The sequence below is a fragment of the Paenibacillus uliginis N3/975 genome (assembly GCF_900177425.1).
Taxonomy (GTDB): Bacteria; Bacillota; Bacilli; order Paenibacillales; family Paenibacillaceae; genus Paenibacillus_AQ; species Paenibacillus_AQ uliginis.
The window spans coordinates 3,424,291-3,539,633 of the sequence record NZ_LT840184.1; the positions used below are offsets into that span (position 1 = coordinate 3,424,291).

Below are 115,343 nucleotides of genomic sequence, written 5' to 3' on the forward strand. Positions count from 1 at the left end.
TCTTATTTGCCATTTAACTAATGATACCACAAATGAAGTATTATAAGCAAGTCTTTTAACCTTAAGTTCAAAATACCGTCCAATGGCGTAAATTATACATCTCCGGATTGTCATGTTAGTTTACATAATATATGTGATGTATACTTAAAAAGTGCATGCAATTTTCTTCCCGAGTACTGTCCAGCAACCTCTTCCTAACGACACGAATGGCATCATAATCCTCCTGTGAAAATCTACTCCTGTCAGCGAGCAATCGACGACCGGATAATCCAAACTAGCTGCATGACCGCATTTCGTAAACAAAAAAACCACCTGCGCATAATTCGAAGTCTTGAATAGACGTTTCCCAGCAGCCAGTACCGGACACTGTTAATACAATTAATATTTAATGTAATGAATTAATTTCGCTTGAAAAATACTGCGATGGATTGCCGCGTTCCGGGTCCACAAGTTCTTCATAACGATTACCGGTATAGGCACCTATCGTCTTCCGCCAAAAAGCCTGAGCTGGCGTATTGGTACTGATCTGAGTAACCTTCCAACGACCTCTCAAAAGATCAAACAGCTGGTACGAGGCCCATGTCCCCAGACCGCTTCGGCGATATTTTTTCATAACAAAAAACTCGCACAAGTAAAAATCCGCTTCGGCAGGATCATCCATACGATCAACCAACGCAAAACCTGCCGGTTTATTGTGGTAAGTAATCAGGTACGGATAACAAGTTTCACGCTTGATCCAATAATCATCCAAGTCAGGATACGGAGCAAACCTTCCCTCGTCATTAACATCAACATCCAAAAACTGCGTAAAATCATAGAGGTAAAACTGCATTAAATGTTCGATAACAGCTTTCTGTTTTGCAGGGACCAAGCTGATCCTCATAGCATTTACATTACCAGTGTGTGTGGACATAACTACCTCCTTCAAAACATTAATAAAGAACATATATACTCTTTCGGATCAGCAGCTGCTGAGGTTATGAATACGATAATTCATTATGATAAAATAGAGAGACTACGTGGTCTTCTTAGACATATCATGATTTAAGAGGTGAAAGAATTGAACATACAAAAAGTCATCGACCGCACAAGGCTGGATGAAAAAGCCCCTTCTATGCCCTGGTACGTGCAGCAGTTTATCGATTATAAGCTGCCAGACCTATCACCATCCACCCTGCTCGAATATGTAAGGGATTACGAAACCTTTTTCAACTGGCTCCGTGCTGAAGGGCTATCCGAAGCAGAGAACAATTCAAAGGTAACTCTGCTTGAGCTGGAGACCCTTCGGATGGAGAGCATTACAGGGTATCGACTTTATTTAACGACAAGGAAGGAAGGCACAAATTCCCGGATTACCGTGTCACGCAAGCTCTCTTCCCTGCGATCCTTGTTTCACTATTTAAGCCAGATTGCTGAAGATGAGAATTATTACCCGCTTCTGAAGCGTAATATTATGGCCAAGGTTGAGAACAAGAGGATACACAAGCCAAAGGATACCGCTGCCAAGCTTAAAGGAAAAATACTGGAGGACGAGGAGCTGCTCGATTTTATCGGTTACATCCACGAAGGATATGCTACAGACGTTGCGAACAACAAGCAGGCTCTTTACGCCCATGAGCTCAATAAAGAGCGTGACGCTTGTATTACCAGCCTGATCCTGAACTCCGGTCTCCGTGTATCTGAGGTCGTGAATTTAAATATCAGTGACATTGATCTTAATAACAAAATGCTCCATGTATTCCGTAAAGGTAATAACGACGAGACTTTTAAAACGCCGGTTTATTTCCGTGCGCAGGCCAAAGATGATTTAGAACATTACTTGGCGCTGAGACAGTCAAGGTATAAAGTGCCGAAGAAAGAAAAGGCACTGTTTATCGCCATCCGTAACGGCCAGAACGAGGGTCAACGGATGACCAAGCGTGCCATTCAGGCCATGATTATTAAATACGCCAAACGTTTTGGCAAGCCATCTCTTACAGTACATAAGCTGCGGCATTCTTTTGCTACAGACTATTATCTCCAGAACGATATTTACAAAACCAAAGAGCAGCTTGGACACGCTTCTACGGAGACAACGGAAGTATACGCCCATCTGACCGACAAAACGATGTCTGAAGCGATTGAACGCCGGACAGAATCTTCTTAAAGATACCTATGACTTCATCTCATGCCACAGAAATGCGGCAATCTCATCCGTTTCGTTCCAAGTAAACACGGGAACCGGATTGCTCTTGTTATATTCAAGGAGCAGTTCGTGTTCCTTTTTCATCTTGTGATGCACCACAAGCCCTCTAACACCTCTAACACTTTCCAGCAATTCCTCATCTTCATGATCCCTAAGAAGAAGAAGCTTCGGGTACAGTTCCTGCTTGAATCCTTCCACCAAAATAACGTCATAGTCTTGAAACCGGTCCACCATCTGCTGCAGTGTTTCTCCTTCTTCAACTATGACAGCGGTTCGGTTTGGTGAAGTAATAGCTACCGCATCAGCACCCGCTTCATGAAATGAATGGGTGTCGGTTCCAGGATGGTCCAAGTTAAATCCGTGAGTATCATGCTTTACGACAGCCGTTCGGCAGCCTTTTGCTTTCAACAGCGGGATCAGAGCTGTAATTAGAGTCGTTTTGCCACTGTTTTTGTACCCTGTTATTTGCCATACCTTCGCAGTCATGACAACCCTCCAGGCAGTAGGAGCACCTTCACCTTTTGTCCTACAGGGGCGCCTTTCAAGTCTGGAGGAATAACAATCAGGCAAGAACTGTCCTTAATCGTGATCATTACACTGGATTCATCCAATTGTGCCGGCTTGGCTATAACCCTTCCATCACTCACTTCCAGCGTTCCTCTTACGTAACGGGTAAAATTGTTCACTTTATCATAATCAGACCCGAGTTCCGCGCTCCACTCTTTAAGATATAGTTCTTTCATGCCGAGCATTTGACGTAAGGTTGGTCTTACAAAGAGAAGAAAACCTACATAGCAAGCTCCAGGATTGCCGGACAAAGCAAACAGCAGCTTACCGTCTTTAACAGCAGCCGTCGTAACACTACCTGGTCTCATCGTCACCTTGTTAAACAGCAACTTCATCGTTCCAGAACGAACAAGGTCTCCCATAATATCATAATCCCCTACCGATACACCGCCTGTCGTGACCACGACATCGTAGCGTTCAAGCGCCTCCTCGACCTTTTGCCTAGCTAGCGTGATATCGTCAGGAATGGCATTCATAACGACCGGTTCTGCCCCTGCTTCACTTAATTGGGAAGCCAGCATGTAGGTGTTACTATTGCGAATTTTTCCGGGTTGAAGAGGTTCGCGAATATCGAGCAGCTCAGTACCTGTCGAAAAGATTCCGACCACCGGCCTCTTAGAAACCTCTACTTCATGAACACCGAAGGTTGCGAGCACCGAAATTTCTCCGGGTCCGATTAAGGTTCCTTTTTTTAAGATCAACTCTCCTACCTGAAGTTCAAGTCCAATGGGGGTTACGTTCTTACAGGCCTCAATAACCTTCTTGACTGCTACCCATTCAATACCATCCTCTATCCGGCTTTCTGTCATTTCAAGCATCACCACAGCATCCGCTCCTTCTGGAACCTGGGCGCCAGTCATGATCCGGGAAGCAGTGCCTGATGTGACGATTTGGTCTGATACCGAACCGCATGGAATATTGTCAATCACTTTTAACCATACAGCTTCACCATTGCTACAGCAGTCGGTGTCGGTAGATAAAATAGCATATCCGTCCATCCCAGACCGGCGAAAAGTAGGAAAAGCATGAGGAGCAAAAATATCGGTCGCCAAAACACGGCCGTCGCCTTGCTCCAGCTTAACGGTTTCAGTAATCCCTTTTTTCACATACTCTTTAATGATCGATTGCGCATCCGGAACTTGTACCGCTTTACGCTGGAATTTGCTGCGATCAAACTCTTGATGAGCATTGTTTATATTGTGGTTCATTAAATAAAGCCTCACTTTCCAATACGCTAGTAGTTCACATGAACAATAAAATTAATGTACCTATAATCAGTTATAACTTCTATTGAATTCAATAGCAAACCCAGGCAGCGTCAATCACGCCAAAAAAGACGTATGGCGTCATTCCACCATACGTCTTTCTTTAGAGATTAAAAAGTTTAAACTTCGGAGTAAACTTATTCTTGTTACCTTCGTCCCCGTCTACCGATCCTTCCTGAGCCGGATCTTGTCTTCGGTTTCTTATATGATTTTTTCGGGGAGTCAAATAGTCCACCGTCACCCCCGCTTTCGCCACGTTTAATGGTACCACGACTCTGTTTATCGGATGGTTCCTTTTTGAAAATATTTCCACCTGAGCCAACTGTCCCTTGACCACGTCTTGAAATCTTTCCGCTGCGATCTACGGTTAGCGGAGGCGCAACCTTCTTGTCATTATCTGTAGGCTTTCTATAGTTGCCTTCCTTCGGTTTATAGACGTCCTTACTTGTGTATCCCCTGTACCCTCCACCAGATCTTCCAAGTGAATCAAACAAATCGCTGATCAGTACAGCTGTCAGATAACCTTGAAGGAAATTGGAATCATAGTTGCGCTGAACATACTCTTTCGAGTCGATCTCAATTAGGGTATCTTCCGGTTTCTCTGGATCCTGCTGCAGATGATAATATTCATTCCCGTATACGAGAAACATCCGTTCATTGCTTTCAGGTGATATTTGGTCAGGTTTATTCTCTTCAGATAAATCCGCAGCGACAACTGGCACACTTTTATCAGCTGCACGATATACGTAGGAAGTTAAATTTCCGTCCCGGTTAACCGATTCCAGCGGATATGAAGCCTTAACGTCCGGCGGTGCTCCGCAACCGCTCAACAGCGATACGAGGAAACTGAGCACCAGTATAATTTTGATTGATAATAAAGAGCGTCGTTTCATGTTACCACTCCTAAGTAGCCCGGATGACTTTTACATCCCCCGGAATCACTTTCTCTCCTTCATAGAGCATAAACCGCCCGTTCTGCCATTCAATCCGTACGAGCCGGTAATCGTCTGACTGATACTGCCACACATGCTGCTCTCCGCTTTGTGTGAAAGGCGTACGGCCGGTGATCGCTACATGACCACCATACTCTTCCTCCAGATGATACACGCCATCATCAAGTTCAATAATCGTAGGCACTTCATCTGGGGCGTCAAGCCTGCCGTCAATCGGTGTATATAAAGCATATTGCACGGTTTCCCGCTCTTCGATATGAAGATATGCGATGCTACTTCCGTCTTGAAGTGTTAATACAACCGCATTCCGACTACGGTTATGAACACGCCCCGTTACTTCATATGTGACGAGAGATACTTCGCAAATGTCGCCGGGAGAGAGCTGCAGCATGCTCTTTTCCACCTTTGGAGGCTCCGGTTTCGCAAATATGTTACCAATTCTTTTCCATACACTCATTCTTCCAGTCTCCTATCGCAGATATGCATGATTAAAGGCAGGCCGTAATGATCAATGCTCCTACCACATGAAGTGTGCCTGCAAACAATCCATAACCGGTCTTGCCCTCTTGAGTTCCTTTATCCAAGTTAATACCGCCGAGCAGTCTAAGCATCTGTTCAGCCAGCGCTTCCAAAATCAGCAGGATAACAAAGGATACAATGGATACGACAATCGCTTCCAGCAAGTGAGCAGAAGTTCCAATTGATACGGACAAGATGTAGCCCTGAGCCACCAGCTTCATGATAAGCCGTGTCGTAACCGCCATGTTTCCGGCCTTTACTTCTTCCAGATCTTTATACTTTGTAAAAAGTGAGTCCACGAACATCAGCACAAAAAGTAGAAGCGCGCCAACACCGGTCCAGACCAGAATTCCCAAAATCATATCAAAATTCATTCTAAAGGCCTCCACATTCAACATACTGATCATGTAAAAGCGAAGGTGAAATCCGCATGTTAAGCGCTATTCCCCTTCGCCTTTTCTAACTATTTTTGAACCGTAAATATCAATCGATATTATTGATCTTTATTCTCATACTGCTTCATCAATGCAGCCAATTCGTCTTCTACGACCTTATCCTTACCAAGGCTTTCGAACTCTTCATCCAGCGACTTTTCCTTGCTGTTCAATTCGTTGCTTGCCTCAGCGCGTGCTTCCATCTGAAGCATTTTCTCCTCCATACGCTTCAGACCGGCAGAAGCGGTATCGGAGCTGAAACCGTTCATTGCTTTGTTGATTTCAGTCTGGGCTTTAGCCGCATTGTAACGAGCTACAAGGGTTTCGCGCTTATTCTTCATCGCTGTAAGCTGCTTGCGCATTTCCTCAAGCTTACTGCGAAGGTTATCGGCAGCAAGTTTGTTCTGATCGTAACTGGCTTTGTACTCGTCTCTCTTGGCTTCTGCTGCTTTCTTCTCCTCAAGTGCCCGGCGTGCAAGATCAATATTTTGCGCTTGTGCAGCCGTGTGAGCTTGTTGCGAACGCTTTTCAACCAAAGCATTTTGTTCCTCGAACAGTGCTTTGAAACGTTTCTCAATGGCAATCTGAGAGGCTACCGCTTTTTCAGCATCCTCAAGATCTTCGGTCATATCCCGAATGTATTGGTCAGTCATTTTGATCGGATCTTCCGCCTTGTCGATCATAGCATTAATGTTGGACATCGTTACATCACGTAATCTTTTGAAAATGGACATGGTTTCGTGCCTCCCAATAACTTAAATGTTTTCTTATGCTCATTATTTACGTCACAACAGAAAGAACGTTTCAAATATTTCACAACTATTTTTTTCTGTTTACTAATTTTAAGTTTATTCGAAGTCAGCACGTATCTTTCCTGCCAAATAAGCCTCCAACATATTTTCGGTAGTCCGAACAATCATATCTATTTCATCCCTTTGCAAACCGTCAAAATGGATACCTATCACAACGGTCACCGTCCGCAGCAGTTGCATGGCGATGTGACGGGCAAATCTCTCAGACAACAGATGCTCTTTGTGACCAGGGACAGACGTGGTTTCAACATCTATTGTAACGGGATCATGACAAGTAAGATATGCTATTGAAACTGCACCAATATGGGCATCACCGCCCTTAATGATAATTAATGTATCACGCCCTATTTCTATTTCCTCTAAGGTTAGAGCTTCCTCAAACGATTTAGTCATATGCTCACATCCTTATTCCAACAGCATTTCTGGGATCTACACGATTCCTCGAACTTCATCCAAATGGGATATCTTCTCCGCCGCCATAAATGTCTCTAATTCGTTGATCAGTCTAACGCCTGCCCGGAGATCGGAAAAGCCGGCTGTACCGACCTCAACGGCTGCCGCTCCAGCCATTATAAACTCCATAATATCTTCACCTGAAGATATTCCGCCAATACCAATGACCGGTATATTTACCGCATGTGAAACCTGATGAACCATGCGGAGAGCAATCGGCTTGATCGCAGGTCCAGACAGTCCGGCATAGCCGTGACGAAATACACTTTTTCTTAATCTTACATCGATCTTCATCGCAGATATGGTATTAATTAAAGAAACCGCATCCGCTCCCTCCAACTCACACATATAAGCCATCTCTGTTAGCCGTTCTGCTCCTGGAGACAGCTTTACGATCAGTGGCATGGTTACCTCACGTCGAACGGCACGAACCACCTTCTGTGCTTCCTCTGTCTGGATACCGAACGCCATCCCGCCTTCTTTAACATTAGGACAGGAAATGTTCAACTCAATCATGTCTACGGCTGATCGTCCCTGTTTACGTCTATTGTTCTCATCGGTTTGTATCAACCTGGCACCTTCGATATAATCCTCAAGACAACCGCCGCCTAGATTGGCAATACGAACCGTATCCAGCGTTTCCCAGTAAGGACATTCCTGCTCCAGAAAAGTGTGAACTCCTGGATTTTCCAAACCTACACTGTTGAGCATGCCTGAAGCCGTCTCCCATACACGTACTCCCGGATTCCCCTCTTTCGGTTGAAGAGTAAGACCTTTACCACAAATGCCTCCTAAAATATCGATCGGATAAAATTGTGAATATTCATGTCCAAATCCGAACGTACCTGAAGCCATCATGACTGGATTTTTGAACGTAACACCTGCAATAACACAACTTAAATCAGTCATTAAAAACAACCTCCTCCACGGGGAATACAGGTCCATCCGTACACGCCTTCTTGCGCCCGTCCCTGCACTTCACACTACATACGAGACATGCCCCGATTCCGCAAGCCATCCGATTTTCCAAGGAAACGAACACATGATTATGTCTTCCGTGCACTCCATGCTTGTCCTGTACTGCCTTCAACATCCCATGGGGACCGCACACAATCACCGTATCGTATTGATTAAAGTCAATACCATTCAGAATGGTACCCCCTACTTCAACATGCAGAGATCTGCTTACTTTAAGAAACACTTCGGTTAAATATGGTTGTTGGCTAAAGCCTAGAAACACGTCTGCATTTGGTGTGTTTTTTGCCATATAGTACAGTGGGGCCATTCCAATACCACCGCCAACCAGAGCTACTGAACCGTTCACAGCAGGAAAGCCATTCCCAAACGAACCCTCGGTATGCAGCTCATCACCTGCTCGGAGCTCCTGGAACCGTCTCGTTCCCTCGCCTACAACCTGATATAAAAAAGAAATACGATTGTCACTGACATCAAAAATACTTATCGGCCGCGAGAGAAGCGGATAGTTATCCCAGGCTCGCAGCATATAGAACTGTCCAGGCTTTCCTCCCTGATTGCTCTCAACCTCCAGCAGGCCGATCCCATCTGCTACCATCTTGTTAGATTTCACTGTCCCCATCCTAAGACCTCCTGCACATTTCTAATCCCAATTACTTTGCATGGAAAATGTCCAGGCGTCAGTGATACATTTCACAATACTTTATTACAAAATCTTCTATCGATATACCTCAAAAAAGCCAGACCACATTTAGTAATAGTTTTTCTTGTGATATAGATCTATAAAAAAAGCCCCGGTTGCACCGGGACTTTAGTTCATTCTTATTAAAATTAAACGTCACTTATAACCTCGTTCGTATTGTTTTGGAACCTTTTGCCCACCATCCAGAGCCTTAGCCGCGTGAGATGCCCAATACGGATCGCGCAGCATTCCTCTTCCGACGGCAACCAGATCTGCATGGCCTGACAATACAACGTCCTGTGCGACTTCATAATCATCCAGCAGTCCGACTGCGATTACCGGTACCTGCAGAAGTCGTTTGAAATCCTTGGCCAGATCCACTTGATAAGCAGGCTCAGCTTTGGGGCCGCCATCTGAACCGATCGGGCCCTCGCCGCCGGATGTAATGTGAAAAATATCGACACCTGCATCTTTATACCGCTCACTTATCTTTGCGCAGTATTCTACGTCATATCCCCCGTCGACATATTCCTTAGCGGAAACACGCATCAGCAGGGGCATACCTTCAGGCAGCACTTCCTTAACAGCCTTAACTACCCGTTCGCCAAATAAAGCATAATCCTGTCCATATTCATCATCACGTTGATTCGTAAGAGGAGAATGAAACTGATGAATAAGGTATCCATGTGCCCCATGAATTTCTATCGTATCAAAACCAGCTTCCACTGACCGGCGCGCACCTTCCTTATATGCTTGGATAAGCTCTTCGATTTCATTGCCTGTAAGGGCACGCGGCATTTTGTAGCGGGAACTGAAAGCGATTGCGGAAGGCGCCACAGACGGCTCCGCGTCCTGGGCTTTGCGTCCTGCATGACCGAGCTGAATACCGATTTTTGTGCCATACGAATGAACGCTGTCCACAATTCTCCGGTAAGCCGGAATATGCTCATCGCTCCATAGACCCGTATCCTGATTGGAAATGCGGCCATCTGGATGGATGCCAGTCATTTCAACAATAATAAGACCAGTACCGCCAACGGCACGGCTTACATAATGGACGTAATGCCAATCGTTTGGGGTTCCATCCTCTGCCTGAACGGAATATTGACACATCGGAGGCATCACTATTCGGTTCTTAAGCGTCAGGTTTTTAAAATTGTAAGGTGTAAATAAGTCAGCCAACGATCTCATTCCTTCCGTACTCATATGATATTACCCAATGGCTATTATACACCTTAACGTTACAAAACCAAAAAACGTTTATCATATGTGAATTAAGGATAAATTAGGATACAGACGGGCATACCAATAAAAAGAAAAAGGAGGCGTTGAATGATGTTAAACCACACCCGAATATGGGGTTTGATATTAATCACACTGATGCTCCCTCGTATGGAGTCTTCAGCAGCTGTTAACGCCGTTATGCGGTTTACAGACTCCTTTTTAAAGAGCCCTGTCCATTCTTCAGTAATATCTGACACCGTTCAACAGGAAGATACCAAACGGAAAGAGCGCCAAAGTTTATCCTCACCTCTTTCCCTTAGCGAGTTAATGAAAAAATATCCGAATACGTTTCGGACCAGAGGCCCGCACGTAAAGCAAGTCGCCCTAACCTTTGACGATGTTCCAGATCCCCGCTTCACTCCTCAGGTTCTGGATGTGCTCAAAAAGGAGGGAGTAAAGGCGACTTTTTTTGCTGTTGGCACCAGATCAAAAAAACACCCGCAAATCGTAGCCCGTATTCGGCGGGAAGGACATGCCATAGGTAACCATTCGTACAATCATGCGCAGTTCAACAAGCTCACGCTCGATCAATTCCGAGACCAAGTCGAGCGCACCAACCGTATTTTAAAGTCGATCACAGGGATAAAGCCCCGTCTCATCCGCCCTCCCTATGGAGAAATCAACGAGGAACAGCTCCGTTGGGCCCGGAAGAACAATTATAAGATAGTGAATTGGAACGTGGACTCGCTGGATTGGAAAGGCTTGAGCAAAGATGAAGTAAGACATAATATATTGTCAGCTGCTGGACCTGGTGCGATCATTCTTCAACATGCTGGCGGTGGAGTGGGTTCTGATCTGACAGGGAGCATTGAAGCACTGCCTGAGGTGATAGCAGAATTGAAGAAAAAAGGCTATTCATTCGTTACCCTGCCTGAGATGCTAGGTGTTTCCGAAGGTATACAATAATAAAACGTCTATCGACGCATCGCAAAGAAGACAGACCGCACTTAACTGTAGTTTTTCTTGCGATACTTTCTTATCTCTAAAAAAAGACGGCGGTTAAAGCTGAACGCTCAGCCCACCGCCGTTTTTCCTATACCTTGTAAATTATTTAATAAAATATAATTTCACATTTTGAATACCAAATTGGCTAACTGATTTTTGAGAACCTGGAATAAAAATATCTACTCGATTCCCTTTGATTGCTCCGCCAATATCTCTGGCCACTGCCACAAACGCCTTATTTGGCAGTCCTGAATGAGAATGTCCGGTGACAAGCACCTTCGTACCAAGCGGGATGACTTTCGGATCCACAGCAATCGTGCCCAGTTTCAAAGGATTTCCGAAATAGTCCACAGCTCCCCATTTTCCATTCTCGCTCGCAGCAGATGAATAGGCCGTTGCTTTCATTGATGCCGTTTTGCTGTAGTTAAACGTTTTGCCCCAAGCTTCTACCACTTTGCTGCTAGCATTCACATTCAAATTTGGAACCATAACGCTTGCTGCTGGAACACTTGCTGCTTTCATAGTCGGTGCTGCCGGGATTTTAATCTTGAGTCCCGGATAAATGTTTTTAGCCTTTATATTTGGATTTGCTTGCATAAGCTTGTTTAAATTCACACCATACCTTTTGGCAAGAAAATAATATGTATCCCCCTGCTTTGCAACATGAGTCGTTGCTGCTTCTGCAGGAACCGTTGTTGCCCCGAACGTTAATCCCAATGCCAATACCGCGGCAGTTAGCAGCTTTACCGTCTTTCCTTTCGTTCCGGTTTCATTCCGGTCGTTTTTCTTATGCCACCATTTCATATTCTGTATCATTCTGGATGCCTCCCTTGTTTAACGATTACGAATATATCACAACTTTGTAACCTTTTCTTCATGAAAATGCTGGAATAAACAAAAAAAGCAGCTCTGGAAGGCCAATATAGGCACCAGAACCGCTGTTATAAGCATTGAATCGAACTTAAAAAAGATTACAAAACCTTGCTTAAAAACTCTTGCGTCCGCGAATGCTGCGGGTTGGTAAAGATCTGCTCAGGTGTTCCTTCCTCGACGATTTTCCCACCATCCATGAACAAGATACGATCGCCAACCTCGCGGGCAAACCCCATTTCATGAGTCACGATAACCATCGTCATCCCTCCAACAGCTAGCTTCTTCATAACTTCCAGCACCTCACCAACCATTTCCGGATCGAGAGCCGAAGTGGGTTCGTCAAAAAGCATCACATGAGGCTGCATTGCCAAAGCGCGTGCTATCGCAATCCGCTGCTTTTGACCCCCAGACAGTTGAGAAGGATAAGCATCCTTCTTATCCAGTAGTCCAACCGATTTCAAAAGCTCCTCCGCAATCTTTCCCGCTTCCTGAGCCGAAGTCCCCTTCACCTGTACAGGAGCCAGTGTGATGTTATTCAGAACACTCTTATGAGGAAATAAATTAAACTGCTGGAATACCATGCCCATTTTTTCACGGGTAGCATTGATATTATGGTTCTTCTTGGTGATCTTCTCACCTTCGAAAGATATTTCGCCGCTGGTCGGCTGTTCCAGCAGATTCAGACAACGCAGAAATGTACTTTTGCCGGAGCCGCTCGGTCCAATAACAACGACAACCTCGCCTTTGGCGATTTCCACGTCGATTCCTTTCAGAATATCCAACTTGCCAAATGATTTATGAAGATCCTTAACGGTTATCACTAGCGCTCAACTTCCTTTCCAAGACACCCAGAAGCTTCGAAAGAACGAATGTCATAATAAAGTAAATCACTGCAGCAACGAGCAATGGATTCAGCGCTGCGAATGTGCTGCCGCGCAAAATTTGCGCCTGGTACATAATGTCCATTACTCCGATAAACGAAACGATGGACGATTCCTTAATAATAACGATAAATTCATTACCAATCGCAGGTAGTACTCCTTTTAAAGCTTGTGGCAAAATGATGTGGCGCATTGCTTTCTTTTTAGTCATACCGAGTGAACGTGCCGCTTCCAACTGGCCTCGATCAACCCCTTGAATCCCTGCACGGAAAATTTCAGCCAGGTAAGCAGCGCTATTCAGAGAAAGAGCCAAAATACCGGATTGTATCGGTGTAAATTTAATATCAAATGCTGGCAAACTGTAATGAATTAGGAACAATTGCACAAGCATCGGTGTGCCCCGCATAATCTCAATATAGGCAGTTGCGATAAATTTAAATATGGAATTTCCTGACATCCGCATCAATGCGATGACCAAGCCTAGTAAAAAACCGAATAAAACGCCCAGTGCCGAAATGAGCAATGTATATTGTATACCTTTTAAGTAGTAGTCACGATATTTCCAGAAAAATTCGAACGTGTTAAGCTGTTCTTTTTCACTTACCCGTCCAGCCGCAAGATCGCCTGCTTCATCGACGAATTTTTGAACTTGGTCGTCCTTTATAAGACGCTCCAATGTGGCATTAATGCTCTTTAGAAGCTCCTCATTACCCTTTCTGACACCAACAGCATATTCATCATTCTCGCTTGTCGGCTTGGCATCCGTAATAACCATCGTCTCTTCGTTCATGTTAGCTTTGGCGATTGGGTATTCGGCAATGACCACATCGACCCGTTCCGTTTCCAACTGAAGCAGCAGATCCGGTATTTTATCTAATGAAACTACGTTCGAATTCGGAATACTCTCAGCAATCCGCTCCTGAATGGACGATTTCTGAACACCAAAACGTGCACCTTCCAAACTTTCAACTGTGTTATACTTGGATTCTTCACCCTTGCGAACGATAATAGCCTGATTTGCTTCATAATACGGGATGGAGAAATCAATGCTCTTTCTGCGTTCTTCTGTCGGATTCATACCCGAGATAACAAAATCAATCCGTCCGCTCGTCAACTCAGGCAGCAATGCATCAAAAGAAGCATCCTTGATTACAAGCTCAGCGCCCATATCCTTGGCGATCTCTTTTGCAATCTCAATATCGAATCCGACGATGGTGTCCACACCATCAATCGTTTTATGGAATTCATACGGCATATAATCGGCGCTAGTACCGAGGATAACCGTCTTCTTCTCTGCTTCCGCACTGGCAATACTACCGAAGGACAGCAGTACAACCATGCAGAGAAGCATCCAAGTCGTTATTTTTTTTCTCATGACCCTTAAATCTCCCCTTATCTACATTCATCAAATTGTTCGCGATTGAGTCATTATAAAACAGGATGCATGATTATGCAATGCTCTTTCATTCATTTTCAGTATATTGACTTTCCTCAACCAGCTTTCCAGCCCTTCTGTTATAAGACATTGGTCAATTTATAACGGAGAGGTGTCCATTCCATGAACCTGAAACCATTCTTCGATGAGACAATTAAAACACCTAGCATAAGATAATAAACAGATATCAATTTATCCTTTATTTTACATAAATAACCCTATTCTTTATATCCAAAACGCTTTTAATTACCTTTACCTGTCTGAAACCCCGAGAACTACAGTTGCATTTTTATGTGAGTTCAATGCATTTCCGAGATTGGCCAAACTTACGATAATCACTTCATCTGTATGGGGGAAGTATACCCGAACCTTATCCTGCTCAACCGAACCGGCAACACGGTCGGTTTTTTAGTGGACTGAACACCAGAGATGGTGTGAGCTTCATAACCTCTTCCCGTGATATGCCCTATACAAAAAAAGGCAGGCCGATAAAAATCGACTGCCTTTTTGCTGTGTATTAACTTTAACATTAACTTGCTGCTGTAAAATAGCAGCATCATTAATCTGTAATTTTATGATAGATATCCATATACTGCTGGGCTGACACTTGCCAGCTGTAATCACCGGACAACGCGTTCTTGGTCACCTGTCTCCAATGCTCTGGCTGACTATAAAACGAAATGGCGCGTTTGATCGTGTTCATCATGTCATGAGCATTATAATTCGCAAAGGTAAAGCCGTTGCCCTCACGGGTTATCTCGTTATAGGAATGAACCGTATCATTCAGCCCCCCCGTCTCCCTTACGATTGGGATGCTGCCGTAGCGAAGAGCAATTAATTGACTAATCCCGCAAGGTTCGAACTTAGACGGCATCAGGAATAGATCACTGGCTGCATACAGTCGGCGTGACAGCGGCTCATTAAACCGGATTTGGTCCGACATCTTATTCGGGTAACGGATGGCGGCTTCACGGAACCAATGCTCATACGAAGGATCTCCTGTCCCGAGCAGTACAAACTGAATATCGGTATAATAGAGCAGTTCATCCAGTATTCGTATAACGAGATCCAATCCTTTAGAGTCGACGAGACGCGTGACCATCGCCATCATTGGCACTTGCGGAGCAACAGGCAAATTCAATTCCTGCTGGAGCTCCGTTTTATTTTGCATCTTTTTGCTCAGGTTACTGCGGTATTTGACAGCAATATGTTGGTCACTCGACGGATTGTAGCTTTTCGTATCAATACCGTTCACAATTCCGCTTAAACGATCGCCCTGTGATGCCAGAAGGCCATCCAACCCATAACCGTAATAAGCAGTCTGGATTTCCCGGGCGTACGTCGGACTAACCGTTGTAACATGATCAGCGTACACGATTCCGGCTTTTAGGAAGTTTACATTGCCATAGTATTCAACACCCTCAGAGGTAAAGTACCTGCTGTGGATCCCAAGTACGTCAACAAGAACATCGTAAGGAAATACTCCTTGGTACAAAAGATTATGAATCGTAAATACGGTGCGAATCCCGCTGTAAAATGGCTCATGGCGATAGTTTCCTTCTAGAAGAAGCGGAATCATTCCTGTATGCCAATCATGGCAATGAATGACGTCCGGCTGAAAATCAATCAGCGGTAATATGTCCAATACAGCTCGATTTAGAAACGAAAATCGTTCCCCATCGTCCATATAACCATAAATTCCATCCCTGCCAAAATAGTACTCATTATCGATAAAATAAACGGTTACCCCATCTTCAACTAATCTCTCTACCCCGCAGTACTGCTGTCTCCAGCCGATCTGGACCCGGGTTTCACCAATATGCTCCATACGTTTACGGAAGTCTTCAGGAATGCTTTTGTACTTCGGCAGCACCACCCGAATGTCTGCTCCTGCACGCTGCAGTGCTTTGGGCAACGCGCCGATGACATCAGCCAAACCGCCGGTTTTGATAAAAGGAACACATTCTGCGGCTGCGAATAACAATTTCATTCTTCTCTCTTCCCCCTTTTACTTCTTTTCGTTGGCATCGCTGCTAGTTGTTCCGTAATGCTTTCTGTTGTATCAACAACTGACATTTCGCCCGCATCAACAGATGGTAAACGTTCTGACTTGATATTTTTACGTAAACGCGGCGGTTTCTTTTTTAGGACAACCATACTTAACGGAGGTAAGATGATTTCCAGACTCTGAAGCTGGTCATGCCATGGCTTCTTTTCCGTTTTCAAATCATCTCTGTTGGCCCTGCCTTCTCCACCGAATTCCATCAGATCAGAATTAAAGATCTCCTCATACTGCCCCGCTCTTGGCATTCCAATCCGGTATCGTTCATGATGCTGGAGTTGAAAATTGATAACTACGATGAGTGTGTCTCCTGGTTTTTTCCCTATACGCATATAAGATGCTACGCTCTGGCTCTCATCATGAGCACAGATCCACTGAAAGCCTTCCATACTGTGATCGATTTCCCACAGTGCTTTTTGTTCGGCATACATCCGGTTTAGGGCTGCTGTATATGCAAGCATTTTATGGTGAGCTTCATAATCCAACAACAGCCAATCCAGTTGCTCCTGATCCTTCCATTCGATGAACTGACCGAACTCTCCACCCATAAACAGAAGCTTTTTTCCCGGCTGCGTCATCAGATACCCAAGTAGTACGCGTAAACCGGCGAATTTTTGCTCATAGCTGCCTGGCATTTTACTCAGTAATGATTTCTTTCCATGCACGACTTCATCGTGGGATAAAGGAAGTGTGAAATTTTCGGAATAAGCATAGCAAATCGGGAATGTTAATAGATTATGTTTTGAAGGACGTGCCCCAAAGTCTTCTTTTATGTAAGAAAGTGTGTCATTCATCCAGCCCATGTTCCACTTGTAGTTAAAGCCAAGTCCTCCGGTGTGCACCGAAGCCGTTACTCCCGGCCATGCACTTGATTCTTCCGCCATCATCAAAGCGTTTGGATAATATTCGAATACCGTTTTGTTTAAATCTTGAAGAAAAGATATGGCTTCCAGATTCTCCAGCCCGCCTTGCTCATTAAGGCTGTATTGGTTTTCTTTTTTTTCAAAATCAAGCCGGATCATGCTCGTTACCGCATCTACCCGCAATCCGTCGATATGATACATCTCCATCCAAAAGATGGCGTTAGAGATCAGGAATGAAGTAACCTCCGGTTTGGAATAATCGAAGGACAGTGTTCCCCAACCCGGCTTTTCAGCCTTTTGCAGATCGCTATATTCATACAGCGGTGTGCCATCAAACTGCCTAAGACCGTGCGCATCTTTGGCAAAATGAGCAGGCACCCAATCGAGCAAAACGCCGATGCCGGACTGATGAAGCCGATCCACTAAATACATGAAATCATGAGGTGAGCCATATCGGCTGGTCAAGGCAAAAAAACCCGTCCCTTGATAGCCCCACGACAAATCATAAGGATGCTCAGCAAGCGGCATAAATTCCACATGGGTATAACTCATCTTCAGCAAATATGGAATAAGGATATCCGCCATTTCCCTGTACTTGTAAAAGCTGCCGTCTTCCTTTTGGCGCCACGTGCCAAAATGCATTTCGTAAATGTTCATCGGTTTCTGATACGGAGCTTTAGATTTTCGTTTCCAAGCACCATCATTCCAGCGGTAGCCAGACAAATCCGTTACTACAGAAGCGGTTGCCGGTCTAACCTCCGCATGAAAAGCATACGGATCTGCCTTCAGGAAGGTTTCTCCATAAGGTCCTGTGATGTGGTATTTGTAAAAAGTTCCAGCCGTTATCCCCGGGAAAAACCGACTCCAAATGCCGATTTCGGGTATCTTAAATAATGAATCTTTTGAGCCGTCCCAACCGTTCCAATCCCCAGCCAGACCAACATGTCTCGCGTTAGGGGCCCACACGGTGAAACGCACTCCTTCCTCACCGTTCTCCTTGGCGGGATGAGCTCCCATGAACCGGTAGCTGTGATACAAGTTCCCTTCATGAAACAAGTACAAATTTTCCGGACTTATGTTTCCTTCCCAAAACTGTTGACCTGTCATAATTATCACCTTCTTTAAGTATACAATAAAAGGCTATTACCCCATTCTAACCATCTTGAAAATAAAAAATGATGTTTGAAAAATAAAAATGTAATTTTCAAAATAACATTTCAATATAATCGTTTCAGACCCCGCAATAACCGTTTATGTAAGTACTACGCTGAAAATATTTGGGAGGGAAACGTAATGAAGAGAAAAGAATGTATCGCTATGCTGCTGGCGGGAGGAGAAGGTAAAAGATTGGCTCCTTTAACGTCTAAGCTGGCTAAACCCGCCGTTCCATTTGGCGGTCATTACCGTATTATCGATTTTCCTCTCAGCAATTGTGCTAATTCGGGAATCGATACTGTAGGTGTACTTACACAGTATGAAGCAGAATCACTTCATGAGCACATTGGTGAAGGAGATCCTTGGGGACTTACCCATTCCGATGACAACGGCATTGCCCTACTTCCTTCATACAATACCAGTCAAAGCGAATATCTGGGTACGGCAGATGCCATTTTCAAAAACATGGAGTACATTGATCGCCAAAATCCGGAGCATGTGCTCGTTTTATCTGGTGACCATATATATCATATGAATTATAGGGAAATGTTGAATGCTCACATCCATCAAGGTGCAGCGGCTACGATTTCCGTAATGGAAGTTCCTTGGGAGGAAGCAAGCCGCTTCGGTGTAATGAATGTGGATGATAACCTAAAAATTACCGAGTTTGCGGAGAAGCCTGAACATCCTAAAAGCAATCTGGCATCAATGGGAATATACTTATTCCGCTGGAATTATCTGAAGCAGCACCTGATGGAGGATGCCGATGACCCGAACTCGAGTCATGACTTCGGGAAAGACGTCATCCCTAAAATGCTGTCAGGCAACGACTTCCTGCATGCCTTCCGTTTTCAGGGATACTGGCGTGATGTAGGTACGGTGGAAAGCCTTTGGGAAGCACATATGGATGTATTGAATCAAACAGACCTGATACTGGAACAACAGGATTGGCCGATGTACACCCGTTCTTGGCGTACAAAGCTGGCCGCACGTCGCATGCGTTCCATTGAAAACAGTGACAGCCTCATCCATGATACTTGTACTTTCGAAGGTAGAGCAAAACGTTCTGTTATATTCTGTGGAGCAGAAATCGGCAAGCTTTCTTCAGTCAAAGACAGTGTAGTGATGCCGAATGTCAAAATCGGCAAGGGTGCACATGTTGAGCATGCCATTATAGGCGAAGGGGCGATCATCAAGGACGGAGCCATTGTTAAAGGGGCTCCAGGCAAGGTGGAAGTGGTTGGCCCTTACGAAACTGTTATGCCAAAGCCTACAGTACGTACACAACCATCTCGCTTACTGCAGGATGTTTATGAAAAAGGGCGACTGCGTGCTAATGTTTCCTCATCTTGATTCTTTTCAAAAAAGCGATCCGACATCTGCGGATCGCTTTTTTGTGTGTAAAGAAGTGTATGTTTATTTCTCAGATGATAAATATTTTTCGTACAGATGGACTTTACGTGTACCCATGTTCTGCTTGTCAACAAACTGATACCCTTGACGTTGGTAGAATTGATTCAATCTCTCCAGATGGGAAACACAGTCAAGCCGAAGTCCAATCTTTCCCTGCTTCCGTACACGCTCTTCTCCAAATCGGATCATCGTCGTGCCGAGATTCAAACCTCGATACACAGGGAGGACCGCAAGACGATGCAAGTATCCGAAACGGGTGTCATTCCTCTTTCCCCAGTATGAAGGGTCGCTCTCTTGTAATGTAAACATACCGGCAGGCTTGTCGTCAAATCGCAGAAGAAACACTTCTCTTTCCGTCAGGTATTCATCCAGTAACGCCGACGTAAATAGTGATGGCGTCCATTGATTCAGACCTTCCTTCACCATCTGCTCTGCCGTTGAGCGAAGAATGCACAGCAGTTCTTCCTTATGCTCCGATTCAGCAAGACCTAATTCAAACGTTCCCTGCACCGTCTCAAAACGTTCAAGAACTTTAAATCCCATAGAGGCCTTCCCCTCTCTCCATACCGTCTGTTACTTGATATCTGAATGATCCTGCGGTAATTCCTTGGGCTCTTCTTCCCCGTCAGAAAAACCACCTGCCATCGGAATTTTCCCTTCAGGGAGTGGCAATTTCACCTTCACGGTTGTTCCCTTCTCCAGCTCACTTTCCAAGTCTATCGTCCCATGATGAAGCTCAACGAGCTGCTGTGTGATGGCAAGGCCAAGTCCAGTGCCTCCATTCACATGATTAACTTGAAAGAATCGGTCTTTTACGCGCTGGATATGCTCCTCGCTGATTCCGATGCCGTAGTCTCGAACAGTTACAGTTACGAACTTGTCTTCCATATCGATCGAGAGAAGAATTGTGCCATTCTCATGCGAAAACTTGATTGCATTGTCCACCAAGTTCAGGAAAACCTGCTTCAACCGGTTGGCATCCCCATATATCATAGGTTTTTCTTCCGATTCCAGCTTGATTTGTACTCCCTTTTTCTCCGCTTTGGCCCACAAGTTAAGCATAATTTCTTGAAGCAGCTCCCGTAGGCTGACAATACCCATTACCATCTTCATCTCGTTATGTTGCAGCTTGGAAAAGTCAAGGATTTCCTCAACCAGACCAATAAGCCGATCGGTCTCTTTTGTAATAATCTGCATCCCGATTTTCGTCTCATCCGGGTCATATCCTCCTGAGATTAACGTCTCACTCCAGCCTTTGATGCTGGTTAACGGCGTTCGAAGCTCATGAGAAATGGAGGAAATAAAATCATCCTTAACCTGGTTACTACGGACAATCTCCTGGGCCATATAATTAAGCGTGGAACCCAGTTCACCAATCTCGTATTTGTAGTTCCCTTTGATCCGGACGTCGAACCGGCCTTTTGCCATTTGGGCCGATACCGCGCGAATGTTATTCAGTGGCTTCACGATCGAGTTAGCTAGACCGATACTAAAAGCAAGCACTGTGGCAAGAACCGCAGCTCCAATTAAAATCGCGACAAGTGTCAAATTGAGAAGCTTGTCATTAATCTTGTCGAGTGATGTACTGTAGCGGAGCACAAACTGATTCTCTCCGCTATTTTGTAATGCGCGGGACACAGCCATTATCATTTGACCTGTCCCCTGCTGCTTGCCAACCCAACGACTCGTATCCCCCGCCAATGCCTGGGTAACATCACTCGTTTTGATCGTCATATCTGTATCGAAATTGTTGGAACTGATCAATACTTGACCAGAAGGGGTTAACAGTTGAAGCTCCGTACCCGTCAACTCGAAATAGGACATGATCTCCGTAAGTTGTGCCGTATCATCATCGTTTAGACGGTATTTCTGATAATAATCATCAGCAACGTCGATATGTGTTGCTATATGACTGTAAACACTATCGTAATAGTATGTTCGTATTGCCACTAAAAAAATAATCTCTACCAGCAGCAGCGCCATAAACACAACAAGAAAGTAGTGTAATACGATCTGTCGCCGGATACCCTTTTTGATCATTGGCCCTGACCCTTCCATTTATAGCCGTGACCCCATACCGTTTGCAGGAATTCAGGCTCGGAAGGATTATTTTCAATTTTTTGACGAAGACGGCGGATGTTTACATCGACGATTTTGGGATCGCCCATATATTCCTTGCCCCACACGTGGTCCAACAGAACATCGCGGCTGAGCGGCGTGTTTTCTTTTTCCAGGAAGAATTGGACCAGAGAGAACTCTGTTGGTGTCAATTCAACAGCCTTGCCATTCTTCTTGAATAGCTTCGAAATTAAATCCAACGTAAAAGGCCCCGACTGAAACGAAACCTTCGCCGCGCCTGCACGCTGCACATTCACACGCCGCAGCAACGATTGCAGCCGTGCGATTAGTTCGGTTGGACTGAATGGTTTGCTGACGTGATCATCAGCCCCGACAGATAGCGCATATACCTTATCCTGCTCCTGAACCTTTGCCGTGAGAAAAATAATACCGATGCGTTCGTTCGTCTCCCGAATCCGACGACAAACCTCAAAACCGTCTATTCCAGGAACCATGACATCAAGCAGCGCAATGTCGATGTCAGGAACGGTCTGCAGTAGATGCAGTGCTTCATGTCCGTCGCCGGCTTCCAGTACGTCAAAACCATTACGTTTCAAGTTAATTACGATAAAACTGCGGATAGATTCTTCATCTTCTAATATGAGTACTTTACTCAATGTCTAATTCCCCTTTCTTTCAATAGGAGCCACATCACTATAGTTCTTTTTCTCATTCTTAATTAGCTTGAGCTCCCCTTTATAGCCAATCACCTGGTCGTTCTTGCGAACTAGCACTTTCCATTCATCTTTTGCTCTTTCCCACTCAGGCAGTGAGAAGAATTTCACCTCAGCCACCGTCTTTCCACTATCCACCATAATAAAATTCAAGTATCGACTTTTATCCGAGTCCGGATGGACGGTCACTTTATTATGCCACTCGGGCGGGAAGGTTAGATAGAATTGGTTTTCCGTGTCTTGATATCTCTGCATGACGAATTTTAAACCTTTCTTCTCATCCGCCATATGTGTTTTTCCGTCCCATTGATAGTAGGACTGAAAATAAGGAATCTCATCTAGTTTATTGTTATCCCAGCCTATGGGATTTTCAATAAGTCCAATTTCTAGAATTCCGTCACCATTAATATCCTGACTGTCAACCGGAAGCTCTTTATAAGCACCGTCTTCTTTCATGACATCAATCAGAACACCATCTTCCATCACAATCAGCTTCGATGTGGAAGAGTTGGAGACAATGGCGGTATCCAATATGATACCTTCTTTCCCCTTAGCCACTTCTCCTGAGACAATATTGTAATATTTCTCAACATTTTGTCCCAGATCCAACTTCGCTAATTCTTTAAAACTATTCGTCTCTTTATCAAACTGAGAAGTTGTTATAAATGACAATTCGTACTTCTGTAAAGAAACCACGGTCAATTCCTTAATTCCGTCTCCATTCAAGTCTGTCACTTCAAAATGCGTATACGGCAGTTGAAGCACTTTCTCTAAGGAATCACCTGAAAAAGTATATACGACAAGTCCATTCTGGAGATCTTCCTCCCCACGAGAAAACCCGGCAACTATATCCACTGTACCATTATTCGTAATATCAATCAGATCAAAGGATTCTAGCATGGTACCTTCACCGTCAAAATCCAGTTTCTTAACCCATGTATTGCCCTGCTGCTGCAAAATCATGCCATGGATTTGCACTTCCTCATTGGGTGTTTTATAAAAGACAACGGCTTCCATAATCCCGTCATTATTTAAGTCTTCAACACGAATGGAACTAGGACCAGAATCACTTCTCGGCCGGATAATATTGCTATTCTCCGGTTTTTGCGAATTGATTGCCCCCATCAATGTTGCTTTATCTGCCGGAAGATCCGGCGTGGTCATGAGTGATACAGGATCACTAATAAAACTGCAGCCAGCGAGAAGCAGTATTAGCAGCCCGGATACGGCTGCCTTCATTAATCTTGGTTTCAACAGTATCAACTCTTTCTATTTCAATCGCCTTATAGAGGTTGTTCAAAAAGTCCGCTTTTGATCACGAAGTGAATCAGGAAGTGGGCTCGGCATCGAATCTTGAATTTAACCGGTCCTTCCGGTGCTCACGTACCCAAAACGTACGCTCCGCTCCTCAGGCCCTAGCTTCATCCAACCTTCTCGGTGCTGAAAACCAACCTTTTTGAACACGCACTTATAGGCTAGTATAACTCTGTTATATTCTGCTCTTTTCCCCGTGCGTCAATCGCCGTCCAGTAACATCTACCACAATTTGTCCTCCTGCCAGCCCCATGATGCGGGAACAATATCGTTCCGCAAGTTCAAGCGGAATGACTGCGATGACGGTCAATCGTTCTTCCTCACACAGACTTTTCAGCGTTTGCAGTACATGCTCAGCTGACTTTGGGTCCAAGCCCATCACCGGCTCGTCCGCTAATATAACTTTGGCACCATGAACTAGCGCTCTGGCAATTGCAATACGTTGCCGTTCGCCGCCGCTCAGCTCACTGGCTTTGCGGTGCGCTTTATCCAGTAATCCGAGGTGTTCAATTGTATCCATCGCACCCATATAATCGTCGGAACGCACCATTCCAGTGGCCATACGCCACAATGGAGTTTGACTGGATTGGCCGATGAGGACGTTTTTGAGCGCCTTCCGGTTCATGTTCAGTGTCGGATTCTGCTCTAGATAAGCCCATTCACGGCGTACCTTCTTCTTACCGCCGGGTTTAAGCATGTCATCCCCATCAATCAAAAAACGTCCGCCGTCCCATTTTTCACGGAGGGCCAAACAGCTCATCAGCAGACTTTTTCCGCTCCCGCTCCCACCGATAAGACCGATCATTTCCCCTTTTTCCATTTGAAAGCTTATGTCGTTCAACACCGGGTTCTTCTCAGTATTTACTCTCTTCATCAGGCGATCCACTTTTATCATGTTCGTCTCTCTCCCGTCGAGTGTCTTTTCCTATACTCTAGTTTAGAAGAAAGCGAAAATAATTGCCATGAGAACAAGTGTTCTTATTCAGGTATTGCCTTCTGTTTGAAGAAGAGACTCGTGCAAGCAAATATAATATATATTCCGCCAAGGAGAATAAACATACCTGCATTCCAACCTGTTTCAATCAATGAGCCACCGATATTCGGTCCCACAATGCTTCCTATATTAAAATGAAAGGATGCAACAACGTTTGCAGCAGGCAGCAAAGCTCTCGGAAGGATATCAGCCGCATAGGCGAGTCCAAGTGAGAAGAAAGAACCGACAAGACCTCCAGCCAATGTGAGTAAGATTAGCACCGGCCAGTAGCTTGTCCCTGCAACGGGAATAAGTATAAAACAGATTCCCCCCAGAATTCCAGCCACCGTCAACACCCTTTTGCGGCCGAACCGGTCACTCCAAATACCAAGCGGAAGCTGCAGAATGAGTCCTCCAATTCCGATAAACGGCAGCAATGACGATATTTGTTCAATTGTGAATCCACTACGGAGACCGTACACCGGGAAATTGCTGTTAATCCCAGCTTCCATATACCCGTATAAAAATGCGGGTATGAGAGCATACCATGCTAATTGATAGCTTCTTCTATACCGCCCAGGCATATAGGTCTCGCTAGCCGACTGCCGCTCCGGTTTAACATTCGGCAGCTTGAAGATCACCACAAGCAGTACAAACAGAAACAATATGGCGAGTATGATAAAGGGAACAGCTTCCCCGTATTTCAACAGTATTATTCCCAGCGGCCCTATACTGAATCCAAGCCCATAGGACATGCCGTAAAATGATATGCTGCGACCGCGGTTCTGCGGCGTGGACATCATAAGTACCCATAATTGTGCTGCATAATGGAGTGCGCTATCCCCGACACCAACCATGATCCGGAGTACAAACCATAGAGCCACACTTGGAAACAATGGGAACGCCAGCAAAGAGAGCATAACCAATACCAGACCAGCGATGATGAGCTTCTTGAATCCCACCCAACCTAGCATTCTTTCCGCTACAAGCGTCATGGCGAAGGAGCCGGCATATAGAGCGGCTGCGTTCAGTCCGTTTACAGACGAAGAAACCCCCATTCGCTCCAAAAATATCGCGAGCACAGGAAGCAGCAAACCTTGGCTGAGTCCTGCGGCTACAATAACCGAAATTAATATAAAATAATGAATTCTCCCTTGACGGGCCTGAACTGTGTCTGACACGATTGTCTAATCCCCCTCTTAAATATGAACAACAAATAAATTGCCAAGTGAACATTATAGTGGACAACCCTGATCCATACAAGCCATAATAAAAACAATGTCATTATTTCGGGAGGGTACCGGTTTCATGAAGTACAAAGTAAGCATAGACGTTTCCGTGGTTTTCGAGTTGCTAGGCAGCTTTATGATCTATGTAACGAGAAAATGGACCGACAATCTGGATATCGGCACACATTTAATTACGGATATGGATACCCGTCTCCCTCAAGAGTTCCGTACGGAACTCGGCAAGGCATACAACTGGCCTTTTTTAGATTATGATGTTCTCTATGCTTTAGCCATTTTGCGTGAACAGGATACGGATATTACTTCTTTTATCGACTGGATCGGGAATACTGCGCCGGATGATCTATATCCCCGGTTGCTACCTTACATGCCGTCACTCACCATGGAGCATCTTGTACGTGTTAAGACAGACTACCCGCCGCTGCTCCGCTTGTGGTACGAATATTATTTTGCGGACATAGAACCCGAGTTAGAACCTTTAATTTGTGAAGATGCTCAGGAAAAATCAATACTCCTTCTCAAGATGGAACCTGAAGGGCTTATTGAATATGCCACTGGCGGTGTCATCCTGGACGACATACCTGTGGATTCCATCCTGCTCTTTCCCGGTGTTCATTTCCGGCCGATTAATACGTACTGTTTTTACGACAATATTCTTCTGATTCAGTATCCTGTTGACATTCCTGAAGAAAATGAGGATGATCCACCGGTTGTCTTGTTAAGAATGACAGAGGCGCTAGCTGACCCGGAACGTCTAAGATTACTTCGTTATGTGGCGAATGAACCCAAAACGGTAAACGACATCGCAACAAATTTGAATCAGCCCTACGATACACTTATGCATCATCTGCTAATACTAAGGGCAGCGGGCCTGCTCCGCTCGCATGTGAATGCTGGTGATCAGACTGAACGTTTCAGCCTTCGTCCTGACGGGGCAGCAGAGCTTCAAATGTTTTTTGAGTCGTACCTCAGATTATCTTGACGAAGTAAACCTTACTTGGTAACAAAGGTTATTTATAGAGAGACACTATACAGAGAAGCAAGTGGATAAAGGAGTGCGAAAAATGAGCAAAGATGGACAGCATATCATATTTGATATGGATGACACGTTGATTCACTGCAACAAATACTTTGATTTGATTCTTGGCGAATTTTTCGAGTTGATGACAACCTGGTTTCAGGAGTATGGCGTGACAACCGAACAAATTAGAACCAAACAGATGGAAATCGATGTTGCCGGAGTAGACAAGCTTGGATTTGCGAGCGCCAATTTTCCACAATCTTTGATCGACACTTACCAGTTCTTCTGTAAGCTTCATCATAAAACGCCTGTACTACATGAAGAAGAAGAGCTGTTCAAGCTCGGCCTGAGTGTCTACGATCAGGAGGTTGAAGCCTATCCCGGCATGGTGGAAACGCTGGATACGTTGCAGAATGAGGGGCATCGACTGTACTTATACACAGGTGGCGAGACCCGAATTCAGAAACGTAAGATTGAACAGATGAAACTTGCTGACTTCTTCGAGGACAGAATCTACATCCGCCAGCACAAAAATGTGAGAGCGCTGGAAGAAATCCTATCTACCGGACAATTCAACCGCCCTTTAACCTGGATGATAGGTAACTCCTTAAGAACAGACGTTGTTCCAGCTCTAACAGCTGGGATAAATAGCATCTATATCAAGCAGCAGCGCGAATGGCACTACAATCTGGTGGAATTGAAGCATGAGCCGCATAATGTTCTTTTTACCGTATCGGCCTTGACTGAAGTTCCGGAGATTATTGCCGATAATGCTATAACCAATTCCTAGGAAAAGATAGAGGTTGCCCCTGCCTACAGTCTATGGCAGAGGCAGCCTTTTTTTGTTTATTGAACACCTTAAAAAGCAGGTCATGGAATGACTCCATGGCCTGCCCTGCTAGTAATAATACATCGATCAAGTTGCTGCGCTTGTGCTCTCACGTTGGACGGTTAATTGACCGCTGCCAGATTTATTTAATGCAATTCGAGCTTTAAAAGCCCCCCCGCTCTTGTCTTTAAACGTCAGTAGCTGGGTCTTTCCGCTCGTGAGAAGAGATTTCAGCATTGCATGTGAGATGCTTTTACCTGCAAATTCTTTCCAAATCACGAATTTGCAACCACTTTTGAAATGAGAGCATCCATAACCTTTACGCCCTTCGATAATTTGTCCGCCACAGCCTGCAGTAGGACAATCACCGAGAGGAACACGCACACCAGAGGACGCTGCCTGACTCGCACCAGGGTCTCCGTTTGATTTAGGTTCTCCCGTACTTCTTGCTGTTGCAAAGGCTGTCTTACCCGTCTCTGAAGTCGAACGACTACGCTTGGAGCTTTGGTTACCCTTCCCTTTGCCATCTTCACTGTCACCGAACATTGATGGAGGTGCAGGACGCTGGGTAGATACCTTATCAATAATAGAAACGGTAAACTTCTGCACGTTTTTCATAAATACATCAGCAGAAGCTTCACCCTTCGATATTTGATGCAGCCGCCGCTCCCATTGTCCCGTCATTTCGGGAGAAGCCAGCAGCTCAACGCCTGCATGACGGATCAACTCTACTGCCGTTCTTCCTTTTTGCGTCACAGTAATCTTTTTGCCCTGCATCGTGATATAGCCGACCTTTTTCAATCTTTCGATCGTTGCTGCTCGTGTAGCCGGAGTACCGAGGCCGCTGTCTTTCATCGCGTCACGCAGCTCTTCATCCTCCATACTCTTGCCGGCACTCTCCATAGCTTTTAGCAAAGTACCTTCCGTGTAACTCTTTGGCGGCTGAGTCGCCTTTTCCTTCACTTCACTCTTCAAACACACGACGGGCTTGTCCGCTAGAACGTCGAATGAACGGTCATTCCACTCCTGGGATTCCTCCTCCTCATCATCCTTGCCTTTTTTCGATTTGGAGGACTTGCGCTCCTTGGCCTTGTCCTTGTCCTGCTGAATCAACACTTTCCATCCCAGTGACAGAAGCTCTTTAATATTGGTCTTGAACGTCTCACCTTCCACCTCTGTAAGCACGGTGTGCTGCTTGTACAAAGCTGGCGGATAGAAATGGGAGAGGAAACGGATAATGATCAGATCATAAATATGCTGTTCTTCCTTGCTGAGAGTTCCAGGCCGTTTCAATGTCGGCAAAATGGCGTGGTGATCTTCAACACGCTCGGGATTACATACAGATTTATTGTTTTTATGAACACGATTCGGGTCCGCTCCTTGCACCATAGGACCGTATGGTGTGGATTTGAGCATGTTTAGTGCCTTATGCATCCCTTCGATGTTCTGCTCGTTTACATAGTTGGAATTCGTACGAGGATAAGAAATGACTTTATGTCGTTCATATAATCCTTGTGCGAGATCCAATGTCTTTTTTGCGGAATATCCATACTTCGCATTGGCTTCACGCTGAAGCAATGTTAGGTCGTAAAGTTTAAATGGATGCTCCTTCGTCTCCTTAACCTCATACTTCGAAATGGTACCGTTCTTCCCTTTCACTTTGGCCGCGATTTCCTCCGATCGTTCCTGCGATGTCAATCGGTCACCCTGCCACGTCCCAACGTATTCAAGTGAATCTTGGCGGAATGTAGCTTTAACATCATAAAAGGTTTGCGACTCAAACGCCTCTATTTCTTTCTGGCGGTCATAGATCAGAGCAAGCACAGGGGTCTGGACACGGCCAACCGACAACAGCGTCTGATGACGTGTCGTAAATGCCCTTGATGCATTCATTCCGATGAGCCAGTCTGCTTCACTGCGAGCCCTTGCCGCGAGCGTTAATGATTCAAATTCAGAACCATCCTTCAATTGGGCGAACCCCTGCTTGATGCTCTCGGCTGTCAAATCTGATATCCAGAGCCGTTTCACCGGCTGATGAAGCCCCAGTTGCTGCTGGATTAACGCAAAAATGTACTGTCCTTCTCTCCCCGCATCGCAGGCATTCACTATATGATCACAGCGCTTGGCAAGATCTCCAATAACTTTGAGCTGATCCTTGGTCTTCGGATTCGGAACAATTCTGAATTGTTCCGGTATGATGGGCAGATCCCGAATGTTCCAGCGCTTGTATTTCGGATCGTAAGCATCCGGCTCCGCAAGGCCGACCAGATGACCTATCGCCCAAGTAATGATGTACTGCTCTCCTTCTAAGTAGGACCGGTTATTTTTGGCCCGAGGTTCGATCACTGCAGCGATATTTCGCCCCATGTCCGGTTTTTCGGCAATGACCAGCGTCTTCACGTAACCTCTCCTCCCCGATTCGTCCAAGAACGAAATAACCATATAAGTTACTTGTTTTCCGGATGGACTCCAAAAAGGACTCCGCTTAGGCGAAGTCCCCATAAACAATGATATACAATTATAACATAGGATGAGTCTAGTTTAAACTAAGACCGTAGAGCCCATCAGATACTTATCCACTTCTCTTGCTGCTTCCCTGCCTTCGTTAATTGCCCACACCACAAGGCTTTGACCACGGCGCATATCACCGGCTGCAAACACTTTATCTACATTAGTAGTATATTTGCCGTAAGATGCTTTCACATTACTTCGGCGGTCACTCTCAAGACCAAGCTGCTCCAGAAGTGTCTGCTCAGGTCCATCAAATCCGATAGCGATTAAAGCGAGCTGTGCCGGAAATACTTGTTCTGTACCTGGAATAGGCTGGTACACTTTACGGCCTGTTTCGTCTACAATCCGCTCAATCTGTATCGTGTGCAGCTCTTTCAGGTTTCCTTCTTCATCACCAACAAACTTCGTGGTCATGATAGAAAACTCTCGAGGATCCTGTCCGAATAGTGCCTTCGCTTCTTCATGCGCATAGTCTAGAGTATACACATTCGGGAACTGCGGCCATGGATTTGCAATCAAATCTCGTTCAAGCGGCGCCTTTTTGTGCGTACCGAATTGGGTAATGCTGGTGCATCCATGCCGCAATGCAGTGGCTACACAGTCCGAGCCCGTGTCCCCGCCACCAATGACAATAACGTCTTTATTGTGGGCGGAAAGATATTTTCCATCTTCAAGACCGGAGTCGAGGTAACTCTTGATCGTTCCGTTCAGGTAGTCCATAGCGTAATGTACGCCTTTCAGTTCGCTACCTTCGATATTAAACTCACGAGGTTTTGTGGATCCTCCACACAATACGACCGCATCATAATCATCAACAAGCTGCTTAGCAGAAATATCTTTACCTATCTCGGTATTTACAATAAACTCAATACCCTCGGCCGCCAGTAAATCAACACGGCGTTGAACCACAGCCTTGTCAAGTTTCATGGAAGGAATTCCGTAAGTAAGCAAACCGCCAATCCGGTCAGCACGCTCGTACACCGTAACGTAATGACCCGCTTTGTTCAGCTGCGCAGCTGTAGCAAGTCCCGCAGGACCGGAACCAACAACAGCGACCCGGCGACCCGTTCGTTTCACAGGAGGCTCAGGAACAACCCAACCTTCTTCAAAGCCTTTGTCAATAATTGCTTGCTCAATACTCTTGATCGTGACAGGTTGGCCGATCAGGCCCACTGTACACGATCCTTCACATGGTGCAGGACACACTCGTCCAGTAAACTCGGGAAAGTTATTCGTTTTATGCAGACGTTCCAACGCGTCTCTCCATAATCCCCGATAAACAAGGTTGTTCCATTCCGGAATAAGATTGTGTACTGGACAGCCCGAAGTGCCGCCGATCATATCTATACCGGTATGACAATATGGAGTTCCGCAGTCCATGCAGCGTGCTCCCTGGGTCTGAAGCTCTTCCTCTGCCAAATGCTTATGAAATTCTTCCCAGTCTTTAACACGCTCAGCCGGGTCCCGATCAGCCGGAAGCTGACGCTTATATTCCATAAATCCTGTTGGTGTTGACATACTACTTTCCCCCATCCGTTCTCTTCATGCTGAGTAACAAGTAAGATTGTACTTTTCATCATATCATAAATCATCCACATTCTAACGAAACAAGGAGCTGCAAATGGTCATTTACCTGATTCATTTTTTCTATTCAGGTTAAGAAAAACTTTTATCACCGCTTGTCTACAGCGATTCCGCGCATTATGTCATCTACAATGTAAAAACATCGTAGCATTTGTCATTTCCCTTGTTAAATGGATTATATGCACAATCATTTGTATTATCCTACTAAGAAAAGCCCAGCAATGACTTCAAACGGATGCCGATAAAGTGAAGCTTATCTCTTACGTTCGTAAATAACAAACCGGTAGGAATACGGATTTTTTTCGTCCGTGATCCCAGGTATCTCTTGGGCGACTGTCCATTCCTCCCAGTTCACATCCGGAAAAAAAGTGTCGCCTTCAAAGTCCTCATCGATAAAAGTGACATAGAGCTTGTCAGCCGATGGGAGCATCTGCTCATAAATTTGTGATCCTCCAATGACCATCATTTCACCCTCTTGGGCAAATTTCATTCCTTCATCAATGTCATGAATAACGATTCCTTCTTCAGGTTTCAATGAAAACTCCTGATCACGTGTAAGAACTACATTGAGCCGCTTGGACAGTGGTTTGCCGCCAAAGGATTCCCACGTTTTACGCCCCATTAAAATCGTTTTGTTTAAGGTCATTTCCTTGAAAAACGCCATATCCCGAGGCAGCCGCCAAGGCATTGTACCCTTATGCCCAATAACCTGATCTTTTCCCATCGCCCATATCATAGAAATACTCATTCATTCAGCCCCTTCCATACGTATTGTGATCTCAAACGATTTCAGTGTTCCTTAAACTGCAACCGTGGCTTTTATCGTTGGATGGTGCTCATAATCTTTAAACTCAAAATCATCAAAAGTATAATCAAAAATGCTGTCCGGCTTTCTCTTAATTACAAGTGTTGGAAGAGAATATGGTTCACGCTCCAGTTGTATTTTCACTTGTTCCATATGGTTAGAGTAAATATGAACATCTCCGCCGGACCAGATGAATTCACCAGGCGTAAGACCGCACTGCTGTGCCACCATATGCGTCAGAAGAGCATAGCTGGCAATATTGAACGGCAGACCGAGAAAAGAGTCTACAGAGCGCATGGTAAGCATACATGACAACTTACCGCCCGCAACATAAAATTGAAACACAAAGTGGCATGGCGGAAGCTTCATATTATCAATTTCGGCTACATTCCATGCACTAACGATGTGTCGACGTGAATCTGGGTTGTTTTTAATCGACTCAATCACGTTTGCAATCTGGTCAATGTGGCGACCGTCCGGCGTTTCCCATGCACGCCACTGCGAGCCGTAAACTGGACCCAAATCTCCATTCTCATCCGCCCATTCATCCCAGATGCGTACTCCATTCTCTTTTAAGTAGCGTATGTTTGTTTCTCCACTCAGAAACCAGAGCAGTTCATGCACAACTGATTTCAAGTGTATCCGTTTGGTTGTCACGAGAGGAAATCCCTTGGATAGGTCAAACCGCAGCTGACGTCCGAAGACGGACGTTGTTCCAGTACCGGTTCTATCTTCTTTTTCAACTCCATGGTCTAGAATATCCTGTAGCAGTTCCAAGTAATTTTTCACGGTATTACCCACCTTCATTATTTCTATTAATCAGCTATAAGTTTACCATACCCTAATACGGCAAGCATTGAAAAAAAGTGACATAACATAATCGCTCACCACCAAAAAAAAGAAGCTGTTCCTCTCGATCTTATCAGACCAAGGGGAACAGCCTCTTGTGATGACCATGCAGGTCAGCTTTTAATAATCAAATTATTTACGAGGTGCCATGACATGGATCGGATGACCAAGAACGAGCTCGGCACCTTCAGCCACGATTTCACCAAGTGTTGGGTGAGCATGGATAGTCAAAGCGATATCTTCCAGTGTTGCACCCATTTCGATCGCAAGACCGATTTCGGCAATCAGGTTAGAAGCTTCGATACCCGCAATGTGAGCACCCAGTACAAGACCTGTTTCTTCATCAGCCACGATTTTCACGAAACCATCAGGGCTGTTCAGTGACAATGCACGGCCGTTGCCTGCGAATGGGAACTTAGCGGATTTAGCTTTGTAGCCTTGTTCTTTCGCTTGAGCTTCAGTCATACCTACACTGGAGCACTCCGGATCCGTAAAGGCTACCGCAGGAACTACTTTATAATCAACTACGGAAGGAAGACCAGAAATCGCTTCTGCAGCAACCTTAGCTTCGTAAGATGCTTTGTGAGCCAGAGCAGGACCTGGAACGATGTCACCAATAGCAAAGATATGCGGATGGTTCGTACGTCCCTGATGGTCAACTTTAACCAGACCGCGATCGGTCATTTCAACGTTGATCAGGTCAAGACCAAGCTCGCCATCGGTGTTAGGACGACGGCCAACCGTTACAAGCAGGTAGTCAGCAGTGATTTCTTTGCTTTCACCGTTAACGGAATATTTCACAGTTACGTCTTTATCGGTTTGCTCCGCACTTTCCGCTTTCGCGTTCGTCACGATTTCAACACCGGACTTCTGCATGTTTTTCGCAACTAGTTTCGTCATATCAGGATCGAAGCCATTCAGAATGGAATCCATACCTTCAATGATAGTTACTTGAGTTCCGAATTTCGAGAACATTTGACCAAGCTCAGCGCCGATATAACCGCCGCCAATAACTACGAGGCTCTTAGGCAGTTCTTGAAGTTCCAAAGCTTCCGTTGAGGACAGAATACGTCCGCCAAATGGGAAAGCTTTCAGTTCAATCGGACGAGAACCCGTCGCAATGATACAGTTCTTGAAACGGTAACGAGGGGATTCATGCTCGTTGAATACACGAGCTTCATTCTCGTTAATGAACATGCATTCGCCATTGAAAATTTCAACTTTGTTGCCTTTCAGCAAAGCGCCTACGCCGCCAGTCAATTTTTTAACTACGCCGTTTTTGAACTCTTGGGTTTTCGCAAAATCAACAGTTACGTCGCCTACGTTAACACCAAATGCGCTCGCATGCTTAGCAGACTCAAAAGAATGCGCAGCAGAGATCAGAGCCTTGGAAGGAATACATCCGCGGTTCAAGCAAACGCCGCCGACTTCGGATTTATCTACAATCAGAACTTGTTGACCCAGCTGGGCGGCACGAATCGCCGCCACATATCCACCAGGACCTGCACCAATGACTAATGTATCGATATCAAGAGAAGCATCTCCTACTACCATATGTTACACCTCCATAACAAGCAGCTCAGGGTTAGCGAGCAGCTGTTTAATGTAATTCATAAAGTTTTGAGCTGTTGCTCCATCAATAATACGGTGGTCAAAGCTCAAGGACAGTGCCATTACTGGTGCTGCTACGATCTCACCATTCTTAACGACCGCTTTCTCGGAAATACGGCCTGTACCCAGAATCGCAACTTCAGGGAAGTTGATGATTGGAGTAAAGAACATACCGCCAGCAGAACCGATATTCGAGATGGAGATCGTACTGCCTCTCATTTCGTTGGCACTCAGCTTACCATCACGGCCGCGAGCAGCCAGATCACGGATGCTGTCAGCGATCATCCAGATGCTCTTACGATCAGCATCCTTGATAACCGGTACGATCAGACCGTTGTCTGTATCTGTAGCAATACCAATGTTGTAGTACTTTTTGTAAACAATCTCGTTGTTCTCTTCATCAATCATCGCGTTCAAAGCAGGGAATTGACGGCTAGCCGCAACGAGTGCTTTAACGATGAATGGAAGGTAAGTTACTTTCGTACCTTTTTTCTCAGCGATCGGCTTCATGCGCGTACGGAATGCAACCAGCTCAGTAACGTCCACTTCGTCCATGATCGTAACGTGAGGAGCAGTGTAAGCCGATTTAACCATCGCATTGGAGATCGCTTTACGGATACCTTTGAACGGTACGCGCTCTTCTTCAGCACGTGTATCCACTGCTGCAGAAGCTGCTGCTGGAGCTGCTTTAGCTTCGGAAGCTGCTTCTTGAGCAGGAGCTGCCGCTGCTTGACCGCCGCCATTTTTGAATGCTTCAACATCTTCACGAGTGACTTTGCCGTTGTTTCCGCTGCCTTGAACCAGTGAGATGTCTACGCCTTGCTCACGAGCAAATTTGCGCACGCTTGGTGTAGCGAGAACGTCTTTGTTAGGTGCTACTGGCGCACCTTCTCCTTGCTTAGCATCTGCAGGTGCATTTGCTGCTGGAGAAGATTGAGTGTCCGCGCTGCCTTTTGCTGCATCAGCTTCTTGAGCGGATTGTTCTTCAGCATGGCCTTCCTGTTCAGGGATGTCACCTTCAGCATCGATTATAGCAACGACTTCACCTACGCGGCATACTTGACCGTCTTTGGCAAAAACTTCTTGAACCGTACCGTTAACGGGACAAGGAACTTCTACGACAGCCTTGTCGTTTTGTACTTCCATGATGATGTCGTCGTCTGTTACTTTGTCGCCTGGCTTGATATGCATTTTGATGATTTCACCTTCATGCAAACCTTCGCCCAGCTCTGGAAAACGATATTCAAATTTTGCCAACTGTAAAACCTCCCTAGATATTTACTGCAATTAGAATTTCATCACTTTATTAACTGCTTCTACGATGCGAGCAGGAGTCGGCAGCCAAGCGTCCTCGATCTGCGCGAAAGCATAAACCGTATCAGGTGCTGCAACACGAAGCACAGGTGCTTCCAGATGCAAAATAGCCTTCTCGTTAATCTGTGCAATAACCTCAGCAGCTACGCCAGCAGATTTTTGAGCTTCCTGAACCACGATAGCACGGTTAGTTTTCTTGACAGATTCAACAAGCGTGTCAATATCAATTGGCGCTATTGTACGAAGGTCGATAACCTCAGCTTTAATACCGTTTTTCTCAAGTTCATCTGCTGCTTTGGTTGCCGTATGAACCATCAAACCGTAAGCGATGATAGTAACGTCAGTACCTTCACGAACAACGTTTGCTTTACCAAGCTCAATAGTGTATTCGCCTTCCGGTACTTCAGCACGGAATGCATGGTACAAGTTCAGATGCTCCATAAAGAAGACCGGATCGTTATCGCGAATTGCCGAAATAAGCAATCCTTTTGCATCGTATGGATTAGATGGAACTACGACTTTAATACCCGGACTTTGAGCCAACAAACCTTCCAAAGAGTCCGTATGCAGCTCAGCTGCTTTTACACCACCACCAAAAGGGGTACGGAATACGATTGGAGAATTATAGCGTCCGCCAGAACGGAAACGCATACGTGCAGCCTGAACTACCATTTGGTCGATAGCTTCAAAAATAAATCCAATAAATTGAATTTCAGCGATTGGGCGGAAGCCTTGAATACCAAGACCCACAGCCATACCGCCGATAGCGGATTCGGCCAGCGGTGTATCGAATACGCGCTCTTCCCCGAATTCTTTTTGCAGGCCTTCGGTTACCCGGAAGACACCGCCAACATTACCTACGTCTTCACCGAAGATGACGACGTTTGGGTCACGGTTCAATTCAACGCGCATTGCGTCGCGAATCGCTTCTTTCATATTCATTTGTGCCATTGCTTCATTTCCTCCTTAGACATTACAGATCACATATGCTTGGCAATTATACCGAATCGTTATCTAAAGCAACCCTCATCTATACAAGCCCCGCAGTAAATTCTGTCCTTACTGTTAACTAAGAACAGAACCGTTTACCGCGGCAAAAGGAACCGATTTTTATTGGAAATCGGCTTTTTGCTCTTCAAGATGTTTAGGAGTTTGCTCGAACATGCTGTCGATCAGACCTGGAACGGTCATTTTTGCAGTTTGCTCAGCTTTCTTGATTTGCTCGTTGACTTTAGCTTTCGCCTCGTCTCTTACGCGAGCTGTATCTTCTTCTGTCCAAAGACCTTTTTTCTCAAGATATTTCGCAAAGCGAGCAATCGGATCTTTCTCGCTCCATTGACCTTCTTCCTCTTTGGAACGGTACTTCGTAGCATCGTCAGACAAGGAGTGTGGACGGAAACGGTAAGTTACAGCTTCAATCAGTGTCGCACCTTCTCCATTGCGTCCGCGCTCAGCAGCATCCTGAACTGCTTTAATAACAGCCAACACGTCCATTCCGTCGATTTTCACGCCCTTGATACCTGCTGCAATTGCTTTGTGAGCGATGGAAAGAGCAGCTGTTTGTTTCGAGAATGGAGTTGTGATTGCATAGCCATTGTTTTGTACAAAGAAAATGACAGGCAGTTTGTATACGCCAGCGTAGTTCAAACCTTCGTAGAAGTCACCTTCGGACGATCCACCGTCACCTGTGTAAGTAATAACAACTTGTTTTTGTTTTTTGAGCTTATAAGCCATTGCAATACCCATCGCGTGCAAAATTTGTGCACCGATGATGATTTGAGGCATCAATACATTAACACCCTCAGGAATCTCACCACCGTGTTGATGACCACGGGAATACAAGAATGCCTGATAAAGCGGAAGACCGTGCCAAACGATTTGTGGCATGTCACGGTAGCCCGGGCAAACAAAATCTTCTTTCTCTAGTGCAAATTCACTACCGACCATAGTCGCTTCTTGACCGGATACCGGCGCATAAAAACCAAGACGCCCTTGACGGCCCAAGTTAACGGCACGATCGTCCCAGGTACGGGTAAATACCATGCGATACATAATTTCTTTCAATTGATCATCTGTTAGCTTCGGCAAAAGATCTTTGTTAACGATTTCGCCGTCCGGGGATAGTACGGATAGAGTTTCGACTTCCTCGGTATATACTTCGTAAGGAACCTTGGTCATTTTCTTCACCTCAATAAATATTTGAATATCAAGTTCCGCTGTTATAGAATTATTATACACCTGTTTTACTACATTCGTCAAAGAATACCTCATAAAATTTAATAATTCTTTGTTTTTGTATGTATAACAGAGTTTGAATAGTTATATAACAGCGTGACAAACCTAACAGAACAGCAGTATCTTTTTGGGTAACAGCTTAATCTTAACTTATTGTTAGCGGCTTTTCAAAAACTAACCATCGAAAGGTGACGAATGATGACAGATGAACGTTTGTTGAAGCGAACTATTGTTAAAGAAGAAATACTTAGCCAACACTTAAAGGAGAATCGCACACTGCGCATCTATCTCCCTCCCGGATATAACGAAATTCTCAGCTACCCCGTCGTTTATTGTCAGGACGGTGAAGAGTTTTTCAACTTCGGACGAATTGCCACCTGGGCCAACCAACTTATATTAGAAGAAGGTATTGAACCTTTTATCATCGTTGGCGTTGAAGTGAACACAAAGATCCGCACAGAAGAATATGCTTCTTTTGGCAACCGTTTTGAGGCTTACCTCGCCTGCTTTGCCGAAGAAATTATACCCTTTATCGAGAAAAAATATCCTGTACGACGAGATCCATCCGAACGTATTCTGGCCGGAGATTCATTAGGCGGCAGTGTTTCAGTCCATCTGGCCCTCCGTTATCCTGAACTGTTTACAAGAATCATTAGCTTGTCCGGTGCCTTCTACGAGCAATCTCAACATATTATCGCTCTGGAAACGGACTTGTCCTGGATGAACATCTTCATGATTGTCGGACTGCAGGAGGACAACTATGCAACTGACACTGGCGTATATAACTTTGTGGAACTGAACCGTTCGACTAAGAAGATCCTTGAAGAGCGAGGTGCCACGATCCATTATGAAGAAAAAGATGGACGCCATTTATGGGGGTTCTGGCAAAAAGAGCTTCCTGCCGCCCTTATGTATTTCTTACAGTCTTAACATCATTCACTTGTTGCAAAAAAAGATGAACAATCGCGCATTTTTCATGGAATGTGCTTTGTTCATCTTTTTTATTCACCCGGCATCCTGCACGCGCTTACATCATTCTTCGAAAGAAAAGCGGTAACGAATAACCGCTTGTCCGAGTTGATTATAACTTTTCTTTCATGATTCTGTCCAGCAGGACGTCACAACCTGCATCAATTAATCGGTATACCTCTTCAAAATTTCCCGTAAAGTATGGATCCGGTACCTCCCGCAACTTTTCATCCGGTAGAAGATCCATAAATTTAAGTATTTCCGAATCTTCTCCGCCAGGCAGTTTACGAAGATTGGCGACATTCGAATCATCCATCGCTACCATATAGTCGAAGTCGACAAAGTCACGACTCCCCACTTGTCTCGCGAGCATTCCTTCGTAGCTGATACGCCAGCTGTCGAGCAGCTTACGGGTTCCTTCATGTGGAGCTTTCCCGATATGCCAATCACCAGTTCCCGCTGAATCCACAGTTATTTTTTCATTCAATCCTTGTTGTGCAATCTTGTGCCTCATTACGGCTTCAGCCATTGGAGAACGGCATATATTGCCTAGACAAACAAACAAGACAGAGATCATTTGCATTCCATCCTTTCCTTGCGGTATGTTTCATTATCCTTCATAATTTCTGAACCTTTACAATACACAGCATATATTTCGTCGCGAAGAACGAGCGGCTTGCGTCCCGCAAGCAGATCACGGATGATCGCGAACAGAATCAGATCACCTTGACTCCAAAGAGTTGTAACCGGCACCCCGCTTTTCATCATTTTGCTTCTCTCATTTTATCCGCGAGGGCTGAAATTGTGCAAGCACAAAAACTGATCTATACTGATATAAAATGACAACTTCGGACAAAAGGGGGAAATAATATGGAAGCGAGGCGCATTTTGATCTTTACCGGCGGCAATCTTTCAACGCATTTATTAGAAGTAATTCAGAAAAATGATTACATTATCGGAGCTGATCGGGGGGCTCTTTTTCTTATAGAGAACGGCATAAAGCCGAATGTTTCAGTAGGTGACTTCGACTCTATTTCAACGGATCAGCTTCATATCGTCACTTCCATGAGTGAAAGAATCGTCCAATGTGATCCAATAGATAAGAATTTAACGGACACCGAGCTGGCCTTTGATGTTGCTCTAGAACTTGCACCGACAGAAATCTTGCTGCTTGGCGGTACGGGGACGCGCATGGATCACACTCTTGCCAACATACATATGCTGCTTCGCGGGGTTCAGCATCAAGTTCATTGTTCCATGCTGGACGACCACAACTACATTACATTGACCGGGTCAACTTGCGATGTCGAAGACCGAGGATTTACTTATGTGTCTCTTCTGCCTCTCACACCGGAAGTAACCGGAATTGACCTTGAAGGCTTCCAGTATCCTCTTCATAATGCAACTTTGAAAATCGGACAGTCTCTGGGTATTAGTAACCGTCTATCTGCAAGCCGGGGTACAGTTAAGATAGAAGGTGGATTGCTCTTGATAATACAGAGCAAAGACGAGTAATTGTAACCTTTTTGTCATTATTAAAAATACAATTATGACAAGCCACAAACCTTTGAATATCAAGGGTTTGTGGCTTTTTTATTGTTAAAACCATCTCAAATTATTAATCTTTTGTAACTTTTAATGGTTTTTTAATAATTCGCTTTCATTCCTTGTCTCCCATAGCTTTCACGATTTTATCCAAAATTTCGGTAGGTTTCAAATCTGTTATACTCGGTTCATCGAAAGACAAATAACAATTCTCTGGAGGTAATATACAACATGAATAAACAGACTTGGATTAAGAAGGCCGCAATCGTCAGCATAAGCGCAGCAATGGGAATGGGAACGCTCTTGGCAGTTTCCCCTGCATCTCAAGTAGAAGCAGCATCCAGCTCTTACGCCACAACAAAGGGCCAACAAGTCGTGAACTTTGGTAAAAACTACATGGGAACACCATATAAATTTGGAGCTTCTACAAGCACTACTAAAGTATTTGATTGCTCCTCTTTCATGAAACACATCTTTAAAAAATACGGCGTGAATCTACCTCGTACGTCAGCAGCACAAGCAAAGAAAGGTGTAGCAGTTTCCAAAGCGAACCTGAGAGCAGGGGATATGGTATTCTTCTCTAGCGGTAGCCGCGCGAATGGTAAAAATGTAACTCACGTAGCTGTATACGCTGGTAACGGTAAAATTCTTCACACGTACGGCAAACCAGGTGTAACCATTTCCGACCTCAACTCCGGCACTTGGAAGAAGACATACCTGAAAGCTCGCCGCGTATTGTAGTCGTTTCTTCGTTATCATTTATATAACATTTGCAGGCCATCCGAGGATCCTTCCTTGGGTGGCCTGCTTAGTTTTGTGTTAAATTCTCGTATGGCATTAGTCTGTTGTAAGACGCTACGTGTACGAATCGTTCCTCCAATCTCTCTTGCCCCCGAATTTCTTGAATTATTCCATAGCGGAAGATATTCGGGGACAAAGGAGAACGCTACGCTTTTCCGGAATCGTTTCGTCCTCTCCGCTGCTTCGTACGACAACTTCGAAAACATGGAAGACCACATGTTCTCCGGCTTATGCCATCTTATAGAACAAAAATAAAATAAGCCAACCAAAGTTTCTGTCTGAATTAATGATACGAAGAAACCGCTATTCATCAAGAAGAATATATCCCTGCAAATCATCTCGTTCGCGTTGTGAATTAAACGGTAAATCGGCTAGACGATCTTCTGTAGGGTAACATGCAAAGCTCAATCACGTGATTCGCTCTCTGGCGCTTTAAGCATATATCCTGCTCCCCTAATCGTCCGGATCAGCTTCCACTTTCGTCCTTTATCAAGCTTTTCACGTAAATGAAGGATATACACATCCACTACATTTGTACCCGTATTAAAATCATAATCCCATACATAACTTAAAATTTCTTCCCTTGAGCAGACCTCATTCACTCTTCTGGCCAAATATAAAAGAAGCTCATATTCACGCTGGGTCAAGTCGATTGCAGACTCTTCCCGGATTACCTGCCTGCTTTGAGGGTCTATCAGCAGATCTCCAATCTCAATTTTCTCATTCCGGTGTTGATTTCCGTGATTAAATAAAATTAGAAGATTGCTGACTCTGGCTAACAATTCCCGCTCGTCCACCTGGCTAGAAATGTAATCATTGGCCCCGGCTTCTAAGGCAGCTGCCGCTTCATTAGATCCGTTATGTCCCAGCACAATAATCGGCATCCGGTGCTTTCCATTTTGCATTCTGCGTACAAAATCAAATTCACGCATTCCTGATAAACGGCTGTCCATCATGAGCATATCAAACTCCCCTTGCTCCATAAGGGTTATAGCCTGTGAAAGATGATCTGCCAAATGGACTGTATATCCAGCGGATTGAATTTTGTTTGTTATCCTGATCGCTTCCTCACTATCATTCATCGCTATCAAAATCTGTCCATTCAAAGGGTTTCCCCCTCTTTCACTGCTAAGGTTAATAATCCTTTACTTTACATAAGCTTGAACACGACACGTCTGGCCTTTAGGTTGCCTCAAAAATAAAACATCCATTCCCGAGCAGGGGAAATGGATGAAATTGATTCAAAATATGAGGTCTCAGCCCAAGTAACGGTGGTACAAGCTTTTCGCCTCCATCAGATCAGAGGTTCCATGTATCAGAGCTCTTCCGTCAGCAAAAAACACGATCCGGCAGCGGCTCATTTGAAAGATAACCATATACGGATTGAGCGCTGTCTTTCCTTCAGCCAGTCTGGTTAAGCGATCAGCCAACAGCTTGAGATCAAGCTCCATTCTACGTGCTGGCCTGATCTGGACGGTATCCCGTCCACAAAGCACTTCACTTTTTGTACTGTTGACAGAAGATAAAAAGGGGTATACCGGATGTGTTCCACAAGATGGACAATCACTCTTCCGAGCTTGATCTAGCTTCATTTCAAAGGATTCATTCCGCCACAGATCAAAAGAGAGAAGATTCATACGGAGCGTGTCACGATGACCAGCGAGAAACTTCATCGCCTCCATACTCTGATGGGCTACGACCATCTGCACAGCCTGTGGGAGAATACCAGTTGTATCACACGTATCTCCGCCTAGTGGTACCGTACCAAGCAGACAATGTAGACAAGGTGTGTGTCCCGGAAGAAAGGTATACGTCATGCCGGCGCTTCCTACGCACCCTCCGTATATCCAAGGCGTATTTTGCTTCTGAGAAATATCATTGATGATAAGCCGAGTATCAAAATTATCGGTTGCATCCATGATCAGATCACAATCACGAGCCAGCTCTTCTAACTCTTCGGCACGGACATCCATGACATGAGCTTCGATTTCCACCTCTGAATTAATGGACTTCAAACGCAACTTTGCAGCTTCCGCTTTAGGAAGATGATTCTCGGCGTCCTGCTCTGTAAACAGCTGCTGCCTCTGTAAATTGCTCCACTCCACATAATCACGATCTACGATCGTAATCCAGCCGACACCAGCCCGCACCATAGTTTCTGCAACTGCACTGCCGAGCGCGCCCGCTCCAACGATAAGTACGTGACTGCTTCCAAGTTTCGCCTGACCCTCCACTCCAAAGGGAGCAAAACGTTCTTGCCTGGAATAACGGCTTTCCCGGTTATGTTCTTTCACGTTCAAGCCCCTCCCCTCTCAAAATAACCTTAGTGTTAAAGTAGAAACGATGGCTTTGCCGTCCTATAAAGACGGCAAAGCCGTCGTTTCTGTGAGAAATATAGGTCAATTATAATCTAAACTTATACTTGACCTATATTTTGAAAAAAGCCACTCCGGGCGGAGTGGCCTTCAAGCATGATCAGGATTGATGTGACCAATCTTCCACATTCCAGATCTTCGTTACCCAGTCTTCATAGAAGTCAGGTTCATGGGATACGAGCAGTACGGTGCCTTTGAATTCTCTGAGCGCTCTCTTCAGTTCTTCCTTAGCGACAACATCCAAGTGATTTGTCGGTTCGTCGAACAGAATCCAGTTGCTCTCGCGCATTAACAGTTTGCACAAGCGCACTTTCGCTTGCTCACCGCCGCTCAACGCTTTCAGCGGGCGGGTAATATGTTCATTTTTCAGGCCACAGCGTGCCAGATGAGCGCGAACTTCGTGTTGGTTCAGATGCGAGTACTCGTTCCATACATCATCAATTGGTGTCAAATTGCCAGCTCGTACTTCCTGTTCGAAGTATGACGGGAACAAAAAGTCACCTTGATATGTTTTGCCGCTGTATGGTTGTATTTTCCCCAGAATGGTCTTGAGAAGAGTAGATTTACCGACACCGTTGCAGCCGACGATTGCAATTTTCTCTCCACGTTCAATTGTAATAGACATCTTAGGCAGCAGCGGACGGTCGTACCCGATTTCAAAATCGATGCCTTCAAATACTGTTTTACCGCTAGCACGGGCTTCCTTAAAATTGAATACGGGCTTTGCAGCTTCTTCGGGACGGTCAATTCGTTCCAGTCGATCCAGCTGTTTCTCACGGCTCTTCGCCCGACCGGATGTCGAGTAACGCGCCTTGTTCCGCTGAATGAAGTCCTCTTGTTTCTTGATGAACTCCTGCTGCTTCTCATATGCATCGATATGCTGATTCTTATTAATATCAGCCATCTCAAGGAATTTTTCATAGTTCGCTGTATAACGTGTTAATTTCGCAAATTCTAGATGATAAATAATGTCTACCACCTGATTCATAAATTCCGTATCATGCGATATGAGCATGAATGCATATGGATACTGCTTCAAATATTGCGTAAGCCAATCAATATGCTCAACGTCCAAGTAGTTTGTCGGCTCATCCAGCAACAGAACGGTCGGCTTTTCCAAAAGTAACTTAGCCAGCAGAACCTTCGTCCGTTGTCCTCCACTGAGCGTGGCTACATCCCGGTCAAGACCGATTACAGACAATCCTAAACCGTTAGCCATTTCTTCGACCTTAACATCGATCAAATAGAAATCGCCGATTTCCAGTTGCTCCTGGATTTCTCCCATCTGCTCAAGCAACACTTCGAGCTCTTCAGGAGAAGCATCGCCCATTTTGTCCGTAATCGTCATCATTTCTTGTTCCAGTTCCAGCAGGGGCAGAAAAGCATCTTTCAAAATATCGCGAACCGTTTTACCCGGCGTCAGCTTGGTGTGCTGATCCAAATATCCATAACGCACTTTTGGAGTCCACTCTACCTTACCGCTGTCTTTCAGCAGCTGGCCAGTCAAAATATTCATTAAGGTCGATTTACCAACACCGTTAGCACCGACAAGACCTACATGCTCACCGGCAAGCAACCGGAATGAAACATCCTTGAACAAGGTACGGTCTCCAAAATTGTGGGAAACATTCTCTACTGTCAATAAACTCATAGTTACGGTAACTCCTGTCTATACAATAAACTCATTACATGTTAAATAGGGTTTTATCACAGTCAAGAGTTTATTGTATCACATTAAGCGACCAAGCCGAAATCATAACTTTTCAGGCTTTACATCACACCTGAGTTAGCACAGTTTTTCTCCCTGTAGCCCGCGGCAGCAGCCTCTTTCCGGTTGCTAAAAGCTTCCTGCACATCATAAGGAAATGAACACGTATTTCTGTAATAATATTTAAGACCGGTACTTGAATCCACACTTCCGAAGTACACCGGAGTCTTTACAAGTCTGCCCCCACCAAAAGCGTAATTATTATAATATCGGTCACCAATAGGTATACCTTGGACAAAAGCCATCAATCCGATATCATTAATCGTGTTGACCCATTCTTCTTGAGCGATAACAGGCAATGAAAAGGTATAAGAAATACCGTTTCTTACAGACAAGTTATTGTGACGCTCTATATAATAGGCTAGATCATCTTGAATTGCGTGTACAATCGATATTCGCCTTATTTCTTCAAAGGTCACTTGCTTGTCCAGAAGTGCTATTCCTGTATTACCCACAAGTTCAGACTGCAATCCTGAATACCATAGTCTGCTGGAACCATTGTACGCTTCCGCCACGTTGTCCAATGTGAAATGAATGCTGTTGCCTTCACCATCGTAATAAGCATATGGAATTTTGGGACTCCAAGTATGACGGAAAGATTCCACTCCGTCCGGTCCCGTAAAGGATTGCATAGCATAGATATAGTACCCGTCATAATCCACTACGGCTATAGCCGGGATATACCACCATAGTGCCGCTTGGGCTTGAAGATCCTCCTCTATGCCAAAGTTTAAATACAGTGTTCTTGAAAATGTTTCCAGAGCCCTCTCCTTGTCTGCACGAAACCGCTTGAATGATTCATATCCCGCTTCCTGTGACTGAGCCTCGTTCACGTTCAGCATCTCCCCGCCATCCTGAATTGCCGTCCGCAGCCCGGCCGAATATTTCATTTCAACAAAAGCGGTATCTACCACATTGCCTGTGTGCATGCTAAGCAGCAGAAAGAAAGGAAAGAACACAGCCGTAAACAGAATGGCCAAATCAGTAATCTTCATTCAAAACCATCCCTCCATACGGAAAGGCAATAACTGACTTATTCCCTGAATTCGATCCTGTTAGAGCATCGAACAACACAATGGAAGGCGTACGATTCTGACTACTTACCTTCACTTGAAAAAAGTCTCCGGCTGTTAACTTGTAAATTTGACTGCGATCATCTAGGGGCAAGTCAGTATCAGGGAATAAATGCCCTAAAATTTCCGCTTCGTAATAGGCATCATAAACGACAGCAAAACTGTTTTGAAACGTTTCGGGATCGGACGAATCACGATACTCTGGGTCATACTTCTTATGCTGATGCTCCATCGCAATCTCATACAGATTGCCGGTTGCACCCAACTCACGAGTAAAATCCTGATACATTTGGGGTGATACATACCCTTTCATCCGGACACTATCCACGAACTTAGTCACAGATTGATGTACAATAATTCTGGACAGATCATCCTGCCTTCTGGCACTTTCTCCCGCTGGTACCATATTCAACAGCAGGACTGCCAAAAAAGCTGCAAACCATTTGGACACCGAGTTTGACATCCTTTACCTCACCTTAATATGCTGAATGCTGTTTATTGTTCCAGACATACTGTACGAATAGTTAGCCTGATATCTGGCACCGGCCTCGATAACTGATAGATTAACGGAATCCAGATCCAACCCCGGAAGGAACATTACGCCGTCAACAGACATTTCATACTTTCCCTGCTGGACCTCCTGCAGCATAAATAACACCTCACTACCCAAAAATGTTAAGTCATCCGTACTGCTGCGCATTTTCACAGTAGTTATGGCCGAACTTTGTTCTTGAGTCATTAGATTGACTGCTTCTAACGCCGCGTCGATCTCAGATTGCATATGAAAGGAAAACCAGCAGGCACCCATGAACAAAGCTGCAGCCGCAGCTATTTCGATCATCGTAACTGTTTGCTCTCTCAATTGATCAGCTCCTGAATCTCAACACTTTACTGGACAAAAATAATTCCCCGAATCACATTTGAGGTGTCCTTGACAATCGTTGCCTTAAACTTACCGCTGGGATTAACATACTCAGAACTTTTTTCATTTAAGGTTTGTGCTAAGGCGCCTTGACGGGAGTCTGGATGCTCTACGGAACCTTCCGTATTCAACACATTACCGTACCATTGTCCTCCAGGGTTTTTACCTGTTTTAATCATAATGCCGAATTGGTCCTTATCTTTGTACTTGCGGAGTGCATTCGTTACTTGCGATCCGCTGATTGTTGTTCCGTCATATACAGTAAAAGCTGCCTGGGACAGCTCAGTCTGAATATCCGAAAAATTATTTTGTGCGGTTTTGGTTGCTTCCTGGGCAGATATAAACAAAATTACTACAATGGTAATCAATGCGATGGTCAGGAAAATACCAGCTGCCACTTTAAGAGCCGATGAAGCATTATTCATAATTTATATCCTCCTTGTCCCTCATGAAAGAGACGCATTATTTTACAATCTTTGAATTTGTTCATAGTAAGCATTCATCTGTGTAAAACTCATACCAATAAGCGGAATGACAAGATACATAAAAATAAGACCGTACATCGGTGCAAATCCGATCATTCGTCCCCACGCTGCCTTCGTGTCGATCATCCGTTCATACTCCTGTTTCCGCTGTTCAAATACAAACGCCATTTCACCTTCTAAATCGTCAAAAACGTCTCTGATCGGTACTTTATCAACGGCCAGAAGCAACTTATCTACGAGACGCTGAAAATCCGGAAACCATATATCATGCTTCAACTCTTGAAGCGCAAGTTCCGCACCGTGCTCGTAATGTAGTAAACTTTTCTGAATAGGAACTTTAAACATGACAGCAAACCGGCTCAGCCACTCCAGGACACCTTCAACCGATATGCGCTCCATTCCCCTTATGATGGAAATGACCGTCTGAAATTGGTATACTTCATGTTTCATTTCCAAACTTCGAACCTTTCGGTGAAAGATAAGAGTCCAGAGCGGAAAATAAAATGCAATAACCGCAGCCATAATAGAGGATAGTACTTCCCACCATTTTAAATATTCGAGATTAAACCGCTCTAGTTTACTGAGCACCCGCTCGACGGTTATAGATATTTGATCTTGTGTCATGCCTTTGCCATCAACTGTTATCACGGCTTCCTTTACCTGATCAAAAGAAACTTCATTCGATCGGTTCAAATAATCCATTACCGCCCGATCTGTTTCAGCCCTCTGGTAAGCTTCTTTCTCCTGCTCTGGGTTCATCTTTCCGAACAATGAAATCTGTGACACTGGTGCATAAAGCAGCTGACGCTTACTGCTATGATGAAGATACATGCATGCCGTTAGCACAACAGAGAACGCAACGACCCCCGAGACAATCCGTCGAATGTAAAACCACTCCAACCGCAAACGTGTATTGCTTTCCTTTAGCAATCTAATACGCCATTCATGCTTAGGGGTACCTGGAATCGGCATCAGCACATTCACCAAAATTCGCAGGAGCTTAAACCTATAAAGCTGTTCTTCCCATGAAGCTCTGTCAAATCCTGCACGATAATCAGACTCACTGTTTTGTTGAAGCTTCTGTAGGAGGGTGTAGGCTACAATAATGACCACGTAAATTGATAGTTTCGTGATCATGCCTAACTTGCTCATATAAAACTCATCCATGGCCGGGAAGCTTGCTCGAGCCCAATTCTCTATCGGCTTGGTAAAAAATACAGGAGCAAGCGCAATGATATTTAAACCCTTTAACAAGTAATCAAGCTTGTCTCTACGAAGTATTTCGAGCTGAGTCTCTTTCGTTAAACCACTTAATCCTTGAAGAAAGATGGAGCTATTCTTTTTGGCGTGGTCGCCGAATTCCATAACCAGATGTGCTATGCCTGCAAAAGCTTTCAAATACCGGTTAGGTGCAGTCTCATAATAACGATCCAATTGTTCCTCAGGGTCCTGAGATATTAGTGCATTGTAAATACGTGTAGCATGAATTGAAATTTCATGACCTGCTGTCTCCGCCCCTTCATAGATCGACTCCTCAACCATGCCGTGCTGCTGGTAATGATGCCTTACATTGGAGAACAGCTCAACCGATTGAACCAAAAGTCTCCGCTCCAACCTATTCATAAACACGTCAATCATCAAATCATGAATTACGATCGCCGCTAGCAGAGCAACCAATATAAATCCGAGCCCAGGATTCATCCAAATCAGGAGAACAGCAGTCAATCCGGCTGATATCGCGACTGCTAACGTTATTTTCATCGTTTCATAACGAAGAGAAATTTCATCGTATGGATGTATGATCGATATTTTTTTCCGCATCCGCTTTACGTACGAAGACAACAGAGGCAGTCTTAAAGCATGGATATATGCGGCTTGGAACCATTGACGGTGTTTATATCGTAACTGACCGGACGTATTGGACTCATATCCGATGCTAAAGCCTTCCTCCTGCCTGTTTCTTTTTTGTATGAATATGATTGCTCCATATAAAACAGCAAACAACAGTAGGGATATTGAAAGAATGTAAATAAGTACGTCTTTTGTGGTCACGGCGTCCCTCCCCAGTTGGTCTGGATATAACACCTGAAAGCTTCGATATCTTGAGGCTGCATCTGTTCCTCCATCTCTCTCACGCTACGCTCAGATAAAGATGCTGCAACCACATACCGTCCATCGCGGTATTCAACCACATTGTTTGAAATATATAATGTAGTATTGTTCTGCCTGCGGAAATGCTCGGAGCTTATAGCCACATACCTTCGGGCCAATTCCTCTGTACCTGTATGTTTCTCTGGATTATGCCAGTCCGGAAATGGCTCTTTGTCACAAGGAATGCACTCCGTAATGCGCTCAATATAACGATTGCCGAATGCATCCCGTTTCAGGTGAACGTCGAAGTTGATTACACTTACCACCTGCTGCTCTGCAATATCCTCCTGACGAAACACTCCACTCTTCAATAGAGAGTTCCTAAGTGACTGAACAAGATCTTTAAACGTCTTTGCGTGATGTGTAAAGACAGTAAACAAGCTTGCAACCTGTGACATCTGGATCATCCATGAGGCTACTTCATCACTTGCAACTTCCCCTAGGATGTTCACGGTTCCATCCGTTTTCTTCTGAAGATCCAGACCGTCCTGACCACTGATATGTTCCGTTTCTCGAAAACTCAATATATTGCGCCTGCTGTATATTTTTCTTAGGTGAAGCTCGAAAGCCATCTCTTGTACACGCAGCGTATAAGAGGCATAGATGTGTCTTACCATTGCCATGAGTAGAGTGGTTTTGCCCGATCCCTGTGCTCCGGTGACAGCTGTAATCCGACTTCCCTTCATTAGAAATTGCAGCAAACCAATAGGAATTTCTGCACCTCTGCCTGTGATGAGCTGCTCTAGGCTAGTACTGCTCACATCAAACTTCCGAACAAAAAAAGCCCATGATTCAGAAAACGGAGGACGTACAACGACAACACGTGATCCGTCCTTCATCTCATTCACTTTATAACCGCTAGCCTCTGACAACTGACCGGGATGATTGTATTTATAAATGTTCTGGCATACCCGCTTTAATTCCCGTACATTTCCAAAGGACAGAAATCCCATATGAATGGAAATACCTCGAAAAAATAACCACACACTTTCACATTCGGAGACCGGAGTATCACCATTCCCCCAGCCAAGCGGCAGTTGCTCCGCACGTAACGGCATCCCTGAAGAATCACCAAGCATTCCACTAACTCCTCCACTAACGCCATCGATGCGTTGATCTCGAATCTCATCAATGACGGAAAAACCTTTGTACTGTTGATAAATTCGCTGTACAACAATGTCCAGCTTCTCGGGTAGAGTTAACGAGCGTATTTCATTTGCATATATGTCTGCTATATCTTCAGCCGTCACCGCATAAACAACGTCCTCACCATAACCCGGTATAATCCTCGGTTTCGATAAATCATAGGTTTCAATCAATTTAGATAATGCTTCATCCCGGTACTGCTGTTTGTACAAATAAAGTATGATTTCGAATTTATCCTGAGGGGACAAAGCTTCATGATTCTCAAACGGAATCCCGACATTAATATTCGACTCATTTAACTTCAAACTTTTGACCAACAGCTCTTTCAAAAACTCTTTAACATACTGTTTGTCAAGCACACTACCGGACACACAACCTTTGAGCGCGCGACGCAGCTCGCTTCTCTTACTTAAACGCCTGCGATATTCCTCTTCATGCAGGCCTAGATCCGAAAGCTGACTGTGTGTCATCTGATGGAGCGTCTCCTTCACAAATTCCGTCATCGCCTGTAAAGAAAGCTGATCTGGACCGAGCTGCGGGTGAGCTCTGATCTTTGCTTTACTCATCCAGCGAATATATATAAACAGTGCAACCAAAAAAAGGATTAAACCTATCCAGAGCGAATTCATCAGCGGCCCTGAGAGCATTTAAGCCCCCCTCTCTGAGTATCCCGAAGAAGGTAGACCGATCTGCTCTGCCGCAGCAAACGCGGTGCTGCGAAGAGCCCGATAGAAGGGACTTTCTCTTTTGCGGTCCATCCCGCCTCTTCCCCTTTGAATACAAGCTTGGACAGAACGCATATTCCATGCGTCTGTGAACTCTGAGCAGTAGGGAATCCCCTCAAAAATACCCTTCACTCCAAACCTGCGTTTTACATTTTGAAGTGTACAATGACTATGGCGGTCATACCGGCCAATAACAAACCCAATGTCTTTTCCTTGAAAGACTCCCTGCATCTGATCACTCTCAAAAAACTTCTCCAATGATCTAATATTTTGATTTAACCCAATCAATATAAGATCTGCAGCTTTCAGGATTTGTCTGTCGACACTATTTGCCCTTCCATTCCCCGCATCAGCTACAATAACGTCATATCCCCGAACAGCGGTTTCTAATACTTGGCTCATAAGCCGTCCATGTGTGTCGTCTGACTCTAACTTGGGTTCGCGTCCTGCAGCAAGAAGGTCCAGTCGATCCTGCAGCAGTGGGAATGTATAATCACGTATGTTCTCAGGCATCAACCTACCGCTTGCCGCCAAGCGTTCCACCGCATTCATTCCATGATCTTGGAAAGTTACCAGTGAATGGTCCAGTGGTTGTTTCTTTAATGAATAAGCCTGCTCAACACGTTCCCCTGCCGCTCCACCATGCAGCAGAAGCGTCTTCACTTTAAACTCCATTGCCAGCACAATCGGCAGACTTGCGGCTAATGCGGTCGTGCCACTTCCACTTGTCAACGGACTCCACAAAGCGATTGTTTTCATGCCTGTCTCCTTTCTGCCTGCCGAAATGCACGGCGAATTTGACGCTGCTCCATCTCGGTAAGCCGGCGGATCAGCTCCATAAGAGCCCGCTTATATCGCCTTGACAACGGCTTTATCCGAAGTCTTCCCTTATGCTCATTCTCTACCTTCAAAGCAAAAGTAAGTTCATCCCACGGAATTCTAATCGGTTCATCCATCCATCGGATCTGCGCTTTTCCCAGATAGCTTTCAATATAGGCATCGTCCATCATATCCTCGACAACGTTCAAGTACACCCGGCGGAACTCTGGAAAGCCTTGTTCTTTACTTTTCATTGAGAGATCCTCAAGCCAACTGGCCCCTCTCATCAATCCGGCAATTTCAAAACTGCTTACCCAAATTTTCGCACTCGCGAGCTCCCATGCGTCCTGATTTAGAAACGATTCCTTCTCAGTATCGATTACCAAATAGTCGTATTCCGGCTCGCCTGATTCCTTTAAATAATTCTCAAGTTCGGTATAATGATCAAAACCACATGCTACATCAAATCCTGAGAATTCTGTAACCGACATACGCGGATCCAATCTGCCGATACAGTGGGTGTACTTTCCTTCTTGTGCTGCATCCATCAGGAGCACTCTATTACCGCTATGCACTAATATTTTGCAAAGATACATTAGCAGATCACTCTTATCGCAAAAGCCGGCAAATATCCATGTTCTCAATTTTCACACTCCCTCATTTCACTTATTAAGGACTTGTAAATATGGCTTCCATATCGTCTTTTTGCTGTATACTGCTAACATTTTCTTCAGCTTGACCCTGTACTCCTAAAATATCCTTCATTTCATCTGAACGGTCCTTTCTTTCATCTGCACCTGTCTCCTCAGTCACCGAGGATGGTGAAGTTGTTAGTGAATCATCTGTGTTACTTGCAGTGTAGTTTCCAGAAGTCCATGTGTCGAAATCTTGTGTACCCTGGTTATAAGAAATTTCGTCCTGTCTTACGAATGGTATTGGTTCATTTGGACTCACTTTGCTCAGATCCCGATCCAATGCGGTACGTACGGAAGTCTCGAGCTGTTGTTCCGCTCTCCGGACAATATTCGGATCACTCTTGATCAACTGAATAACTTCCTGATTAGGAGGGTAATTCGGAACCGCCTTTTCCTGCATTTCCGGTTCAACATAAGTGAGGGCATAAATAGAAGCTTTATGGATATAAGCATCAACCATAGCGCTGGAGAACAATAAGATTTCCTGCTCGCTTAAGGTTGTCCAAAAGGCTGGATTCGACAGCTTGTCAATCCGCTTCTTTGCCAAAATGATATAATCCTGACCCGTCGGAAACTGAATCCGGATATCCACCACATCTTCTTGTCTCAAATTGCTGGGTAGCCATATCGACTTCATTTCCCGGTTCCGTAAATCTCGGGGAGTGATTTCTTCTTCAAACAGCATTCCAAGTGTAATCGGCGTTCCCTGCCGAAGCTCAATCTTCACGCCCTTCCCAGCAACATCTTCTTTTCTAGTCGGAAGATTATCGGGAGAGGCTTCTAATGGCAGACGGATTTCTTGCAAATCTTTATTATCAATAAAGTGCCCTGCCGGAATGTCCTTGCGCGGAACCCAAGCCGTCCTCATCGATTTCAGGTCACCGATCTGTGCCTCTTCCAATGCCTCAATCCTCAGCTGATATTTCCGTGTTTCATCCGCATGACGATTGACATTGTCACTTTGGATAAAATAAAATCCCCCTGCTAGAACAACACTCATGAATCCAGCTCCAGCAAGTCCGGCATACAGCATTTTTTTGCTGCGCCGTGTAATGATTGGCATTTGTTCATTCTCCTTTCAAGTACAGGGATTACCCCCATGCAAAACGGAATCTTTTTTTGCGCTCTTTATGCAGTAAGAATCCTTCATAAATGATTTCCATAGCCTTTTCTGCCTCCAAGGACATCTCAAATGGATCTCTATGAAGCGGAATGGCTACAACTTTACTGCCACCAAGTGATTTGCGAAGCTGCTGCACGGCACTAGAAGAAGCAAGCGGCAAAGCGTAAACCCGGTTTGGCTGATCATGACGTGCCAGCATTCGAGCCAAAGTTAGTACATCGTGCTGACGCCACTCGGCAGCTGAACCAATAATGATCGGAACATCCGCCCGAAGAAATTCTTCGAGCCGTTCACTATCACGATACGTTCCCAGATCTAGCACTACCGCATCATAATCGCCTGCTAGCACAGAGATGACATCTCCCCTTGATGTTTGGCGCCAGTAGTCAATACCATTAATTGAAAACTTGCGGACAGACCCTGTAGGCGCGCCTTCAGCTATTTCCTGTATACGTGTAAAGGCTGCTCGGCCCGTCCCCATTTCAACAAGTGCCACTTTGCTGTACCTTCGAGCTAAAAAATGTCCGATAGTTATACAGCTATGTGTCGTACCTACCCCTGGTGAGGTTCCTAGTACAGCAGTCACCAGTGTACCCGCCGCTCTTGCTTTAGACGTTGATCGTTGATCATTTCCTGCAGTACTAAGTGCCTGAGCCACCTCTTCAGCTGACTGGTATCGAAATTCCGGCTGATGCTGAAGAAGCTTACGCATGACGGGGAGCATCCCCTTGGAAATATCTCTTCGAATATGCTGCTCTACACCTGTAAACCATTCACTGTATTTGCCTCCCGTTGTAAGAAATAGAAGGAGCGCACCCAGTCCGTACAGATCCGATCTTGCATCACTTTGACCACCACCGTACTGTTCTGGTGCCGCAAACCCGACCGTACCGAGCTTAACCGTATCCTCATTCCGTTCCTGCTTGTAGCTACGGGCAATACCAAAGTCAATGAGCCTAACCTCCATTTCCTCCGTCAGCATAATATTGGATGGCTTAAGGTCCCTGAAAACGACGGGAGGCTGATGGGAATGAAGATAGCCAAGCACTTCAAGCAGCTGGTGAGCAAGCTGATGGATGAAATCAGCGGTCAGATGTCCTTTATAGCCTCGCAAATATTTATCGAGAGTCATTCCATGAATATAATCCATAACCATATAGGTATAACCAGCCTCATCGGGCTGGAAAAAATCCACGATCCGCGGCAGACGGGCATGGCTTAACGTGGTCAGCAGTTCGGCTTCTGCCTGCACCGTCTGAAACATGCCCGGCTGGGTCACGCTTTCTTTAACCGCCCATTTCTTCCCAGGCAGCTTCAAGTCTTCTGCCAAGTAAACACAGCTCATTCCACCCTCACCGAGCTTCCGTTCGATCCGGTAACGCTCCCCAAGTATCATTCCACGCTCCATTTTTGAAGGATGGTGCATTGCATCGTCCCCCTCTTTCTATACCAGTGGCCGTAAAAAAAGAAAGCACCCCGCCGGACCATCACGGTAAAACCGTGTTGATCCTGCGGGATGCTTTCCCTATCAAGCCGTTGGTTAATTTTGGAATCATTATAGATCATATTTAAACCATTTGTAAAGAGATTTATAAATTTTAGTACTTAATCATATATAGAGTTATTTCATCCCGGTTATGAAACAGCTGTTTTGCTCCCTGAATCTGCATCCGGGATTGTTCAAAAATATCTATGATATCATGAACAAGAGCCATCGGTTTTTTAGTCAGAAGCTTAACCGTAACCACTGCTGTGCCACCCGGAGCTAGACTGTAGAGCAAATCCGTTACCAATCTGGCCATCTGTTTCGGGCTCCAACTCATATCACAGACGAGCAGATCAAACTGAGATTCCTTGAATTTAACCTCGGAGGCATTCTTATTAACAATTCTCAGGTTTGGATGATGAATCAAGGATTCATGCATTTTCGCCGGATCCACTGCTGTAACCTGAAGTCCTCTTTCCAGCAAAAAACTGCTCCAGCCACCAGGAGCTGCACCAATGTCCAACGCATTACGGAAGGAATCGAAAGGAATGCCGAACTGTTTCTCGGCTTCCAACAGTTTAAACTTGGCACGTGAAATTTGACCTTCCTCACGCTGAAATCGTATAGCACCACCATTCCAGTCGGATAAATTACGGTCAGGTTGTGATACACCTAGATACCAGGTGTCTTTTGCCGCAAATAGAGAAATCACCCATTCCGGATCCTGTACCGTGAATTCCATCTCCAAAGGAGCTAATCTTTCCTGCAGCTGATCACGCAATGCGCCAGGGTTTTCAGTCCAGCTGCTGCCCTCCGCTTTTCTAACCTGCACAGATACACGACTTCCTTCAAGGTACTCTCTCTTCAGTAAATAAGATACAGCCTGCTCGAAAGCTTGATCTTTGTCAGCTCCCGGGATTTCCATAACAACCGGGAATATATGCCGCAAAAAGATAGGGGCCTTCTCCAAAATGCGTTCTGTAGCCTCTTGTAACGTCGTTGCCAGCGTAACTATGAAGACTTCCCCCGGAATAAGCATCGTGCTCTTCAAGCTGCCAAACAGGCGGCGAAGTTCTTCCTGCGCATAAGGCGCGAAACCATGATTGGCGGTACATATTAACTTTGCTGAGTGCTGTTCATTCACTTGCTCATTTACTGCGTTTTGTTCATCCAAGTGGATTACCCTCCAGAAATTACTTTGATCCAAGGACGTCCTCCGTCCCATTCCAGATCGACATCAATATCATAAGTCCGTTTTATAAGCTCTTTGTTTAATACTTCTTCTTTACGTCCTGATCCAGCCAATTGGCCGTCTTTAATCAATGCAACATGAGTAAAAAGTGGTACGATTTCCTCAATATGATGAGTTACATAGACAACTGCTACATCCCTTTGTCTTAAACGGTCTATCTCCAGCAGCATTTTTTCACGTTCATACAAATCTAGTCCTGCACAAGGCTCATCCAAAATGAGTAGCTTCGGATTGGCCATCAAAGATCGGGCCAGCATGACCTTCTTGCGCTCTCCCTGAGACAAAGTGCCAAGCGGATGCTCCGCCAAATGACTGAAATTCATTTCCTCGAGCATCTTCAGCGCTTTTTCCTTTACATCCTGAGGAATGGTCTGGTAAAAACGTAAAAAAGCGAAGGCGCCAGTAGCAACGACTTCCCATACCGGGTCACTGAGTGACAGCTTCTCCATGAGGGATTGACTAATATAACCAATTTCTTTCCGTACTTCCCGGACATCACTGCGTCCATAGACATTGCCCAAAACTTCCACACGACCACTGCTCGGAAACAGATAACCTGTCATCATCTCGAGCAGTGTCGTTTTACCGGAACCATTCCGTCCGAGTATGACCCAGTTCTCCCCCGAACCCATTTCAAGGGACACATCTTTCAGGATCTGCTCATCTCCTCTTCGGAGGAAAATATTTTGAAGTGAAATCATAACATCACACCCCTAACAAAGTTTAAAATATCCTGCACAGACCCCATACGGTAAAGCACTTGAGGAGGCTTGTCAGGCGTTCCTGAAATGGCAAGTAGAGCAGGAACACTTCGTATTTGATACTGCTGCACCACTACTGGCAAAAAATTGACATCCGCTTCCAATAGAGTTCCTTCCGGCAGAAGCTGTTCCGTGACGTCCAGCATTTTGCGGGCCGCCCCGCAAGTGCCGCATAACGGAGTATACAGAAATACGATAACCGGGGAAGTTTTCTTATCCCGGTGAACCAAACGTTCCTGCCATGCAAGACGCTCGATCAATTCACGCTCCGATAAAGAAATCATGAGGAGGACCCGGCCACTTTCCGTATGACTTCATCAGGCATAGGGCCGTTATGCACAGTAACGCTGGCAGGCATATTTTCGTAAAGCATCTCATACATTTTTCTTCTTCCCCATGGACTGGACGTGTGCAAATAAATTTGACGGGGATATAGCTTTTCAACAACCATAGCAGCAACGACATCTCCACCACTCATCTGATCCGGGCCAAGCTCAAAATCGAGTGATAAAATGTCCACTTCGCATTCCCGCAACATCATAAGACACTCTTCTCCATTACGCGCAAGGGCAAATCCCTTCGGGCAAGCGCGCCAATCATCCAGATACAGATGAATCATGTTCAATCCTCTCCTTGTTCAAGCCCAGGACAGCACCTCCGCTATATCCTCGCGATGCGTCCCATCCTCTCCCTGTTCACTTTCCAAAATAAACGCTTTGCCGGCCAGCTCCGGTGATCGTACCAGTGCCTGAAGTGCTTCTGTACCTATCATACCGCGTCCGACGCGCGCATGCCGATCTTTTCTCGACCCTGCTCCGTATTTAGAATCGTTTAAATGCACGGCGACCAGTTGATCCCAGTATCCCAGTTCCGTGCCTTTATGAAGCAAACTCTCTGTGCCTTTGATGTCCCACTGTCCGGCTGCAAACAGATGACAGGTATCCATACAAAAACCGATTTTGTGAGGTTCATCAGCCAATTCTCTGACCTTTACCGATTCTTCTAGTGTCATACCCATGTCTCCGTGATCGCCAGCCTGATTCTCGATCAGCAGCTTGGCCCTGCCCGTCCACTTGGATAGGACATCATTCATACACCGGATAATATGCTGATATCCTTGAAGAACATTTTCGCCTTTCAAATGTCCAAAATGAACAACGATTCCCAGCGATCCGCAACCTTCAGCAATAATTAAATCGTTCATAAGAGATTCAACCGTGAGACGATAGTGCTCCTCTCCTCTGCTTAGACCGACAGCCATATTGCTTGGATACGGAGTGTGTGCAACAGACGCAAGATCGTGCTCCCTACAGTATTCTGCACAGGCCAGGGCGTCTTTGAAATCAGGTGTTTTTATGTGCAGACTACGAGGATTTTTCGGGAAATATTGAAATGCCTTACCTCCAAGCTGATCAATATGACGGGCTGCTCCCAAGAAACCTCCGCGCGTGCTAACATGACTTCCAATGCGGATGTTACATTTCATGCTGACAATTTGGACATAAGAACACCTTGCGTCCAGTTATCTCTGTTTTGACAATCGATGTACCGCAGCGAACACAAGGCTCACCCTCATGGTCATATATCTTGCACTGATCAGCGTAATGTCCAGTCAAATCATCATCTTCGGTAAAGGGCATTTCCATATACCCTCCGCCTTCAGTTGCTTCTTTCAGGACATGATGTATACTCTCATAAAGCTGTTCCAGAGTTTCATTGGTCAGATTTTGAACCTTGGAAGCTGGATGAATTTTCGCGTGAAAAGCGATTTCGTCTGCATAGCAGTTGCCGATCCCCGCTGACGCTTGCTGGTTAACAAGCAGACTTTTGAGGGCGCCGCGGCGTTTCTTCATGAGACTGACAAAGCGTTCCTTTGTCATTCTTCGATCAAGAAGTTCCGGCCCAAGCTGACTTAACGCTTCCTCTGTTTCTTTTGCTGACAGCTGATGAAGATACCCTAGACGAAGTCCGATAAAATACAACACCTTATCACCAAAAGATATTTCGATCTGAGTTGTCCGGGAAGGGCGTTCTTCATCGCCACGGGTCATATACAACAGTCCACCAAGCATAAGATGCAGAAGCAAACGACGTCCATTGTTCAGATGAAAAATGAGGTATTTTCCTCTTCTCTCCACGAAAATCACTTTGGAACCCATTAGGCTGGCTGAAAATTCCGCTGGAGGTACATTGATTGATTTATCCCGGTTTACAATCACATTGCTAATCGGAATGTTCAGGATACTAGCTGATAGCATTTTCCTGTAATTTTCCATCTCCGGAAGTTCCGGCATGATTCATCTACCCCTTCGTGTCACACATCATAATTGTTATGTCTACTCCGTCAATTGCATAGCAGCTTCGCTGCTTCGTATAGGTCTTGGCATATATAGTCGGGACGGACACCGGCAGCAGTTATGTGGGCTTCCATATTATCATTGGTCGTGATACCTGTCATTACTAGTACCGTTCTGCATCCGGCATTTGCACCGGCAGCTATATCTGTTCTCAGATTATCACCGACCATGGCGGTTTCGGACGGAGAAAGCCCCAGCCGATCTGTCGCATATTTCATCAGAATCGATGAAGGCTTTCCAATTACAACAGGCTTCACCCCGGAAGCAGCTTCAATAGCAGCACCCAGAGAACCTGCACCTGGTGTTAATCCTGTATCTGATGGCAGTAGTAAATCCGGATTCGTAAGCACGGAGGCGGCACCTTCATGAATCCATTGAACGGCTTTAGCTAATGAGACGTAGTTGAATGAACGATCGATCCCTTGAACTACATATTGAGGCTGTTCATCCGTTATGCTTAAGCCAGCATCTGTGAGCGCTCGCTCTAGTCCCTCTTCTCCCAGAATCGCCACTTTTGCGCCAGGTGATTCATGAGCAATATAATTCGCAGCAGCCAAGGATGAAGTACAGACTTCCTCTGGAGATGCTGGGATTCCCATCCCGATGAGATGTTCAGCTACTTGTTCCGGGGTCCGGGAAGAATTGTTTGTTACAAATAGGTAAGGCACCTTTTTTTCACGAAGCTGCTGTATTAGGACATCCGCACCATCAATCATGTTCTTTCCATGATATAACGTTCCGTCGAGGTCTAGCAGCAATCCTTTCACTTGTTCCACGATAACACCTTCTTTGTCTGTCTTTGTTTATTGGGTTTACTATTAACATAATTAATTAACTTTCTGGAACATTAACATTCAACTTATAAAAACCTACTTAGACGATCATCCTTCATACTTTAAACCAATATGTAATGTAACAACGATTTGCGGTTACCACTATGTCTCATTGTAAAAGATGGGACAATACCCTGCAACCACATACGTTACCAGGAACGTCATAACATGACCACATCGCCGGACTTTTGACCCGCTGTTGGTCGAATAGGATCGAAGGTTGTCCAAGCAGTAGATTTCGTGAGAAGACCTTGTCATTTCCTGCGCTTTCCCGGAAAATAATTCAGTTTATTTCCTCATCTCTGTACAGGATAAAGCCCGAAATCCTCCGCTAATCTTGTATTCGGAAATACTTGTTTTGCCTCATCAAGCAGGGGCTGTAAATGCTCGGTATCCTTATAACGGGAACTAAAATGCGTAAGCATTAGTTCCTTCACTCCCGCTTCAGATGCCGCTTCTGCAGCCTGTAGAGCGGTGCTGTGATAGTACTCATTTGCAATATCCTGAAGCTCATGCATGAAGGTTGCCTCATGAACCAAAAGATCCGAACCCTTGGCAAGAGGTACAATATTAGCACATGGCCGAGTATCTCCAAGAATGGTAACAATTCGTCCCTTTTTGGGAGCGAGTAACACATCTGCCGCATGGACCTCCTGGCCATCTGGGGTCTGTACACTTTCTCCACGTTTAAGCCGTCCGTATAATGGACCCGGTTTAAGTCCATACGACTCCAATCGTTCCAAGTCCAAGTTGCCCGGGCGATCTTTTTCCGTAATTCGGTAACCAAAGCTTTCAGCCCGATGTTCAAGCAGTGCAGATTCCACACGGAACCCATCGTCCTCAAACAACACTCCACCGCTGTGCTCAACGACTTCCAGAGAATAATTAACCCGCGATTGACTGATATCCAGTGATGTTTCAATATAAGCTTTAATTCCCTTTGGTCCATAAATGGTAACTGGCGAGGTTGCTCCCTGAGCGCTGCGACTGGATAAAAGACCTGGCAATCCGAAAATATGATCACCATGCAGATGGGTAATAAATATTTTCTCAAGTCTTGTCATTTTCAACGGGGATCGGAGAATCTGATGCTGCGTCCCTTCTCCACAATCAAATAACCACATGCTACGCCTTTCCTCCAGCAATCTTAGTGCAATTGAGGTAACGTTCCGCTGCAGCGTCGGAACCCCTGCGTTCGTCCCTAAAAAATAGAGTTCCATGCCTCTTCTCCCCTTCCAGGTGTGTAAACCGAGAAATCCCCCGAAAATATCGGAGGATTTCCAGTAAGTTTACAACCGCATTCTAATTGTTGTTTATGCTTTATCCACGTTAAAATATTTTGCTTCCGGGTGGCTAAATACCATTGCCGAAACAGAGGCTTCAGGTTCCATCATAAAGCCTTCGGTAAGGTGAACCCCCATGTCTTCCGGTTTCATCAGTTTAAACAGAGGCTCTTGATCCTCCAGATCCGGACAAGCTGGATAACCGAAGGATACCCGAATTCCTTGATACCTTGCTCCGAGTCGTCTCTTCATGGTCATATCTTCTGGATCCGGAAATCCCCATGAATCCCGCATCATATGATGGACACGTTCAGCAAGCGCCTCAGCGGTCTCAAGAGCAACAGACTGCAGCGCATGAGAACGTAAATAGTCTCCCTTGTCTTTCCATTCTGCGGAAAGCTTGCCTACTCCGTGCCCAGCCGTTACGACCAGGAAGCCGACATAATCCATGACCCCACTTTCGACCGATCTCAAGAAATCGGACAAGCAGAGATATGGTTCCACCTGCTGCCTCGGAAAGCTGAACCGGTGAAGAACTGTTGCATTATCCTCCGGATCATAGATCAGAATATCATCACCCTCCGACTGTGCCGGGAAGAAGCGATACATCGCATGGGCTTGAATGATTCCGTCTTGAGTAGCTTCTTGTAATATATCATCTACTGTTGCTTTTAGGGAAACGGCTTTTGGATCCTGAGCTTGCAGTAGTTGTTCTACGGAACCGCGCAGACCTAAATGGTGTCCTAGAAGCATCTGCATATTGATATAAGGTAGTATATGAGATATTGGATAGCTACGAATGACATGCCGCTCCATATCCGGTGGAATGTACACCGGTGCATCGGAAGATATTTTTGACCGTTTAACCCGTGTTTGTTCTGGCAAGTGTTTTTCTACTTGTGCTTCAGACGAGTCGGCTTCCCGTTCCGCGTTAATATGATCTTCAATTTCCTTCCGTTGAACTGGATCACTGAGCTTGTTGGCAATATCCAATCCATCCATAGCATCTTTGGCATACAGAACCATACCTTCATACTCAGGCCGGATTCGTGTTCTCGTGAATTTGCGTGTCAGTGCCGCACCGCCAACCATAATTGGCACACTGATACCGGCTGTTTTCAAATCCTGTGCCGTCAAAACCATCTGTTGGGCGGACTTCACCAGAAGGCCGGATAAACCAATTGCATCGGGCTTTTCACGACGGTAAGCCTCAATGATTTGCTCCGGTGGTACTTTTATACCCAAATTGATGATGTCGTAACCATTGTTACCCAGGATGATTTCGACGAGGTTTTTACCAATATCGTGAACGTCACCTTTTACAGTCGCGAGCATAATTTTGCCTTTAACCGACGTTTCGTTCTTCTCCATAAATTGTTCTAGATGAGCTACGGAAGCTTTCATTACTTCTGCGCTCTGCAAAACCTCAGCCACAATCAGCTCATTGTTGTTAAACAACCGGCCAACTTCCGTCATTCCTGCCATAAGCGGTCCGTTAATGACTTCAAGTGCACTATACTTCTTCAATGCCTCGTTCAAATCCGGGATGAGACCTTCTTTGGTGCCTTCCACAACATAAGTAGCCAGGCGATCTTCTAGGCTTAAGTTTGATATTTTTTCTTTCTTCTCTACCTTCTTGTTCCGGAACGCTGCCACAAAGGCTGCAAGCGTCGAATCATTGGTACGGTAGATCAGATCTTCAGCCAGACGACGCTCCTCTTCAGGTATCGATGCGTAACGCTCCAGCTTCTCTGTATTAACAATGGCGTAATCAAGTCCCGCTTTTGTGCACTCATACAAAAATACGGAATTGAGCACTTCTCTCCCGGCTTCAGGAAGACCGAAAGAAACATTACTGATCCCAAGGATCGTATGGCATTCAGGCATCGCTTTTTTAATGAGGCGTATCCCTTCAATCGTTTCCTGTGCTGATCCGATATACTGCTCATCACCTGTGCCGACCGGAAACACCAAGGTATCAAAAATGATATCCTCCGGCTTGATGCCATACTTATTAACAAGCAGATCATACGAACGGCGAGCAACATTAAGCTTATCATTGCGATGAATAGCCTGTCCGCTCTCGTCAATTGTACCAACGACTACAGCCGCCCCGTATTTATGAACCAACGGAGTTACCTTTTCGAACTTTTCTTCACCATCTTCAAGGTTAATGGAGTTAATTATCGCTTTACCTTGCGAATAGCTGAGTGCTAGATCAATGACTTCAGGATCTGTAGTGTCCACCATTAGTGGTACCTTAACCTTTTTAACAACAAGCTCCAGAAATTTAATCATGTCATCTTGCTCTTCACGGTCCGGATCTTGGACGCAAATATCGATCACATGGGCCCCATTTTTGACTTGAGCGCGGGCAATTTCGGATGCTTCCTCGTATTTCCCTTCAACAATAAGACGCTTAAATTTACGGGAACCCAGGACATTTGTCCGTTCTCCAACCATGTACGGCCGGTTCTCCTGCTCGATATAGACAGGATCAATACCTGATAATGCAGGTAGGTGAGACCCGTTAAGCTGACGAGGTGGATACTGACTCATAGTATTAGACAAAGCACGGATATGATCCGGCGTAGTTCCGCAGCAGCCTCCGGCGATGTTAAGCCATCCTTTTTCCGCAAAAGCGCCCATCTTTTGAGCCAAAGAATCCGGAGACTCATGGTAATGTCCATTCTCATCAGGCAAACCTGCATTCGGGTAGCAGCTTACCGCCGCTTTAGACATATCTGACAAGGAGCGAATATGGTCCCTCATAAATTCCGGTCCTGTAGCGCAGTTTAAACCGATCGATATCGGTTCGATATGTTCCAGTGATATGTAAAAAGCTTCAATATTCTGACCGGCCAGGGTCGTACCCATCGGCTCAATTGTGCCCGAAACCATGATTGGCAGCTGAATGCCTGATTTATCAAACGCTTGTCGTATGCCAATCGTTCCGGCCTTCACGTTAAGTGTATCCTGTGACGTTTCGAGCAGTAAGGCATCAACGCCGCCTTCTATTAATGCAACAGCCTGTTCTTCGTAACTTTCAACTAACTCTTGAAACGTAACTCCTCCGGTAACCGACAGTGTTTTCGTAGTCGGCCCCATTGCCCCAACAACATAACGAGGTTTCTCGGGAGTTGAATATTTTGCAACAGCGGCGAGCGCCAGACGAGCCGCCTCCAAATTGATCTCTCGGGCAAGCTGAGGTACATCATATTCAGCCAATACGACCGAGGTTGCACCAAACGTGTTGGTTTCAATCAGATCTGCGCCCGCTTCCAGATATAGTTCGTGAATGGATTGAATGACATCCGGGCGATTTAACACCAGCATTTCGTTGCAGCCGTCCAAGTCGTCTCCGCCGAAATCCTGCGGTGAGAGGTCCTCCTGCTGTATCATGGTGCCCATAGCGCCATCAAGGATTAATATTCGTTCTTTTAGTACTTCTTGTAAGCTAGGTTTGCTCAATGTTAACCCTCCCCGCAAAACGTTAAATCTTAGTGTAACAGAATATTTTTCAATAGAAAAGAACGAGATCTGAGGAAATGTGCGCCGTTTCAGCCTTAATTGATATTTTTCTAATGACAAATTACCATGACGAGGCTATAATACTTATTAATCCAAGTGGAGAAAGAGGGATAGGATATGGCAGAAATCGTTATTCGTAACACGAACGAGCGGATCACCGGAGTGGATAATGTTCGGGATTTTTTGAACAAACAGGAAGTTATTTATGAGCATTGGAACATTGAAAAGCTGCCGGAAGACTTGCAGACAAACTTTGCCTTGACCGATGAGGAGAAAAAACGCATTCTCGGTATTTATGATGCAGAAATCCGTGATTTGGCCTCCCGCCGTGGATATAAAATTTGGGATGTCATCACTCTATCCGAGTCGACGCCTAATCTGGAAGAGCTGTTGAATAAGTTTGAGGAAGTTCACACGCATTCTGAGGATGAAATCCGTGCAATCGTAGGTGGTAAAGGTATTTTCATTATTAAAGGTGCCGATGACGTTGGCTACTTCAATGTTGAGCTTGAACCAGGTGATGTTATTTCCGTACCGGAAAATACACCACATTTCTTCACCTTGATGGACAATCGTCAAATTATTGCTGTGCGTCTTTTTGTTGAAGAGAATGGATGGGTAGCCCATCCCGTTGCTGACCCAGGTTTTCAATAAAGCAATTGTATCATTTACTTGTATAAAAACTGTGGGGGTGTCTTAAAAGGTCCATTGACCTGGGACGCCCCTTTGCCTGTACTAAGACGCTACGTGCTTGACAGCTTATAAACATTGACAAAATAGAAACCCTCTCATTGGTAAAATGAAGTGTCAAGCTACAAAACCAAGTAGGCCATCCAAGGATGAATGAAGTGCCCCCTGTCAAGTAGACAGTGTAAAAAACAAAAATGGTTAGATTATTCCCCTCAGTTCAAGTTAACAGAGCTGAGGGTTTATTTTCTTTTCTCATCGTTAAGCAGCTCGTCGATACTCGTTGGGAGACAAGCCATTTAATCGCTCTGTATAGCGGTAATTGTTGTAGTAGCGGATATAATTTCTCACGTCTTCGAGGACGTCATCATAGGTGTCGTGTTTCGTCAGATAAAAGCTTTCTGCCTTCAATGTACCCCAAAATCGTTCAATGGGTTGGTTATCCAGGCATCGGCTCACACGAGACATACTTTTAGTAAAACCGTACTTAACCTGAAGTCGACTGTACTCATGTGAGGTATATTGGAAGCCTCTGTCGCTATGGAGAAGTGGAGTCACCCCCGGGTTCCTCCCGTAAGCTTTCTTCACCGTATCCATAACGAGTTTATTATTGTTGGAGTGGCTTAGAACCCATGAAACGATGGAGTTATCGTATACATCAACGATAGCGCTCAGATAGGCTTTACGACCATTCCCATACTTCAATTCTGTTACGTCTGTGCACCACTTCATATTAGGAGCATCTGCTTGAAATTCACGATTCATTACATTTTCAGCTACATGGATTTCAGAGGCTCTCACGTAGTTCGGTCGTTTCTTGCGAATCACCGATTTCAATCCAAGAGCACGCATAATTCGATAATAACGCTTTTTGTTGTAATTCCTTTTGAGTTTACGGTTTAATTGTGTGCGGATTTGACGATAGCCAAGAACCCCCTTTCGCTTGTCATAGCGAAGTTTCACTTCCTTAGCGAGCGAAAGAATTTCAAGTTCCCGGGTGGATGGCTTCCATTTCAGCCATTTATAATAGGCAGATCGAGCGATTCCGGCTATCTCACACAGCTTCGTGAGGGCATAACCTTTCTCAGCGTGCAGTTCTTGGATAGCTTGGTACAAGTCCACATGCCGGACTAACGTTAGCGTGAATTTCGTCGCTTGATCTCTGCCAACTTTTTTGCGAGGGCGTTCTCCATTTCTAAATATTCGTTCCGTGCTTCCAGTTCTTTGATCCGAAGCTTGAGTCGTTCATGGTCATCTAGCTCTTCTACAGGCTTTTTGCGACCACGATTGTCCTTGAGAGACTCCTCGCCGCCAGATTTATATTTTTGCACCCATGAGTAGACCTGGGTATAAGAAACATTATATTTTTCCATGGATTTCTGATAATCCAAATCATTGGCGATCGTATACTGCGCGATTTCAATGCGTTCTTCGAAAGTGGTTTTACGTCCTTTATTCATATGAGATAGTCCTTTTCCTTTACGAGTAGGTTTTATTTCTTCCCTACAAGTATACTTGGAAATCCATCCCGTCAAAACACTTTTACTCGAAATATGATACTTCTTTGTCGCCTCTCGTATAGAATGATTTCCGGATAAAACATCCCTGATGGCAGCAAGCTTCAGTTCCTTTGAATATGCTTTACATCCTCTGGATTTCTTTAATCCTTCATAACCATCTGCTCTATATTTCCTTATCCAATCTTTAACCGTGTTTTTATCTACCCCCAACTGCTTGGCTTCATAACTAGGGGTCGTCTCATGCTGAAGGCATCGCTTTACGATACGTAACTTTACATCAAAAGAAATTGGATTCCTTTTGGACATCATAAAAAACTCCCATCATTAGTAGAGTAGAATTTTGTTTTTTTCTACTGTCTACTATGATGGGAGCATATCAGAATTCTTGGACGGCCTGTTTTTTTCGGTCACGCTTTAACCTATTCAGTTACTTTAAGCTCTTTCATCGGCATAGAGTGCTGTCCAAGTGCAGTTACGTGTGATACAATCCGGTAAGTCCCCGGTTCTTTAAACGTCTTTTCCAGCTCGTAACTTCCACCTTGTGAATGCTTTACCGGAACTTTTGCCTGCATACCTCCACCTTCACGTGTGATTTCAAATTCAACAAGGTTTGCATCCTCGACAGGCTCACCAGATTGGGTCACCTTCGCTTGGATTATCACTTTCTCCCCGACAGCAGCCGTTTCAGCATTCAGAGTAAGCTCCACTAAGATCGGATCCATCATCATTAGCTCCTCATTCTTGTCTGCTTTGCTATCACTGCAGGCTGCCAAGGCGATTGCCACCATAATCATAGCGGAAATCAAAGCGTATCTTTTCTTTTTCACGATATCCACCTACTTTTTGAAATCATATGTAATACCTTTTTTATATTTTTTTCCTAATTCTTCAATTGTTCCATCATTATACATCTATTTAAACTGTCTAACATGTTCATTCACTTACAATTCTGTGACATTTGTCACAAAAAATAAACAAGAAAAAAGCCGGTAACCTCCACATCAATATGTGAGACGTCCGGCTTGCTCTTGTCTTTTAAGCTTGTTATGTTTTTATGAATTGACGAAAATTACAAAGAAGACAATATGTCATGAAGCTCTGACAAACTCTGAATTTCATAGTCCGGTACAATGGAGGAATCTTTAGGACGGTCCGTCCGGTTGATCCATACGGTTGTCAGTCCCGCAGCGTTTCCACCCTTAATGTCGGTAGTCAGCTTATCCCCTACCATCACAGCATTTTCCGGTTCAACCCCCAGTAAACCAAGAGCATGGGTGAAAATAGATGCATCCGGTTTACCTTTTCCAAAATCGCCCGAAATAACGATGTGATTAAAATAAGTTGCAAGTTCTGGAACTCCATCCAACTTTTCCTGTTGCAAATCAGGACTGCCATTCGTTAAAAGCAACAGCTTCACAGTGTTCTGCAGCTCTTTCAGCACATCAAACGTTTCATCATACACATACGGACGCTTTCTTCGTTCAGCAGCAAACCGTTCTGCTAGCTCTTCTGCCAGTTCATCGTTCTCTACTCCTAGAGACTTCAGCCCTCTGCGCCATGATTCTTTACGATAAACAGGAGCGAGCTCCTGAAGACGGCGGAACTCCGGCTGATCGCCTGCTGTAAAGTTCGCCCACAAGCCTTCAAATGGGTTAATGCCAATCAATTTCGTAAATGCAAAGGTGTCATAGGATTCGTACAAAGAGCGCGCTTCGCTTCGAACTGCTGTGAGCAGAGCGGTTGCATCAATTCCGGTGCTTTCCGCCCCAGCCTGACAAGTTACCTCAAATGCTTCCTCTACACTTCTTTCATCCCACAATAGCGTATCATCCAGGTCAAACAGTACCGCAGTTGCCGGCATCTCTCCATCTCCCTTTACATGCCCTCTAAAATAGCAGGCAAATCCATTATTCGTGCTCTACTGGGATATTATTGACTTTCGCAAATTGCTCCAGTCTTTCCCCCATCGCTTTTGTATCATAACGGTTAATCAAACGCGAGAACACCCAATTTCCGCCGCGAGCTTTATTCTCAATGACAACAGAACCTTGCAAAATTCTGATTTTGGATATTTCCGATGCCGTCAGCTTACGTTCGCGGTTAAATTTGAAAGTCGATACTGTGCTGCGTCCTACTTTCAAGTATGGTTTCCGTAAAAAAATCATCAAAGCCAACAAAATGTACAAACTGACTCCGATGTAGTTCATTGTCTTACTGCCTGTTCCCGCATCAACTGTAGCCAACCCGAGCAGCGCATAAAGAACAGCCAGTGCAAGCAAAATGATTGGCAGAACGTATTTACGTCCTTTAAATACATCTCCGTCACTGGTTGAAGTGTTCGTCGTTCCAAGTATTGCTTGTCCCTGCTTCTTGCGCTGTTTGTTAAGTTGAGACATATTCTTGCTAACTTTTCTTTCCCATGAACGAGACATGAGTCTCCCCCTCTTCGCTAAACTTCATATTATAGATCTCTTGAGCAGACAAGCGGAAAACGTTTAATGTTTCAAACCAGGACCGTCTTTCTCTTCATCTACCCATTCGATTGAATCCAACTGCTGTCGGAAGTTTCTCCGAAGATTATTAAGATAGACTTCACGAAGCTCGGAACGTTCTTTTTGTTCCTCCTCCGTCAACCCTTCATTTTTGTTTTTTCTCGCCAGAACGTTTATACGTTCTATTAAAGCATCGATATCCATACCTTCGCCTCCAATAAAAAATTCATTCTTAACTTTGACATGTCAAAAAGAGCTTGTCAAGGAAACCTCTCCTTACCAAGCTCGCATATGTGCTCTTCTTTATATTATACCATTATTTTAACAGATTATAAATTCCGTATCGGTGTATCATATCTTTCACCATAGAGGCAACGACAACACATCTCCAGCTTGAATATCCGGTCCTTTCAACTCATTAACTTCCCTAATAGAACTGATATATACCCTCGTGTCCATCTTCTTCGGTTTATGAGCCGCTGCAATACTCCAGAGCGAGTCACCAGGCTGCACAATAATATTCTTCTCCGCTGTCGGTTTCTCCAATCCCCCGGCAAAAACGGAAAATGCACCAGTACATCCTAAAACAACAATCAGCAGAATGAGAATCAATTTACCAACCCCACGTGACTTAATCAACTCTACCGTACGATTCCATAGAGAAGCCTGGCTATGTGTCTCTTCCTGAAACTGTCCTTCATAAATACTGCGGTATGTAGTGTATCTCAACATAATCATCATCCCCCAAACAAGTGTTCTCTTATGGATTTAAATATAACACGAACACTTGTTTGATTCAATACTTTTACGAACGGTTGTTCTATTTATTTTTTTAGAACTTATGTTTGTGCGAACGGAAGTTCTATGTTATAATTTTCCCAAACGTTACTAAATGGGGTTGATACGGAATGTCGAAGATATCCAGCCGCCAGCAGGCGATATTGGAATTTATCCGCAACGAAGTTCGGAGCAAGGGCTACCCGCCTTCCGTACGAGAAATCGGTGAGGCTGTCGGACTGGCTTCCAGTTCAACAGTACATGGTCATCTGGATCGTTTGGAGAAGAAAGGCTTAATCCGTCGTGACCCTACGAAGCCAAGAGCCATTGAGCTGCTCGGGCAAGAAGAATCGGAGAACAGTAATTTATTCACACACACCATCTCCAGAGTTCCTGTCGTCGGTAAAGTTACTGCCGGTGTTCCTATCACTGCTACAGAGAACATTGAAGACTATTTCCCTCTACCGCAACATTTTGTAGGGGACAACAAAGTATTCATGTTAACCGTAATGGGTGACAGTATGGTTGAAGCTGGCATTCATAATGGGGATTATGTGATCGTCCGTCAGCAGCAGACCGCTGACAACGGCGACATTGTCGTAGCTATGACCGAGGAAGATGAAGCCACTGTGAAAACTTTTTATAAAGAGAAAGACCACATCCGTCTCCAACCGGAGAATCCGACATATGAGCCTCTTCGCTTAAACCATGTCACCATACTTGGTAAAGTTGTCGGCGTATTTAGAGATATCCACTAGGTTTAATCTCCATACACAAATTAAAGGTTACCGTCTTGTCTTGGACAAGCGGTAACCTTTTTTATATCTTCTTTTGGAATTCCGTCTTAGGTATAACGTAAAATCCACTATATTAACATAACCTAACCCTTCTGATCTATAGTAAGAAAGCATTTTTCCATGCCCCTTATTTCCTATCTCCTACTTCCTTTTTTTAATTCTGACGTCCCATTGTTTAAAACATGGGCACTTTATATAATATTTCCAGCCCATACCGACTGGATGGTATCTGAATGAAAATGAAAGCGTTCAAACATTTAGTAACCATTTGGCGAGAAAAAAAGTGAAGGAGACAAGGATGATGAAGAAGAAGATTGGGATTATTACGGCAGCTATTGTAGTAATGTTGACCTTGGTTTTTGTACCGGTACAGCAATCTTACAGTGCGGAGGGGTCTGCGACAACCGGCATTGTCGGTAGTGCTCTTGATGGACAGTTTAACCTCAGTCATGTTATCAAAATTTATGTTCCGTCAACGGTAAAGGGCAATATTCCGATTACTGAAGAAGCACAGCAAAAGTATGTTGATCAGGCACTCACGAAATTTTCCGAATGGTTTGGCGGTGCTACGGCTCTAGATGGTGAAGGTGCTTGGGTCGATAAAGACAAAACACTGATCAAGGAAAACGTAACGATTGTGTACGCTTTTGCTGAAACATTAGATAAAAAATCGATTAATCAAGTGGTGGCTTACGCAAAGCAACTGAAAGAAGATCTCGCTCAGGCTTCGATATCCCTTGAAGTGGATGGTAAGATGTATTTCATTGAATAATAACGGCCTCATTTTAAATCTAATGGAATCACAATTCATTTCTAATACGGAGTATTCAGGTACCTAATAGTATAAGAAATATGTTGATCTACAGCTCAAGCTTTGTTTTCTTCTGATGATGCCTTTGCGAAGCTAGAAAAATTATCAGAATTGCATGCTAAAAAGATCATTACCGATGAGGAATATCAAACAAAGAAAAATGAACTTCTTTCGTCAATATGATAAGTGAAATAAAGATAGCCATAAATAAACAAAAAAATGAAGACCCTACCACTATAACTGGTAGGGTCTTCGTTCGTTTTTCTTAATCACGATCTACGTGTTTATAACTCCTCTTTTCGATATCGATATCACTCGGTCCTATTTGGACCCATTGTCCAACATTTCTATCCGTGTATGCATACGTGACATGCGGCTCGTCCTCAAATATAATGTATACAGGAAATCGAGGTATTTTGCTAAAACGTGCTTTTATACTTGCAATATCCTCTTCGTTATAGTTTTTTTCATTAATAAGGTAGGAATGTAAATCATCCTCAAGCTTATTTAACTTCGATTGTAATAAAATATACCCAAGAATTAAAAGAATGACTAAAATTGCAAAGAACCATACGACTTTCTTCATATAAGCTACCCCCACAAACAAAAACCCTCAGCGCTTAGAGCGCCAAGGGTTTCAGCTATTAGTACAGAGTCATGTATTGATCGCGTTCCCATTGATGAACTTGCGTTCTATACATATCCCATTCGATTTCTTTCAGTTCGAAGAAGTGAGCCAAGGCGTGATCGCCAAGTGCATCACAGATGACTTCGTTGCGGAGCATTTCATTCACAGCTTCCTTCAGGTTAGCTGGCAGGCTAGGAATGCCTTCTTCGATACGCTCTTCTTCAGACATCACATAGATGTTACGGTCGATCGGAGCTGGCAATGTAAGCTTGCGCTTGATTCCGTCAAGACCTGCTTTAAGCATAACAGCCAAAGCCAGGTAAGGGTTAGCAGCCGGGTCCGGGTTACGAACTTCCACACGGGTGCTTAGACCACGGGAAGCTGGAATACGGATCATCGGGCTGCGGTTGCTCGCAGACCATGCTACGTAACAAGGAGCTTCATAGCCTGGAACGAGACGCTTATAGGAGTTTACGGTAGGATTGGTAATGGCCGCAAAAGCACGTGCGTGCTTAAGCTCACCAGCCATAAAGTGACGTGCGGTCGCGCTAAGACCCAACTCATCACTTTCATCTACGAACATATTCTCTTTACCATTAAAGAGCGACATGTTACAGTGCATACCTGAACCGTTCACGCCGAACAACGGCTTAGGCATAAATGTAGCGATCAAACCGTGCTGACGAGCAATCGTTTTGACAACGAGCTTGAAAGTTTGGATCTGGTCAGCTGCTTTAATAGCATTCGCATATTTAAAATCGATCTCGTGCTGTCCTGGAGCAACTTCATGATGGGATGCTTCAATTTCAAAGCCCATCTCTTCCAGTGTAAGCACGATATCGCGGCGGCAGTTCTCACCAAGGTCCGTAGGAGCCAGATCGAAATATCCGCCTTGGTCATTAAGTTCCATTGTTGGGTTGCCTTTTTCGTCTGTCTTGAACAGGAAAAATTCCGGCTCAGGACCGACATTCATAGACGTAAATCCCATTTCTTCCGCTTCTTTCAGACATCTCTTCAAAATGCCGCGTGGATCACCTGCAAACGGATTGCCGTCAGGCATGTAAACATCACAGATCAGACGAGCTACACGGTCTTGGGAAACCCAAGGGAAAATTACCCAGGTGTCAAGGTCCGGATAAAGATACATATCCGATTCTTCGATCCGTACATAACCTTCGATAGAAGAGCCGTCAAACATCATTTTGTTATCTAGAGCTTTAGGCAGCTGACTTACTGGAATTTCCACGTTCTTAATCGTTCCCAGCAAATCGGTAAACTGCAAGCGGATAAACCTAACGTTTTCTTCCTTGGCAATGCGCAGAATATCTTCCTTCGAATAACTCAACTCTATCCTCTCCCTCACAAAAGATCTGTTTATTTATTAAAAAAACGGGACAATTCTCCTTGAATCAAAGACACTTGACCCGGTCTTTTAGCCGTAATCAATTCCTGTTTTAACAGGCGGCGGAGCTGCGATTCCGACATTTCCCTGCGTCTGTTCTCGGTGTCAGGTGTAATAACGGTTGCCTCTTCCGATTCCTTCGTTACCGGATTCATCACCTGTTTGATTCCCGCAATATTAACGCCCTTCTCAATCAATGCTTTAATCTCCAGAAGACGTTCTACATCGTTAAAAGAAAACAGCCGTTGGTTGCCTGACGTCCGCGCAGGTACGATCAAACTGTGCTGCTCGTAGTAACGAATTTGCCTTGCGGACAAATCGGTGAGCTTCATGACAATACCAATTGGAAATAAAGCCATATTTCTCCGGATCTCATCACCCATAACCCATCAACCTTCCAAGTGATCTTTTCTGTTCAATTGTATATTTCCTGCTTTAATGTGTCAACCCTATGTTAGGAAATCTCACAACAAATTCCGTTCTTTCATCGTTTGCAGTGCCATTAGCACTCCATACTTAACATGGGAATAGGTCAAACCGCCTTGCATATATCCGATGTAAGGCTCACGGACAGGCGCATCGGCCGACAATTCCAGACTTCCACCCTGAATAAACGTTCCAGCCGCCATAATTACGGGATGCTCATAACCAGGCATATCCCATGGTTCGGGTACCACATGGCTGTCTACTGCAGCTGCCCGCTGGATTCCCTGAACAAAAGCAATCAAATGTTCCGGACCGGAGAAAGAAACCGCCTGAATCAAATCGGTTCTCTTCTCATTCCAAGCTGGCTTGGTCACGAAACCGACCTCTTCGAAGATAGCAGCCGCAAATATGCTTCCCTTGACGGCTTGTCCTACTGTATTCGGTGCAAGAAACAATCCTTGGTAAATCCCGCGTGTAGTTCCCAACATGGCACCTACTTCACGGCCGATACCTGGCGCTGTCAATCGGTATGCAGCTTGATCTACATATTTCTCTTTACCGCAAATATAACCACCGGTTTCTGCTAACCCGCCACCGGGATTTTTAATGAGCGAACCTGCCATCAAATCCACGCCAACCTCTGTCGGTTCATGCTCCTCTGTGAACTCTCCGTAACAGTTATCTACGAACACGATAACGTCCTGCTTGATAGCTTTAACCTTGTCCACCATCACACCGATTTCTTCCACTGTAAAGGAGGAACGCCAGTCATAACCGCGTGAACGCTGAATCCCGATCACCTTGGTTGCGGAGTTTACAGCTTTACTTACTCCGTCCCAATCAATTCCCCCGTCTTCAAGCAGACTAACTTCACGGTAGCCGATGCCAAAATCCTTCAGCGAACCCGTACCGTCTCCCTCTTCCCCAATAACCTTGTGGAGCGTGTCGTAAGGACGCCCCGTTATGTATAGTAATTCATCTCCCGGGCGCAAAACGCCAAACAAAGCTGTGGATATCGTATGCGTCCCGGAAGCAAAATGAGGACGTACCAGGGCCGATTCGGCCCTGAATATGTCAGCATAAACTTCATCCAGTACTTCCCGCCCGCGGTCGTTGTATGCATAACCAGTCGAACCAGCGAAGTGAAAGTCACTTACTTTGCTCCGCTGAAACGCTTCAATGACCTTCCACTGGTTCCGGTCAACAATGCGGTCAATTTCTCGTAAACTCTCTACGATCTTTTGTTCTGCCAAACCACTTAATTCTTCGATGTCTTTCGAAAATCTAGCCATTTCGTACGGTCTCTCCTCTGTCTCTCTCATAATTTTCACAACTACTGTTCGAGATAATCCTTCAGCATATAACCCATCTTGTCATAATCCGTTTTGTTAATCCGGACTTCATATATAATGTCGTTCTCTTCGAAGGTCTGCTCGATAACGTCCCCAATCCGGTATAAGGTAGAGCTGACATCTCCACGATCCGCAGGAATGCGGAATTTTACGTTACCTCCCGAAAGATGCTCCTGAATCGCATGCTTTACTGAATCTAGATCTTTCTCATCATAAGCACTGATCTTCAGGAATCCTTCGCCAGAAGGAAGCATCTCCAGTTGCTCCGGATCACAAGCGTCTTTTTTATTAAACAAGACTAATTGAGGTTTATCTGCCGCGCCAAGATCTTCCAAAATAGACTGTACGACGGACATCTGATCTTCCCGCATTGCTGAGGAAGCATCTACTACATGCAGGATCAAATCTGCTTCATTGGCCTCTTCCAGTGTTGCACGGAACGCAGCAATCAGATCGTGCGGCAGATTTTGAATAAATCCAACCGTATCGGTCAACACGACTTCTTTGCCGCTCGGCAGCTCTAACACTCGGGATGTTGGGTCCAGTGTAGCAAACAATTTATTTTCAATATAAACATCCGCTGCAGTCAAACGATTCAGCAGCGTAGACTTTCCCGCATTCGTATAGCCAACCAGAGCTACTTGAACCGCTCCGGTCTTCTTCCGGCGCTCACGGTGCAGAACACGATGTTTTGTTATTTCGTCCAGCTGGCGTTTTAAGTCACTAATCCGGCCTCTGATATGCCGACGGTCCGTTTCAAGTTTGCTTTCGCCGGGTCCTCTCGTACCTATACCGCCTCCAAGCCGTGACAGGTTTTTACCGTGGCCTGACAAGCGCGGCAGCAAATAGCTGTGTTGAGCGAGCTCTACCTGGATGATCCCTTCACGGGTCTTGGCACGCTGCGCAAAAATATCTAAAATCAATTGCGTTCTGTCAATAATTTTCACATCTAAAGTTTCTTCCAGATTACGAACCTGTGCTCCAGACAGCTCCTGATCAAATATGGCCGTGTTGGCTTCCAAGCCGTCAATAGCCATACGGAGTTCTTCCACTTTACCTTTTCCGATAAACCACTTGGAATCCGGTGTTTCACGGTTTTGTGTAATAACCTCGAGGACCTGAACACCTGCGGTTTCAGCCAATTGAACAAGCTCTTGAAGTGAATGTTCGGTATTGATACCTGACCTCTTTACTTGATCAGTTACAAGACTAACCAGTACAGCTTTATCCGGTAAATTAGTCTTCGTCTCGTGAATGTCATTTGCCATAGTCATTGCTCCTTTAATCTTTGATGTCATCAAGAACAGCTTACCTGCATTAAGTCGTGTCTAGCTTCCAAATTACACTTTGTTCGCAAGTTTAAAATCCTCCGGACGAATTGTCATTAATTCAAGCTTGCTCGGATTTCCGGCAACATAATGATTCAGCAGCCGTACCGCCTGATTCCGGATCGATTTCTCAATCAGATTGCGAACATAACGGGCGTTGCTGAAAGCATGAAGGTGGTTGTCTTTTTCCGCCTGAAGATGTTCCTTCAGTTTAATCATGGACTGCGGCATAAGAATATAATCTCTCTCTTTAGCCATCAGCTCGGATATTTGAATCAACTGATCCATATTGTAATCCGGAAAATCCATCTGTATCGGGAATCGCGAATGAAGTCCGGGGTTACTGCACATGAAATAATCAATTTCATCCGAATAGCCGGCCAAAATAAGAACGAACTGATTCTTATGATCCTCCATCGCCTTTACCAGCGTATCTATTGCTTCCTTACCAAAGTCTTTTTCCCCGCCCCGGGCCAGGCTATACGCTTCATCGATGAATAAAATACCACCGATCGCCTTCTTCACCAAATCTCTTGTTTTCTGAGCAGTGTGTCCGATATATTCGCCCACGAGATCCGCCCGCTCAACTTCTACCAAATGTCCTTTGTTTAGAACGCCCATTTTTTGAAACAGCTTAGCAACAATACGTGCAACCGTTGTTTTACCTGTACCTGGATTACCTTTAAAAATCATATGAAACACATGACCGCCGCTTAACAGCCCGGCTTCAGAACGCATCTGCGCCACTTGTAGTAAAGCATAAATCTCATAAACCAGCTCTTTAATCTGATCAAGCCCCACCAATTGGTCGAGCTCCTTCTGAATTTCCTGAAATAGACCGTGCTGCGACAATGGACTCGGCGATGGGGCCGGTTCGCGCTCGGGAACTACAGTGCTGACCAGTGGGGGTTCAGCACTGCGGAGCACGACATTTATCTGTCTGGAAGGCCGACCCTCAGACCGGTTTCCGGCGGCCGTTACACGTCCGTTCATAGCTCCTCACCTCTTTATCCAAAGGGCTGACTATCTATTCCAATGTATTCTATTTATTAGCAGGTTATTAGAAGTTTCATCACTTCCACCCAAGTGTGATCAGGAACCGGTCCACCGTCCATTTTGTATAAGCAAGAATCTCACGACCTTTATGCTTAGCCATTGGAAGTACCGTAGATGTGGTTAAGGCCATTGTGGGGTTTTCATAACCTAGCGTCTCGGCAACTTCCAACGACCTCGTGCCGTGATAATCATGAGTTACAATTATTGCGGAAGACCATCCGTGCTCTTTCATGATCCGCTTGCTGAACAACAGGTTTTCATAAGTGCTTGTTGCTTCATTTTCTAAAACAATATCACTCTCAGAAACACCTGCTTCAACAAGGTAATTCCGCATGCCTTCGGCTTCAGTATACTTTAATCCAGGTGCATCAAGTCCACCGGTTACGATAAATGAATTGTAAAATCCCTCTTCATAAAGCTTGAGTCCATGCTCGAGCCTTTCTCTAAGACCAGGACTAGGATGGTCCCCCCACATAGAAGCTCCTAATATTATTCCGACATCCGCTTCAGCTTTTACCGTGCTTTCGGCTCTATTAATCTGATAATACACGTAGGTGGACCATACAATCCCCATCAAAAATAGAGCGAGCACTCCATACAAACATCGTTTCAACCAAGGACGTCCTTTAGAAGAATTAGAGCTTTTCATCCCGGTAAACATAGATTGGCGCATTATTTCTTCCTCCTGAATTCTCCGTTGTGAAATAAACGGTCACGATGCTCAAGGGACATCATAAAGTAAGGAAATTCATGCGCGTCAATTGCCCGAAGCACTCTGCGAGCCGTAACTTTAGCTTGCCGGTAATCATCTCGGGTGATGTCACTCCGCCGAAGCGCATCCTCCAATTCATCCTCATCCAACAGAAATACCTCACCGTCCTTATTTACCACAACATCAAGATATAAATCATCAAACCATGGAACGCCCTGATCGGTGACACCCTGCTTCTTGCATATGTCAATATACCACTGAACAATTTGGCGCTTGTCGTCGAACATAGCTGTTACAATGAAATGACTATCTTTTGGATAATACTGTAACCAGGAGTATCCCTTATCCGCAATGCGGTATGTATGCTGCCCATATGTTTTCCATAGCGGTTCTTTCAGGCCATATATTGTATACAAGGTAAGATATCCCGTGAACTGATCACACTCCACATAACGGGAAGTGAAGTGCCGGCGGGTAATACGGCGCCAATTCGCCCGGTCTCCGAATTTACGTTTCATGGAACTTTTCCTCCCCATATCGTAACCTCAGCTTACCACATTTAAGTTACACACTCAAAAAGAAAGAAGCCTCTGCAGCAAGCAGAGGCTCCAATCCTATTCTGATTACATTGTAAATCATTTACTCGACGCTCTGCTGCTCTATAGGAGCAGTATAGTCAATGCTCTCTCCGCCTTCAGGCGTGGTCGTTCCCGGTTCGGATGGTTGGCCGCCAGTATCGCCGGTATCTCCGCCAGTTTCCGGATTGCCTGTATCGCCTCCACCGGGATTTTCATTTCCTTGTCCACTGCCTTGGCCGCCATTGCCTTGACCGTTGCCTTGGCCATTTCCGTTTCCTTGACCTTGGCCGCTTTCACCCTGTCCATTTCCTTGTCCGTTGCCCTGGCCAGTTCCCGTATCAGTTCCCTGACCGTCTCCAGGTTCTTCAGGCGTAGTTCCCGTATCCGTTCCTTCTTCTGGCGGAACAGGTTCTACATTATCATCCGGTTGTTCCTCCGGTTCTTCTTCCGGTGGTGCCACTCCTGCTGTAACGACTTGAAGTATATTAGAAGGCTCCGACTCTACATCCTGTGATGGATCATAGGCCGTGACATAATAACTGTACGTCAATCCTTCCATAGCACCCATATCATCAGCCGAAGTTCCACCTAACGCATCCACTATCCGAGTATAGTTCGCTTCAGATGATTCTTTACGGTATACACGATATTGAATACCGCTGCCATCCACAGCACTCCAGTTCAGGTTCACAGTCTGAAGTTGCGCATCATAGGAGCCTGTCAGGTTTCGTACGGATTCAAGCTCAACCTTCGTCGGCTCTTCCTCGACAGGTTCTGGAGCCTTCGTTGTAGGGAAGTCCTTCGCCTCATATCCCTGCACGGCTTTCTCCATGACCTTGCTCCATAAAGAAGCTGCCATCGGACTGCTTTGCCGCATCAGATGATTTCTTCCAGGCTCGTCGTAACCAAGCCATACAGCTGCGGTAAGCTCTGGTGTGTACCCGGCAAACCATACGTCCCGCACACCACTTACGCCTTTATAACCACTTTGCGTCGTACCCGTTTTACCAGCTACCGGACGGCTAATGCTTGCATTACGCCCTGTACCGTCCTGGACGACACGCCGCATCATATCTGTCATTTGTGATGCCGTCTGTGCACTCATCACACGTTCCTTGTTACCGCCTTTATTCTCATGAACGACTTTGCCGCTGCTGTTCTTAATTTGTTTAATAGCAAAAGCTTCATTCAATTCCCCGCCGTTGGCGAACGCACTGAACGCCTGAGTCATTTCAAACGTGTTCGTACCGGAATTCATACCGCCAAGAGCAAGCGACAGGTTCATGTCCTCTTTCGTTGTCTTAATACCCATTTTTTGTGTGAACTCATATCCGGACTTAACGCCGATCTGATTCAGAGTCCATACTGCTGGGATGTTCTCCGAACGCTGAATCGCCTCTGGCATGCTTACGGTATTAGAGTACCCATGAAGGTTCTGAGGGCAGTAAGTGCCGTTGCCAAAACACTGTTTCTGATTGCTCAGTCTGGAGTCCTTCGTAAACTTGCCGCTTTCTAGCGCAGGAGCGTATACAGCAATCGGTTTTAAAGCCGATCCTGGCTGTCGGCGACTGTCGGTAGCACGGTTAAAGCCACCGCGTTGATATTCGCGTCCGCCAGCCATAGCCACAATTCCGCCTGTGTGCTGGTTCATAATGACCATGGAGCCTTGAATGATGGCATCATCTGAGCCTTTTTCAAAGTTATCCGGATTGTTGAACTCGGTTTCCAGCACCTGCTGGGCATTCGCGTCCATTGTGGTATAAATTTGATATCCGCCGATATTCAAATCATCCTCAGTGAGTCCCCACTTCTCTTCGGCTTCCTCCATCACATAATCGATAAAAGCGGTATATTTCTGCTCCTTGACCGGAGGTTCATAGTTGTAATCTACCTTTTTGGCCTTTTCAGCTTCTTCCGCCGTGATATAGCCTTGGTCCTGCATCAGTGTTAATACAACTCCGCGACGCTCTTTGCTAAGGTCCGGATTCTTAAGCGGATTGTACCTGGAAGGGCCTTTAGGCATGGCTGCCAGAGTCGCCATTTCCCACAGTTCCAGCTTGTTTAGATCGCTCTTTCCGAAATAACGCTGTGAAGCTGCTTTAATTCCGTAATAAGGTCCGCCGAAGTTAATCCGGTTCAGATACATCTCCAGAATCTCATCTTTTGTATGGTTTCGCTCGAGTGCCAATGCAATCGACACTTCCGTAGCTTTACGGAAAAACGTCTTATCCCGTGTCAGGAAGATATTTTTGGCAAGCTGCTGCGTAATCGTACTTCCACCCTCTACCATAGAGCGAGCCATAATATCTTTTACTGCAGCACGTCCGATGGACCAGATGTCAACACCACTGTGCTCCATAAAGCGTCTATCCTCTGTTGCGATAAAAGCATTTTTCAATTGTTCCGGTATATCTTCACTTTTAACGGGATCGCTTTTTTGAATCGAAAGTTCACCCATAAGCGTACCATTTCGGTCATATACCTTGGACGTTCCATGTGCCGTAAGCTTGTCCCTGTTCTGTTCTAGCAAATTTTCACCGCTAACCATAATGAACAAGTAGCCAGCCAATGCACAGAATATGGCGATAACCGCCGTGAAGAATAAAGTCCACCCGATTCGTTTGCCTCGACTACCTTTTTTCTTTTTCGAAGTTTTTTTTGTTGTCTTAGGGGTCTCTTTGTTTTTGTTCACCCTGGACATTTGATCTTGATTTTTACCAGCCATAGTTCCCCTCCTGACTCCCTTAATAAATTCTCACTCCCTGGAAAGAAAAGAACAACCTTCTCAGGTTGCTCTCTGCACTCCTATACAACTAAACGAATTATACACAAAAAAGTTTCAGATTAATCGTTTCTGTTAAAAATACCCACTTTATTGATCGTTGTTGTTGTCCTGCATCAGGGAAACATTTCGCTGCGGCATGAACGTGGAAATAGCATGCTTGTAAACCATTTGTTGGCGTCCATCACTGTCGATCACGATAGTAAAATTGTCAAAAGCTTTGATCGTCCCACGAATCTGAAAGCCGTTTGTTAGGTATACCGTGGCGGGAATGTTCTCTTTACGCAGTTGGTTCAAGAACGTATCTTGGATGTTTATGGACTTGTTCATTAGCCGTACCCCCAATGGTTCAATTAGAATTGTTTTGAAGTATATTCAATATTTGATAGAAACTTTCCTGCTATTATACCATGGATCTTTTCATAATTCGCAGAAAAATTTTCAGAATTGGTGACATCCACCCACTCGATGTCCTTCATATGACGAAACCAGGAAAGCTGCCGCTTTGCGAATCGGCGGGTATCACGCTTCAGCAGTTCCACCGCTTCCTCATAGCTGTATTCTCCTTGAAGATAAGACACGATCTCTTTGTAACCTAGACCCTGCATAGATACGAGGCCAGGAGCATACCCCTTATCCATAAGCTCGGAGACTTCTTTAACAAGTCCCTGACTCAGCATGATATCGATGCGCTCTTCAATACGGTTATATAGCATTTGCCTGTCCATTGTCAAACCGACCAAGCAAAGATGATAGGGAGATTCCTTCTTTTGAGAGGCTAACTGGGCGGATAAAGTGGCTCCGGTCAAGTGAAATATTTCCAGAGCACGAACCACACGGCGAAGGTCATTCGGGTGCAGCCGTTCAGCGCTTTTCGAATCTACCTGTTCCAACTTTTGGTGTAATGCCTCTGCCCCATAGTCTTCTGCGAACTTAAATTGTGACTGTCTAAATTCCTCATCTGCACCTGTTTCACTGAACTGAAAACCGTAACAGACAGATTCGATATAGAGCCCCGTTCCTCCTACAATAAATGGAAGGTTGCCTCTCTTGGTAATATCTCCGATCAAACGCTCGCTTTGCTCCTGAAATTCTGCTACAGAATACGGATAATCAGGTTCGTGGATATCGATCAGGTGGTGAGCTACACCCTCCATCTCATCTTTAGAAATTTTTGCTGTCCCGATATCCATTCCTCGGTACACCTGCATGGAATCCCCAGAAATAATCTCACTGCCAAAAGCTTTGGCAAGCTCAATACTCATCTTTGTCTTGCCTACTGCTGTTGGACCGATCAATACCAGAAGATTGGGTTTAGATTGTTCTGTCAATGGATATCACTCCGTACGTAATTTTCGATTGGCCCCGCTCGGGTACGGTAAACCCAAGACGTGCAAACTCTCTGCTGCCCCGCTTCTCCTTCAGCACAACGGTTTTCCGTGCAACCCGTATCGCCTCGAGAATGCTTTGTTCGTCAAGTGGCTCACTGTTAGCATAATGCCGGAGCGGATTGATTGAAGCCGATTCTGTCAAAGGTTCCCGGAACATCGGGTCAAAATATACAATATCCACACTTTTATCCGGCAGTGTTTTTAAATAATCCAAATGATGCCCATGCCTCACATCAATTCTTCGCATAGCTTCATCACTCGCTGGCATATTGCTTTCATAGGTCCGAAGTCCCTCTTTAAGGAACACATAGAGTGGGAACGAACTTTCAAGTGCCGTTACACTCCCGCTCTCTCCACCCTTTACGGAAAAGACTAGAGAATCCGCACCCAATCCTGCTGTACAGTCAAGAACAGAGTCTCCCTCTTCCATTCGTGTCGCTTCAATCATAGGATCCGGATCTCCGCGAAGCACACGCTTTAATCGGACATATCCCATGCTGGGGTGAAATTCCAAAACGGAGCGCCCCGGACCGCCCAAGCGGACATGACCGTCTAATATAACCAGGACATCCTCATCCCCGGTCCTTAAAGCGAGCCGTCTTAGTGATTGGCCGCCACGCGTAACATAACGACAGCCTGTTTCTTCCGCTATCGACTTCGCTCTTTCTACGAGAGCCGGCGCCTCCGCCTCTCCTGTGGTGATAATCATAAATTCCTCCTTGCTGTTTTACATGACGCGTTTGAACATTTTTTCAAGATCATAGACAGAGAAGGAAACGACGATTGGCCGTCCATGCGGACACGTATAGGGCTGCCTGCAGTCGGATAAACGCTGGATCAATGTTTCGGCTTCCTGTTCTGTAAGCTTTTGGTTCGCTTTGATAGAGGCTTTGCAGGAGCACATTATGGAAGATGTTTCTCTAAGCTTCGCCAAATCGATATTTCGTTCACTTAGTACCCACTCCGCCATTTCTTCGATCAGTTCCTTCTCATCGCCTTTCGGAAACCAGAACGGATGAGAGCGGACGAGAAAGGTCTGACCTCCAAAATGCTCCAGATATACGCCAACCTGTTCAAACCAGTGCAATCGTTCCTTTACCTTTTCCGATTCGGAAGGTGTAAATTCTAATGTAATAGGGAGCAGCAGTTCTTGTGATGCTTCTGCCGGCATTCCGAATTTCTCGTAGTAATATTCGTAATTGATCCGTTCATGGGCAGCGTGCTGATCAATCAGATAGAGCCCGGTGTCATTTTGTGCAATCAAATATGTGCCGTGATGCTGCCCGATTAGAGTCATCTCTGGAAACGGTGGAATCTCCGGTGCAGCTCCTCCCGCAGCCTGCAGCCACTCCTGTGTTACTGCAACCCTACTTTGATTCTGCATCGGTCTTCCTTCTGTAAGGGAATCAGAACGATAGGCTGTTGCAGCTGTCTCTCTCATTTGTGGGGAGACCGGGCCCGGCGCCCCTCCTGTCCATCCTGCATATCCGTGGGACGCTGTATTCCTTGAAGGCTCAACCTGCTCTGGAGCACGGCTCGTTTGATACCCGGCATTATTTTTTTCATCAGGATTTACAACGTTTCTTTCGGCATTTTGTGCAAAGGTTAACGCCGATCCGCCAATGTCACTTTGCGGTCCATTGACTGCCGCAGATGCAGATTCATTCCCGCGTGCGCCCTCTGAATGGTTTTTCGAAAAGTGGAACTGTTCCTGAATGAACGCATTCCCATCCTTACCAAGGCTTTGTTTAGCCGGACGTGGAATGAGTACCTCCTGCATTAAAACTTTCCGAATCTCTTCTTCAGCAAAAGCAAACAGCTCAGGCTCCTTACTGAAACGAACCTCCAGTTTCGATGGATGTACGTTCACATCAACGAGCGACGGGTGCATATCAAACTTCAGAACCGTCAGAGGAAACCGGTTGATCGGCAACAGAGTGTGATACCCCCGCAAAATAGATTGACTCAGCCCGTAGTTCCGAATGTACCGACCATTCACAATAAACGACATGGCATTTCGGTTTGCTCTTGTCCAGTCAGGCCGGCTAATGTAACCCGAAATCGTATAGTCCATATTCTCAGCCTTGATCGGCTTCATGGCTTTGGCGGACTGGGTACCATACACTGCTGCAATAACTTGCAGAAGATCCCCATTGCCAAGCGTCTGAAGCAGTGTGTTGCCGTTATGCCGAACGGTAAAGGCGATATCCGGCCGGGATAACGCCAGACGGTACATATAATCTGAAATATGACCCAGTTCCGTCTGGATGGTTTTCATATACTTCAGCCTTGCCGGAGTATTGTAAAACAATTCCTTCACCACAAAATCAGTTCCTTGTGGTGCTGCCGTCTCCTCATTGGCTTTCAAATTACCGCCTTCGATTTCGATCAGCCGTCCCCGACCGTCTTGGGTATTTGAGGTAACAAGTCGTACTTTGGATACCGCTGCAATCGAAGGAAGCGCCTCTCCCCTAAACCCCAGGCTCGTAATTTGAAACAGATCACGACCCTGAGAGATTTTGCTAGTCGCATGCCGGTAAAAGGCCGTTTCACAATCTTCTGGATCTATGCCGTTCCCATTGTCAGTGACCCGGATGCTCTGCAGGCCACCTTCCTCCACAGCGACGTCGATTTTGGTGCTTCCTGCATCAATCGCATTTTCCACCAGCTCTTTTACGACGGAGGCAGGGCGCTCCACCACTTCACCGGCAGCGATTTGGTTGGCGATATGCTCGTCCAATATGTGTATTTTGGCCATCGTTCCTACCTCCGTTAAAATATTTGGTCAGCCAGAATGACTGCCTACTTTCACAATTCCTTAGATAACATTTCACAAATGGTTAGCTTTCATCTTCAGATCATTCAACATCTGCATGGCCTGCAGCGGTGTCAAGTTCATAACATCCACGGACTTTACGGCTTCAATAATCCACATTACCTCGGGGTCCACCTCCGCAGGAGCTGCTGACACGTTCTGAGTTGACGATTTGGAAGTCTTAACCGATTCGGACTCTTCATCCCCAAAAATAGACAGTTGTACAACAGCACTCCCGCCGCCGGATGTGTCTAATTCTTCGGAATTTTGCGATGGAGAAATAAGATTTTGAACCTTATCCGTTTCATAATCTGCGGCATGTTCTTTAGAGAGGGACTCAGCGGCCGTACAAGCGGTAAGAGACGCAGATGACAGACTGCCATCCCCTGTTACTGCAGCCGAAGAAGCTTGCTCCAACCCTTGAAGAAGGCCGTAAGCTCTGTCGATAATGCTGCCAGGAAGTCCCGCCAATCTGGCACAGTATATGCCATAACTGCTATCCGCTGCACCAGGAATGAGCTTCCGCAAGAAATGAACCTTATCTCCGCTCTCCTGTACCGCCATGGAGTAATTCCGAAGTCCCGAAAGACTCTCCTGAAGGTGGGCAAGCTCATGAAAGTGAGTGGAGACAAGCGCTTTACAGCCAATATGATCATGTACATATTCAATAACAGCTTGCGCGATTGCCATACCTTCACTTGTAGAAGTACCTCGGCCCAGCTCGTCAATAATGATCAGGCTTCGCGGTGTCGCTTTCTCCGTCATCACTTGAATATCTGCCATTTCCACCATGAAGGTGCTCTGCCCGCCGATCAAGTCGTCAGCTGCGCCAATCCGGGTGAAAATACGGTCAACCAAAGGCAAAACAGCTACATCAGCCGGAACAAAACAACCGATCTGCGCCATAATAGACACCAATGCCACTTGACGCATGTATGTGCTTTTTCCAGCCATATTGGGACCGGTAATGAGCAAAATCGAAGAGCCGTCCTTTTTGAGCTCGGTTCCGTTGGCAATAAAGGACGTATCTTTCATCACGGCTTCCACTACCGGATGGCGTCCGCCCTCGACCGTCAGATCATAGCCTTCAATGAGTTCAGGCTTAACGAACCGATGCTCTGCACTAACAACCGCTAGTGACTGATATACATCGATCTCCGCAATCTTCTCAGCCAGCCCCTGCAGTCTTGCGATCTGGGTGTTCAGCTTGTCCCGAAGCTCTGTAAACAGCGCATACTCAAGATCCACCATCTTCTCCTGGGCTTCCAGAATGAGCCCTTCCTTTTCCTTCAGTTCAGGAGTAACATACCGCTCTGCGTTCGTCAGTGTCTGCTTACGCTCATAACGGCCTTCAGGTAGTGAGGAAATATTGGATTTCGTCACCTCTATATAGTAACCAAACACCTTGTTAAAGCCGATCTTCAAAGACTTAATCCCTGTAGCATTCCGCTCTCTGGCCTCCAGCTCAGCGATCCAGCGCTTGCCATTCGTGCTGGCTTCCTTCAGCTCATCCAACCGTTCATGATATCCCGTCTTGATGATGCCGCCATCTCGAACGGACACCGGAGGTTCATCCACTATGGATTCCTCAATAAACTCACACAGATCAGCGCATACATCAGTAGCCTCTGCCAGCTTCTGCAGTGTTAAGGATCCCGATTCGGCGCACAGACTCTTAAGCGTTGGAATTTGCCGCAAAGAAAGCTTAAGTGCATTCAAATCCCTGCCGTTCGCGCTTCCGAAGGCAATCCGTCCCACCAACCGTTCCAGATCATAAATCTCTTTCAGAGCCATCCGTAAATCTTCACGGAGTATGTACTGGTTATACAGGTAATCTACTGCTTCAAGCCGCTCTTCAATACGGCTGCGCTGGAGCAGCGGTTTGTCAATACGACGCCTCATTAAGCGCGCTCCCATAGACGTCTCCGTACGGTCGAGCAGCCATAGCAGTGAGCCCTTCTTGGAACGCTCACGCACGGTTTCCACCAGCTCTAGATTGCGACGCGTGAACGGATCCAGAACCATGTATTGTCCTGGTTCATAGGAAGAAACTTGTGTAAGCTGTCCAAGCGAGCGCTTCTGAGTCTCACTTAGATACGCGATCAGCAGGGATACACATGCCCGTCTCTCTTCATCCAATCGGGCCCATACCGCTTCTCCGAATTGAGAGCGCACAAGGTTATCATCCCGTCGATCCCAAGGTGTGGCAAGCACCGGACGGCTAGTTGACAAAGCCTGAGAAGAAACGATCTCAAGCAGGTTGTTGTCCCCTATAATTTCCGACGGCTCATAGATACCGATCTCATCACGAAGCCATTCTTCGGAAGAAGGGACAGAGGTCACATAAAGCTCACCCGTGGACAAGTCACATGCCGCCAGCGCCATAAGACCACCGTAAGTCGTGATACACACCATGTAGTTATTCGATTTATCACTGACGACCTTGCCGTCCATAATCGTACCAGGTGTGACAACCCGGACGATCTCCCGGCGCACCATACCTTTGGTTGCAGAGGCGTCCTCCATCTGCTCACAAATGGCGACCTTGTAGCCTTTTTCAATCAACCGCTGAATATATCCTTCGGCAGAATGATACGGCACACCGCACATCGGAATGCGCTCTGCGCCTCCTCCTTCACGGCCGGTCAGCGTAATTTCCAGCTCTTTGGACGCCAGTACGGCGTCCTCGAAAAACATTTCGTAAAAATCTCCTAAACGGAAAAAAAGAAACGCATCCTGCGCCTGTTCTTTAACACTTAAATATTGTTCAATCATCGGCGTATATTTTGCCATGACTTACCTCCATACCGTTTCAAGCTTAACCTCTATTATAACAGAAAAAGCTAGAAGGTCACGGTATGGCCGGAATATTCCAGAGAGGACGAATGTCACGGCTTTCATCCCAGGTTCGCCCATCCGCTATATATGAAAACACCCGGTCGATGACCCTCGCGTATGAAGCGTAATCTGGAAGAAGGGTAAAATCCTGATGCAGCTTAGCTGCGCACTCCCGGAGGACCTCCGGTTTTCCCTCGTAATAAGCCTTATGATATCTTTCCCGGTTCAAGGGCCTGGCTCGCAGCCTCTCATGATGAACAGCAATAAGGTATGACATATATAGCGAAGCCTTGGTAATAAAAGGAGATACGAGAAAGCTAGGAAGGGTGCGATATTCAAACCCTCCATGGGGCTTCAGGCGGTAATCTCCGAGATAGCCGTAACGCGGGCGGCGGCCCCGGCTGGCCGGGTCTTCAAGGATGGCTAAAGGAAGCGCAAGATAATTGTCCAGACACTGCAAAACAGACAATGTTAGTGGAACCCCGCTGAAATGAATGTGCCCGCCCAGCGGTAACCCCGGAGCTGGCAGTCCGCCAGCCTTCCAGAGCAGAGAACGGTCCACTATTAATTGCTCAGCTTCCATAAGAGCGAGACGCATGGCTTGCAGCAGAGCATCCGGATCACGCTGTGGCGCCGGTCGCAGTTCTGCGAGCGGATAACTTACTTCATCACCCTCACGCACAGCGTCGCTGCCAACTGTGCCGTTACGCTCCAGATATAAGGAAGCAGGCACAACACTTCCCCCATGGTTTATCAGTACAAATTCAGGGTCCATGCCTATTAGAAAAGCGGTATCTTTCTGCATGCTATGGTTCCGTTCGCAGGAAGCTGCCCCCTTACTTAATATGACCTGCTCTACCGCGTAACGCCTTCCCGGCAGAGCAGCGATCTGTACCTCTCCCTGGTCCGTACCTAAGACATATAGTGTGCGGATGGCCGCTTTCTCCATTCTTTTACGCAGACCATCTTCAAGACCTCCAGGAAGTGTTTCTCCATCTACCCATCCAACCCTGCTCCCGCCCCGCGTAGACAACATGACGGAAGTTGATTCAATTCCCTTAACCCTAACCCGATATCTTGCTGTATAGCGATTTTTATCCCTGTTCAGTGGGCGCATAATCCGGCTCGGTACCCCCGAACGCCTAAGCCTGGCATCCATTTTTTCAGGAGAGAACATTTCCGTCGTGTACACATCAGTAAGATCATCAAGTACCCTGGCCAAGCTTAAGCCCTCCCTTTGAAAAACGTTTATCGACATACCTCAAAGAAGACAGACCGCATTTAGCGGTAAAAAAAGCTCCTATCGAAGCCTTTTCGATGATGTTGCCGAGCCCTTTTTTAATTAAACCCAAACTTTCGCAAAAAAAGAGGGCGTTTGCCCTCTGCAAAACCGCCCCCACTGCATATGCTGTACTAAGTTACCGGATAGGGAAGGCTTACAGTTCATCCTCCAGATCCTCGAAATCGAGGTCCTCATAATCACCGTCTTCCCCGCCAATGAATTCAAATTCTTTGTCCTCGAAGTCACTATGCCTTTGGGCGCATACTTTAACCAACACCTTCGTCTCAGCAATAAGCTCTACGGAGTACTCCCGCTCCACACGCAGAATAACACTCTTGCCGTTAGAGGATACGCTTGCTTCCACACAGCTCGGTTCCTGAGTCGCTTCCGCGGACACTTCTACCGTAGATGCCCGGTGCTTGGGATCCAGGTAAGAAAGAGGTACGCGTTCTACATAAGATACCGTTTCTTTCGCCACGTCGGTCTGCGAATTTTTGTCATAGGAATACCAGATGTTAACATCGTAAGTACCAATAACTTCGATTCCGTCTCCGGCGGCTACCGCCTCGTACTGATGGTTTATAATCCAGGCCCCCAAAATACTGGTCGGATTATTGGGCGGAGTCACGGTATGTGTTACGGTAGAGAACTTACGACCCTTGCCGCAGATCGCCTTCGTAATGATCTCTCTACATTGGTGTTTACTACTCAATGACATCTTCGAACCTCCTCCATACAATCATTCCCTACATGTGTATGCACGACATGGGCGAATGTTGAATGAAGTGGTCCAAATAAATTCATATGATGCTAAAAATAGCAGAAAAAGATTAAAAAATTGAGCTATATGGTTATATATGGTAATAAATTCACTTAAAATTCAAGTATTTGATGACTTTTAATAATAATCAAGGGATTGCCTTTGATCTATCGTAGAGTATTCTAAGATAGAACGTAATCCTTTTCTTTAAATTGGGCGTTATACAGAGTATGATATCGACCACATAATTGAAGTAACTCATCGTGCTTCCCTTGTTCCACCAATCTCCCATTCTCCATAACAAGAATCATGTCTGAATTTTGAATCGTCGTTAACCGGTGTGCAATGACCAACGTTGTTCTACCAATCATTAATTTAGCTAGTGCATCTTGCACGATTTTTTCGGATTCATTATCAAGAGCTGCCGTCGCTTCATCTAAAAGCAATATGGGTGCGTCTCTCAAAATAGCTCTTGCGATAGCAATCCTTTGCTTCTGTCCACCCGATAAACGATTACCATGTTCCCCAATCTCCGTATCAAATCCTTGAGACAATTTCATTATAAAATCATAAGCATTAGCCTTCTTTGCTGCTGCAATCATACTCTCTTCGTCTGCCATTCGATTACCATCCAAAATATTATCCCTAATCGTCCCTGAAAAAAGTACGGTATCCTGAGGAACTAGTGAAAAGTAGTCTCGGTATTCCCTAAGTTCCATCGACTCTTTGTTCCTACCATCAATTTCAATCGCTCCTTGCGTTGGAGAATACAGTCCAAGTAGCAATTTTAGTAACGTAGACTTTCCTCCACCGCTTGTACCCACAATCGCGACTGTCTGACCTGCATTCACACGAAAATTAACATTTGTAAGAGCTAATGAATCTTCGGAATTTGTATATGAAAAACTGACTGAGGATACAACTAGCTCATTAAAAGATGTTTTAATTCCTCCTTCGTTTGGAAGTTTTTCATATTCTTTAGGAGCATCTATAATCTGAAAGATTCGGTCTGCACCTGCTAAGGCTTGCTGCATACTTGACCAAAGTCCAGGTAATATAGAAAATGGTTGCACAAGATAATTCATGAGTTGAATAAAGGCGAGCATGGCTCCAACTTCCAATTCCCCTTTTGCAACAAAATAACCAGCAACGAGTATGGCTATCATGAACGTTATGTTTGCAATGCCGCTCGATACTGCATTAGCTGTTCCCTGTATTTTGCCTTGACTGCGTTCAATTTCAGAAATCTCATTGCTATATTGTTGATATTGTTTTGATATTTTCTTTTCAAGGCCAAATAATTTCACAAGAATGCTAGCACCCAGTACATCTTGAAGAAAAGAGGTTGTCGTACCTATTGCCATCTGAAGTTTATTGCTTTTTTTACGCATGGCTTCGCCAAATAGTTTGCCCACCAAGATCATAAGTGGTCCTATCGACATGGAAATTAAGGCGAGAGGCCAATGAATGCTTAATAAATATATAAAAGCAGAAATGGCAAGTAACGGATTTCTAAGCAAACCCATTATAATGTTACCACTTGCATCTCCCACAGCTTGATTATCACTTGTAAAACGAGTAAGTAATTCACCAGAATGATTCTTGTCGTAATAAGATTGCGGTAAACGTAAGACATGATTCAACGTATCCAAACGCACATCGTTTCTAACTTTAAGAGCAGCTTTTTGCTTAAGATACGTATCAAAGTATGTATTCAAGCCCAGACAAATAAGTATACTCAACGCTAACAGAATTAAATTGGACCAATTCTCTACTTCCAACTTTACAGCAGCATTCGTAATGAGAGACAAAAACCACGCAACTGAAAGATCAAGCACAATACCTATTAACATAGTGATAACCAAGCCAACATATATCAACTTGTATCTACTCATATACTTTAACAAACGTGTAAACGGACTTTTTGTAGTCATGTAGCTCCCCCTATTATCCCAGTAACAATCGAAGCGTTTTCAATTAGAACTGTAGCATATAATTCTTGTTACCTCCTTTTGTCTTTATGATTACCTTTGATGGTAGCAACTGATGATGTCTAGCATGCACAATTCAAGAAAGCGCAATCATTCTTAAACATGTATCTACCCTACTATATCTGAGACATTTGCGTCTATTTCAAATAGTTTATTCAACCTGTAATTACTTGTAAATATGTCTTTATTGATCACTTGCCTACACATAACTATTAAGCAAATATTCACCTAATTTAATATGTAATTCTTGCTCTCCAATTGTATCCTGTTTATGGGAGGGGTTATCTCTACTCCTTATTTTCCGAACAAAAGAAAAAGCGCCAAGCCGTTATTCCACAGCTAAACGCTTTTCTTCAATATAGGCTTAACGTTGGATGCCTGGGTACTGCCACAATCCTGCTGTTCTAAACAGATCGCGATACACTACCAACAGCTCGCTCTTCGGCACCTCATGCGCCTCTTCTACGGTTTCATAATCCATATACACCATATTTGTAAAGTTTCTTTTAGCTTCCTTACCATTCATTTTGCTATAAAAACGATCTGCCTCCTTAAACAGCGCAACCGAACGGCGGATATGGCTCGCACTCGTCACGACGGTAACATCCTTAATACCTTGTTCCTCAATAATTTCGGTCGAGAACAGTGCACTTTCTACGGTATCAGTTGCTTTATTTTCCGGCAGAATTCTTTCTTTGGCAATACCTTGTTCAACAAGCCACTTGGTCATGTTATCGGCTTCGGTTACACCGTTTTTCGGAACGCCGCCAGTTACGATGATTTTGGAGTCCGGATACTGTTGTGCCAATTTCAAGCCCTGCTTCAAGCGCTCCACCAAAGTTTCCTGCATCGTTCCATCTTCAGCTAGAGCATAACCGAGAATAACGATGGCATGATCTTTCGACGGCAGACCCTTAGGCACTTCGGTATTCATCTTCAGGCCGAGGATTTCTTCGGTCTCTTTAAACTTTTGCACAAAAGAGTTGGTCTGGTCCGCATCTATTTTTCTCAGATTATTAATAGACTGCTTATATGCGAGTTCATTTCCATTTAATTTGGAATACATCCCATACAGTAAATTGGCATTAAAATGATCAGGCTGCAGATGTAATATCTGTTCGTATGTACGCAGCGCTTCGGGAATTTTCTTTTGAACGATTTGTGTGGAAGCCAGAGACATCTTCAGATCTATGTTGTAAGGATCTAGAACCGTCGCTTGCTTAAAAGCATTCTCTACAACATCATACTTCCCTTTAAGGGTGATGCCTTTGAAAATATCTTTCTCCGCTTGCTTGAGGTCTCCGCCGTTCCAGTAAAAATGCATGGCTGTATCTATCAGCTGCTGAATACGCTCTGAAGTTGGCGCATCATTCTTAAAGGTAATAATCGAATTCTCCGACATTGACGCAGTCGCCGCCTTTACAGGCAAACTCAAAGAAGTCGTAGAAGCCATAGCCACGGTTACTGCTGTCATCATCATTGCTAGACGACGATTGAATTTTTTGGTGAAAATTTTCATAATACCCCTCCGTTGTATAAGTGTAATTGCTGAACTTGTGTTCTTCACCTCCTGATCTTGAGAAATATGAAAAAAGGCATAAACCATAAAAGGGAACGGAGTTTATACTCCGCTTCCACCTCTTATGGCTCATGCCTAGTCTCACTAGTAACACGCCAATTGTAAGCGCTTCATATAGATTTATATTAACATATCAATCTCTCACAATCAACCACTTCAATCTTTGACACTGCTAGAACATCTTTCGATTTTAACTTTTATCTTTCATTCGACTCAGATTAGTCGGGCTTGTAGGGGCTTTGCTCTTCTTCGAAATTTTCAAGAAAAATTCAAGCTCACGGCACAGCTGCAATATCGCAGAACGTAGTTCGAACTCTTCCCGGGTATGAGGCAATTCCATCTCTTTAAACTTGTCCACCAGACCGTTCAGCAGTTTCTCCGTTTTTCCTGTGTATTCCTCGGTCACGACATCCTTGCTCAGTTGATCAAATAATTTGGACGCAAGTTCGCCATGCGTCAGCCTCTCGTAAACTTGAGAGATCAGATGCATCATCGCCTGAATGTTGTCCAGCTGTTCTTTTCGCATATAAAAATATACATTCCAGGCCACATCGGGCTGAAGCATCTGATTCTCCAAGGCTCGGTTGCTTTCTTGAATTCCGCGTTCCACCGCCTGATTCGCTTCAATAAGCTCTTTGCCATCCCATACATGCTCTGGATCGCGAAGCGTAAGTGAAATATGCTCGAATATGACCGAGAACAGCCCGTCCACCTCACGGCGAATCTCCATTAACCGGCCCTCACCCTTCGGCATATAAGCCATATTCACAACCATCGCCGAACCGAGACCAATCAACAGGAGCTCAATTTGGGTCCAGAATATACCCAAACTAAGCGCTTCCCCGTTAAACACACGGAATACAACAACCGAACTTGTTACGATACCTTCTTTAAAATTCGCCTTTGATATGGCAGGAAAAGCAATCAGTATGTATAGCGCCAAAACCCAATAATGGAAACCAAGCAAAGAGAATAGGATCGACGCCAGCAGCAGCCCGAGTAAGGACGCAAAAAAACGTGACGATACTGAGCGCAGACTGCGCTTACGCGTCACATCCACGCCTAGAATCGCCAGCAGCCCTGCTGAAGTCGCTCCCGGTATATTTAAAGCATCTGTAACTAGAATGGCAATTAGCGTTGCTACTGCCGTCTTAATGATACGAAATCCCATGAGCAACCCTCTTTTGTCTTGTCTTATCGTATTCCCATGGTATCCGATTTTAGCCGTCTAAACAACCAGTGTAATCACAAGGCGGCACCACAACAAGCTGCAACCCAATTTATCGATGACTCAACAATTTTTTCTCTATATAAACAACCATTTGATACATAGCCGTTGCCACTATGGCGATAATCAGCAAGCTGGACAGAACGAGGGTAAAGTTGAATACCTGGAATCCGTACATGATCAAATATCCGAGCCCCGATTTTGCCACGAGAAATTCGCCCACGATCACACCGACCCACGCCATGCCCACATTCACCTTTAGGGTGGAGACAATCGCAGGAAATGATGCTGGAAGAATAACCCGTTTAAATACCTGTGACTTCGTACCGCCAAAGGTGCGGACGACCTTGATCAGGTTGGAATCCACCTCAGAGAAGCTGTTATATACAACGAGTGTCGTAACAATGACCGTAATGGAAAGGGTCGTTACCACAATGGCTATAAACCCGGCACCGAACATAACGATAAATATCGGACCGAGCGCGACCTTCGGCATGCTATTAAACACAACCATATAGGGGTCCAGCACCCTGTTCAGGAAAGGCGACCACCAGATCAGCACCGCCAATAGCGTACCAATTAATGTGCCTAACAGAAATCCGACAGCGGTTTCACCCACCGTCACCCCAAGATGCCCCCATATCTCCCCTGATACGATATCTTCCCAAATACTTACGAAGATTTTTGTAGGATAGCTGAACAGCAGTACGTCGATCCACTTTGAACGTCCCGCCAGCTCCCAAAGAGCGAAGAACAGGACCAGCAGCGCAGTCTGTACCATTATGACACGGTTCTTGATTTTGCGTTTATGTCTCATATGACGGGCATGTATATCCTTGAGCCAGCCGGGATCAGAAGAAGCCGGTCCGGCCTGAAGAAGTTCCGGGTCAGTCATATTGTCGCTTCACTCCTTACCGCCAATGACTTCCATCTCTCTCCATATTTCATGAAACAACTCATTAAATCCCGCTTCCTTGCGAGCATAGAACGGCTGAACCTTCCGGATATGCTCCGGTACTTCAAATGTCCGGTGTATTCGGCCCGGGTTCCGGTTCAGCAGCACAACCCTGTCACTCATCGCGATAGCTTCCGACAGGTCATGTGTAACCAGAATGGCTGTCTTGTTCCGGTCATGTAACGTTTCAACAATTAGATCCTCCAACTGAAGCTTGGTCTGATAATCCAGTGCCGAGAATGGTTCATCCAGAAGCAGAAGTCCCGGATCCGTAGAAAGCGTGCGCACAAGCGCCACCCGCTGCCGCATCCCGCCGGACAATTGCTGCGGATACAAGCTGATGCTCGCTCCAAGTCCCATCTCTTTAAGCAGCTCCACCGTATTGTACCGGCTTTCATCCGTCAATCGATCCGTCAGCTCAAGTCCAATCAACGTATTGTCCAAAATGGTCCGCCAAGGAAACAGGTAATCCTGCTGCAGCATATAACCTACTTCAGGTGAAGGGCCGTTCACAGTATGGCCGTAAACCTTCGCTTCTCCGCGGGAAGGCTGCAGCAGACCTGCAATGATGGACAGGATTGTCGTTTTTCCGCAGCCGCTCGGACCAACAAGACTGATGAATTCGCCTGGAAGCACCTTCAATTGAATCCCTTCAACAGCCAGAGAGGCTTCCCGGTCGGTCACATACACATGAGCGATATTGCGGAGTTCAACTACCGGTACCATGATGCTCTCTCCTTTCGTTTGTGAGATTGTTATTCATCAATTATTTCGCCGCCTGCTTTGCTTTTTCCGCATAACTGTTATCCACGATCGTACCCACAGGTACCCGTTCCTTCAGCTCGCCGGCGAGATCCATGACATCCAGCAGATTGTTCCATTCTTCTTCATCCAAAATCGGATCTGTTGCGTAGGTACCTTGTTCCTTATATCGCTTAACCGACGAAACGACGATATCCCGTTCGGTATCTTTGAAATAAGGTAGAATCGCATCCGCAATTTCTTCTGCACTGTGTGAGTCCACCCATTGCTGTGCTTTATAGAGGGCATTGGTAAATTTCTGGACAGTGTCCTTGTTTTTGCCGATAAAACTCTGTTTCGCCATAAACACCGTGTATGGCAGATGTCCGCTTTCCACCCCAAAAGAAGCAACAACCTTGCCCTTGCCTTCTTTTTCAAAAATGGATGCCTGTGGTTCAAACAACTGAACAAATTGTCCGGTACCGGAGGCATAAGCAGAAGCAATGTTCGCAAACTCGATATTTTGGATTAGCTCCAAATCTGTTCGCGGATTAATGCCTTTCTTGTTCAATGTGAATTCGCCCGCCATCTGAGGCATTCCGCCTTTACGCTGTCCGAGAAATACGCTCCCCTTCAGCATATCCCAGCTAAACTCGCCTTTGGTATCCCGTGCCATAAGGAAAGTGCCGTCTGTTTGGGTTAGTTGGCCGAAGTTGATGACAGGGTCATCCGCTCCCTGCTGATACACATATATGGATGTTTCCGAGCCAACCAGCGCCACATCGATCGCATTGGACAGCAATGCCGTCATTGTTTTGTCACCGCCGAAGGTCGTCTGGAGCTCAACATCCAGTCCTTCCTCCTTAAAAAAACCTTTCTCAATCGCCACATACTGAGGTGCGTAAAATATGGAACGCGTAACCTCTCCGACCTTTACCTTCGTACCCGAACCACCACCGCCACATCCAGCTAATGCCATTCCGCATACAAGCAGAATGGAAAAAGCCAGGCCAAACCACTTTCTGTGCATCCTTATGAACCCTCCATTCCCTTAACCATGCGTTTCCTTTCAACATATGCACAGAGCCCGGTAAAGGTTAAACACCCAGAAGGGTCAACAAAATGGATTTCTCGGTGAATCCTGCCATACTCTCGTTCAATAGTAACGATGGCCCTAAAGCACAAAAACAGCCGCCCCGGTCAACGGAGCAGCTGCTGATGTCTAATATTTTTTTAAAATTTAAAGCTTGTAAATCTCTTTATATTTAGCTTCCAGGTAGTCTGCCAAGTAATCCGGATTCAGCTCTTCACCGGTCACGCGGAGAATGATCTCGGCCGGCGTCTCACTCTTTCCGTATTTGTGAATTTTCTCGGTCAGCCATTCCTTAATTGGAGCAAGCTTCCCTTCTTCAATTAAGCTGTCCAATTCAGGAAGTTCTTTACGCATCGTGTGCATAAATTGGGCGGCGTACATGTTTCCGAGAGAGTAAGATGCAAAATATCCAAAATCCCCACCGGACCAGTGTACATCCTGGAGTACACCCAGGCCATCATTTGGCGGCATTATACCCAAGTATTCTTTATACTTCGAATTCCACACTTCAGGCAGATCCTTCACGGAAAGACCTTCATTAAACAGCATCTTCTCAATTTCATAACGGATAATGATGTGCAAATTGTACGTCAGTTCATCCGCTTCGATTCGAATGAGGGAATTTTCAACCTTATTAATGGCAAGATAGAATTGTTCCGCCTCCACATTGCTGAATTGTTCCGGAAAATGCTGCTGAAGATCGCCGAAGTAGCGATGCCAGAATGGACGGCTACGGCCGATCATATTTTCCCAAAGACGGGACTGGGATTCATGAATTCCCATGGACGTACCCATCGCCAGCGGTGTACCTACCAGTTCCTTATCGATATTTTGCTCATACAGGGCGTGACCGCCCTCATGCAAGGAGCTGAATACCGCACTGGTCACATCATCCTGAAGATAATTCGTTGTAATCCGTACATCCCCGACATTCAAGCCCGTGCAAAATGGATGTACACTCTCGTCCAGACGTCCCGCCTCAAAGTCATAGCCCATCTGCTCCAAAATAAACAGGCCGAACTTTTCCTGCTGTTCTTTAGAATACAACTGATCCAAAAATCCGGTATCCGGCTTATTGGGAGAATCCAGAATGGATTTCACAAGTGGCACCAGTCGAGCACGCAGGCGATCAAAAACTTCATCCAGCTTTTCGACCGTCAGATCCGGCTCATACATATCAAGTAGCGTATCGTAACGGGTATCTTTCACGCCCCAGTAGTCGATAAATTCCTGCTTGAACGCTACGATTTTGGTTAAAAAAGGTTCGAAGCCGGCAAAGTCGCTGTTTTCCTTCGCATCCTCCCATTTGGATTCGGAATGAGCGGCCAAGACGGTGTACTCTTTGAACTTATCTGCTGGAATCGATTTGCTCCGGTCATATTCTTTCCGGCATTCCTCGACCATGCGACGACTTTTTTCATCAAGCTGCTGCTCTATTTCCGGCTTTGCAAAAAAGTCCAGCAGTTCACTCATTTCTGTGGACGTTTGAAGTTTAAATGCCTCAGTCGAGAGCATACCAATCGTCTCGGAACGAGCTTCTACGCCTTTACGAGGAGCCCCAGTACGGAGGTCCCAATGCAATAAGCCAACGGCTTCGTAATAACTGGTTATTTTTCGGATCAATTGTTGAAACTGTTCCCAGCGTTCTTTAAGTTGTGTATCCATTAGTGAGCCCTCCTGCTTTCATTTATGTATTATATTCCTACTATTGATGATACTTTTTACAAGGTTTATAATCAACTTTTAAGTAGAGAATATAAAATTCATACATAATAAGGAGTGTCTAGAAGCCATGATGATTCAACTGACCCCAGATGCAGAAAAAAAACTGAAGGAGAGAATCGGCAACCAGCCGGGCAGAGTCAGGCTTATATATGACACTGAGGGATGCGGCTGTGCCGTCAACGGAATACCCGGGTTGCGCATTATCAACGAACCTGACTCTGAGGATGTCACGGTCTCGGCCGGGGATTCCGTCGCATTTGTGATCAACCGCCGACAAGAAGTCTTTTTCGAAGATGCGATGACTTTAGATGTTTTCTCGGGTCTTAGCACTTTCCGACTGGACAGCAATAATCAAACGTACGGCACGAACATTCAACTGGTGGATACCAGACAATAATTTCAAGCCATATCCAGCCACACATCCGAGTATTGGGAGGAACCTTTTCATGTCAACACATCTTAGCAGCATTATGGAACACAACCGGACTTTTGTTGAAAATAAAGAATATGAAGCTTACCGCACAAGTAAGTTTCCAGATAAAAAAATTATTATTATTACATGCATGGATACACGTCTTACGGAATTGTTGCCTAAGGCGATGAATTTTAAGAACGGTGACGTTAAACTTATTAAAAACGCCGGCGGGATTATCTCACAACCGTTTGGATCTGTTATGCGGAGTGTACTCGTTGCGCTTTATGAGCTGAGTGCCGATGAAGTGATTGTAGTAGGCCACCATGAGTGTGGTATGGCTGCCCTTAACGCGGATCATATGATCCAATCGATGATCGAACGCGGTGTTTCGGAAGATGTCATGACAACTCTAGAGAATTCCGGAATCAAATTGACAAAGTGGCTGCGCGGATTTGATAACGTTACTGCAGCCGTTGAACATACAGTGAATATAATTAAAAAACATCCGCTTCTCCCGCCAAAGTTTCCTGTACATGGAATGGTCATAGACCCGACAACCGGAGCTCTGGATCTTGTTATTGACGGGTATGATAAATAATAATCATAGTTACACAAAAGCACGGGCTGATATCAGCCTGTGCTTTTTTTGCAGTTCCTTTTCGTTCAGGTTGTCAAACCATACAGTTTCAGTGTACACTTTGAACAAACGGACCTGACCCGGGATGTAATCTAATTCCAGGTGTTCCACGATTAAGTTTCAAAGGGAGTCTTGCACATGAACACGTTGTCTTACGGCCTGCTGGGTCTGCTCGCCCGAAGAGAATCGTCCGGTTATGAGCTGATGCTCCGCATTCAGCCATTTTGGCAAGCGAAGCACAGTCAGATTTATCCACTTCTTGCCGGCATGGAAGAAAAGCATCTTCTCAGCTCACGTTGGGTTCAGCAAAGCGACAAACCCGACAAGAAGATTTACGTTATCACAGAATTAGGTATGCAGAAACTGCGAGAATGGATGTACATGCCGATTGCGCCTTCTGTAACGAAAGACGAGCTGTCACTACGTACATTTAGTCTTTGGTTAAGCGATATTGGTATTGCGTTCGACATTTATGAGGAACGCCGAAAGATCTACTTGGACAAAAAGCAATATTTTGAAGGTATTTTACAGGGAATTCCTAAGGACATGTGTCATTTCGGCAACAAGGAATTCAGCAATTACATCCTCGCTTCCAAGGGCTTGATGATGGCCGAGACGGAATTGAAATGGTGTGACTGGGTTCTTGATCTTTTGAAGCAACACCGTATGCAGACTACTTCTGTTCATAAGCAATAATTTTTGAAACCTTATCGTGTACTTGTCCGTATTACACTCATTAAGATGCAAATATTTAATTTTACTAGGAGGTTCAACAGAACACAATGAAAAAAGTACTTGCTATTTTTGTAGCTCTCACCATGTTTCTGGTCGTGATTGCCCCTACTTCCGTTGATGCTAGAAGAGGCGGTGGCGGCTTCAGTTCCGGAAAGAAATCATACTCCACTACTCCTAAAAAATCGGACAATGTTCAGAAATCCTCGAATAAGTCCAACACAGCCGGCACTCCGGGCGCAACTCAAAAACGTGGATTTTTCAGCGGTGGTAGCTTGATGAAAGGTCTGATGATCGGTGGTCTTGCTGGCATGCTGTTCGGCGGAATGTTTGGCGGAATGGGTATGCTGGGCAACATCCTGGGTCTTGCCATTAACCTGATTGCTGTTTGGGTTCTTATTATGGTAGTTATGGCTGTAGTTCGGTCCGTTCAAAACCGTCGTCGTCAGAATGAGCGCCGGGATAATCGGTATTAATCTATGATTCTGAGTATGGATGAAATCATCAATGCGGTTTGCCTCCATCAGGCAGAACGCAAAGGTGTTAAACCTACCGATGTTACTGTTGAACTGAGCTGGGATGAAGATACCGGCTTTACCGCCGAAGTGTGGGTGAATAGCCGAAGTCAGTATTTGATCGAATCCAATCTGATCGAAGCGATACTACGTTACCTGTATTCCGAATATAACATTCGGACCTATAGTGATCGGGTGAAGCTCGATCTGGAAGACGAAATTATTGCGATTGTGGAACAATAATCCGTCAAATATATAGAGAAGCCGCTTTCGTCTATTCGAAAGCGGCTTTTCTTTTTATAGGAATCTCTCCTTCATCCCACTAATATAGTGTAGGAGAGAAGGGCGGGATGAACGTGGGTACCAATAATGATCAAGAACAATGGGCTATCTTCCTAGCTGCAATCTGCGGACAGACCTATGCACAATTTACAAATACGGACGGCTCGTTCGTCGTTCCACTGAATTATGGGGTTATTGATACTATTCAAGCGAAATCCATCAGCAACGTATGGGAACCCTTCGGGTTTATTCTGGAATCTCCGAAAGAGATTATTATTGCCTTTCGGGGAACCAGCTCGACGACCAATTGGATATCTAACATCATCGCCTCACAAAAAAGATTCAAATATATTAAGGAAGACTGTCTTACACATCGCGGCTTCACAGACATCTATTCTTCAGCTCGCAGTGGGATTACCTCCGCCCTCTCTAGGTTGTCTCCCAACAAGACATTATACATTACAGGTCACAGCCTCGGTGGAGCACTCGCGACATTATGTGCTATTGATGTTGCGGCCAACACCACTTACATCTCACCCAACCTGTTTACATATGGATCCCCCCGTGTAGGCGATCCGGACTTTGCGAAAGCTTTTACAAAGTATGTTCGAAACAGCTACCGCGTTGCCAATCCCTTTGATGTCGTAACACATGCTCCACCAACCATCTACAAGCTGCCGAAGCGGGAAAAAAAGTACTATTACAGTCATGTCCAGACCCTCTCATCGCTGTCTTTCCAGAATGGATCCGTTAGCGCCAATCACCTTATCGGAAAGTATTTCTCAGAGCTCTCCAAGCTCCAACCGCAATTTACCCAACTGTTATGTTCAACGAACCCTGGATTCTGTCCAGTCGTTGAATCACAAGAGTAATGTCGAAAGCACTCCATAAGTTATGCTACTCCATTTCTTTGGTGCATTATGACCTGAAGATCATAAAAATGATTCATTGTAGTTTGATCAAGCACTTATTTGGATATTCATCTTTTTCCTACGCAATAAAACGAAAATCAGATAGCTTCCATATACCAAATATATAATATTTAATATAGAAACAACCAACAGCTCTTTGTCTACAATATCACTGCTTGTCATTTGAGCAAGCGCATCAAACATAAAATGAAATACGATCAAAGGAATAATGTTGTTTGTTGTTTCTATAAGCAAAGCAAGAATAAGACCGATAAGAAAAGCATTGATAATTTGCAGTAAGATATGTATGAAATCACTTCCGTTCAGCGCATTTGCCATATGTAGAATACCAAAGAATAAAGAAGAAAAAACGATATAAAAAACTGGTCCTTTGGGCTGCAGTCTTTCTCTGATGATCCCTCTAAATATCGTTTCCTCTGTATACCCAACTAGTAAAGAAAAAATAAGAATAAGTATAATTTTACTTGTAGTAAGCTCTAAGTTGAACCCTCCCATCATTGGCTGAACAACCGCTATAACAAGCAATGGAATATAATAGAGCGTTACCTTCTCTTTGCGGATATCTAGCTTTTTGAAACCAAATTTTTCAAAAGAGCGGTCCCTTTTTGTCATGTACACAGTAACAATCACTGCCATTATGAAAAATGCACACGCTTGGGCAAGCATGATGCCTGCGTCCTCAAACCCCAATATCGTTGCGACTGCGGATGCCACTGCAACCAATAAGGTTAGCACTATCCCGAGCATGAATGAAAATAAAATTGGATGTCCTTTGACTACTATTTCTTTCATCGGTTTCTCTCCTCTTATATCGTGCAAATATTGTTTACTTACATGTATAATATTGGTAATATTCAGGGAGATTATAGAAATTTTCTATTCGGTTCTAAGTTATTAATTCCAGCACCGACAAAAAATTCACAGCTTTTTGTTCTTATGCTTTCATATAAGGTTAGTTTCACGAATTTGGTGAAACTAAAGATAATAATGTACTGTAATCTTATTATACTATAAAATGGAAAAATATAACGTTAACAAATCTTATAATCTCCAACAAGAAAAACTCCTGCTATTTCTAATAGCAGAAGCTTCTAAAAAAATTGATTCACGCGAACATCTCATCAATGACAGGTTCGTGTGAATCAATAACTAGCAGTACCCAATAGAAAGGAAGACAAGCTTGTTTTCGCGTTTGGCGATTTCAAAGCATCTTCCGAACAAAGGAACCAGTTCACCGGATTATGTGCATGTTGCAGAAAATACGGCGATTTTTGCGCTTTCGCGCTTTGCAGAACCTCAGCAATCTGTTTGAGCGGTTTACGCAGAACGATAATCTGACGCAGACGTGTGATGACTTCAACATCGTATGCGCGGTATGCGGAATCTTCCTTTTTCGCAGGAGTAATCAACCCGATTTGCTCGTAAGGTGCTGTCAAGTAGGGACTGAAAACAAATGCCATTCAGTTAATCGTCAGTGATATGTATGAAATAGTCTCGGATTGTATAGCGTAGATAATCCAACTACTCAAGCGGCGATATGATTAAGGAGTCACCACCACAGTTAGATTATACTGTGTGGATGCTCTTTTTCTTTTGTGTCTGTCTATATAGCCGAGTAACTATGCTAAATTAGGTCACAGCCACTCAACCATAATTAAAGCGTCTCAACCAATTTCTGAATCTTTGAGTGGGAAATTAAATATACATTGCCTATAATGTCGATTTTGATGCCCTTCACACGTACAGCACCATCTTTGTCTGCCGCCACATAAATATCCATTTTTTTCGATAAAGGGAAACGTTCCTCAATCAGCGCGGTGTTATCATGATCAAAATGAGCTTCAAAAGAAAAGTGATTAAGAGCCATACCTTCATAAACAGTGCATTCATCCACATATTCATCAGACATGTTCATCCCACCAGCACTTGTTCCCATTACAACAGCATTACTTTTTTTAATCACATCCGATAATTCATATTCCGTCAAAAGGTGCTTTTGGTTCCGAGGGTTTCCACCACATAAAAAAACGACAGAGGCGTTTTGAATTAATCGGTGGGCATCTTCCATCTGCGTGCGGTGATCAATTAAATGATATTCATCAAAAAAAATGTTAGCCTGATTAAACCATGTCCTTTCAAAAACACTATCAATATTAACTTGCTCATCTTTAAAATCAGACGATTCAGCGCTAATCATAACAAGCGATTTTCTGTCTGTTATATCCTCATGCAACACATTGACTAACTTCTCAGAAAAGCCCTTATCATAAAACCAATCTAAGTAATAGTGAGTTTTCATACGTAATTACCTCCATATGTAATATCTAAATTTATCCATTATGCTTATCAAAATCCATAGCGCCAGGCGAGATAAAAATGTCTATAGTAATATAAATTTACAGCACCTACACAACTCAAGCACTAAGCGCAGATATGGAAACTACCCTGCTATTGATAATATCAAAGGAGTCATTTAATGTAAATCTATCCTTTTTAGTCCTAACTGCACACCAACCCCATCTCATCCTAATACCTAAGTGTACGGGTTGAGATTGAAAAGTGCTTTGACACTTGACTGATGGTTTGCAGTTCGGTGACTATCCCGCAGAAAAGAATTTTACCATTTAGAGATACCCCATAATCAGGCCGTATTCGAATATTGTTCTTATACGTCAAACAAAAAACTCCTGCATAAAGCAAGAGCTTCTATAGAAATTGATTCACGCGAACATCCCATCAATGACAGGTACGTGTGGGTCAATAACGTCAGCTAGAAGACCACATTCCTTTCGCTTCTTATCGGAGTCAGAACGCAGAAAAGGGCAATCAACAAGAAACGCTGCAGCCTTCTTAAGCTGGGAGATATATAGAACGGCTTATCAATGGATTCATGATGAAAAATTAATTACCGCTGAATAATACAGGTCCTTGGTCAATTTTTCTGTGGAGCATTCGTCAACCACTCAGCTAATTCTTCTGTCTGCATCAACACCGATAACGGATCAATGAAATAGGAGCGGGTGTTGGACCAGGCATATAGTCTGTCATTTTTGACTGCTTCCAGTTGTCCCCAGATTGGATCCTTGCGAAGTTCCTCCAGTGATCTCTCGGTAGTCAGGATAATATAGTCTCCGGCATATTGGTCCAATAATTCTATTGAGGTGTCCTTATATTTCTCTTTCAACAAAGCTTCATCATAGGATGGAGGTGATATCCGTCCTAGATTCCCGTAAATAGCTTGTCCGCCACGGCCAAACTCACTGCCATATATACTTAATGACTTGTCTGTTTCTTGCATAATACTAAAGGTTGCATCTGAGGGTATCACTGCTTGGACCTTCGCATTGGCAGCAGCGATTCGCGCAGTATAATCGGATATCCATGTGGTGGCCTCCTCCTCCCGCCCCAGCAGGTCTCCAAAGAACTTCACTTCCTCTTCAATGGATGAAAAGTTCCCATAGGGAATGGCAATCGTTGGGGCAATTTTACTGTACTTTTTATATTCTCCCTCATCCGAGGTCATTACGACAATCAGATCGGGATTAAGATCAATCAGCTTTTCAAAGGAAACATCACTGCCGGAAGAACCGACAATCTCTATATTGTCCGTTAAACCACTGAAATACGGGTTGTCCATGATGCGCGTCGTAGAGCCGATTGCATTAGCCTTCACTGCCAGAAGACTGCTCAAATATTGAATCGCCACGATGCGTTCGGGATTTTTCGAAACTTCCACCTCTCCGAATATGGTATTCACGATCTTGGTGGCTGCCACAGGCGTTGTTTTCTGAGTTGATTCAGAAGAATTTGAGCCGGCAGCAGATGTTTCCGATGGAGACTGTAGACTAGAGTTTCCCCCTCCGCAAGCTGTAACCAATAAGGCCATACAGAGTAGAAGTGTTGCCATCATATTTTTTCTAGATGTTCTGTTCATGTGATACTCTCCTCTTTTGTTATATTGATAATAATTATCATTATCAATATAACATTGAGAAGTGGACTCAGACATGGACAATCCCCACCTTTTATATGGATTAAACCGAACATCCTCTTCACCAGACAGCTCTTTTTTGAAATGGCTGGGAGAGAGACCGACGTTCTTTTTGAATATACGGTTAAAATAAAACACATCCTCATAGCCTACACTCTGGGAAATCTCACCAATCGAAGCATCCGTGTATTGCAACATATGACACGCTTTGCCAATACGAAGTCCAATTAGATAATCGATCGGGCTGCGCGTCGTCAATTCCTTGAATCTAAGGGCCAGATACTGGGGATTGTAGCAGAACCTCTGCCCTAAAAGCTCCAGCGTCAACGGTTCGTCTAGGTGCTTATGCATATATTGGACTACTTGCTTAACAACTTCTGTAGGAAGGAGATCAACTCCTAACTGCTGTTTTTGCTGAAGCATTTCCAGAATAAATTGATAGAACAGCGTTTTCACCAATAATTTATCCTTCTCCGTCGATTCGCTCCATGCCTCTTCCATTCGCAGCATTATCTGATAGAGCCCTACAGGCTGTGCGGGAGCAAATGCAAACATTTGCTGAGACGGGGGAATTTCACCCTTGTTCAGAAAATATCTTCGGCGGAGCGAAAATTCGCCACGATAAAGCACCAAATAATATTCCAGATATTCCGTTGCTTCAATATCCAGCCTCATACCCTTGCAGCCATGTAAACAATAAAAATGTTCAGCTGGATGAATAAGCCCATCCATCCGTATCTTCGCTTTGCCCCTGTACAGAAATAGAAAAGCACTTGCAGGCAAATGGTAGCCGTTGCTTGATTCTCCCGCAGCAAGTGTATACAGACGGATGTCGGCCAGCTCAATATGTAATTGATTCCAGAGTTTGTACTCTTCTTGCTGCTTCATCGTATGATGAATGCTCCTTCCTATAATCCTTTATTTATGCACCTTTCTCAAGAAGCTTCAAGCCCTCACTTCCCTGACGTTCTTCTTCAACAACACAACCCCACCCATCATTAATGGCAATACTCTTGGGACTAAGTTAACAGGAGATTCCTATCTCCTTCCAAATTCCATTGACAAATTACACCATAGTTGATTGTCTCTCCATTATAAACACCAGTTGTTTAGTCAACAAGTGATTCTCTATAACCCACAGTTTTAAGCTTCTTTCGCACAAGCAATAGAATGAGTATATTGTCGCTCAAACAGTCATTGAAAATTTAAGATTTTCCAATAACTTTGACATAGGACATCTTCCACTACTCAACATGCCGCCTCTGGGTGACTGTGTTTTGCTCAAAATACTCTACTTGGTAACCATGGACATGACTCGAAAATGGACATTCCGTGTCCAAAACTAGGGGCAGATGCTGCTTCAACTCTCTGTATTTTTCCTAGATCGAGTTGGTCAGCATTTACGATAATTTCTCTCCCCGAGGGGGAGATCGTTTTTAAAAGAGTTTACACAAAATATTTGACAGACCCACGCGAACATCCCATCAATGACAGGTACGTGTGGGTCAATAATAGGCTATAATCAATAGATAGGAAGACAGGTTTATTTTCCTGTTTAGCCTTGTCAAAAGCTTCTTCCGACCAAGGGAACCAGCCAACCGGGTTATGAGCATGTTGGAGCAGGTAAGGCGATTTCTCGACGATTAATCTATTGGGTATGTGATTCGTTGTCATGGGGTATCACCTCTTATCACTAACACCAAGAACTAGAGAAGGGAAAGGATATTTATGCAGTACAATATGGAATGTTAGGAGCACAGCTATTTGTAATTGAATGCAAAAGATATAGTAGCACTAATAAAGTTGGTGTTAAACTTGTTAGAGGTATCTACGGGGTAAACATGGCAGAAAGAGCTAAGCTAGTTACAACATACTTTTCTATAGATGCCATTGACTTTGCTTCTCCGTTAAAGTACGAATTTTCGTTAAAAACTTTTGGTAATTTAAAATGATGGTTAAAAGAGTATAAATTAAATACGAAGTGGTAATATAGAAACATTATACTAACCACTTCGTTCTTCTCAATTACACCCTTAACATAAAAAATCATAATACATTTACTTCATGAATGCATAAATCAATTTGTGTTATTTTTTATCAAAATATAAAAATTATTGCAACAATTTATGATCTGGCAACAACGTCATAATAACATGTTCTTTATTATAAAGATCCATTTCTAATATACTTCCTGTTAATATGACTTGACCACTATGACTTTTCTCAATGATATCCAGAAATCTTCCATACTTATCGGTGTCTAAGTCCTTATCTTTAGGGGAATCAAGTAGTATAAACCCTAAGTGATTAATATCTATATGTTCCTTCAAATGAAATAAAGATGTTAGATAAGTCAATCGAGTGGCCACTTTTAAACTTGCCGAAGACATATTTCTTATGTTGACATTATCAATTAGCGGTGTATACTCCGAATCCAAGGTTGCATTCATGTTATTTCCAAAAACGTAGTTTAACTCTTCAGAAAATAACTTCCTCCAAGTTTCTAATTTATCTTCTTCTGAATAAAAAACGTTTTTCTCTAATTGATCTAACTCGTCTTTCAATATTTTTATTTCAAATTCAAACTTGTTCTTTTGAAGTTTCAGCTCATCTATTGTATTTAAATAGCTAAGATGAACTTCAAGCATTTGTTCATTTTTTGTCAGTTTTTCTACACGTTCTTTTATAGATTCAATAATATTTTCGGCTGGCGTATTATTTTGCTGTTGCTCTTTGAGAAACTTCTCTTTAAGTTTTTCTATCTTTTTATCAATATTCTTTTTTCTCTTTTCCGTTTCCTTTATTTGTATTAATAGTTCTTCCCTTACTTTATTGGCCTCAAATAAAGATTCCTCAAGCATTCTCTTATATTGTGATATGCGCTCCAAATCATCACTAGCAATTTCATTTGAACAATAACTACAATGCCCGTCAGTTGGTGGGAGAATACTTGTTTTTTGTAAACAAACTGGACATATTTCTACAGGAATAAGGGTAATTATTTGTCTAGCTATAATCATTTTTTTCAATGTTTCAATTTCTGTACTGATAGTTTGACTAACATTTGTTATATCGTCTCTTTGCAAAATAAGTTGATTGACGTCCTGTCTGATGCTTGCATTTTCCTTTGTTAATTTCAAACTCGACTTGTCATTAATTTTAGAATTCATTGTCTCAAGCTGAGAAATGTATCTATAATTTTCCATTGATAGTCGATCTTTCTCTTCTTTAATTCCCTCAATTTTTTCTATAATCTTGTTTTTATTTTTCAACTTTACTATTTCCGAAAACTCTTCATTATTTAAACCACTTGAAGTACTAACTTCACTCATAACCTGAATTTTAGATATTAACGAACTTCTTTCTTTGAATAATTTTTGTAATTTTAGTCTTGCTTTCTGTACCTCTGTATTTTCTTTCCCGAGTAGAGCCTCAATAATCGCTTTTTTTATTAATGATTGGTTATTAATATAATTCCTTACGCTGCCACCTAAATCAGCCAATATTTTATACGCTGGAGTATCTTGGTCGGCAGTCACCGCACGTAGCATAAAATAATACCTCATATTTGCCTTGTTATTGTTACCATAAGGTATTTCCTGGGTCCCATATCCTTCTTCAAGCAAAATCATATCAGAAAACTCTTCTAAATTCTTAATTTCAACTTCCTCTTCAACTAATTCATTATGTTCATTAAGAGGAATTACAAGTATACTTCCCGAAGAAGGTAATTTCCTTATAAATCTATAGCTATTTCCGCTTTTCAACTCAACATCGAGTTCCACATGATCTGTATATTTACTTTTATCTATTTCTTCAATAAAAGAATCTATATTAGTTCCTAAAGAATAAAGAATAAGTTTTATGAAAGTAGTTTTTCCAGTAGCATTTTCACCAAGGATATAATTGATTCTCCCTAAACTAATAGAGAAACCTTTCTCTCCTTTTACCGTAATTTTTTTGATAATCATGATATATCCTCCGCAAACCGACTTAACACCTCTAGCCCATTTTTTGTAATGTGAAGGACTGAATCCAAGCTATTACTTGAACTCTCAATAATATTTAATAAATTTCTACTAACTAATATAACAATCGCGGAGTCAAGTGTGTCTAACGCCTCTTTGGAGCGCCTCTTTAATAATGTATTAACCATCTGCACTCTGTTATATTTAATTCCTTGTACTTGTCTTGTTGAGAGCGCCTTTAATAATTGCATGGAACATAAGTATGGATCTAAATCAATGTCTTCATCAAAAAACCAATTAGAAGTACGGTCAACTAACATATATGTACTCAACTTTATTCCACCTTCCATCGTATTGCACAATTAGATGTAGCAATATAAAGAAGTCCTTCTAAAAAAGCCTCATCTATTTCTATGATGTCTTCATATTTTGAAATTAAAGCTGGAAACTGAGAGAATATATCGTCACTTTTATATTTTAGTAACTCTCCATCTTCCATCGGCATTGTAACTTTTGATATACATGTTAACAAATTTTCATATATATCAGCTAATATCCTTTTTCCTTCTTCTGATTTATTTAGCTGAAAGATGATTTTGAGTGAATTTAGTTTAGAAGTAATAGCACGAGTTTTTGTTAAACCATTTGTCTTTCCATCCTTGAGTTTTCTCAGTAATGTACTGTTATCTTCGTCAGATGCGATAAAAAAATCTTCTTCTAGTCTAATTGCTCCTCTGGCTTTTGAACCCATGACAGTCTGTATAATAAATTTATCCCGACCTACAATATCTCCAGACACTGTATTGTGAGACTGTTCGACGCTACTTTCCAACTTTTTTATCCCTTCCAATCAGATCACCTTTTACAGTGTTTTTATTTTGATTTACTTTATAATTCTTACTGTTGTTAAGCGTAATTCTTTGAACTACAAATGTTAAAGTAGCTCCTGCAGAAAAAGCTGCAATATGAGTTATTATCTCACGAACCCACGTCTCCAATATAATCCCCCCATCCTTTATAGAGATTTCAATATTACCCTGAATTTTACTACATTTTGTATGTACGAATAGGACTAAAGCATAAAAATCAGTCCTATAGATCTATTTACACGGGATGCTTTAATTATTATCTATTAATAGATAATAATAACGGCATTTTTTAGGCATAAATTCATCCATTTAACT

General features: G+C 44.6%; 111 protein-coding genes and 2 pseudogenes. 20 read left to right on the plus strand and 93 right to left on the minus strand.

Annotation, left to right across the window (positions count from 1 at the left end; genetic code table 11):
• Positions 1-385: 385 nt before the first annotated feature.
• The gene (locus tag B9N86_RS16125) at positions 386-913 is read right to left on the minus strand and encodes a GNAT family N-acetyltransferase (protein WP_208914191.1); all 528 of its coding nucleotides are present in this window, start codon (positions 911-913) and stop codon (positions 386-388) included.
• 147 nt (positions 914-1,060) lie between these two features.
• Between B9N86_RS16125 and xerS the strand changes: the two genes are divergently transcribed.
• On the plus strand, positions 1,061-2,146 hold the full coding sequence (gene xerS, locus B9N86_RS16130; RefSeq protein ID WP_208914192.1) for a tyrosine recombinase XerS: 1,086 nt from the start codon (positions 1,061-1,063) through the stop codon (positions 2,144-2,146).
• A 6-nt stretch (positions 2,147-2,152) separates the two neighbouring features.
• On the opposite strand, the gene mobB is transcribed toward xerS, so the two are convergent.
• The 10 genes from mobB to B9N86_RS16180 all read right to left on the minus strand — a co-directional run bounded on the left by mobB (position 2,153) and on the right by B9N86_RS16180 (position 10,027).
• Entirely contained in the window at positions 2,153-2,671 is a 519-nt protein-coding gene (gene mobB / locus B9N86_RS16135) for a molybdopterin-guanine dinucleotide biosynthesis protein B (protein ID WP_208914193.1), read from the minus strand.
• Entirely contained in the window at positions 2,668-3,960 is a 1,293-nt protein-coding gene (locus B9N86_RS16140) for a molybdopterin molybdotransferase MoeA (protein WP_208914194.1), read from the minus strand. Before B9N86_RS16140 ends, mobB begins: the two co-directional genes overlap by 4 nt.
• Before the next feature lie 203 nt (positions 3,961-4,163).
• A complete protein-coding gene (locus B9N86_RS16145; protein ID WP_208914195.1) occupies positions 4,164-4,910 on the minus strand; it encodes a DUF4247 domain-containing protein in 747 nt (248 codons plus the stop codon).
• A gap of 10 nt (positions 4,911-4,920) precedes the next feature.
• Positions 4,921-5,427, minus strand: coding sequence for a DUF4178 domain-containing protein (locus tag B9N86_RS16150; protein ID WP_208914196.1), 507 nt, complete (start codon positions 5,425-5,427; stop codon positions 4,921-4,923).
• Positions 5,428-5,458: 31 nt separating this feature from the next.
• Positions 5,459-5,863, minus strand: a complete 405-nt coding sequence (locus tag B9N86_RS16155; protein WP_208914197.1) for a DUF350 domain-containing protein — start codon at positions 5,861-5,863, stop codon at positions 5,459-5,461.
• 119 nt (positions 5,864-5,982) lie between these two features.
• Complete coding sequence (locus B9N86_RS16160) at positions 5,983-6,657, minus strand: PspA/IM30 family protein (protein ID WP_208914198.1); 675 nt, start codon at positions 6,655-6,657, stop codon at positions 5,983-5,985.
• Positions 6,658-6,771: 114 nt separating this feature from the next.
• Positions 6,772-7,128, minus strand: coding sequence for a prenylated flavin chaperone LpdD (lpdD, locus tag B9N86_RS16165; protein WP_208914199.1), 357 nt, complete (start codon positions 7,126-7,128; stop codon positions 6,772-6,774).
• A gap of 36 nt (positions 7,129-7,164) precedes the next feature.
• On the minus strand, positions 7,165-8,097 hold the full coding sequence (locus B9N86_RS16170; RefSeq protein ID WP_208914200.1) for a dihydroorotate dehydrogenase: 933 nt from the start codon (positions 8,095-8,097) through the stop codon (positions 7,165-7,167).
• The gene (locus B9N86_RS16175) at positions 8,090-8,785 is read right to left on the minus strand and encodes a dihydroorotate dehydrogenase electron transfer subunit (RefSeq protein WP_208914201.1); all 696 of its coding nucleotides are present in this window, start codon (positions 8,783-8,785) and stop codon (positions 8,090-8,092) included. Before B9N86_RS16175 ends, B9N86_RS16170 begins: the two co-directional genes overlap by 8 nt.
• Before the next feature lie 216 nt (positions 8,786-9,001).
• Entirely contained in the window at positions 9,002-10,027 is a 1,026-nt protein-coding gene (locus B9N86_RS16180; RefSeq protein WP_208920435.1) for an NADH:flavin oxidoreductase/NADH oxidase, read from the minus strand.
• Positions 10,028-10,177: 150 nt separating this feature from the next.
• Between B9N86_RS16180 and B9N86_RS16185 the strand changes: the two genes are divergently transcribed.
• Entirely contained in the window at positions 10,178-11,035 is an 858-nt protein-coding gene (locus B9N86_RS16185; protein ID WP_244562723.1) for a polysaccharide deacetylase family protein, read from the plus strand.
• 141 nt (positions 11,036-11,176) lie between these two features.
• On the opposite strand, the gene B9N86_RS16190 is transcribed toward B9N86_RS16185, so the two are convergent.
• From B9N86_RS16190 to glgB, 5 genes are all read right to left on the minus strand, one after another.
• Positions 11,177-11,890, minus strand: a complete 714-nt coding sequence (locus B9N86_RS16190) for a 3D domain-containing protein (RefSeq protein ID WP_244562724.1) — start codon at positions 11,888-11,890, stop codon at positions 11,177-11,179.
• A gap of 155 nt (positions 11,891-12,045) precedes the next feature.
• A complete protein-coding gene (locus B9N86_RS16195) occupies positions 12,046-12,768 on the minus strand; it encodes an amino acid ABC transporter ATP-binding protein (protein WP_208914202.1) in 723 nt (240 codons plus the stop codon).
• Positions 12,755-14,203: an ABC transporter substrate-binding protein/permease gene (locus B9N86_RS16200; RefSeq protein WP_208914203.1), complete on the minus strand. Its 1,449-nt coding sequence runs from the start codon at positions 14,201-14,203 to the stop codon at positions 12,755-12,757. The genes B9N86_RS16195 and B9N86_RS16200 overlap by 14 nt, the downstream gene beginning before the upstream one ends.
• A gap of 619 nt (positions 14,204-14,822) precedes the next feature.
• Positions 14,823-16,253: a glycogen synthase GlgA gene (gene glgA / locus B9N86_RS16205; RefSeq protein ID WP_208914204.1), complete on the minus strand. Its 1,431-nt coding sequence runs from the start codon at positions 16,251-16,253 to the stop codon at positions 14,823-14,825.
• Complete coding sequence (gene glgB, locus B9N86_RS16210; RefSeq protein WP_208914205.1) at positions 16,250-18,295, minus strand: 1,4-alpha-glucan branching protein GlgB; 2,046 nt, start codon at positions 18,293-18,295, stop codon at positions 16,250-16,252. Before glgB ends, glgA begins: the two co-directional genes overlap by 4 nt.
• A gap of 186 nt (positions 18,296-18,481) precedes the next feature.
• Here glgB and B9N86_RS16215 point away from each other — a divergent pair, with 186 nt between their 5' ends.
• On the plus strand, positions 18,482-19,696 hold the full coding sequence (locus tag B9N86_RS16215) for a glucose-1-phosphate adenylyltransferase (RefSeq protein ID WP_208914206.1): 1,215 nt from the start codon (positions 18,482-18,484) through the stop codon (positions 19,694-19,696).
• Positions 19,697-19,759: 63 nt separating this feature from the next.
• Here B9N86_RS16215 and B9N86_RS16220 read toward each other — a convergent pair whose 3' ends face one another.
• The 6 genes from B9N86_RS16220 to B9N86_RS16245 form a co-directional block, all read right to left on the minus strand.
• Positions 19,760-20,299, minus strand: coding sequence for a GNAT family N-acetyltransferase (locus tag B9N86_RS16220; protein WP_208914207.1), 540 nt, complete (start codon positions 20,297-20,299; stop codon positions 19,760-19,762).
• A 30-nt stretch (positions 20,300-20,329) separates the two neighbouring features.
• Positions 20,330-21,796, minus strand: coding sequence for a sensor histidine kinase (locus B9N86_RS16225; RefSeq protein WP_208914208.1), 1,467 nt, complete (start codon positions 21,794-21,796; stop codon positions 20,330-20,332).
• Positions 21,793-22,491 (minus strand): response regulator transcription factor, encoded by a 699-nt coding sequence (locus tag B9N86_RS16230; protein ID WP_208914209.1) that lies wholly within the window; start codon positions 22,489-22,491, stop codon positions 21,793-21,795. Before B9N86_RS16230 ends, B9N86_RS16225 begins: the two co-directional genes overlap by 4 nt.
• A gap of 3 nt (positions 22,492-22,494) precedes the next feature.
• The gene (locus B9N86_RS16235) at positions 22,495-23,802 is read right to left on the minus strand and encodes a hypothetical protein (protein ID WP_244562725.1); all 1,308 of its coding nucleotides are present in this window, start codon (positions 23,800-23,802) and stop codon (positions 22,495-22,497) included.
• A gap of 235 nt (positions 23,803-24,037) precedes the next feature.
• Positions 24,038-24,757, minus strand: a complete 720-nt coding sequence (locus tag B9N86_RS16240; RefSeq protein WP_208914210.1) for a phosphonate ABC transporter ATP-binding protein — start codon at positions 24,755-24,757, stop codon at positions 24,038-24,040.
• 83 nt (positions 24,758-24,840) lie between these two features.
• The gene (locus B9N86_RS16245) at positions 24,841-26,016 is read right to left on the minus strand and encodes an MFS transporter (RefSeq protein WP_208914211.1); all 1,176 of its coding nucleotides are present in this window, start codon (positions 26,014-26,016) and stop codon (positions 24,841-24,843) included.
• A 127-nt stretch (positions 26,017-26,143) separates the two neighbouring features.
• Between B9N86_RS16245 and B9N86_RS16250 the strand changes: the two genes are divergently transcribed.
• On the plus strand, positions 26,144-27,064 hold the full coding sequence (locus B9N86_RS16250; protein WP_208914212.1) for an ArsR/SmtB family transcription factor: 921 nt from the start codon (positions 26,144-26,146) through the stop codon (positions 27,062-27,064).
• Positions 27,065-27,146: 82 nt separating this feature from the next.
• Positions 27,147-27,893: an HAD family hydrolase gene (locus B9N86_RS16255; protein ID WP_208914213.1), complete on the plus strand. Its 747-nt coding sequence runs from the start codon at positions 27,147-27,149 to the stop codon at positions 27,891-27,893.
• Positions 27,894-28,019: 126 nt separating this feature from the next.
• Here the strand turns inward: B9N86_RS16255 and B9N86_RS16260 are convergent, their stop codons facing one another.
• From B9N86_RS16260 to pdhA, 8 genes are all read right to left on the minus strand, one after another.
• Positions 28,020-30,332: a type IA DNA topoisomerase gene (locus B9N86_RS16260; protein ID WP_208914214.1), complete on the minus strand. Its 2,313-nt coding sequence runs from the start codon at positions 30,330-30,332 to the stop codon at positions 28,020-28,022.
• 141 nt (positions 30,333-30,473) lie between these two features.
• Entirely contained in the window at positions 30,474-31,961 is a 1,488-nt protein-coding gene (locus B9N86_RS16265; protein WP_208914215.1) for a glutamate synthase subunit beta, read from the minus strand.
• A 319-nt stretch (positions 31,962-32,280) separates the two neighbouring features.
• The gene (locus B9N86_RS16270) at positions 32,281-32,775 is read right to left on the minus strand and encodes a dihydrofolate reductase (protein ID WP_208914216.1); all 495 of its coding nucleotides are present in this window, start codon (positions 32,773-32,775) and stop codon (positions 32,281-32,283) included.
• A gap of 51 nt (positions 32,776-32,826) precedes the next feature.
• Positions 32,827-33,621, minus strand: a complete 795-nt coding sequence (locus B9N86_RS16275) for a thymidylate synthase (RefSeq protein WP_244562726.1) — start codon at positions 33,619-33,621, stop codon at positions 32,827-32,829.
• A gap of 192 nt (positions 33,622-33,813) precedes the next feature.
• Complete coding sequence (gene lpdA / locus B9N86_RS16280) at positions 33,814-35,235, minus strand: dihydrolipoyl dehydrogenase (protein ID WP_208914218.1); 1,422 nt, start codon at positions 35,233-35,235, stop codon at positions 33,814-33,816.
• A 3-nt stretch (positions 35,236-35,238) separates the two neighbouring features.
• Positions 35,239-36,549 carry a dihydrolipoamide acetyltransferase family protein gene (locus B9N86_RS16285; RefSeq protein ID WP_208914219.1) on the minus strand — a complete coding sequence of 437 codons (1,311 nt, stop codon included), beginning with the start codon at positions 36,547-36,549 and terminating at the stop codon, positions 35,239-35,241.
• A gap of 30 nt (positions 36,550-36,579) precedes the next feature.
• Positions 36,580-37,557, minus strand: a complete 978-nt coding sequence (locus tag B9N86_RS16290; protein ID WP_208914220.1) for an alpha-ketoacid dehydrogenase subunit beta — start codon at positions 37,555-37,557, stop codon at positions 36,580-36,582.
• Between the two features lie 159 nt (positions 37,558-37,716).
• Positions 37,717-38,784, minus strand: a complete 1,068-nt coding sequence (pdhA, locus tag B9N86_RS16295; protein ID WP_208920443.1) for a pyruvate dehydrogenase (acetyl-transferring) E1 component subunit alpha — start codon at positions 38,782-38,784, stop codon at positions 37,717-37,719.
• A 255-nt stretch (positions 38,785-39,039) separates the two neighbouring features.
• Between pdhA and B9N86_RS16300 the strand changes: the two genes are divergently transcribed.
• Complete coding sequence (locus B9N86_RS16300; protein WP_208920445.1) at positions 39,040-39,771, plus strand: alpha/beta hydrolase; 732 nt, start codon at positions 39,040-39,042, stop codon at positions 39,769-39,771.
• A 151-nt stretch (positions 39,772-39,922) separates the two neighbouring features.
• Here B9N86_RS16300 and B9N86_RS16305 read toward each other — a convergent pair whose 3' ends face one another.
• Both B9N86_RS16305 and B9N86_RS31000 read right to left on the minus strand, forming a co-directional pair.
• Complete coding sequence (locus tag B9N86_RS16305; RefSeq protein WP_208914221.1) at positions 39,923-40,387, minus strand: low molecular weight protein-tyrosine-phosphatase; 465 nt, start codon at positions 40,385-40,387, stop codon at positions 39,923-39,925.
• Complete coding sequence (locus B9N86_RS31000; protein WP_244562727.1) at positions 40,384-40,578, minus strand: hypothetical protein; 195 nt, start codon at positions 40,576-40,578, stop codon at positions 40,384-40,386. Before B9N86_RS31000 ends, B9N86_RS16305 begins: the two co-directional genes overlap by 4 nt.
• Before the next feature lie 102 nt (positions 40,579-40,680).
• On the opposite strand from B9N86_RS31000, the gene B9N86_RS16315 reads away from it, so the two are divergent.
• Positions 40,681-41,325, plus strand: coding sequence for a thiamine diphosphokinase (locus tag B9N86_RS16315; RefSeq protein WP_208914222.1), 645 nt, complete (start codon positions 40,681-40,683; stop codon positions 41,323-41,325).
• A 261-nt stretch (positions 41,326-41,586) separates the two neighbouring features.
• A complete protein-coding gene (locus tag B9N86_RS16320) occupies positions 41,587-42,096 on the plus strand; it encodes a C40 family peptidase (RefSeq protein WP_208914223.1) in 510 nt (169 codons plus the stop codon).
• 464 nt (positions 42,097-42,560) lie between these two features.
• On the opposite strand, the gene B9N86_RS16325 is transcribed toward B9N86_RS16320, so the two are convergent.
• The 22 genes from B9N86_RS16325 to metH all read right to left on the minus strand — a co-directional run bounded on the left by B9N86_RS16325 (position 42,561) and on the right by metH (position 66,881).
• On the minus strand, positions 42,561-43,262 hold the full coding sequence (locus B9N86_RS16325; protein WP_244562728.1) for a response regulator transcription factor: 702 nt from the start codon (positions 43,260-43,262) through the stop codon (positions 42,561-42,563).
• 150 nt (positions 43,263-43,412) lie between these two features.
• Positions 43,413-44,450, minus strand: a complete 1,038-nt coding sequence (locus B9N86_RS16330; RefSeq protein WP_210190585.1) for a ThiF family adenylyltransferase — start codon at positions 44,448-44,450, stop codon at positions 43,413-43,415.
• A 181-nt stretch (positions 44,451-44,631) separates the two neighbouring features.
• Positions 44,632-46,182 carry an ABC-F family ATP-binding cassette domain-containing protein gene (locus tag B9N86_RS16335; protein WP_208914225.1) on the minus strand — a complete coding sequence of 517 codons (1,551 nt, stop codon included), beginning with the start codon at positions 46,180-46,182 and terminating at the stop codon, positions 44,632-44,634.
• Between the two features lie 119 nt (positions 46,183-46,301).
• The gene (locus B9N86_RS16340; protein WP_208914226.1) at positions 46,302-47,294 is read right to left on the minus strand and encodes a hypothetical protein; all 993 of its coding nucleotides are present in this window, start codon (positions 47,292-47,294) and stop codon (positions 46,302-46,304) included.
• Positions 47,281-47,835, minus strand: coding sequence for a hypothetical protein (locus B9N86_RS16345; RefSeq protein WP_208914227.1), 555 nt, complete (start codon positions 47,833-47,835; stop codon positions 47,281-47,283). Before B9N86_RS16345 ends, B9N86_RS16340 begins: the two co-directional genes overlap by 14 nt.
• 3 nt (positions 47,836-47,838) lie before the next feature.
• Positions 47,839-48,234: a hypothetical protein gene (locus B9N86_RS16350; protein WP_208914228.1), complete on the minus strand. Its 396-nt coding sequence runs from the start codon at positions 48,232-48,234 to the stop codon at positions 47,839-47,841.
• Between the two features lie 26 nt (positions 48,235-48,260).
• The gene (locus B9N86_RS16355) at positions 48,261-48,719 is read right to left on the minus strand and encodes an ABC transporter permease (RefSeq protein ID WP_208914229.1); all 459 of its coding nucleotides are present in this window, start codon (positions 48,717-48,719) and stop codon (positions 48,261-48,263) included.
• Between the two features lie 42 nt (positions 48,720-48,761).
• Positions 48,762-50,831, minus strand: a complete 2,070-nt coding sequence (locus B9N86_RS16360) for a hypothetical protein (RefSeq protein ID WP_208914230.1) — start codon at positions 50,829-50,831, stop codon at positions 48,762-48,764.
• Positions 50,828-52,723, minus strand: coding sequence for a P-loop NTPase family protein (locus tag B9N86_RS16365; protein ID WP_208914231.1), 1,896 nt, complete (start codon positions 52,721-52,723; stop codon positions 50,828-50,830). Before B9N86_RS16365 ends, B9N86_RS16360 begins: the two co-directional genes overlap by 4 nt.
• Positions 52,724-53,560, minus strand: a complete 837-nt coding sequence (locus B9N86_RS16370; RefSeq protein WP_208914232.1) for a CpaE/TadZ family protein — start codon at positions 53,558-53,560, stop codon at positions 52,724-52,726.
• Positions 53,557-54,264, minus strand: a complete 708-nt coding sequence (locus tag B9N86_RS16375; RefSeq protein ID WP_208914233.1) for a hypothetical protein — start codon at positions 54,262-54,264, stop codon at positions 53,557-53,559. The genes B9N86_RS16370 and B9N86_RS16375 overlap by 4 nt, the downstream gene beginning before the upstream one ends.
• A gap of 25 nt (positions 54,265-54,289) precedes the next feature.
• Complete coding sequence (locus tag B9N86_RS16380) at positions 54,290-55,378, minus strand: SAF domain-containing protein (protein WP_208914234.1); 1,089 nt, start codon at positions 55,376-55,378, stop codon at positions 54,290-54,292.
• Positions 55,379-55,406: 28 nt separating this feature from the next.
• Positions 55,407-56,864: a serine/threonine protein kinase gene (locus B9N86_RS16385; protein ID WP_208914235.1), complete on the minus strand. Its 1,458-nt coding sequence runs from the start codon at positions 56,862-56,864 to the stop codon at positions 55,407-55,409.
• Positions 56,865-57,036: 172 nt separating this feature from the next.
• On the minus strand, positions 57,037-58,098 hold the full coding sequence (locus tag B9N86_RS16390; RefSeq protein ID WP_244562729.1) for a 23S rRNA (cytidine(2498)-2'-O)-methyltransferase RlmM: 1,062 nt from the start codon (positions 58,096-58,098) through the stop codon (positions 57,037-57,039).
• Positions 58,099-58,103: 5 nt separating this feature from the next.
• The gene (locus tag B9N86_RS16395) at positions 58,104-58,877 is read right to left on the minus strand and encodes an ABC transporter ATP-binding protein (protein WP_208914237.1); all 774 of its coding nucleotides are present in this window, start codon (positions 58,875-58,877) and stop codon (positions 58,104-58,106) included.
• Positions 58,874-59,221 (minus strand): thioredoxin family protein, encoded by a 348-nt coding sequence (locus tag B9N86_RS16400; RefSeq protein ID WP_208914238.1) that lies wholly within the window; start codon positions 59,219-59,221, stop codon positions 58,874-58,876. Before B9N86_RS16400 ends, B9N86_RS16395 begins: the two co-directional genes overlap by 4 nt.
• Positions 59,218-59,556, minus strand: coding sequence for a cyclic-phosphate processing receiver domain-containing protein (locus tag B9N86_RS16405; RefSeq protein WP_208914239.1), 339 nt, complete (start codon positions 59,554-59,556; stop codon positions 59,218-59,220). Before B9N86_RS16405 ends, B9N86_RS16400 begins: the two co-directional genes overlap by 4 nt.
• 18 nt (positions 59,557-59,574) lie before the next feature.
• A complete protein-coding gene (locus tag B9N86_RS16410) occupies positions 59,575-60,423 on the minus strand; it encodes a deoxyribonuclease IV (RefSeq protein ID WP_208914240.1) in 849 nt (282 codons plus the stop codon).
• Positions 60,413-61,231: a DNA-formamidopyrimidine glycosylase gene (gene mutM, locus B9N86_RS16415; protein WP_208914241.1), complete on the minus strand. Its 819-nt coding sequence runs from the start codon at positions 61,229-61,231 to the stop codon at positions 60,413-60,415. Before mutM ends, B9N86_RS16410 begins: the two co-directional genes overlap by 11 nt.
• Before the next feature lie 50 nt (positions 61,232-61,281).
• Positions 61,282-62,070, minus strand: a complete 789-nt coding sequence (locus B9N86_RS16420) for a TIGR01457 family HAD-type hydrolase (RefSeq protein ID WP_208914242.1) — start codon at positions 62,068-62,070, stop codon at positions 61,282-61,284.
• Between the two features lie 353 nt (positions 62,071-62,423).
• Positions 62,424-63,347, minus strand: coding sequence for a ribonuclease Z (rnz, locus tag B9N86_RS16425; RefSeq protein WP_208914243.1), 924 nt, complete (start codon positions 63,345-63,347; stop codon positions 62,424-62,426).
• Between the two features lie 93 nt (positions 63,348-63,440).
• Entirely contained in the window at positions 63,441-66,881 is a 3,441-nt protein-coding gene (gene metH, locus B9N86_RS16430; protein WP_208914244.1) for a methionine synthase, read from the minus strand.
• A 177-nt stretch (positions 66,882-67,058) separates the two neighbouring features.
• On the opposite strand from metH, the gene B9N86_RS16435 reads away from it, so the two are divergent.
• Positions 67,059-67,595 carry a cupin domain-containing protein gene (locus B9N86_RS16435; RefSeq protein WP_208914245.1) on the plus strand — a complete coding sequence of 179 codons (537 nt, stop codon included), beginning with the start codon at positions 67,059-67,061 and terminating at the stop codon, positions 67,593-67,595.
• Positions 67,596-67,889: 294 nt separating this feature from the next.
• Here the strand turns inward: B9N86_RS16435 and B9N86_RS16440 are convergent, their stop codons facing one another.
• The 7 genes from B9N86_RS16440 to B9N86_RS16470 form a co-directional block, all read right to left on the minus strand.
• Positions 67,890-68,750 (minus strand): IS3 family transposase, encoded by an 861-nt coding sequence (locus tag B9N86_RS16440; RefSeq protein ID WP_210190586.1) that lies wholly within the window; start codon positions 68,748-68,750, stop codon positions 67,890-67,892.
• A gap of 14 nt (positions 68,751-68,764) precedes the next feature.
• Positions 68,765-69,457 carry a helix-turn-helix domain-containing protein gene (locus B9N86_RS16445; RefSeq protein WP_208914247.1) on the minus strand — a complete coding sequence of 231 codons (693 nt, stop codon included), beginning with the start codon at positions 69,455-69,457 and terminating at the stop codon, positions 68,765-68,767.
• A gap of 110 nt (positions 69,458-69,567) precedes the next feature.
• Complete coding sequence (locus tag B9N86_RS16450) at positions 69,568-69,975, minus strand: FixH family protein (protein WP_208914248.1); 408 nt, start codon at positions 69,973-69,975, stop codon at positions 69,568-69,570.
• Between the two features lie 242 nt (positions 69,976-70,217).
• Positions 70,218-71,009, minus strand: a complete 792-nt coding sequence (locus B9N86_RS16455; RefSeq protein ID WP_208914249.1) for an HAD family hydrolase — start codon at positions 71,007-71,009, stop codon at positions 70,218-70,220.
• 46 nt (positions 71,010-71,055) lie between these two features.
• Entirely contained in the window at positions 71,056-71,580 is a 525-nt protein-coding gene (locus B9N86_RS16460; RefSeq protein ID WP_208914250.1) for a hypothetical protein, read from the minus strand.
• Positions 71,581-71,643: 63 nt separating this feature from the next.
• Complete coding sequence (locus B9N86_RS16465) at positions 71,644-71,844, minus strand: DUF896 domain-containing protein (RefSeq protein ID WP_208914251.1); 201 nt, start codon at positions 71,842-71,844, stop codon at positions 71,644-71,646.
• Between the two features lie 156 nt (positions 71,845-72,000).
• On the minus strand, positions 72,001-72,372 hold the full coding sequence (locus B9N86_RS16470) for a LysM peptidoglycan-binding domain-containing protein (protein WP_208914252.1): 372 nt from the start codon (positions 72,370-72,372) through the stop codon (positions 72,001-72,003).
• 176 nt (positions 72,373-72,548) lie between these two features.
• Here B9N86_RS16470 and lexA point away from each other — a divergent pair, with 176 nt between their 5' ends.
• The 3 genes from lexA to B9N86_RS31005 all read left to right on the plus strand — a co-directional run bounded on the left by lexA (position 72,549) and on the right by B9N86_RS31005 (position 74,208).
• A complete protein-coding gene (gene lexA, locus B9N86_RS16475) occupies positions 72,549-73,175 on the plus strand; it encodes a transcriptional repressor LexA (RefSeq protein WP_208914253.1) in 627 nt (208 codons plus the stop codon).
• Between the two features lie 337 nt (positions 73,176-73,512).
• Entirely contained in the window at positions 73,513-73,986 is a 474-nt protein-coding gene (locus B9N86_RS16480; RefSeq protein WP_244562730.1) for a DUF3574 domain-containing protein, read from the plus strand.
• A gap of 102 nt (positions 73,987-74,088) precedes the next feature.
• Positions 74,089-74,208 carry an SHOCT domain-containing protein gene (locus B9N86_RS31005; RefSeq protein ID WP_208914254.1) on the plus strand — a complete coding sequence of 40 codons (120 nt, stop codon included), beginning with the start codon at positions 74,089-74,091 and terminating at the stop codon, positions 74,206-74,208.
• 82 nt (positions 74,209-74,290) lie between these two features.
• Here B9N86_RS31005 and B9N86_RS16490 read toward each other — a convergent pair whose 3' ends face one another.
• The 23 genes from B9N86_RS16490 to B9N86_RS16600 all read right to left on the minus strand — a co-directional run bounded on the left by B9N86_RS16490 (position 74,291) and on the right by B9N86_RS16600 (position 102,627).
• The gene (locus B9N86_RS16490; protein WP_208914255.1) at positions 74,291-74,611 is read right to left on the minus strand and encodes a DUF3139 domain-containing protein; all 321 of its coding nucleotides are present in this window, start codon (positions 74,609-74,611) and stop codon (positions 74,291-74,293) included.
• A 58-nt stretch (positions 74,612-74,669) separates the two neighbouring features.
• Positions 74,670-75,998 (minus strand): type I glutamate--ammonia ligase, encoded by a 1,329-nt coding sequence (gene glnA / locus B9N86_RS16495; protein ID WP_208914256.1) that lies wholly within the window; start codon positions 75,996-75,998, stop codon positions 74,670-74,672.
• A 29-nt stretch (positions 75,999-76,027) separates the two neighbouring features.
• Positions 76,028-76,438, minus strand: a complete 411-nt coding sequence (locus B9N86_RS16500; protein ID WP_208914257.1) for a MerR family transcriptional regulator — start codon at positions 76,436-76,438, stop codon at positions 76,028-76,030.
• 81 nt (positions 76,439-76,519) lie between these two features.
• Positions 76,520-77,773 (minus strand): methionine gamma-lyase family protein, encoded by a 1,254-nt coding sequence (locus tag B9N86_RS16505; RefSeq protein ID WP_208914258.1) that lies wholly within the window; start codon positions 77,771-77,773, stop codon positions 76,520-76,522.
• Between the two features lie 41 nt (positions 77,774-77,814).
• Positions 77,815-79,101, minus strand: coding sequence for a GTPase HflX (gene hflX / locus B9N86_RS16510; RefSeq protein ID WP_208914259.1), 1,287 nt, complete (start codon positions 79,099-79,101; stop codon positions 77,815-77,817).
• A 72-nt stretch (positions 79,102-79,173) separates the two neighbouring features.
• A complete protein-coding gene (locus tag B9N86_RS16515; RefSeq protein WP_208914260.1) occupies positions 79,174-80,154 on the minus strand; it encodes an AAA family ATPase in 981 nt (326 codons plus the stop codon).
• A 79-nt stretch (positions 80,155-80,233) separates the two neighbouring features.
• The gene (locus B9N86_RS16520) at positions 80,234-80,890 is read right to left on the minus strand and encodes a YdcF family protein (RefSeq protein ID WP_208914261.1); all 657 of its coding nucleotides are present in this window, start codon (positions 80,888-80,890) and stop codon (positions 80,234-80,236) included.
• Positions 80,890-81,447, minus strand: coding sequence for a ribonuclease FAU-1 family protein (locus B9N86_RS16525; RefSeq protein ID WP_208914262.1), 558 nt, complete (start codon positions 81,445-81,447; stop codon positions 80,890-80,892). The genes B9N86_RS16520 and B9N86_RS16525 overlap by 1 nt, the downstream gene beginning before the upstream one ends.
• 121 nt (positions 81,448-81,568) lie before the next feature.
• Positions 81,569-84,232, minus strand: a complete 2,664-nt coding sequence (locus B9N86_RS16530) for a PBP1A family penicillin-binding protein (protein ID WP_208914263.1) — start codon at positions 84,230-84,232, stop codon at positions 81,569-81,571.
• A gap of 147 nt (positions 84,233-84,379) precedes the next feature.
• A complete protein-coding gene (gene hfq, locus B9N86_RS16535) occupies positions 84,380-84,619 on the minus strand; it encodes an RNA chaperone Hfq (protein WP_006209643.1) in 240 nt (79 codons plus the stop codon).
• Between the two features lie 23 nt (positions 84,620-84,642).
• Positions 84,643-85,620 (minus strand): tRNA (adenosine(37)-N6)-dimethylallyltransferase MiaA, encoded by a 978-nt coding sequence (gene miaA, locus B9N86_RS16540; RefSeq protein WP_208914264.1) that lies wholly within the window; start codon positions 85,618-85,620, stop codon positions 84,643-84,645.
• Entirely contained in the window at positions 85,604-86,389 is a 786-nt protein-coding gene (locus B9N86_RS16545) for a class I SAM-dependent methyltransferase (RefSeq protein WP_208914265.1), read from the minus strand. Before B9N86_RS16545 ends, miaA begins: the two co-directional genes overlap by 17 nt.
• Positions 86,390-86,407: 18 nt before the next feature.
• Entirely contained in the window at positions 86,408-88,438 is a 2,031-nt protein-coding gene (gene mutL / locus B9N86_RS16550) for a DNA mismatch repair endonuclease MutL (RefSeq protein ID WP_208914266.1), read from the minus strand.
• A gap of 72 nt (positions 88,439-88,510) precedes the next feature.
• A complete protein-coding gene (gene mutS / locus B9N86_RS16555; RefSeq protein WP_208914267.1) occupies positions 88,511-91,288 on the minus strand; it encodes a DNA mismatch repair protein MutS in 2,778 nt (925 codons plus the stop codon).
• 58 nt (positions 91,289-91,346) lie between these two features.
• Positions 91,347-92,555, minus strand: coding sequence for a putative amidoligase domain-containing protein (locus tag B9N86_RS16560; RefSeq protein WP_208914268.1), 1,209 nt, complete (start codon positions 92,553-92,555; stop codon positions 91,347-91,349).
• Positions 92,556-92,769: 214 nt separating this feature from the next.
• Positions 92,770-93,333, minus strand: coding sequence for an outer spore coat protein CotE (locus B9N86_RS16565; RefSeq protein WP_208914269.1), 564 nt, complete (start codon positions 93,331-93,333; stop codon positions 92,770-92,772).
• Positions 93,334-93,557: 224 nt separating this feature from the next.
• Positions 93,558-95,309 (minus strand): ABC transporter ATP-binding protein, encoded by a 1,752-nt coding sequence (locus B9N86_RS16570; protein WP_208914270.1) that lies wholly within the window; start codon positions 95,307-95,309, stop codon positions 93,558-93,560.
• A gap of 421 nt (positions 95,310-95,730) precedes the next feature.
• Positions 95,731-96,885, minus strand: a complete 1,155-nt coding sequence (locus B9N86_RS16575; RefSeq protein ID WP_208914271.1) for a YdcF family protein — start codon at positions 96,883-96,885, stop codon at positions 95,731-95,733.
• Between the two features lie 250 nt (positions 96,886-97,135).
• Positions 97,136-98,116 carry an aromatic acid exporter family protein gene (locus tag B9N86_RS16580; protein WP_208914272.1) on the minus strand — a complete coding sequence of 327 codons (981 nt, stop codon included), beginning with the start codon at positions 98,114-98,116 and terminating at the stop codon, positions 97,136-97,138.
• Positions 98,117-98,225: 109 nt separating this feature from the next.
• Positions 98,226-98,990: an ABC transporter permease gene (locus B9N86_RS16585; protein ID WP_425298615.1), complete on the minus strand. Its 765-nt coding sequence runs from the start codon at positions 98,988-98,990 to the stop codon at positions 98,226-98,228.
• Positions 98,991-99,077: 87 nt separating this feature from the next.
• Positions 99,078-99,854 carry an ABC transporter ATP-binding protein gene (locus tag B9N86_RS16590; RefSeq protein WP_208914274.1) on the minus strand — a complete coding sequence of 259 codons (777 nt, stop codon included), beginning with the start codon at positions 99,852-99,854 and terminating at the stop codon, positions 99,078-99,080.
• Positions 99,855-99,894: 40 nt separating this feature from the next.
• Positions 99,895-100,899, minus strand: coding sequence for an ABC transporter substrate-binding protein (locus B9N86_RS16595; RefSeq protein ID WP_208914275.1), 1,005 nt, complete (start codon positions 100,897-100,899; stop codon positions 99,895-99,897).
• 210 nt (positions 100,900-101,109) lie between these two features.
• Positions 101,110-102,627, minus strand: a complete 1,518-nt coding sequence (locus B9N86_RS16600; protein WP_208914276.1) for a carboxypeptidase M32 — start codon at positions 102,625-102,627, stop codon at positions 101,110-101,112.
• 127 nt (positions 102,628-102,754) lie between these two features.
• Between B9N86_RS16600 and B9N86_RS16605 the strand changes: the two genes are divergently transcribed.
• The 6 genes from B9N86_RS16605 to B9N86_RS16630 all read left to right on the plus strand — a co-directional run bounded on the left by B9N86_RS16605 (position 102,755) and on the right by B9N86_RS16630 (position 106,140).
• Complete coding sequence (locus B9N86_RS16605; RefSeq protein ID WP_208914277.1) at positions 102,755-103,084, plus strand: iron-sulfur cluster biosynthesis family protein; 330 nt, start codon at positions 102,755-102,757, stop codon at positions 103,082-103,084.
• Between the two features lie 49 nt (positions 103,085-103,133).
• Complete coding sequence (locus tag B9N86_RS16610; protein ID WP_208914278.1) at positions 103,134-103,700, plus strand: beta-class carbonic anhydrase; 567 nt, start codon at positions 103,134-103,136, stop codon at positions 103,698-103,700.
• A 177-nt stretch (positions 103,701-103,877) separates the two neighbouring features.
• Positions 103,878-104,435 (plus strand): PadR family transcriptional regulator, encoded by a 558-nt coding sequence (locus tag B9N86_RS16615; RefSeq protein WP_208914279.1) that lies wholly within the window; start codon positions 103,878-103,880, stop codon positions 104,433-104,435.
• Positions 104,436-104,521: 86 nt separating this feature from the next.
• Positions 104,522-104,947: a hypothetical protein gene (locus tag B9N86_RS16620; RefSeq protein WP_208914280.1), complete on the plus strand. Its 426-nt coding sequence runs from the start codon at positions 104,522-104,524 to the stop codon at positions 104,945-104,947.
• Positions 104,948-104,950: 3 nt separating this feature from the next.
• Positions 104,951-105,229, plus strand: coding sequence for a YxcD family protein (locus B9N86_RS16625; protein WP_208914281.1), 279 nt, complete (start codon positions 104,951-104,953; stop codon positions 105,227-105,229).
• 107 nt (positions 105,230-105,336) lie between these two features.
• Complete coding sequence (locus tag B9N86_RS16630) at positions 105,337-106,140, plus strand: lipase family protein (protein WP_208914282.1); 804 nt, start codon at positions 105,337-105,339, stop codon at positions 106,138-106,140.
• A gap of 87 nt (positions 106,141-106,227) precedes the next feature.
• Here the strand turns inward: B9N86_RS16630 and B9N86_RS16635 are convergent, their stop codons facing one another.
• The 4 genes from B9N86_RS16635 to B9N86_RS16650 form a co-directional block, all read right to left on the minus strand.
• Positions 106,228-106,992, minus strand: coding sequence for a CPBP family intramembrane glutamic endopeptidase (locus B9N86_RS16635; protein ID WP_208914283.1), 765 nt, complete (start codon positions 106,990-106,992; stop codon positions 106,228-106,230).
• A gap of 350 nt (positions 106,993-107,342) precedes the next feature.
• On the minus strand, positions 107,343-107,660 hold the full coding sequence (locus tag B9N86_RS16640) for a MerR family transcriptional regulator (RefSeq protein WP_244562731.1): 318 nt from the start codon (positions 107,658-107,660) through the stop codon (positions 107,343-107,345).
• Between the two features lie 194 nt (positions 107,661-107,854).
• A complete protein-coding gene (locus tag B9N86_RS16645) occupies positions 107,855-108,499 on the minus strand; it encodes a Type 1 glutamine amidotransferase-like domain-containing protein (RefSeq protein ID WP_208914284.1) in 645 nt (214 codons plus the stop codon).
• Between the two features lie 633 nt (positions 108,500-109,132).
• Positions 109,133-111,079 carry an AraC family transcriptional regulator gene (locus tag B9N86_RS16650; protein ID WP_208914285.1) on the minus strand — a complete coding sequence of 649 codons (1,947 nt, stop codon included), beginning with the start codon at positions 111,077-111,079 and terminating at the stop codon, positions 109,133-109,135.
• A 380-nt stretch (positions 111,080-111,459) separates the two neighbouring features.
• On the opposite strand from B9N86_RS16650, the pseudogene B9N86_RS30815 reads away from it, so the two are divergent.
• Positions 111,460-111,600: pseudogene (locus B9N86_RS30815) on the plus strand (IS256 family transposase); the annotation flags it as partial.
• A gap of 37 nt (positions 111,601-111,637) precedes the next feature.
• On the opposite strand, the gene B9N86_RS16655 reads toward B9N86_RS30815, so the two are convergent.
• Positions 111,638-111,865: a DUF255 domain-containing protein gene (locus B9N86_RS16655; RefSeq protein WP_208914286.1), complete on the minus strand. Its 228-nt coding sequence runs from the start codon at positions 111,863-111,865 to the stop codon at positions 111,638-111,640.
• A gap of 47 nt (positions 111,866-111,912) precedes the next feature.
• On the opposite strand from B9N86_RS16655, the pseudogene B9N86_RS16660 reads away from it, so the two are divergent.
• A pseudogene (locus B9N86_RS16660) lies at positions 111,913-112,143 on the plus strand (restriction endonuclease); the annotation flags it as partial.
• A 159-nt stretch (positions 112,144-112,302) separates the two neighbouring features.
• On the opposite strand, the gene B9N86_RS16665 reads toward B9N86_RS16660, so the two are convergent.
• Genes B9N86_RS16665 through B9N86_RS16680 form a run of 4 tightly spaced genes read right to left on the minus strand, consistent with a single transcriptional unit; the run spans position 112,303 to position 115,157 of the window.
• Positions 112,303-114,162 carry a coiled-coil domain-containing protein gene (locus B9N86_RS16665; protein WP_208914288.1) on the minus strand — a complete coding sequence of 620 codons (1,860 nt, stop codon included), beginning with the start codon at positions 114,160-114,162 and terminating at the stop codon, positions 112,303-112,305.
• The gene (locus tag B9N86_RS16670) at positions 114,159-114,491 is read right to left on the minus strand and encodes a hypothetical protein (RefSeq protein ID WP_208914289.1); all 333 of its coding nucleotides are present in this window, start codon (positions 114,489-114,491) and stop codon (positions 114,159-114,161) included. Before B9N86_RS16670 ends, B9N86_RS16665 begins: the two co-directional genes overlap by 4 nt.
• A 2-nt stretch (positions 114,492-114,493) precedes the next feature.
• Positions 114,494-114,958: a hypothetical protein gene (locus tag B9N86_RS16675; RefSeq protein WP_208914290.1), complete on the minus strand. Its 465-nt coding sequence runs from the start codon at positions 114,956-114,958 to the stop codon at positions 114,494-114,496.
• 22 nt (positions 114,959-114,980) lie between these two features.
• Positions 114,981-115,157 carry a hypothetical protein gene (locus B9N86_RS16680; protein WP_208914291.1) on the minus strand — a complete coding sequence of 59 codons (177 nt, stop codon included), beginning with the start codon at positions 115,155-115,157 and terminating at the stop codon, positions 114,981-114,983.
• Positions 115,158-115,343: the final 186 nt, after the last annotated feature.

Bases quoted from the DNA above. Each gene is read 5' to 3' on its own strand.
- B9N86_RS16125 (WP_208914191.1), bottom strand. From the start codon at position 913: ATGTCCACACACACTGGTAATGTAAATGCTATGAGGATCAGCTTGGTC.
- mobB (WP_208914193.1), bottom strand. From the start codon at position 2,671: ATGACTGCGAAGGTATGGCAAATAACAGGGTACAAAAACAGTGGCAAA.
- B9N86_RS16140 (WP_208914194.1), bottom strand. From the start codon at position 3,960: ATGAACCACAATATAAACAATGCTCATCAAGAGTTTGATCGCAGCAAA.
- B9N86_RS16145 (WP_208914195.1), bottom strand. From the start codon at position 4,910: ATGAAACGACGCTCTTTATTATCAATCAAAATTATACTGGTGCTCAGT.
- B9N86_RS16150 (WP_208914196.1), bottom strand. From the start codon at position 5,427: ATGAGTGTATGGAAAAGAATTGGTAACATATTTGCGAAACCGGAGCCT.
- B9N86_RS16155 (WP_208914197.1), bottom strand. From the start codon at position 5,863: ATGAATTTTGATATGATTTTGGGAATTCTGGTCTGGACCGGTGTTGGC.
- B9N86_RS16160 (WP_208914198.1), bottom strand. From the start codon at position 6,657: ATGTCCATTTTCAAAAGATTACGTGATGTAACGATGTCCAACATTAAT.
- lpdD (WP_208914199.1), bottom strand. From the start codon at position 7,128: ATGACTAAATCGTTTGAGGAAGCTCTAACCTTAGAGGAAATAGAAATA.
- B9N86_RS16170 (WP_208914200.1), bottom strand. From the start codon at position 8,097: ATGACTGATTTAAGTTGTGTTATTGCAGGTGTTACGTTCAAAAATCCA.
- B9N86_RS16175 (WP_208914201.1), bottom strand. From the start codon at position 8,785: ATGGGGACAGTGAAATCTAACAAGATGGTAGCAGATGGGATCGGCCTG.
- B9N86_RS16185 (WP_244562723.1), top strand. From the start codon at position 10,178: ATGATGTTAAACCACACCCGAATATGGGGTTTGATATTAATCACACTG.
- B9N86_RS16190 (WP_244562724.1), bottom strand. From the start codon at position 11,890: ATGATACAGAATATGAAATGGTGGCATAAGAAAAACGACCGGAATGAA.
- B9N86_RS16200 (WP_208914203.1), bottom strand. From the start codon at position 14,203: ATGAGAAAAAAAATAACGACTTGGATGCTTCTCTGCATGGTTGTACTG.
- glgA (WP_208914204.1), bottom strand. From the start codon at position 16,253: ATGAAATTGTTATTCGCAGCCGCAGAATGTGTTCCTTTTATCAAAACC.
- glgB (WP_208914205.1), bottom strand. From the start codon at position 18,295: ATGACAGGTCAACAGTTTTGGGAAGGAAACATAAGTCCGGAAAATTTG.
- B9N86_RS16215 (WP_208914206.1), top strand. From the start codon at position 18,482: ATGAAGAGAAAAGAATGTATCGCTATGCTGCTGGCGGGAGGAGAAGGT.
- B9N86_RS16220 (WP_208914207.1), bottom strand. From the start codon at position 20,299: ATGGGATTTAAAGTTCTTGAACGTTTTGAGACGGTGCAGGGAACGTTT.
- B9N86_RS16225 (WP_208914208.1), bottom strand. From the start codon at position 21,796: ATGATCAAAAAGGGTATCCGGCGACAGATCGTATTACACTACTTTCTT.
- B9N86_RS16240 (WP_208914210.1), bottom strand. From the start codon at position 24,757: ATGATAAAAGTGGATCGCCTGATGAAGAGAGTAAATACTGAGAAGAAC.
- B9N86_RS16250 (WP_208914212.1), top strand. From the start codon at position 26,144: ATGAAGTACAAAGTAAGCATAGACGTTTCCGTGGTTTTCGAGTTGCTA.
- B9N86_RS16255 (WP_208914213.1), top strand. From the start codon at position 27,147: ATGAGCAAAGATGGACAGCATATCATATTTGATATGGATGACACGTTG.
- B9N86_RS16265 (WP_208914215.1), bottom strand. From the start codon at position 31,961: ATGTCAACACCAACAGGATTTATGGAATATAAGCGTCAGCTTCCGGCT.
- B9N86_RS16270 (WP_208914216.1), bottom strand. From the start codon at position 32,775: ATGAGTATTTCTATGATATGGGCGATGGGAAAAGATCAGGTTATTGGG.
- lpdA (WP_208914218.1), bottom strand. From the start codon at position 35,235: ATGGTAGTAGGAGATGCTTCTCTTGATATCGATACATTAGTCATTGGT.
- B9N86_RS16290 (WP_208914220.1), bottom strand. From the start codon at position 37,557: ATGGCACAAATGAATATGAAAGAAGCGATTCGCGACGCAATGCGCGTT.
- pdhA (WP_208920443.1), bottom strand. From the start codon at position 38,784: ATGACCAAGGTTCCTTACGAAGTATATACCGAGGAAGTCGAAACTCTA.
- B9N86_RS16300 (WP_208920445.1), top strand. From the start codon at position 39,040: ATGACAGATGAACGTTTGTTGAAGCGAACTATTGTTAAAGAAGAAATA.
- B9N86_RS16305 (WP_208914221.1), bottom strand. From the start codon at position 40,387: ATGATCTCTGTCTTGTTTGTTTGTCTAGGCAATATATGCCGTTCTCCA.
- B9N86_RS31000 (WP_244562727.1), bottom strand. From the start codon at position 40,578: ATGATGAAAAGCGGGGTGCCGGTTACAACTCTTTGGAGTCAAGGTGAT.
- B9N86_RS16315 (WP_208914222.1), top strand. From the start codon at position 40,681: ATGGAAGCGAGGCGCATTTTGATCTTTACCGGCGGCAATCTTTCAACG.
- B9N86_RS16320 (WP_208914223.1), top strand. From the start codon at position 41,587: ATGAATAAACAGACTTGGATTAAGAAGGCCGCAATCGTCAGCATAAGC.
- B9N86_RS16335 (WP_208914225.1), bottom strand. From the start codon at position 46,182: ATGAGTTTATTGACAGTAGAGAATGTTTCCCACAATTTTGGAGACCGT.
- B9N86_RS16340 (WP_208914226.1), bottom strand. From the start codon at position 47,294: ATGAAGATTACTGATTTGGCCATTCTGTTTACGGCTGTGTTCTTTCCT.
- B9N86_RS16345 (WP_208914227.1), bottom strand. From the start codon at position 47,835: ATGTCAAACTCGGTGTCCAAATGGTTTGCAGCTTTTTTGGCAGTCCTG.
- B9N86_RS16355 (WP_208914229.1), bottom strand. From the start codon at position 48,719: ATGAATAATGCTTCATCGGCTCTTAAAGTGGCAGCTGGTATTTTCCTG.
- B9N86_RS16365 (WP_208914231.1), bottom strand. From the start codon at position 52,723: ATGCTCTCAGGGCCGCTGATGAATTCGCTCTGGATAGGTTTAATCCTT.
- B9N86_RS16370 (WP_208914232.1), bottom strand. From the start codon at position 53,560: ATGAAAACAATCGCTTTGTGGAGTCCGTTGACAAGTGGAAGTGGCACG.
- B9N86_RS16380 (WP_208914234.1), bottom strand. From the start codon at position 55,378: ATGCCAATCATTACACGGCGCAGCAAAAAAATGCTGTATGCCGGACTT.
- B9N86_RS16385 (WP_208914235.1), bottom strand. From the start codon at position 56,864: ATGCACCATCCTTCAAAAATGGAGCGTGGAATGATACTTGGGGAGCGT.
- B9N86_RS16395 (WP_208914237.1), bottom strand. From the start codon at position 58,877: ATGATTTCACTTCAAAATATTTTCCTCCGAAGAGGAGATGAGCAGATC.
- B9N86_RS16400 (WP_208914238.1), bottom strand. From the start codon at position 59,221: ATGATTTCTTTATCGGAGCGTGAATTGATCGAGCGTCTTGCATGGCAG.
- B9N86_RS16405 (WP_208914239.1), bottom strand. From the start codon at position 59,556: ATGATTCATCTGTATCTGGATGATTGGCGCGCTTGCCCGAAGGGATTT.
- B9N86_RS16410 (WP_208914240.1), bottom strand. From the start codon at position 60,423: ATGAAATGTAACATCCGCATTGGAAGTCATGTTAGCACGCGCGGAGGT.
- mutM (WP_208914241.1), bottom strand. From the start codon at position 61,231: ATGCCGGAACTTCCGGAGATGGAAAATTACAGGAAAATGCTATCAGCT.
- rnz (WP_208914243.1), bottom strand. From the start codon at position 63,347: ATGGAACTCTATTTTTTAGGGACGAACGCAGGGGTTCCGACGCTGCAG.
- B9N86_RS16435 (WP_208914245.1), top strand. From the start codon at position 67,059: ATGGCAGAAATCGTTATTCGTAACACGAACGAGCGGATCACCGGAGTG.
- B9N86_RS16445 (WP_208914247.1), bottom strand. From the start codon at position 69,457: ATGATGTCCAAAAGGAATCCAATTTCTTTTGATGTAAAGTTACGTATC.
- B9N86_RS16455 (WP_208914249.1), bottom strand. From the start codon at position 71,009: ATGCCGGCAACTGCGGTACTGTTTGACCTGGATGATACGCTATTGTGG.
- B9N86_RS16460 (WP_208914250.1), bottom strand. From the start codon at position 71,580: ATGTCTCGTTCATGGGAAAGAAAAGTTAGCAAGAATATGTCTCAACTT.
- B9N86_RS16465 (WP_208914251.1), bottom strand. From the start codon at position 71,844: ATGGATATCGATGCTTTAATAGAACGTATAAACGTTCTGGCGAGAAAA.
- B9N86_RS16470 (WP_208914252.1), bottom strand. From the start codon at position 72,372: ATGTTGAGATACACTACATACCGCAGTATTTATGAAGGACAGTTTCAG.
- lexA (WP_208914253.1), top strand. From the start codon at position 72,549: ATGTCGAAGATATCCAGCCGCCAGCAGGCGATATTGGAATTTATCCGC.
- B9N86_RS16480 (WP_244562730.1), top strand. From the start codon at position 73,513: ATGATGAAGAAGAAGATTGGGATTATTACGGCAGCTATTGTAGTAATG.
- B9N86_RS16490 (WP_208914255.1), bottom strand. From the start codon at position 74,611: ATGAAGAAAGTCGTATGGTTCTTTGCAATTTTAGTCATTCTTTTAATT.
- B9N86_RS16500 (WP_208914257.1), bottom strand. From the start codon at position 76,438: ATGGGTGATGAGATCCGGAGAAATATGGCTTTATTTCCAATTGGTATT.
- B9N86_RS16505 (WP_208914258.1), bottom strand. From the start codon at position 77,773: ATGGCTAGATTTTCGAAAGACATCGAAGAATTAAGTGGTTTGGCAGAA.
- hflX (WP_208914259.1), bottom strand. From the start codon at position 79,101: ATGGCAAATGACATTCACGAGACGAAGACTAATTTACCGGATAAAGCT.
- B9N86_RS16515 (WP_208914260.1), bottom strand. From the start codon at position 80,154: ATGAACGGACGTGTAACGGCCGCCGGAAACCGGTCTGAGGGTCGGCCT.
- B9N86_RS16520 (WP_208914261.1), bottom strand. From the start codon at position 80,890: ATGCGCCAATCTATGTTTACCGGGATGAAAAGCTCTAATTCTTCTAAA.
- B9N86_RS16525 (WP_208914262.1), bottom strand. From the start codon at position 81,447: ATGAAACGTAAATTCGGAGACCGGGCGAATTGGCGCCGTATTACCCGC.
- B9N86_RS16530 (WP_208914263.1), bottom strand. From the start codon at position 84,232: ATGGCTGGTAAAAATCAAGATCAAATGTCCAGGGTGAACAAAAACAAA.
- hfq (WP_006209643.1), bottom strand. From the start codon at position 84,619: ATGAACAAGTCCATAAACATCCAAGATACGTTCTTGAACCAACTGCGT.
- B9N86_RS16545 (WP_208914265.1), bottom strand. From the start codon at position 86,389: ATGATTATCACCACAGGAGAGGCGGAGGCGCCGGCTCTCGTAGAAAGA.
- mutL (WP_208914266.1), bottom strand. From the start codon at position 88,438: ATGGCCAAAATACACATATTGGACGAGCATATCGCCAACCAAATCGCT.
- mutS (WP_208914267.1), bottom strand. From the start codon at position 91,288: ATGGCAAAATATACGCCGATGATTGAACAATATTTAAGTGTTAAAGAA.
- B9N86_RS16565 (WP_208914269.1), bottom strand. From the start codon at position 93,333: ATGTCATTGAGTAGTAAACACCAATGTAGAGAGATCATTACGAAGGCG.
- B9N86_RS16570 (WP_208914270.1), bottom strand. From the start codon at position 95,309: ATGACTACAAAAAGTCCGTTTACACGTTTGTTAAAGTATATGAGTAGA.
- B9N86_RS16575 (WP_208914271.1), bottom strand. From the start codon at position 96,885: ATGAAAATTTTCACCAAAAAATTCAATCGTCGTCTAGCAATGATGATG.
- B9N86_RS16580 (WP_208914272.1), bottom strand. From the start codon at position 98,116: ATGGGATTTCGTATCATTAAGACGGCAGTAGCAACGCTAATTGCCATT.
- B9N86_RS16585 (WP_425298615.1), bottom strand. From the start codon at position 98,990: ATGAGACATAAACGCAAAATCAAGAACCGTGTCATAATGGTACAGACT.
- B9N86_RS16590 (WP_208914274.1), bottom strand. From the start codon at position 99,854: ATGGTACCGGTAGTTGAACTCCGCAATATCGCTCATGTGTATGTGACC.
- B9N86_RS16595 (WP_208914275.1), bottom strand. From the start codon at position 100,899: ATGCACAGAAAGTGGTTTGGCCTGGCTTTTTCCATTCTGCTTGTATGC.
- B9N86_RS16600 (WP_208914276.1), bottom strand. From the start codon at position 102,627: ATGGATACACAACTTAAAGAACGCTGGGAACAGTTTCAACAATTGATC.
- B9N86_RS16605 (WP_208914277.1), top strand. From the start codon at position 102,755: ATGATGATTCAACTGACCCCAGATGCAGAAAAAAAACTGAAGGAGAGA.
- B9N86_RS16610 (WP_208914278.1), top strand. From the start codon at position 103,134: ATGTCAACACATCTTAGCAGCATTATGGAACACAACCGGACTTTTGTT.
- B9N86_RS16615 (WP_208914279.1), top strand. From the start codon at position 103,878: ATGAACACGTTGTCTTACGGCCTGCTGGGTCTGCTCGCCCGAAGAGAA.
- B9N86_RS16620 (WP_208914280.1), top strand. From the start codon at position 104,522: ATGAAAAAAGTACTTGCTATTTTTGTAGCTCTCACCATGTTTCTGGTC.
- B9N86_RS16625 (WP_208914281.1), top strand. From the start codon at position 104,951: ATGATTCTGAGTATGGATGAAATCATCAATGCGGTTTGCCTCCATCAG.
- B9N86_RS16630 (WP_208914282.1), top strand. From the start codon at position 105,337: ATGAACGTGGGTACCAATAATGATCAAGAACAATGGGCTATCTTCCTA.
- B9N86_RS16635 (WP_208914283.1), bottom strand. From the start codon at position 106,992: ATGAAAGAAATAGTAGTCAAAGGACATCCAATTTTATTTTCATTCATG.
- B9N86_RS16640 (WP_244562731.1), bottom strand. From the start codon at position 107,660: ATGGCATTTGTTTTCAGTCCCTACTTGACAGCACCTTACGAGCAAATC.
- B9N86_RS16645 (WP_208914284.1), bottom strand. From the start codon at position 108,499: ATGAAAACTCACTATTACTTAGATTGGTTTTATGATAAGGGCTTTTCT.
- B9N86_RS16650 (WP_208914285.1), bottom strand. From the start codon at position 111,079: ATGAAGCAGCAAGAAGAGTACAAACTCTGGAATCAATTACATATTGAG.
- B9N86_RS16655 (WP_208914286.1), bottom strand. From the start codon at position 111,865: ATGACAACGAATCACATACCCAATAGATTAATCGTCGAGAAATCGCCT.
- B9N86_RS16665 (WP_208914288.1), bottom strand. From the start codon at position 114,162: ATGATTATCAAAAAAATTACGGTAAAAGGAGAGAAAGGTTTCTCTATT.